Annotated in this window: 115 protein-coding genes, 2 tRNA genes and 1 other RNA gene (2 of these 118 cut by a window edge); 36 read left to right on the plus strand and 82 right to left on the minus strand. The window is 52.6% G+C overall.

Annotated elements, in window-relative coordinates; all coding sequences use genetic code 11:
• Positions 1-87, plus strand: partial view of a pantoate--beta-alanine ligase gene (gene panC / locus AC1WNR_RS14095; RefSeq protein WP_481645124.1) — the 3' portion only. 762 nt of this gene lie to the left of the window's left edge; 87 of the gene's 849 nt are visible here — the last part of the coding sequence; its start codon lies off the left edge, out of view; its stop codon occupies positions 85-87.
• Between the two features lie 3 nt (positions 88-90).
• Here the strand turns inward: panC and AC1WNR_RS14100 are convergent, their stop codons facing one another.
• Positions 91-927, minus strand: a complete 837-nt coding sequence (locus AC1WNR_RS14100; RefSeq protein WP_481645125.1) for a 6-carboxytetrahydropterin synthase — start codon at positions 925-927, stop codon at positions 91-93.
• Between the two features lie 107 nt (positions 928-1034).
• Here AC1WNR_RS14100 and rsuA point away from each other — a divergent pair, with 107 nt between their 5' ends.
• From rsuA to AC1WNR_RS14115, 3 genes are read left to right on the plus strand one after another with little or no spacing between them, the layout of a single operon-like run.
• A complete protein-coding gene (gene rsuA, locus AC1WNR_RS14105; RefSeq protein ID WP_481645126.1) occupies positions 1035-1733 on the plus strand; it encodes a 16S rRNA pseudouridine(516) synthase RsuA in 699 nt (232 codons plus the stop codon).
• A complete protein-coding gene (locus AC1WNR_RS14110; RefSeq protein WP_481645127.1) occupies positions 1726-2763 on the plus strand; it encodes a class I SAM-dependent methyltransferase in 1038 nt (345 codons plus the stop codon). The genes rsuA and AC1WNR_RS14110 overlap by 8 nt, the downstream gene beginning before the upstream one ends.
• Before the next feature lie 22 nt (positions 2764-2785).
• Positions 2786-3457 (plus strand): YciC family protein, encoded by a 672-nt coding sequence (locus AC1WNR_RS14115; protein ID WP_481645128.1) that lies wholly within the window; start codon positions 2786-2788, stop codon positions 3455-3457.
• A gap of 1 nt (position 3458) precedes the next feature.
• On the opposite strand, the gene AC1WNR_RS14120 is transcribed toward AC1WNR_RS14115, so the two are convergent.
• Positions 3459-4568 (minus strand): GNAT family N-acetyltransferase/peptidase C39 family protein, encoded by a 1110-nt coding sequence (locus AC1WNR_RS14120; protein WP_481645129.1) that lies wholly within the window; start codon positions 4566-4568, stop codon positions 3459-3461.
• Positions 4569-4672: 104 nt separating this feature from the next.
• On the opposite strand from AC1WNR_RS14120, the gene AC1WNR_RS14125 reads away from it, so the two are divergent.
• The 3 genes from AC1WNR_RS14125 to AC1WNR_RS14135 all read left to right on the plus strand — a co-directional run bounded on the left by AC1WNR_RS14125 (position 4673) and on the right by AC1WNR_RS14135 (position 7415).
• Positions 4673-6160, plus strand: a complete 1488-nt coding sequence (locus tag AC1WNR_RS14125) for a RimK family protein (RefSeq protein WP_481645130.1) — start codon at positions 4673-4675, stop codon at positions 6158-6160.
• A 51-nt stretch (positions 6161-6211) separates the two neighbouring features.
• Complete coding sequence (locus AC1WNR_RS14130; RefSeq protein WP_481645131.1) at positions 6212-6916, plus strand: formylglycine-generating enzyme family protein; 705 nt, start codon at positions 6212-6214, stop codon at positions 6914-6916.
• 100 nt (positions 6917-7016) lie between these two features.
• On the plus strand, positions 7017-7415 hold the full coding sequence (locus AC1WNR_RS14135; RefSeq protein WP_481645132.1) for a DUF2147 domain-containing protein: 399 nt from the start codon (positions 7017-7019) through the stop codon (positions 7413-7415).
• A 45-nt stretch (positions 7416-7460) separates the two neighbouring features.
• Here the strand turns inward: AC1WNR_RS14135 and AC1WNR_RS14140 are convergent, their stop codons facing one another.
• The 14 genes from AC1WNR_RS14140 to ftsH form a co-directional block, all read right to left on the minus strand.
• A complete protein-coding gene (locus AC1WNR_RS14140) occupies positions 7461-9188 on the minus strand; it encodes a protein adenylyltransferase SelO (RefSeq protein ID WP_481645133.1) in 1728 nt (575 codons plus the stop codon).
• A 361-nt stretch (positions 9189-9549) separates the two neighbouring features.
• The gene (pnp, locus tag AC1WNR_RS14145) at positions 9550-11661 is read right to left on the minus strand and encodes a polyribonucleotide nucleotidyltransferase (RefSeq protein WP_481645134.1); all 2112 of its coding nucleotides are present in this window, start codon (positions 11659-11661) and stop codon (positions 9550-9552) included.
• A gap of 186 nt (positions 11662-11847) precedes the next feature.
• Positions 11848-12117: a 30S ribosomal protein S15 gene (gene rpsO / locus AC1WNR_RS14150; RefSeq protein ID WP_481645135.1), complete on the minus strand. Its 270-nt coding sequence runs from the start codon at positions 12115-12117 to the stop codon at positions 11848-11850.
• A 157-nt stretch (positions 12118-12274) separates the two neighbouring features.
• Entirely contained in the window at positions 12275-13216 is a 942-nt protein-coding gene (gene truB / locus AC1WNR_RS14155) for a tRNA pseudouridine(55) synthase TruB (protein ID WP_481645136.1), read from the minus strand.
• A gap of 3 nt (positions 13217-13219) precedes the next feature.
• The gene (rbfA, locus tag AC1WNR_RS14160) at positions 13220-13594 is read right to left on the minus strand and encodes a 30S ribosome-binding factor RbfA (protein WP_481645137.1); all 375 of its coding nucleotides are present in this window, start codon (positions 13592-13594) and stop codon (positions 13220-13222) included.
• Between the two features lie 20 nt (positions 13595-13614).
• On the minus strand, positions 13615-16095 hold the full coding sequence (gene infB, locus AC1WNR_RS14165; RefSeq protein WP_481645138.1) for a translation initiation factor IF-2: 2481 nt from the start codon (positions 16093-16095) through the stop codon (positions 13615-13617).
• Positions 16096-16126: 31 nt separating this feature from the next.
• Positions 16127-17614, minus strand: coding sequence for a transcription termination factor NusA (gene nusA, locus AC1WNR_RS14170; protein WP_481645139.1), 1488 nt, complete (start codon positions 17612-17614; stop codon positions 16127-16129).
• Positions 17615-17644: 30 nt separating this feature from the next.
• Positions 17645-18103 carry a ribosome maturation factor RimP gene (gene rimP / locus AC1WNR_RS14175; RefSeq protein WP_481645140.1) on the minus strand — a complete coding sequence of 153 codons (459 nt, stop codon included), beginning with the start codon at positions 18101-18103 and terminating at the stop codon, positions 17645-17647.
• Between the two features lie 206 nt (positions 18104-18309).
• Positions 18310-18386: transfer RNA gene (locus AC1WNR_RS14180), tRNA-Met, on the minus strand.
• 48 nt (positions 18387-18434) lie between these two features.
• Positions 18435-18520 (minus strand) — tRNA-Leu (locus AC1WNR_RS14185).
• Positions 18521-18527: 7 nt separating this feature from the next.
• The gene (secG, locus tag AC1WNR_RS14190; protein ID WP_481645141.1) at positions 18528-18899 is read right to left on the minus strand and encodes a preprotein translocase subunit SecG; all 372 of its coding nucleotides are present in this window, start codon (positions 18897-18899) and stop codon (positions 18528-18530) included.
• A 99-nt stretch (positions 18900-18998) separates the two neighbouring features.
• Positions 18999-20348, minus strand: coding sequence for a phosphoglucosamine mutase (gene glmM / locus AC1WNR_RS14195; RefSeq protein WP_481645142.1), 1350 nt, complete (start codon positions 20346-20348; stop codon positions 18999-19001).
• Positions 20349-20384: 36 nt separating this feature from the next.
• Positions 20385-21236, minus strand: a complete 852-nt coding sequence (folP, locus tag AC1WNR_RS14200; protein WP_481645143.1) for a dihydropteroate synthase — start codon at positions 21234-21236, stop codon at positions 20385-20387.
• Between the two features lie 65 nt (positions 21237-21301).
• A complete protein-coding gene (gene ftsH / locus AC1WNR_RS14205) occupies positions 21302-23284 on the minus strand; it encodes an ATP-dependent zinc metalloprotease FtsH (RefSeq protein ID WP_481645398.1) in 1983 nt (660 codons plus the stop codon).
• Between the two features lie 364 nt (positions 23285-23648).
• On the opposite strand from ftsH, the gene yhbY reads away from it, so the two are divergent.
• The 4 genes from yhbY (at position 23649) to AC1WNR_RS14225 (ending at position 27048) form a co-directional block, all read left to right on the plus strand.
• Positions 23649-23951, plus strand: a complete 303-nt coding sequence (gene yhbY, locus AC1WNR_RS14210; RefSeq protein ID WP_481645144.1) for a ribosome assembly RNA-binding protein YhbY — start codon at positions 23649-23651, stop codon at positions 23949-23951.
• Between the two features lie 207 nt (positions 23952-24158).
• Positions 24159-25202 carry a TRAP transporter substrate-binding protein gene (locus AC1WNR_RS14215; RefSeq protein WP_481645145.1) on the plus strand — a complete coding sequence of 348 codons (1044 nt, stop codon included), beginning with the start codon at positions 24159-24161 and terminating at the stop codon, positions 25200-25202.
• A gap of 119 nt (positions 25203-25321) precedes the next feature.
• Positions 25322-25738, plus strand: a complete 417-nt coding sequence (locus AC1WNR_RS14220; protein WP_481645146.1) for a TRAP transporter small permease — start codon at positions 25322-25324, stop codon at positions 25736-25738.
• Entirely contained in the window at positions 25735-27048 is a 1314-nt protein-coding gene (locus AC1WNR_RS14225) for a TRAP transporter large permease (protein WP_481645147.1), read from the plus strand. The genes AC1WNR_RS14220 and AC1WNR_RS14225 overlap by 4 nt, the downstream gene beginning before the upstream one ends.
• Before the next feature lie 263 nt (positions 27049-27311).
• Here AC1WNR_RS14225 and greA read toward each other — a convergent pair whose 3' ends face one another.
• The 23 genes from greA to ffh all read right to left on the minus strand — a co-directional run bounded on the left by greA (position 27312) and on the right by ffh (position 51855).
• Positions 27312-27791: a transcription elongation factor GreA gene (gene greA, locus AC1WNR_RS14230; RefSeq protein ID WP_481645148.1), complete on the minus strand. Its 480-nt coding sequence runs from the start codon at positions 27789-27791 to the stop codon at positions 27312-27314.
• Positions 27788-31009 carry a carbamoyl-phosphate synthase large subunit gene (gene carB / locus AC1WNR_RS14235; RefSeq protein ID WP_481645149.1) on the minus strand — a complete coding sequence of 1074 codons (3222 nt, stop codon included), beginning with the start codon at positions 31007-31009 and terminating at the stop codon, positions 27788-27790. Before carB ends, greA begins: the two co-directional genes overlap by 4 nt.
• Positions 31010-31079: 70 nt before the next feature.
• Entirely contained in the window at positions 31080-32219 is a 1140-nt protein-coding gene (gene carA, locus AC1WNR_RS14240) for a glutamine-hydrolyzing carbamoyl-phosphate synthase small subunit (protein WP_481645150.1), read from the minus strand.
• A 221-nt stretch (positions 32220-32440) separates the two neighbouring features.
• On the minus strand, positions 32441-33013 hold the full coding sequence (gene mepK, locus AC1WNR_RS14245) for a peptidoglycan L,D-endopeptidase MepK (protein WP_481645151.1): 573 nt from the start codon (positions 33011-33013) through the stop codon (positions 32441-32443).
• A gap of 143 nt (positions 33014-33156) precedes the next feature.
• Positions 33157-34659, minus strand: a complete 1503-nt coding sequence (locus tag AC1WNR_RS14250) for a L,D-transpeptidase family protein (protein ID WP_481645152.1) — start codon at positions 34657-34659, stop codon at positions 33157-33159.
• A 154-nt stretch (positions 34660-34813) separates the two neighbouring features.
• Complete coding sequence (gene parE, locus AC1WNR_RS14255) at positions 34814-36709, minus strand: DNA topoisomerase IV subunit B (protein WP_481645153.1); 1896 nt, start codon at positions 36707-36709, stop codon at positions 34814-34816.
• A gap of 7 nt (positions 36710-36716) precedes the next feature.
• Positions 36717-37349, minus strand: coding sequence for a YqiA/YcfP family alpha/beta fold hydrolase (locus AC1WNR_RS14260; RefSeq protein WP_481645154.1), 633 nt, complete (start codon positions 37347-37349; stop codon positions 36717-36719).
• 11 nt (positions 37350-37360) lie between these two features.
• Positions 37361-37810 (minus strand): DUF1249 domain-containing protein, encoded by a 450-nt coding sequence (locus tag AC1WNR_RS14265; RefSeq protein WP_481645155.1) that lies wholly within the window; start codon positions 37808-37810, stop codon positions 37361-37363.
• Between the two features lie 13 nt (positions 37811-37823).
• Positions 37824-38426 (minus strand): NUDIX domain-containing protein, encoded by a 603-nt coding sequence (locus AC1WNR_RS14270; RefSeq protein ID WP_481645156.1) that lies wholly within the window; start codon positions 38424-38426, stop codon positions 37824-37826.
• A gap of 2 nt (positions 38427-38428) precedes the next feature.
• Positions 38429-39310, minus strand: coding sequence for a deoxyribonuclease IV (gene nfo / locus AC1WNR_RS14275; RefSeq protein WP_481645157.1), 882 nt, complete (start codon positions 39308-39310; stop codon positions 38429-38431).
• Positions 39307-39489, minus strand: a complete 183-nt coding sequence (locus AC1WNR_RS14280) for a hypothetical protein (protein WP_481645158.1) — start codon at positions 39487-39489, stop codon at positions 39307-39309. The genes nfo and AC1WNR_RS14280 overlap by 4 nt, the downstream gene beginning before the upstream one ends.
• 40 nt (positions 39490-39529) lie before the next feature.
• A complete protein-coding gene (gene recJ / locus AC1WNR_RS14285) occupies positions 39530-41263 on the minus strand; it encodes a single-stranded-DNA-specific exonuclease RecJ (RefSeq protein ID WP_481645159.1) in 1734 nt (577 codons plus the stop codon).
• Positions 41256-42059: a YdcF family protein gene (locus tag AC1WNR_RS14290; RefSeq protein WP_481645160.1), complete on the minus strand. Its 804-nt coding sequence runs from the start codon at positions 42057-42059 to the stop codon at positions 41256-41258. The genes recJ and AC1WNR_RS14290 overlap by 8 nt, the downstream gene beginning before the upstream one ends.
• 65 nt (positions 42060-42124) lie before the next feature.
• The gene (gene thrC, locus AC1WNR_RS14295) at positions 42125-43516 is read right to left on the minus strand and encodes a threonine synthase (RefSeq protein WP_481645161.1); all 1392 of its coding nucleotides are present in this window, start codon (positions 43514-43516) and stop codon (positions 42125-42127) included.
• 22 nt (positions 43517-43538) lie between these two features.
• A complete protein-coding gene (locus AC1WNR_RS14300; RefSeq protein WP_481645162.1) occupies positions 43539-44840 on the minus strand; it encodes a homoserine dehydrogenase in 1302 nt (433 codons plus the stop codon).
• 162 nt (positions 44841-45002) lie between these two features.
• Entirely contained in the window at positions 45003-45719 is a 717-nt protein-coding gene (locus AC1WNR_RS14305) for a thioredoxin fold domain-containing protein (RefSeq protein WP_481645163.1), read from the minus strand.
• Between the two features lie 68 nt (positions 45720-45787).
• Positions 45788-46714: a site-specific tyrosine recombinase XerD gene (gene xerD, locus AC1WNR_RS14310; RefSeq protein ID WP_481645164.1), complete on the minus strand. Its 927-nt coding sequence runs from the start codon at positions 46712-46714 to the stop codon at positions 45788-45790.
• Positions 46714-48168 carry a hypothetical protein gene (locus tag AC1WNR_RS14315; RefSeq protein ID WP_481645165.1) on the minus strand — a complete coding sequence of 485 codons (1455 nt, stop codon included), beginning with the start codon at positions 48166-48168 and terminating at the stop codon, positions 46714-46716. Before AC1WNR_RS14315 ends, xerD begins: the two co-directional genes overlap by 1 nt.
• A gap of 161 nt (positions 48169-48329) precedes the next feature.
• Positions 48330-48689 carry a 50S ribosomal protein L19 gene (gene rplS / locus AC1WNR_RS14320; protein ID WP_481645166.1) on the minus strand — a complete coding sequence of 120 codons (360 nt, stop codon included), beginning with the start codon at positions 48687-48689 and terminating at the stop codon, positions 48330-48332.
• 31 nt (positions 48690-48720) lie between these two features.
• Positions 48721-49458, minus strand: a complete 738-nt coding sequence (gene trmD, locus AC1WNR_RS14325; RefSeq protein ID WP_481645167.1) for a tRNA (guanosine(37)-N1)-methyltransferase TrmD — start codon at positions 49456-49458, stop codon at positions 48721-48723.
• 17 nt (positions 49459-49475) lie between these two features.
• Positions 49476-50009: a ribosome maturation factor RimM gene (gene rimM / locus AC1WNR_RS14330; protein ID WP_481645168.1), complete on the minus strand. Its 534-nt coding sequence runs from the start codon at positions 50007-50009 to the stop codon at positions 49476-49478.
• A gap of 14 nt (positions 50010-50023) precedes the next feature.
• Entirely contained in the window at positions 50024-50272 is a 249-nt protein-coding gene (gene rpsP, locus AC1WNR_RS14335; RefSeq protein ID WP_481645169.1) for a 30S ribosomal protein S16, read from the minus strand.
• A gap of 191 nt (positions 50273-50463) precedes the next feature.
• A complete protein-coding gene (gene ffh, locus AC1WNR_RS14340) occupies positions 50464-51855 on the minus strand; it encodes a signal recognition particle protein (RefSeq protein WP_481645170.1) in 1392 nt (463 codons plus the stop codon).
• 184 nt (positions 51856-52039) lie between these two features.
• Here ffh and AC1WNR_RS14345 point away from each other — a divergent pair, with 184 nt between their 5' ends.
• Together AC1WNR_RS14345 and AC1WNR_RS14350 are read left to right on the plus strand one after the other, a co-directional pair.
• The gene (locus tag AC1WNR_RS14345) at positions 52040-52843 is read left to right on the plus strand and encodes a cytochrome C assembly family protein (protein ID WP_481645171.1); all 804 of its coding nucleotides are present in this window, start codon (positions 52040-52042) and stop codon (positions 52841-52843) included.
• 67 nt (positions 52844-52910) lie between these two features.
• A complete protein-coding gene (locus tag AC1WNR_RS14350) occupies positions 52911-54182 on the plus strand; it encodes an HlyC/CorC family transporter (protein WP_481645172.1) in 1272 nt (423 codons plus the stop codon).
• Here AC1WNR_RS14350 and AC1WNR_RS14355 read toward each other — a convergent pair.
• Together AC1WNR_RS14355 and AC1WNR_RS14360 are read right to left on the minus strand one after the other, a co-directional pair.
• Positions 54179-54367, minus strand: coding sequence for a DUF1289 domain-containing protein (locus tag AC1WNR_RS14355; protein ID WP_481645173.1), 189 nt, complete (start codon positions 54365-54367; stop codon positions 54179-54181). The two genes, AC1WNR_RS14350 and AC1WNR_RS14355, sit on opposite strands and share 4 nt — an antisense overlap.
• Positions 54364-54963: a CoA pyrophosphatase gene (locus tag AC1WNR_RS14360; RefSeq protein WP_481645174.1), complete on the minus strand. Its 600-nt coding sequence runs from the start codon at positions 54961-54963 to the stop codon at positions 54364-54366. Before AC1WNR_RS14360 ends, AC1WNR_RS14355 begins: the two co-directional genes overlap by 4 nt.
• A gap of 107 nt (positions 54964-55070) precedes the next feature.
• Here AC1WNR_RS14360 and AC1WNR_RS14365 point away from each other — a divergent pair, with 107 nt between their 5' ends.
• The gene (locus AC1WNR_RS14365) at positions 55071-55652 is read left to right on the plus strand and encodes an NUDIX hydrolase (protein ID WP_481645175.1); all 582 of its coding nucleotides are present in this window, start codon (positions 55071-55073) and stop codon (positions 55650-55652) included.
• Positions 55649-55972: a helix-turn-helix domain-containing protein gene (locus AC1WNR_RS14370; RefSeq protein ID WP_481645176.1), complete on the plus strand. Its 324-nt coding sequence runs from the start codon at positions 55649-55651 to the stop codon at positions 55970-55972. Before AC1WNR_RS14365 ends, AC1WNR_RS14370 begins: the two co-directional genes overlap by 4 nt.
• On the opposite strand, the gene AC1WNR_RS14375 is transcribed toward AC1WNR_RS14370, so the two are convergent.
• The 3 genes from AC1WNR_RS14375 to AC1WNR_RS14385 all read right to left on the minus strand — a co-directional run bounded on the left by AC1WNR_RS14375 (position 55958) and on the right by AC1WNR_RS14385 (position 57403).
• A complete protein-coding gene (locus AC1WNR_RS14375; protein ID WP_481645177.1) occupies positions 55958-56506 on the minus strand; it encodes a histidine phosphatase family protein in 549 nt (182 codons plus the stop codon). The two genes, AC1WNR_RS14370 and AC1WNR_RS14375, sit on opposite strands and share 15 nt — an antisense overlap.
• Positions 56507-56580: 74 nt before the next feature.
• Positions 56581-56964, minus strand: a complete 384-nt coding sequence (locus tag AC1WNR_RS14380; RefSeq protein ID WP_481645178.1) for an NGG1p interacting factor NIF3 — start codon at positions 56962-56964, stop codon at positions 56581-56583.
• A complete protein-coding gene (locus tag AC1WNR_RS14385; RefSeq protein ID WP_481645179.1) occupies positions 56912-57403 on the minus strand; it encodes a MarR family winged helix-turn-helix transcriptional regulator in 492 nt (163 codons plus the stop codon). Before AC1WNR_RS14385 ends, AC1WNR_RS14380 begins: the two co-directional genes overlap by 53 nt.
• A 242-nt stretch (positions 57404-57645) precedes the next feature.
• Here AC1WNR_RS14385 and AC1WNR_RS14390 point away from each other — a divergent pair, with 242 nt between their 5' ends.
• The 3 genes from AC1WNR_RS14390 (at position 57646) to AC1WNR_RS14400 (ending at position 60633) form a co-directional block, all read left to right on the plus strand.
• Positions 57646-58647, plus strand: coding sequence for a glycine betaine ABC transporter substrate-binding protein (locus AC1WNR_RS14390; protein WP_481645180.1), 1002 nt, complete (start codon positions 57646-57648; stop codon positions 58645-58647).
• Between the two features lie 65 nt (positions 58648-58712).
• A complete protein-coding gene (locus tag AC1WNR_RS14395; protein WP_481645181.1) occupies positions 58713-59600 on the plus strand; it encodes an ABC transporter permease in 888 nt (295 codons plus the stop codon).
• A gap of 1 nt (position 59601) precedes the next feature.
• Positions 59602-60633, plus strand: a complete 1032-nt coding sequence (locus tag AC1WNR_RS14400) for a quaternary amine ABC transporter ATP-binding protein (RefSeq protein WP_481645182.1) — start codon at positions 59602-59604, stop codon at positions 60631-60633.
• Positions 60634-60854: 221 nt separating this feature from the next.
• Here the strand turns inward: AC1WNR_RS14400 and zapE are convergent, their stop codons facing one another.
• Positions 60855-62333 carry a cell division protein ZapE gene (gene zapE / locus AC1WNR_RS14405; RefSeq protein WP_481645183.1) on the minus strand — a complete coding sequence of 493 codons (1479 nt, stop codon included), beginning with the start codon at positions 62331-62333 and terminating at the stop codon, positions 60855-60857.
• Between the two features lie 210 nt (positions 62334-62543).
• Here zapE and AC1WNR_RS14410 point away from each other — a divergent pair, with 210 nt between their 5' ends.
• Entirely contained in the window at positions 62544-62945 is a 402-nt protein-coding gene (locus AC1WNR_RS14410; protein WP_481645184.1) for an NUDIX hydrolase, read from the plus strand.
• 108 nt (positions 62946-63053) lie between these two features.
• On the opposite strand, the gene dapB is transcribed toward AC1WNR_RS14410, so the two are convergent.
• From dapB to grpE, 5 genes are all read right to left on the minus strand, one after another.
• Positions 63054-63863: a 4-hydroxy-tetrahydrodipicolinate reductase gene (gene dapB / locus AC1WNR_RS14415; RefSeq protein WP_481645185.1), complete on the minus strand. Its 810-nt coding sequence runs from the start codon at positions 63861-63863 to the stop codon at positions 63054-63056.
• Between the two features lie 25 nt (positions 63864-63888).
• Positions 63889-64710: a serine O-acetyltransferase gene (gene cysE / locus AC1WNR_RS14420; protein ID WP_481645186.1), complete on the minus strand. Its 822-nt coding sequence runs from the start codon at positions 64708-64710 to the stop codon at positions 63889-63891.
• A 7-nt stretch (positions 64711-64717) separates the two neighbouring features.
• Positions 64718-65845 (minus strand): molecular chaperone DnaJ, encoded by a 1128-nt coding sequence (gene dnaJ / locus AC1WNR_RS14425; protein ID WP_481645187.1) that lies wholly within the window; start codon positions 65843-65845, stop codon positions 64718-64720.
• A gap of 103 nt (positions 65846-65948) precedes the next feature.
• Positions 65949-67871 (minus strand): molecular chaperone DnaK, encoded by a 1923-nt coding sequence (dnaK, locus tag AC1WNR_RS14430; RefSeq protein WP_481645188.1) that lies wholly within the window; start codon positions 67869-67871, stop codon positions 65949-65951.
• 103 nt (positions 67872-67974) lie between these two features.
• The gene (gene grpE / locus AC1WNR_RS14435) at positions 67975-68559 is read right to left on the minus strand and encodes a nucleotide exchange factor GrpE (RefSeq protein ID WP_481645189.1); all 585 of its coding nucleotides are present in this window, start codon (positions 68557-68559) and stop codon (positions 67975-67977) included.
• A gap of 157 nt (positions 68560-68716) precedes the next feature.
• Between grpE and recN the strand changes: the two genes are divergently transcribed.
• Positions 68717-70393: a DNA repair protein RecN gene (recN, locus tag AC1WNR_RS14440; protein ID WP_481645190.1), complete on the plus strand. Its 1677-nt coding sequence runs from the start codon at positions 68717-68719 to the stop codon at positions 70391-70393.
• A gap of 16 nt (positions 70394-70409) precedes the next feature.
• Here the strand turns inward: recN and fur are convergent, their stop codons facing one another.
• Positions 70410-70835 carry a ferric iron uptake transcriptional regulator gene (gene fur / locus AC1WNR_RS14445; protein ID WP_481645191.1) on the minus strand — a complete coding sequence of 142 codons (426 nt, stop codon included), beginning with the start codon at positions 70833-70835 and terminating at the stop codon, positions 70410-70412.
• Between the two features lie 117 nt (positions 70836-70952).
• Between fur and AC1WNR_RS14450 the strand changes: the two genes are divergently transcribed.
• Positions 70953-71279 carry an outer membrane protein assembly factor BamE gene (locus AC1WNR_RS14450; RefSeq protein ID WP_481645192.1) on the plus strand — a complete coding sequence of 109 codons (327 nt, stop codon included), beginning with the start codon at positions 70953-70955 and terminating at the stop codon, positions 71277-71279.
• A gap of 73 nt (positions 71280-71352) precedes the next feature.
• Here AC1WNR_RS14450 and AC1WNR_RS14455 read toward each other — a convergent pair whose 3' ends face one another.
• Both AC1WNR_RS14455 and AC1WNR_RS14460 read right to left on the minus strand, forming a co-directional pair.
• Positions 71353-71664, minus strand: coding sequence for an RnfH family protein (locus AC1WNR_RS14455; protein ID WP_481645193.1), 312 nt, complete (start codon positions 71662-71664; stop codon positions 71353-71355).
• A gap of 7 nt (positions 71665-71671) precedes the next feature.
• Positions 71672-72103 (minus strand): type II toxin-antitoxin system RatA family toxin, encoded by a 432-nt coding sequence (locus tag AC1WNR_RS14460; protein ID WP_481645194.1) that lies wholly within the window; start codon positions 72101-72103, stop codon positions 71672-71674.
• Positions 72104-72243: 140 nt separating this feature from the next.
• Here AC1WNR_RS14460 and smpB point away from each other — a divergent pair, with 140 nt between their 5' ends.
• Both smpB and ssrA read left to right on the plus strand, forming a co-directional pair.
• A complete protein-coding gene (gene smpB, locus AC1WNR_RS14465; protein ID WP_481645195.1) occupies positions 72244-72720 on the plus strand; it encodes an SsrA-binding protein SmpB in 477 nt (158 codons plus the stop codon).
• Positions 72721-72783: 63 nt separating this feature from the next.
• Positions 72784-73141, plus strand: a transfer-messenger RNA (tmRNA) gene (gene ssrA, locus AC1WNR_RS14470).
• Between the two features lie 254 nt (positions 73142-73395).
• Here ssrA and AC1WNR_RS14475 read toward each other — a convergent pair.
• Together AC1WNR_RS14475 and AC1WNR_RS14480 are read right to left on the minus strand one after the other, a co-directional pair.
• Positions 73396-73812, minus strand: a complete 417-nt coding sequence (locus AC1WNR_RS14475; RefSeq protein WP_481645196.1) for a hypothetical protein — start codon at positions 73810-73812, stop codon at positions 73396-73398.
• 94 nt (positions 73813-73906) lie between these two features.
• The gene (locus AC1WNR_RS14480) at positions 73907-74656 is read right to left on the minus strand and encodes a short-chain dehydrogenase/reductase (protein ID WP_481645197.1); all 750 of its coding nucleotides are present in this window, start codon (positions 74654-74656) and stop codon (positions 73907-73909) included.
• 185 nt (positions 74657-74841) lie between these two features.
• Here AC1WNR_RS14480 and AC1WNR_RS14485 point away from each other — a divergent pair, with 185 nt between their 5' ends.
• The gene (locus tag AC1WNR_RS14485) at positions 74842-75114 is read left to right on the plus strand and encodes a hypothetical protein (protein WP_481645198.1); all 273 of its coding nucleotides are present in this window, start codon (positions 74842-74844) and stop codon (positions 75112-75114) included.
• Positions 75115-75123: 9 nt separating this feature from the next.
• On the opposite strand, the gene AC1WNR_RS14490 is transcribed toward AC1WNR_RS14485, so the two are convergent.
• The 3 genes from AC1WNR_RS14490 to AC1WNR_RS14500 all read right to left on the minus strand — a co-directional run bounded on the left by AC1WNR_RS14490 (position 75124) and on the right by AC1WNR_RS14500 (position 76426).
• Entirely contained in the window at positions 75124-75444 is a 321-nt protein-coding gene (locus AC1WNR_RS14490) for a hypothetical protein (protein WP_481645199.1), read from the minus strand.
• Positions 75445-75558: 114 nt separating this feature from the next.
• The gene (locus AC1WNR_RS14495) at positions 75559-75828 is read right to left on the minus strand and encodes a hypothetical protein (protein ID WP_481645200.1); all 270 of its coding nucleotides are present in this window, start codon (positions 75826-75828) and stop codon (positions 75559-75561) included.
• A 64-nt stretch (positions 75829-75892) separates the two neighbouring features.
• Positions 75893-76426: an N-acetyltransferase family protein gene (locus AC1WNR_RS14500; protein ID WP_481645201.1), complete on the minus strand. Its 534-nt coding sequence runs from the start codon at positions 76424-76426 to the stop codon at positions 75893-75895.
• Between the two features lie 138 nt (positions 76427-76564).
• Here AC1WNR_RS14500 and AC1WNR_RS14505 point away from each other — a divergent pair, with 138 nt between their 5' ends.
• Positions 76565-77290 (plus strand): SDR family NAD(P)-dependent oxidoreductase, encoded by a 726-nt coding sequence (locus tag AC1WNR_RS14505; protein ID WP_481645202.1) that lies wholly within the window; start codon positions 76565-76567, stop codon positions 77288-77290.
• A gap of 5 nt (positions 77291-77295) precedes the next feature.
• A complete protein-coding gene (locus AC1WNR_RS14510) occupies positions 77296-78159 on the plus strand; it encodes an amidohydrolase family protein (RefSeq protein ID WP_481645203.1) in 864 nt (287 codons plus the stop codon).
• A 13-nt stretch (positions 78160-78172) separates the two neighbouring features.
• On the opposite strand, the gene AC1WNR_RS14515 is transcribed toward AC1WNR_RS14510, so the two are convergent.
• From AC1WNR_RS14515 to AC1WNR_RS14525, 3 genes are read right to left on the minus strand one after another with little or no spacing between them, the layout of a single operon-like run.
• Positions 78173-79348, minus strand: coding sequence for a mandelate racemase/muconate lactonizing enzyme family protein (locus tag AC1WNR_RS14515; protein WP_481645204.1), 1176 nt, complete (start codon positions 79346-79348; stop codon positions 78173-78175).
• A 30-nt stretch (positions 79349-79378) separates the two neighbouring features.
• Positions 79379-80149, minus strand: a complete 771-nt coding sequence (locus AC1WNR_RS14520; protein ID WP_481645205.1) for a class II aldolase/adducin family protein — start codon at positions 80147-80149, stop codon at positions 79379-79381.
• Between the two features lie 34 nt (positions 80150-80183).
• Positions 80184-81389 (minus strand): MFS transporter, encoded by a 1206-nt coding sequence (locus AC1WNR_RS14525; RefSeq protein ID WP_481645206.1) that lies wholly within the window; start codon positions 81387-81389, stop codon positions 80184-80186.
• A gap of 140 nt (positions 81390-81529) precedes the next feature.
• On the opposite strand from AC1WNR_RS14525, the gene AC1WNR_RS14530 reads away from it, so the two are divergent.
• The 4 genes from AC1WNR_RS14530 (at position 81530) to AC1WNR_RS14545 (ending at position 83255) form a co-directional block, all read left to right on the plus strand.
• Entirely contained in the window at positions 81530-81979 is a 450-nt protein-coding gene (locus AC1WNR_RS14530) for a type II 3-dehydroquinate dehydratase (protein WP_481645207.1), read from the plus strand.
• Positions 81980-82075: 96 nt separating this feature from the next.
• On the plus strand, positions 82076-82561 hold the full coding sequence (locus AC1WNR_RS14535; RefSeq protein WP_481645208.1) for a Crp/Fnr family transcriptional regulator: 486 nt from the start codon (positions 82076-82078) through the stop codon (positions 82559-82561).
• Positions 82562-82631: 70 nt separating this feature from the next.
• A complete protein-coding gene (locus AC1WNR_RS14540; RefSeq protein WP_481645209.1) occupies positions 82632-82850 on the plus strand; it encodes a hypothetical protein in 219 nt (72 codons plus the stop codon).
• A 99-nt stretch (positions 82851-82949) separates the two neighbouring features.
• A complete protein-coding gene (locus AC1WNR_RS14545; RefSeq protein ID WP_481645210.1) occupies positions 82950-83255 on the plus strand; it encodes a c-type cytochrome in 306 nt (101 codons plus the stop codon).
• Positions 83256-83323: 68 nt separating this feature from the next.
• Here AC1WNR_RS14545 and AC1WNR_RS14550 read toward each other — a convergent pair whose 3' ends face one another.
• Both AC1WNR_RS14550 and pomA read right to left on the minus strand, forming a co-directional pair.
• Entirely contained in the window at positions 83324-84250 is a 927-nt protein-coding gene (locus tag AC1WNR_RS14550) for a flagellar motor protein MotB (RefSeq protein ID WP_481645211.1), read from the minus strand.
• A gap of 4 nt (positions 84251-84254) precedes the next feature.
• Positions 84255-85010, minus strand: a complete 756-nt coding sequence (gene pomA / locus AC1WNR_RS14555) for a flagellar motor protein PomA (RefSeq protein ID WP_481645212.1) — start codon at positions 85008-85010, stop codon at positions 84255-84257.
• 224 nt (positions 85011-85234) lie between these two features.
• Here pomA and AC1WNR_RS14560 point away from each other — a divergent pair, with 224 nt between their 5' ends.
• From AC1WNR_RS14560 to AC1WNR_RS14570, 3 genes are read left to right on the plus strand one after another with little or no spacing between them, the layout of a single operon-like run.
• Positions 85235-85486: an exodeoxyribonuclease VII small subunit gene (locus tag AC1WNR_RS14560; protein ID WP_481645213.1), complete on the plus strand. Its 252-nt coding sequence runs from the start codon at positions 85235-85237 to the stop codon at positions 85484-85486.
• Positions 85486-86367 (plus strand): polyprenyl synthetase family protein, encoded by an 882-nt coding sequence (locus AC1WNR_RS14565; RefSeq protein WP_481645214.1) that lies wholly within the window; start codon positions 85486-85488, stop codon positions 86365-86367. The genes AC1WNR_RS14560 and AC1WNR_RS14565 overlap by 1 nt, the downstream gene beginning before the upstream one ends.
• Entirely contained in the window at positions 86367-88130 is a 1764-nt protein-coding gene (locus AC1WNR_RS14570) for a 1-deoxy-D-xylulose-5-phosphate synthase (protein WP_481645215.1), read from the plus strand. Before AC1WNR_RS14565 ends, AC1WNR_RS14570 begins: the two co-directional genes overlap by 1 nt.
• A gap of 69 nt (positions 88131-88199) precedes the next feature.
• Here the strand turns inward: AC1WNR_RS14570 and ribA are convergent, their stop codons facing one another.
• From ribA to glyA, 10 genes are all read right to left on the minus strand, one after another.
• Positions 88200-88826, minus strand: coding sequence for a GTP cyclohydrolase II (ribA, locus tag AC1WNR_RS14575; RefSeq protein WP_481645216.1), 627 nt, complete (start codon positions 88824-88826; stop codon positions 88200-88202).
• A 100-nt stretch (positions 88827-88926) separates the two neighbouring features.
• Positions 88927-89406 (minus strand): phosphatidylglycerophosphatase A family protein, encoded by a 480-nt coding sequence (locus AC1WNR_RS14580; RefSeq protein WP_481645217.1) that lies wholly within the window; start codon positions 89404-89406, stop codon positions 88927-88929.
• Complete coding sequence (gene thiL, locus AC1WNR_RS14585) at positions 89403-90383, minus strand: thiamine-phosphate kinase (protein ID WP_481645218.1); 981 nt, start codon at positions 90381-90383, stop codon at positions 89403-89405. Before thiL ends, AC1WNR_RS14580 begins: the two co-directional genes overlap by 4 nt.
• The gene (nusB, locus tag AC1WNR_RS14590) at positions 90383-90853 is read right to left on the minus strand and encodes a transcription antitermination factor NusB (protein ID WP_481645219.1); all 471 of its coding nucleotides are present in this window, start codon (positions 90851-90853) and stop codon (positions 90383-90385) included. The genes thiL and nusB overlap by 1 nt, the downstream gene beginning before the upstream one ends.
• 1 nt (position 90854) lies before the next feature.
• A complete protein-coding gene (gene ribH / locus AC1WNR_RS14595; protein ID WP_481645220.1) occupies positions 90855-91328 on the minus strand; it encodes a 6,7-dimethyl-8-ribityllumazine synthase in 474 nt (157 codons plus the stop codon).
• Between the two features lie 6 nt (positions 91329-91334).
• On the minus strand, positions 91335-92447 hold the full coding sequence (ribBA, locus tag AC1WNR_RS14600; protein ID WP_481645221.1) for a bifunctional 3,4-dihydroxy-2-butanone-4-phosphate synthase/GTP cyclohydrolase II: 1113 nt from the start codon (positions 92445-92447) through the stop codon (positions 91335-91337).
• A gap of 13 nt (positions 92448-92460) precedes the next feature.
• Positions 92461-93144 (minus strand): riboflavin synthase, encoded by a 684-nt coding sequence (locus AC1WNR_RS14605; RefSeq protein ID WP_481645222.1) that lies wholly within the window; start codon positions 93142-93144, stop codon positions 92461-92463.
• Positions 93144-94250: a bifunctional diaminohydroxyphosphoribosylaminopyrimidine deaminase/5-amino-6-(5-phosphoribosylamino)uracil reductase RibD gene (gene ribD, locus AC1WNR_RS14610; protein WP_481645223.1), complete on the minus strand. Its 1107-nt coding sequence runs from the start codon at positions 94248-94250 to the stop codon at positions 93144-93146. Before ribD ends, AC1WNR_RS14605 begins: the two co-directional genes overlap by 1 nt.
• The gene (gene nrdR / locus AC1WNR_RS14615) at positions 94250-94804 is read right to left on the minus strand and encodes a transcriptional regulator NrdR (RefSeq protein ID WP_481645224.1); all 555 of its coding nucleotides are present in this window, start codon (positions 94802-94804) and stop codon (positions 94250-94252) included. The genes ribD and nrdR overlap by 1 nt, the downstream gene beginning before the upstream one ends.
• Positions 94805-95000: 196 nt before the next feature.
• Positions 95001-96254: a serine hydroxymethyltransferase gene (glyA, locus tag AC1WNR_RS14620; RefSeq protein ID WP_481645225.1), complete on the minus strand. Its 1254-nt coding sequence runs from the start codon at positions 96252-96254 to the stop codon at positions 95001-95003.
• A 203-nt stretch (positions 96255-96457) separates the two neighbouring features.
• Here glyA and ettA point away from each other — a divergent pair, with 203 nt between their 5' ends.
• Together ettA and AC1WNR_RS14630 are read left to right on the plus strand one after the other, a co-directional pair.
• Positions 96458-98116 carry an energy-dependent translational throttle protein EttA gene (ettA, locus tag AC1WNR_RS14625; protein ID WP_481645226.1) on the plus strand — a complete coding sequence of 553 codons (1659 nt, stop codon included), beginning with the start codon at positions 96458-96460 and terminating at the stop codon, positions 98114-98116.
• A gap of 119 nt (positions 98117-98235) precedes the next feature.
• Entirely contained in the window at positions 98236-98604 is a 369-nt protein-coding gene (locus tag AC1WNR_RS14630; RefSeq protein WP_481645227.1) for a PilZ domain-containing protein, read from the plus strand.
• An 18-nt stretch (positions 98605-98622) separates the two neighbouring features.
• Here the strand turns inward: AC1WNR_RS14630 and radA are convergent, their stop codons facing one another.
• Positions 98623-100002 (minus strand): DNA repair protein RadA, encoded by a 1380-nt coding sequence (gene radA / locus AC1WNR_RS14635; RefSeq protein WP_481645228.1) that lies wholly within the window; start codon positions 100000-100002, stop codon positions 98623-98625.
• Between the two features lie 96 nt (positions 100003-100098).
• Here radA and AC1WNR_RS14640 point away from each other — a divergent pair, with 96 nt between their 5' ends.
• The gene (locus AC1WNR_RS14640; RefSeq protein WP_481645229.1) at positions 100099-101370 is read left to right on the plus strand and encodes an O-acetylhomoserine aminocarboxypropyltransferase/cysteine synthase family protein; all 1272 of its coding nucleotides are present in this window, start codon (positions 100099-100101) and stop codon (positions 101368-101370) included.
• Between the two features lie 133 nt (positions 101371-101503).
• Here the strand turns inward: AC1WNR_RS14640 and can are convergent, their stop codons facing one another.
• The 8 genes from can to AC1WNR_RS14680 form a co-directional block, all read right to left on the minus strand.
• A complete protein-coding gene (can, locus tag AC1WNR_RS14645; protein WP_481645230.1) occupies positions 101504-102202 on the minus strand; it encodes a carbonate dehydratase in 699 nt (232 codons plus the stop codon).
• Between the two features lie 48 nt (positions 102203-102250).
• Positions 102251-103315: a uroporphyrinogen decarboxylase gene (hemE, locus tag AC1WNR_RS14650; RefSeq protein ID WP_481645231.1), complete on the minus strand. Its 1065-nt coding sequence runs from the start codon at positions 103313-103315 to the stop codon at positions 102251-102253.
• Between the two features lie 206 nt (positions 103316-103521).
• Positions 103522-104946: an FAD-dependent oxidoreductase gene (locus AC1WNR_RS14655; RefSeq protein ID WP_481645232.1), complete on the minus strand. Its 1425-nt coding sequence runs from the start codon at positions 104944-104946 to the stop codon at positions 103522-103524.
• A gap of 67 nt (positions 104947-105013) precedes the next feature.
• Entirely contained in the window at positions 105014-109468 is a 4455-nt protein-coding gene (gene gltB / locus AC1WNR_RS14660; protein ID WP_481645233.1) for a glutamate synthase large subunit, read from the minus strand.
• 183 nt (positions 109469-109651) lie between these two features.
• Positions 109652-111325, minus strand: coding sequence for an AAA family ATPase (locus AC1WNR_RS14665; RefSeq protein ID WP_481645234.1), 1674 nt, complete (start codon positions 111323-111325; stop codon positions 109652-109654).
• Between the two features lie 6 nt (positions 111326-111331).
• Entirely contained in the window at positions 111332-112426 is a 1095-nt protein-coding gene (aroB, locus tag AC1WNR_RS14670) for a 3-dehydroquinate synthase (RefSeq protein WP_481645235.1), read from the minus strand.
• Positions 112426-113001 (minus strand): shikimate kinase AroK, encoded by a 576-nt coding sequence (gene aroK / locus AC1WNR_RS14675; RefSeq protein WP_481645236.1) that lies wholly within the window; start codon positions 112999-113001, stop codon positions 112426-112428. Before aroK ends, aroB begins: the two co-directional genes overlap by 1 nt.
• A gap of 17 nt (positions 113002-113018) precedes the next feature.
• A protein-coding gene (locus tag AC1WNR_RS14680; RefSeq protein ID WP_481645237.1) for a type IV pilus secretin PilQ crosses the window boundary here: on the minus strand, positions 113019-114641 show its 3' portion. It continues 456 nt past the right edge of the window; only the last 1623 of its 2079 coding nucleotides appear in the window; its start codon lies off the right edge, out of view; the stop codon is at positions 113019-113021.

A 114641-nucleotide genomic window follows, 5' to 3' on the forward strand; every position in this document is an offset into this window, starting at 1 on the left:
ACATCCAAGGACAAAGAGCTGGTTATCTTGGCGGCCGCCTTTCTAGGGCACGCTCGTCTTATCGATAACCTTGAGGTCAATTGCTAGCGCTTAAGCTCTGGCAATTGCCCCCTTACCTATACCCTCGAACGCGCGTACCTCCACAGACTTCTGCGGGCAGTTAGCTGCTGTAACGCGAGCCATATGCTCAGCAATCTGCTCCACGGTGGACTCAGTATCGATCAGATAGACACGATCGCTCCTCAATGACAGCTCAAACGCCCCTTGCGGTGCTTCATAAGAGAAATAGCTAATTCCCGCGGCCTCATACTGCAGATGAGAACGCGTGCCTATGTAGATATCGCGGAACTGTTCAGCCCAGTACGCCTCCTGTTCTGCACTACGCTCGCCATCAACAAACACCTGTACTCGTGAACGGTGGCCGTGAGCGATACGCTGACAGTTGCCCTGATGCTTCTGTAGGCCATGGGAGTAGTGATAGAGCGCACTGTCGATCGTCTCTGGGTAGAGCGTCAACGTCAGCCCCTGCACCTCATCTGGGAAGAGCTCCATCAAACGCGACTCGCACCAGCGTGCAACCGACTCAGGAGTAATCGCCTCAATATCTAGAAGCGCAAAGGCCTGCTCTGGGCCGACACATCGCAGTAGACGCCCATCGTTGTCAGTCCAGCGGACTTCAGTGCGCTCATCCACCTGTGCAATCTCGACATTCGGCATGCCCGTAGCGATCGCTAGTGCGTGGTCAATGCCGTCATCAAACCACTGTTTGACTCGCTTCTTAACGATGCCAAAGTCACAGATCATCCCTTCTTCATTCAGGGTGCCATCCAGTTCTAAACGCACCACCCAGGACTCTCCCAACAAACCGCGCTGGGCATCCAGATAAGAGAAATCGACATGAGTAAGATCATCAACAAAGAGTTTCACAGCACACCTCAAAAGTTAGAGGCCATAGTTTACCTCATCCCAGCAACCGCGCGCATCCGCTGCAACACTTGGGTATACTAGAGCGCAAATTTTTTAGGCAGTTAAAAATGCGATTAGATAAGTATCTAGCTCAGTCCACCGGTTTCTCTCGCAAAGAGGTGAAACGGATGCTGCACGCCGATGAGGTGCAGGTTAACGGTGAGTATGAGCGCAATCCAGCTCGAAAAGTGAGCGAAGAGGACGAAGTCCTTCTCGATGGTTATCCGATCGACATACCGCGTGAGCGCTACATCATGCTGTACAAGCCCGTAGGTTATGTCTGCTCAAATGATGATGGCACCCACCCTTCGGTACTCGGGCTGGTCGAACTACCCCGTGCAGACGAACTTACCATTGCGGGACGCCTGGATGTGGACACCACCGGTCTGGTGTTGCTGAGCGACGATGGCCAGTGGTGCCACCGTATCACCTCTCCGCGCCACAAGCTGGGTAAGATCTACGAGGTGACTCTGGCTGACCCAATCGACGAGAGCTATATAGAGAAATTCGAGCGCGGTATTCTGCTCAATGGTGAAAAAGAGCCCACCAAACCAGCCAGCCTTGAGATCCTGTCCGAGACCAGCGCGCGCGTTCAGTTATTTGAGGGGCGCTACCATCAGGTTAAACGTATGTTTGCCGCTCTCGGTAATCGCGTTGAAGAGCTTCATCGTGATGCCATCGGGCCTATCCAGCTGGACGAAGAGCTCTATGAGGGCGAGTGGCGCGAACTGACTCCAGCTGAGGTTGAGAGCATCTTTAATGCCTAACTTCGAGACACTGATTAACCAATGCTTGGGTGAATCAGACTCCGGGCTGTTGGTGGTTGATGAGAATCTGGACCTGCAACAGCTCAACAAGCCCTCTGGATGGCACGCCCTGACTAACCGCTTTGATCAGCATCTAAGGCTGCAAGCGAAGGGCTGGGAGTCTAGCTTCTCTGATTTTGTTTGGCCTGAGGGGTTCGCAACTGATCAGCTTATCTACCGCATCTCTAAGGAGAAAGCGGTGGTTAATCACCTGCTAAATCTTGCTGCTCGTCATCTTAAGACTGATGCCCGAGTGATTCTTTTCGGCGATAAGTCGGAGGGGATAAAGAGCTTCGCAAAGAGCGCACAAAAGCTCTTTGGGGGTGATCGACAGGAGAAAAAGCTTGGCGGCGATAGCTGGATGACAGAGCTCAGCCTAGGCACCCCGACGGCTACCCCACTCGACGATCAGGGCTACGACGATTTGCGAGAAATAGCTCAAGTTAGTGAATACACACTTCTATCCAAGCCGGGTGTTTACGGATGGAAAAAAGTGGATAAAGGCAGCCAGCAGTTAATTGAACGCCTCCCACATATGCTAGGCACACCCTTGCCACTTGAGTCCATTAGCGTGCTAGATCTCGGCTGTGGTTCAGGTTACTTAGCCCTCGCTGCTTGCGGGCAGAGCGCCCAAGTCTGGGCAACGGATAACAACGCGGCGGCCAAACTAGCAACAGAAACCACGCTGGGACGGGCTGGGCTCAACGCAACATTCAGTTTCTCAAATGCCGGTAAACAGTTGGACTCTAAGTTCGATCTGATACTATGTAACCCGCCTTTTCACAGCGGCTTTGGCGTCGACTATGATCTTACAGATCGTTTCTCAAGGAACGCTGCTAGACTGCTAAAACCCGAGGGCAAAGCCTGCTTTGTCGTGAACCAGCATGTTCCGCTTAAACGTATCGCTTCAAACTACTTCAAGTCAGTTGAACTCGATCTTGATAGCGGCAACTTCTGTACTTATGTACTCTCTCAGCCCAGCATTAACTAAACGGACCTGAAACCAAGATTGTATGGCTACCGATTACCTTAAACAGAGTTACTTCTTCTTTCGCTCTAACTTCAGCAATCTGCTGAGTATTCAACTGCCCTTTATTGCAGTGCTTATGCTTGTTCAGCATACGGTGATCGGCGGCATTGAAGAGGGAGCAAATCTGCAGAACGACCTCTTCCTTTTGACCGCAATGGACCTACTGTTTGTGCCCATCTATCTGGGCGCGACCATCTTCTACATGCAATCCATTGTTGATAGCCGTCCGATTAGTACCCTACAGGCCTGGGCTTGGGGCCTGCAGAACTGGGGCCGGCTGTTCTTCACTTTCCTGCTGAGCGCACTCGCGATCTCCGTTGGATTGATGCTGCTAGTACTTCCAGGCCTCTACATTGCCGTGCGATTAGGGTTGGCCAACCAAGTCTGCTTGCTGGAGCGCAAAAGCCCTATAGAGGCGATGAAGATGAGCTGGGCAGGCACCGCGGACCTATTCTGGACGCTGGCCAAAGGGTTGGCGATTATCTACGGCCTGCTGTTTATTGGTGAGCTTCTGGTTGCGCCGATTGTTGAAGGTAACGCTGTATTGGGCTTTGTCGGTTCAGCCATCCTCGATTTCCTCAACGTCTTTGGTGCGATCTTCACCTTCCGTATCTATCGAGCCTGGCGAGATCGAGAGCCAATTGAGCGCGATTAAGCTAAACCGACAACAGCAGAGTCGCACTAAAGCGACTCTTGCCGTAGCGCGCTAGCTGTCCATACTGCTCCAACGATATCGGCACATCGACAAAATCTGCCTCACTCGTCCAGAATTCTCCTTCATGATCTGGATCGCTGAAGTAGATGTGGCGCTCGTCCGCGCCAGTCGCAATAACCCAATGAGGTGCTTTGTTGCGATTTAATCGCCAAGTACTGATCAAACAGATAGCAACCTTCTCTCCTTTCAACTCCCTTGCCAAGGTTTCAGCGCCCAGTACCGTATAGACCGGTCTGACACCGAGGCTCTCTAGTTCCGTCAGGAATTGTCGGTGTACAAGTTCAATAACCTCGCGCTTGGCTGAATCTCGAACACTCTCAAGAAACGGTGTCTCTTCGGAGCTAAGATAAAGTTCAGCCTTTAGTCCACGGCGAATTGCGCAAGTGGCAAGCCCAACGGGAGAGCACCCGCCATGACCAGACGTCATATAGATCGTTGTGGATTCACGCCAGAGTTTGAGCTCCTCTTCCCGGCTCATTTGATAGTCTGATCGCAACTCTGCAAGAGCCATCAACAGACTTGAGGGACCGCAAGTAAATGGCGTGGTTTGCTCATAGTAGTGCAATGACCGGCTGGAGCGTCCAGAGCCGCTAATGCGCTTCTCCATACGTAACCCGTCGCTCCCATCCTCGTAGTAGTTATTGAGTGTGGCGATAGTGTGATAGCCCAATATTTTATAGAGTGCTTGCGCCTTGGTATTCTGCTGGCTCACCTCGAGACGCATAAAGTTTGAACCCCGCTCAAGCGCGACTTGCTCAGCAGCCTGCATCAGCAAACGGCTGATACCTAACCGGCGAGCCTCAGGGTCCACAGCCACAGAGTAAATACGAGAGAGATTGGTGCCGCGACGAAATAGAACTAAAACATATCCGTCAACGCTTGAATCATGCCGATCTAATTGCGCGATTAAGAGCTGAGAGTGCTCAGCTTTAATAAAGTGGGAAAAGCTCCGTCGGGAGAGCCTATCGCTGTCAAAACAGCGCTGTTCTAACCTAACAAGGAGGTCAAGATCAGAGCGGTTAGCGCGGCGAATCAAAATCTGTTCAGACATGGCAACACCCGCAGAATAGTTATCGACCAATGCTAGTGCTAAGCACTCTTTTGTGCCATAACTATGTTCGATCAACTCATGCCTTTTTTATCTGTGAGGCACCTATGTCGGCGTTCTACGTTGTTGTCGATGACCTGGAAGATTGGAAGCCCTATTTCCCCAGCCAGGATGTGATTTCATTTGAGCAGTACCTAGCCCTCGAGTCCAAAACTAGCCGTGCTCGTACCCGAGTCATTAACTGTTGTCGCAACTCAACGGCCCTTGGCCGGGGCTACTATACCTCGCTGCTTGCCGAGGCGCGCCGCCATCATGTGATTCCGTCGATCAGCGTCACCAATGACTTAAGACGCAAGTCACTTTGGTCTATTGATACCGCCCCAGTCGCAAAAGTGCTCTCGCGTCTAGCTGCAGCTGACCAGGAAGAAGACAACCAACTATCCCTGAATATCTATTTTGGTGAGGTATCCGAACCGCGTCTCGAGTCTCTCGGCAAAACGCTGTTCGAGCGCTATCCAGTTCCAGTACTGCAGGTAACGCTGCAGTTTGACGGACAGTGGCGCGTACAGAAACTGCGACAAGGTAGCCTGAGTGAGATATCAAGTGACGACGAGCAGGTGCGATTTGCAGCTGCGCTTGATCGATTTAGCCATAAAATCTGGCGTAAACCCAAAGTCCGTCAACAGTACCGCTACGATTTGGCGATCTATGTTGATCCTGAAGACCCAATGCCACCGAGCGATGAAACCGCACTGAAGCGATTCGCAAAAGCCGCAGAGAGATTGGGTATTAAAACCGAGCAAATCACCTCGAATGACTACCAACGATTGGCAGAATTTGATGGATTGTTCATCCGAGCCACCACATCGATTGATGATGCAACTTACAAATTCGCCCGCAAAGCTGAAGCTGAGGGGCTGGTCGTGATGGATGATCCTCAGTCTATCCTTCGATGCACAAACAAGGTCTATTTAGCCGATCTGCTCAAGGCCAACGCAGTGCCGACCCCCAAAACGGTCATCGTAAGTAATGCATCCGCAGAGTCCCAAGAAAAAATAATCAGTGAGATCGGCCTTCCCGCGGTACTGAAAATACCCGACGGCGCTTTCTCTAGAGGTGTCGAGAAGGTGAGCTCGCAGGCAGAACTTGCCAAATCGCTAAAACATTTGCGACGCAGTTCATCACTGGTGCTCGCCCAGGAGTATATGTACACCGAGTACGACTGGCGTATCGGCATACTGAACAACAAACCGCTGTTCGCATGTCGGTACTTCATGGTTGAAGGGCACTGGCAAATTTATAAACACGGTGACGACCCACAGGCTCCTGACTCCGGCAACTTTGATGCTCCGCCAATTTGGGAAGTTCCACACAAAGTGATGGATGCCGCACTCAAAGCAGCTCGTCTAATTGGTGATGGGCTCTATGGCGTTGACCTAAAACAAGCCGGTGATCGCGTGGCTGTTATAGAAGTTAACGACAACCCAAGTATCGATTCTGAAGTGGAGGATTTACTGCTCGGAGACGCTCTCTACCATGAGATTATTGCCGAGTTTTTACGCCGTATGGAGCAGAAGCGACAGTATCGTGTTTAACCGGATAATCAGCCGAAAAACCAGCTGTAACGCTGAGGCGTAAACAGACACATGAAAACATATATCTGCTCTCTGCTTATCGTAATTCCCTATCTAGCTCGGGCTGAAATGGTAGAGCTAGAACAGTTCTTCATAGACAAGACCGAAGTGAGTGTTGGTCAGTTCGAGCTTTATGCAAAGGCGGAATCTATTCTGACCGCGGCAGAGCGTGACGGTGGTGGGCTTGTCTACGAGTTTGGATGGACGCAGAAACCGGGGTGGAACTGGCGTAGCCCATACGGTATTTCTGCCAAACCCAGCGAGCCTGCAGTTCATCTAACATACGATGAAGCCGCTGCCTTCTGCCGCTGGAGCGGCAAACGCCTGCCGACTGAACCCGAATGGATCAGCGCTGCCTACACTGAGCAACGCTCTGGCATGGAGCGCAAAAACTACACCTACCCTACGGGCAACTCACCGATGGGTGCAAACTGCCTAGACGGATGTGGTGAAGTCGTTACGGCGGACGTGAGCGAGCACTTGAATCGCGGGAGGGGCCACGCTGAAGTTGGAACAACCCGAGAAGGCGTGAACGGGCTTTACGATATGGGCGCCAATGTATGGGAGTGGGTGGATATCCCCGACGAGAGCTCAAAAGGTACTCGCGGTGGCTCTTGGTGGTACGGACCTCGACAAATGCGAGCCGACTATGTAGCGACAAAACCGCGCGATATGGCGGTTGTCTATATCGGCTTCCGCTGCGTGAAGGATAAGTAAGGATTGAGACTGGTGAAGTCGGTCGGAGTCTAAATTAGGTCGACAAGCCCTCACCGGCTTCAGATTCAAAACAATTAAAATAAAAACTTAGGGATACAGTATGTACCGACAACTCATTACTGCGTTTAGTGCACTCACTCTTTCAGCTTCAGCAATGTCTGAGCCAGCCTTCGGGACCTGGCAGACCGAACCCGATGACAACGGTAACTATGGCCACATAGTAGTAAGCCCGTGCGCAGACAAGCTTTGCGGAGAGCTTGTACAAAGCTTCTCAGCTAATGGAGAAGTGTTGGAGTCTGAGAATATTGGACGCAACATCATTTGGGATATGACAGCAAAAGGCGATGGCCGATACGACGGTGGTAAAATCTGGTCACCTGACCGAGACAAAACCTATAAATCCAAAATGGAGCTAGTTGATGACGGCAACGGACTTGCCGTTGAAGGGTGTATTCTGTTCGTCTGTCGCGATGGCGGCACCTGGAGACGCGTAAAGTAGCGGTTAGGTTTCAATGGATAATTAAGTAGCAGCCACACAGCCACTCTAGGATGAACAGCTGTAGTGGCTCACGCCGCCTAAACCCCAATACTGCTCGGGCTTGAGACGGTCATGTTGAGCTTCGATTTCGCCGGACTGCTCGCCATAGGGTGCATTCATTACGGTTTGCAGTTGCCGCAGCGGCCCATAGTCACCGTTGTAGGCGGCTTGATAGGTCGGCACAACTAACCACTCCCTGAGAATGTATTTCGGATTAACTGCTCTCATCTGCCGCTTAATCGCGTCAGAGCCCTCAGACGCAACGCGCTCGGCGATAAGCGAATGCCACTGCGCTAACCAGGCGCCCCAGCGCTGCTTTAACTGTTCCGGCACGTCCTGTTGGGAGCTAGGGAGATAGAAACTGACCTCTAGCGCTCTGATGTCCTCAGGAAGATCAGATAGAGCTCTGAAAAACTTGGTGTAATCCACCGGAGTTGCTGTCATTAGCTCAAGCAGCTCATCTAACAGAGCCTTATCGAACTCTGGAAGACCGAGTTTAGAGACCCACATCACCTCCATCTTCTCTTGCATCACTGCAGAGAAGCCGGAGTTAAGCGCCTGTAACTGCTCCAATGCACTTTCATCCTCGGCCACCAGCGGCAGCAGAGCGACCAGGAACATCTGATAATTACGTGCCGCTGCGATCGGCTGATTCATGAAGGCGAAGTGTTCACCCCCACCGGTCCACGGTTGGAAGTTAGGATCAAACTGTTCACAGAAACCAAATGGGCCATAATCGAGGGTAAAGCCTCCCGCAGCACAGTTATCACTGTTGAAGTTACCCTGGCAGTACCCGACGCGAATCCAGTTAGCCACTAGCGAAGTGAGACGCGCACGAAACAGTTCGGCCAGTTTCAGCAGTTTCTCGGTGAGAGGCAGTTGTGAATCGATCTCTCCCGCGTATTCGCGGTCAATTAGATGCAGTACCAGCATCTCTAGCTCATTCATCGCCTCCGGATGCTCGCCTTTGCGCGCTCGGCGCCCAAAAAGCTCTAACTGCCCAACGCGGATGAACGATGGGGCAACGCGCGTTGAAATGGCCACAGTCTCCAATCCCATGCGGTCTGGGTCATAGGAGAAAGAGCCCTCTGAGTACCAAGGGCGCTGCACAGTCTCATCTCGGGAAGCATAGAGACTCAGTGATCTTGAGGTTGGAACGCCAAGCGCATGCATATGCTCCTGTGCCAAAAATTCGCGCACACTCGAGCGCAACACAGCGCGTCCATCCCCCCCACGGCAATAAGGCGTACGCCCACCCCCTTTGAGTTGCATCTCCCAACGCTGCCCCGCGAAAACCCCCTCAAGCACGGATATAGCACGCCCATCACCATAACCGTTGCCGGTCTGAAAGGGACACTGCTGGTAATATTCGCGGCCAAAGATCGAGAGCGCATAGCCGGTTGCCCAACCGGTATTTCGCATAGGCTCGGGCGCAGTAGAAAGGTCACCGGAGAAGAGTTGGATGAATTCGGCAGTATCAGCCAGGCCATCATCTAGGCCCAACTGAGCAAACAGGTTTTGGCTATGAGCTACGTACTCGGGCTTGCTAATGGGCGTTGGTGTAACAGGTACAAAATGCCCAGAGAATACCTGGCGCGGATCATGATCTTGCCCATCTTCACGGGCCTGAGGATCGGCACGAAGCGATTCCACAAAGGAGTAATCAGCGCGCTTTGCGAGCTCATTGAGCGAGCCTATACGTTCACTAGAGGTAGTTGTTACGGTATCCGACATTATCGCTCTCGCATCATCTGGACTGGTGCCAATCATATGAACCCGTGGGCACCCGCCAACATAGTTACGGCTGAAGTGTCAGACAGTTCAATTTGGTCTTATTTTACACTACTGTGTGATTGGCTCTAACCGTTATTGTTTCCTGTAGAGAATGGCTTGCGGCTTCGCATAAATGGACTTCTGTTATGAGCGCTGTACCCAAAGCGTATTAAGCTGCCTTTATCGTCGATAATCTGTCGCGAAATAGCGCTGCGCTCTACATCGCTCGTACAAAAATTTCTAAGAATTAATTCCATAGCGGTCTGCTTTTACAGCATGAAAAAAGGGAGCCGAGGCTCCCTTTTCTAACGTCAACTATTGATTAGTTATCAACAGTCTCGTCCTCTTCCATGTCTTTCATCGACAGTTTGATACGGCCGCGCATATCGACGTCCAACACCTTAACTTTCACGATGTCATCCATGTTGATGTAGTCGGTCACTTTATTCACGCGCTCGTTAGCGATCTGTGATATGTGAACCAGACCATCTTTACCTGGCAGGATGTTTACGAATGCACCGAAGTCTTCGATGCGAACAACCTTACCTTCGTAGATCTTACCAACTTCAGCTTCAGCGGTGATTGCAGTTACGCGATCAACAGCGGCCTTAGACGCCTCTTTGTTGTCAGCGTAAATACGAACTGTGCCGTCGTCGTCCAGGTCGATAGATGCGCCGGTCTCTTCAGTGATTGAACGGATAACAGCACCGCCCTTACCGATAACGTCGCGAATCTTCTCTGGGTTGATCTTAAGCTGAACCATTGCTGGAGCGTGGTCTGCCAGTTCTGGACGAGCGTAGCCGATTACCTTAGCCATCTCACGCAGGATGTGTGTACGTGCATCGTGCGCCTGCTCCAGAGCGATCTCCATGATCTCTTCAGTGATACCGGTGATCTTGATGTCCATCTGCAGTGCAGTAACACCCGCTTCAGTACCCGCTACTTTGAAGTCCATGTCGCCAAGGTGATCTTCGTCACCGAGGATGTCAGTCAGGACTGCAAAGCGATCATCTTCTTTCACCAGACCCATTGCGATACCCGCAACAGCTGCAGAAACAGGAACACCCGCATCCATCATCGCGAGTGAAGAACCACAGACAGAAGCCATTGAAGATGAACCGTTCGATTCAGTGATTTCAGACACCAGACGCATGGTGTATGGGAAAGCTTCCTGAGTAGGAAGAACCGCAGCAACACCGCGGCGAGCCAGACGACCATGACCGATTTCACGACGACCAGCACCACCCATACGACCCGCTTCACCTACAGAGTATGGAGGGAAGTTGTAGTGCAACATAAATGGGTCGCGACGCTCGCCTTCCAGTGCGTCGATGATCTGAACGTCACGGCTCGTACCCAGAGTACAAGCAACGATCGCCTGAGTTTCGCCACGCGTGAAGACAGCAGAACCGTGAACACCTTTAAGAGTGCCCACTTCAACATTGATTGGACGGACAGTCTTAGTGTCACGACCATCGATACGTGGCTGACCGCTGAGGATACGCTCACGTACAGTTGCTTTCTCGATAGAAGCGAAGACTTTAGAGACTTCACCAGCGCCTGGTGCGCCCTCTTCGCCAGTGGCGAACTGAGCAACAACCTGGTCACGCAGAGCGCGTAGGGTATCCTGACGCTGCATCTTGTCAGCAACCTGGAATGCTGCATCGATCTGAGCACCGAAAGCAGCGTTGATAGCGTCAGTCAGCGCAACGTTCTTAGCAGCTGGCTGCCAGTCCCACTTAGGCTTAGCCGCTTCAGCAGCGAACTCGTTGATTGCGTTGATAGCAACCTGCATCTCCTGGTGAGCAAACAAAACTGCGCCAAGCATCTCATCTTCAGAGAGCTCTTTCGCTTCTGACTCAACCATCAGAACCGCGTCGCTAGTACCTGCTACAACCATGTCCAGCTCAGAGCCAGCAAGTTGAGCGTAAGTTGGGTTGAGGATGTAACCTTCATCTTCGGTGAAACCAACGCGCGCAGCGCCGATTGGGCCAAGGAAAGGAATGCCGGAGATAGTCAGTGCCGCAGAGGTACCGATCATCGCTGCCATATCTGGATCGATGTTCTTGTCAGAAGACATCACCGTACACACAACCTGTACTTCGTTCATGAAGCCTTTAGGGAAGAGTGGACGTATCGGACGGTCGATCAGACGTGAAGTTAGCGTCTCTTTCTCGGTAGGACGGGCTTCGCGCTTGAAGAAACCACCTGGGATACGGCCTACAGCGTAGTACTTCTCCTGGTAGTGAACCGACAGAGGGAAGAAATCCTGACCCTCTTTCGCTTCTTTAGCACCAACAACGGTACAAAGAACCTGGGTCTTTTCGTTAACAGTAACCATAACTGCACCAGTTGCCTGGCGAGCTACCTTACCGGTTTCGATCGTTACAGTGTCGTTACCGAACTGGAACGTCTTAGTAATCGCATTAAACATCGATTAGCTCCGTTTTAAGTTAAAGATCTCTGCTGATCGCGAAACTTACATCTTTTAGAGCCAGTACTCAGTTGAGCTCTCTATCTGCGGTAGAAAATCCAATTGAGTACAGGCTTGAGTAACGTGATTTTGCAGAGGTTGATAATGAAAAGGGCCATACAGTGTATGGCCCCCTAGGGTCTGGTCTTAGCGACGCAGGCCCAGACGCTTGATCAGCTCAAGGTAACGATCTGCATCTTTACCTTTGAGGTAGTCCAGCAGCTTACGACGCTGGTTTACCATGCGAATCAGACCGCGACGTGAGTGGTGGTCCTGCTTGTTAGCTTTGAAGTGACCCTGCAGGCCTTCAATGTTAGCAGTCAGCAGTGCAACCTGTACTTCTGGTGAACCAGTGTCGTTCTGGCCGCGACCAAATTCAGCTACGATTTCAGCTTTTTTCTCAACAGACAGTGCCATTGATATTCTCCTACTTACGATATGCACAGGGCCCTACACACAGCAGTTCCCCGGGGTTAAGTCGCGCTGTACCGAGCATATCTTCAGTTCAGCGTCATACCTCAGTTGAGGTAAATCTAAATCTGCTCTTATTCAGAGCGACTGTTCTCTGCGGTACCTATAAAGAGGTATCTAACAAGCGTTTCGCTCGCAAGCGACCGGTCTCATCAACCTCGCCAAGCCCCAGAAAACGGGAATTCTCAAACAGTCTTACCAAGCCACGCTGTTCAAAACGCTCGCCCAGTTTCTGACCTTGGAGTAGTCTAGCTGCCAAAATTTCGCTCAATTCCAGCGATGGCAGGCTCTCTACGGCACTCCAGGGCGGTAATAATACAGCATCCAAACGCGTTTGTATGCACTCTTGCGTCTCGTCCTCGGTCGCTGGCCGAGCCAAAGATTCGAGCTGCTCAAGGGTCAGCATCTGCGCTGATTCGTAATTCGAAACTGCGGTGCGTCGCAACATACTTACGTGTGCGCCACAGCCAAGCTCAAAGCCAAGATCCTCAACAATAGAGCGGATGTAAGTACCCTTAGAACAGTGCACCTCCAGATCAATCTCATCTGCTCGCAGATCAACGAGCTTGATCTCAAAGATGGTCACTTGACGCGGTTTTACCTCGATCTTTTCACCCTTACGTGCAAGCTTGTAAAGCGGCTGGCCGTTGTGCTTTAACGCTGAGAACATCGACGGGACTTGTTCAATCTCACCGAGGAAACGGCGCTCAAGCAGAGCCTCAAGCTCAGCACGATCAATCGCAGGTACCGGCTTAGTCTCCACAACCTCGCCATCAGCATCACTCGAGTCTGTGCGCACACCCAGCTTAGCTGTCGTAATGTAGCGTTTGTCTGAGTCGAGCAGGAACTGTGAAAACTTAGTCGCTTCGCCCAAGCAGATCGGTAAGAGACCCGTTGCTAGCGGATCAAGCGCACCGGTGTGGCCGGCTTTGGCAGCATCGTAGATACGCTTAACACGCTGCAACGCGTGGTTAGAGCTGCAACCTTGGGGCTTATCAAGCAAAAAGACGCCGTCAATGCGGCGCCCTTTCTTACGTCGTGCCATCGGTTATTCGTCTTCCATGCGACGCGCTTTTTCGATCAAGCTCGCCAGATGGCGGCCGCGCTCGACGCTCTCGTCAAAGTGAAAACGTAGGTTAGGCATCACGCGCAATTTGATCTGACGTGAGAGTTCAGCGCGCAGGAAACCTGCGGCATTCTTCAATACAGCCAGGCTATTTGCAGTCGCTTCAGCTTCATCCATCCCGTTTAGCGGTAGTACCGTGATGTATACATCAGCGTAGCCAAGGTCCTTGGCAACTTTAACGTGGTTGATTGTCACCATGCCAAGGCGTGGGTCTTTAATCTCACGGTGAATGAGCTGGGCCAGATCACGCTGGATCTGGTCACCAACTCGGTCGGTACGTTTAAAATCGCGTGCCATATGTAATTGATGACCTCGGATTAAAGTGTACGCTGAACTTCAATGGTGTCGTAAACCTCAATCTGGTCTCCGACTTTAACATCGTTGTAGTTCTTTACACCGATACCACACTCCATACCGTTTCGCACTTCGTTGACGGTATCTTTGAAGCGGCGCAGTGACTCCAGCTCGCCTTCGTAAATTACGACGTTATCACGCAGTACACGGATGCGTTTGTTACGGTAAACCGTACCTTCGATGACCATACAACCAGCGATTGCACCGATCTTAGGCGCTTTGAAGACGTCACGCACTTCAGCGATACCAACGATCTCTTCACGGAACTCTGGCGAGAGCAGACCGCCCATCGCAGCTTTCACGTCATCGATGATGTCGTAGATTACTGAGTAGTAACGCAGCTCCATCTCTTCGCGCTCAACAATCGCACGCGCCTGTGCATCAGCACGAACATTAAAGCCGATCAAAATCGCGGAAGAGGCCAGCGCCAAGTTAGCATCAGTCTCACCGATACCGCCCACACCGCCAGAGACGATGTTCACTTTAACCTCATCAGTAGAGAGATCTTCCAGTGAGTGCGTCAGTGCTTCCAGTGAACCACGTACGTCGGTCTTGATAACGATATTGAGGGACTTAACATCGCCCGCCTGCATGTTGTTGAAGAGGTTCTCCAACTTAGACTGCTGCTGACGCGCCAGTTTAACTTCGCGGAATTTACCCTGACGGAACAGAGCAACTTCGCGCGCCTTCTTCTCACTAGAGACAACAGTGAACTCGTCACCGGCATCCGGTGTGCCGTCCAAACCTTGGATCTCCACTGGAATAGCAGGACCCGCAGACTCTAGCGGAGCACCGTTTTCATCGAGCATAGCTCGGACACGGCCAAAGTTCATGCCAGCCAGTACGATGTCGCCCTTCTTCAGCGTACCATTCTGGATCAGCAGCGTAGCAACTGGACCACGACCCTTATCAAGGCGTGATTCAACCACGACACCCTGGCCAGGAGCATCTTGAACCGCTGTCAGCTCAAGCAGTTCAGCCTGCAGCAGGATAGACTCGAGAAGGTTGTCGATACCTTCACCGCTTTTAGCTGAGACGTTACAGAACTGTACGTCGCCGCCCCAATCCTCTGGAATAACATCACGCTGTGCCAGCTCGTTCTTAACGCGATCTGGATCCGCTTCTGGCTTATCGATTTTGTTCACTGCGACAACAAGAGGTACACCCGCCGCTTTCGCGTGCTGTACTGCCTCTTCAGTCTGCGGCATTACACCGTCATCCGCAGCGACTACCAGAACAACGATATCAGTCAGCGATGCACCACGTGCACGCATTGCGGTAAACGCTGCGTGTCCAGGAGTATCCAGGAAGGTGACCATGCCGTTATCAGTCTCAACGTGGTAAGCACCGATGTGCTGAGTAATACCACCTGACTCGCCCGCTGCTACGCGTGTAGTTCGGATGTAATCGAGCAGAGAGGTCTTACCGTGGTCAACGTGACCCATAACGGTAACAACTGGCGCACGGCCTGTTGCTTCACCTTCGTGCGCTGCAACGCTCTCTAGCAGAGCATCCTCTACCGCATTTTCCTGCATCGGCTTAGCGACGTGACCCATCTCTTCGACAACCAGAGTCGCTGTATCCTGATCGATCGGCTGGTTGATGGTTGCCATAGCACCCATCTTAAACATCACTTTGATTACTTCAGCGGCCTTCACCGACATCTTCTTCGCCAGTTCAGCGACAGTGATGCTCTCAGGAATGCTCACTTCATGCACGATTGCCGCAGTTGGCTTCTCAAAACCGTGCTGGTTTGGCGTGTTACGGCCAGTATGTCTAGCGGCACGCAGTGGCTTTTGAGCAGGACGGTTGTTACCACCCTTACCACGACGTGATTCACCACGCTCAGCACGCTCGTTACGACGGTTATCGCGCTCTTTCCTCTTCTTGCGTGGATCTTCAGCAGCTGGTTCGGCCGGCTTACTCGGCACAGGCTCAGCAGCTTTTGGCTTTTCCACGACTGGCTCTGGCTTAATCTCTGGCGCTGGAGCTTCCTCAGCAACTGGAGCCGCTGGTGCTTCTGCCGGTGCTTCCGCTACTGGCTCAGCTTTCGCTTCAACTACTGGCTCAGGCGCTTTCTCTACCGCTGGAGCCTCAACCGGTGCAGCAACTGCTTCTTCAACCGGAGTCTCTTCAACCTCTTCACGCTTAACGTAGGTACGCTTCTTGCGGACCTCCACGTTTACGGTCTTGCGGCTTGCACCGCCACCGACTTTGAGTGTCGATGTGGTTTTACGTTTAAGTGTGATCTTCTTCGGCTCACCCACTTCTGCATCTTCGCCGTGGCTGCGCTTCAGAAAGGCCAGCAGCTGCTGACGCTCTTCGTCTGTCACTGTGGATTCGGTGTCTTTACCTTTGACGCCCGCTTCCTGCATCTGTGTTACCAAACGCTCAACGGACACACCAACCACATCGGCAAGCTGTTTAATCGTTACTTCTGCCATCTGGGGGTTACTCCCTCTCCGTTGTCTCTAATTACTGCTCTTCGAACCAAGGTGCGCGGGCTGTCATGATCAGCTCACCTGCGCGCTCTTCGGTCATATCTTCAATTTCGAGCAGCTCTTCAATTGACTGCTCCGCAAGATCTTCCATGGTGACAATGCCGCGTGACGCCATTACAAACGCCAGGTGCTTATCCATACCATCCATGTTCAGAAGATCATCTGCTGGCTCTTGTGCACCAAGCTGCTCTTCGTTGGCAATCGCTAAGTTCAGAAGTGCATCTTTAGCACGCTGACGCAGCGCTTCAACGATCTCTTCGTCGAACTCTTCGATCTCAAGCATCTCGTTAACTGGGACGTAAGCCACCTCTTCCAGAGAGGTAAAGCCCTCAGCCACCAGCAGCTCAGCTAGATCGTCATCAACGTCAAGGTGGTGCATGAACAGATCAACAGTTTTACCTGTCTCTGACTCGCTCTTAGCTGCGGCTTCCTCTTCGCTCATCACGTTGAGTTCCCAGCCAGTCAGCTCAGCCGCCAGGCGCACGTTTTGGCCGTTACGACCAATCGCCATTGCCAGCGCTTCCTCAGCAACAGCAACATCCATTGAGTGGGTATCTTCGTCGATTACGATCGAAGCGACTTCAGCCGGTGCCATCGCGTTGATAACCAGTTGCGCTGGGTTATCGTCCCAAAGCACGATATCGACACGCTCATCACCCAGCTCGCCAGATACTGCCTGCACGCGCGAACCGCGCATACCTACACAAGCACCGACTGGATCTAGACGACCATCATTGGTTTTAACTGCAATCTTCGCGCGCGCACCTGGATCACGTGAAGCGGCGCGGATCTCGATCATCTCTTCCGCAACTTCTGGCACTTCGATACGGAACAGCTCGATCAGCATCTCATTAGAGGTACGGCTGAGGATCAGCTGAGGGCCACGGCCTTCAGAGCGAACTTCCTGCAGTACTGCACGCACACGCTCGCCCATACGGAATACTTCGCGTGGAAGTAGATTCTCGCGTGGCAGCAACGCTTCTGCATTGTTACCCAGATCAACGATAACGTTGTCACGGGTCACTTTCTTTACCGTACCGGCGATCAGCTCACCGAGACGGTCAGAGTAGAGTTCAACGACCTTAGCGCGCTCAGCTTCACGAACCTTCTGTACGATGACTTGCTTCGCGGTCTGGGCCGCGATACGACCAAACTTAACCGACTCAACCTGCTCTTCGTGGATGTCACCAGGCTGCAGGTTAGTATCGATCTCTGCTGCCTCTTCCATAGTCAGCTCAGTACCGAGCGCTGGAACAGCGTCATTGTCTACAACCAACCAACGACGGAATGTTTCGTAGTCGCCTGTCGCACGATCGATGACAACACGGATATCCGCCTCTTCGTCGTAGCGCTTTTTAGTCGCAGTCGCCAGAGCCACTTCGATCGCTTCAAAGATCACACCCTTAGGTACATCCTTCTCATTAGAAACCGCTTCGGCTACCAACAGGATCTCTTTGTTCATAATTCGTTCTCGCTCCTAGATTCAAAAGCGTTATTCAAAAGTTGGAATCACGTTGGCACGCTCGATTAGATCGTGCGGCAACAAGTATTCTGTTTGATCAACGACCAGCAGGACTTCATCGCCCTCAATGCCGTTAAGAATTCCTTTAAATTTGCGACGCCCTTCAAATGGCATACGCAGGCGCAACTGCACCATGTGACCGGCATAGGCCTCGAACTGCTCTAGCGTGTAGAGAGGACGATCCATGCCCGGTGATGAAACCTCGAGGGTGTAGTTTTCAGTGATTGGATCTTCAACATCCATCACACCGCTCACCTGGTGGCTAACACGTGCACAATCATCGACGCTGACGCCATTAGGGCCATCGATATAGATGCGCAGAACCGTGTCCTTTCCGGCCGACCTGAAGTCGATACCCCAGAGTTGCAGGTCCAGACCCTGGACAACCGGTTCAATTAACTCTTGTAACAGCTTTAACTTCGCTGACAATTTACTTACCTATAAAACTGATTTACGGCTTCTGGCACTCACGCCAGAAATAAAAAAAGGTCCCATTGGACCCATTTCTGAAAATCTACCACTCCATATGGGAAGGCAGATTGACTGTCTCCTGCGGCAACCTTGCGGTCTCGCTGCGACCCAAATCCTTGGAAGCGCCTACGAAAAAGCCCCTTAAAGGGGCTTCTACCAAAAAGTGGTAGCGGGGGCCGGATTTGAACCAACGACCTTCGGGTTATGAGCCCGACGAGCTACCAGACTGCTCCACCCCGCATCAGAAACAGGTCAAAATATTACGCTTAACCTGTCATTTTTACAAATATGGTGCCCAGAGCCGGACTCGAACCGGCACGTCCTAGGGACACTACCCCCTCAAGATAGCGTGTCTACCAATTCCACCACCTGGGCTAAAACTTTACTTATCACCTACAGTTGGGATGTCTGATGTCCCAGCTGCAGAACTGTCGGCTGCTGGAAGCTCCTGCATAGGTGCTTGTTCGGCCGCAGCCTCGATCACCTCAGCAGCAGGGATACCTGCATCACCAACACTTGCCGCTTTGTTCTTGGCAAAAACCGCCAGTACGAAGCTAGTTGCGAATACACCAGCCGCAAGAATCGCAGTAACACGACCCAATACGCTGCCGCTACCCTGGCTACCGAAAACCGTCTGAGATGCACCGCCACCGAAGCTAGCACCAGCTTCCGCACCCTTACCCTGCTGAAGCAGTACAAGTGCGATGATGCCTGCTGCAAGCAGAACATGAATGATCAGTACGATTGTTTCCATAGCTTTAAGATAACAACTCTTAGCAAGTTTTCGTCGATCACAACGCTTGAGGAACAGCGACCGACTTCAAAAGAGGCGCGAATCTTACCCTAGCAAAAATCAACTTACAAGCGGCTTCAGCGCTTTTTCTACTTTATCCGCAACATCCTGACAGACCTGTCCGACCAGTTGCTCATCGACACCCTCTACCATCACGCGCACAACAGGCTCAGTGCCCGAAGGACGCAGCAAAATGCGACCATCCTCACCCAGGAGTTGCTCAGCTTCAGCAACAGCTTGCTCGATAGGTGCAACACCCTCAATCGATACGCGCTTCTCAAGACGCACATTGATCATCTGCTGCGGCAGCTTGGTCATCCCTTGCTTCAGCTCGTGCAGGCTAGAACCGCTCTCTACCATCGCTTTGAGCACTTGTACGGCCGCAATAGTACCATCGCCCGTTGGCAGCAAGTCACGTACAACGATATGGCCAGAACCCTCCCCACCTAGCACCCAGTTATTCAGATGCAACTGTTCCATCACGTAACGGTCACCGACCTTGGCACGGATAAATGGGATATCGATCTGTTTCAGTGCCTGCTCCATGCCGAGATTGGTCATCAGCGTACCAACAACACCACCTTCGAGCTCACCGGCCAAATGCAGAGACTTAGCGATTATTAGCAGAATCTCATCGCCATCGACGGTCTCACCGGTATGGTCAACTAAGATCAATCGATCACCATCACCATCCAGCGCAATGCCTATATCTGCACCGATCTCCAATACCTTTTCCGTCAAGGCTGCAGGCGAGGTCGCACCGCAGTTGAGGTTGATATTCATACCGTCGGGCTGAGTGCCAATCTCTGTTACCTTAGCACCGAGCTCTGCAAACACTTTGGGCGCCACGTGGTACCCAGCACCGTTGGCGCAATCGACCACAATGTTGAGCCCTTCAAGACTGAAGTGGTGACCACCGCTGGCTTTACAGAATTCGATGTAGCGACCCGCTGCATCATTAATACGGCGCACCTTACCCAGCTCGGCCGAGCATACTGTCGTCATAGCTAGATCAAGCTGAGCTTCGATCTTCTCCTCAACCTCGTCAGGCAGTTTTGTACCCTCAGAACTGAAGAATTTAATACCGTTATCATCGAAAGGGTTGTGCGATGCGCTGATGACGATGCCCGCATTTGCACGGAAGGTGCGCGTCAGATAAGCGATTGCAGGGGTCGGCATGGGCCCAAGAAGCAAAACATCAACACCGGCAGCAGTTAAACCCGCTTCGAGTGCAGATTCGAACATATAGCCCGAGATACGGGTATCCTTACCGATAACCACCTTCGATTGACCATCACGTGCTAGAACACGGCCTACAGCCCAACCCAACTTCAACACAAAGTCCGGCGTAATTGGAAACTCACCTACGCGACCACGAATACCATCGGTACCAAAATACTTTCTTGCCATCTAAATACTTACCCTAAAAATCTTTGGCTCAGAACATTACGCCTTTTCGCGCAACACGGCTTCGGTCATACGGACACAATCCACTGTCGCTGCCACATCATGCACACGAATTATACGCGCGCCGCGCTCAACCGCTAGCGCTACGGTTGCCAAGCCACCTGCTAGACGCTGATCGGGCTCACGATCGAGCAAGTTTCCAATCATAGACTTGCGCGAAGTCCCAGACAAGATGGGCACGCCCAGCTCTTGCAACCGATCCAGACGATTGAGTAGCTGCAAGTTATGTTCCAATGTTTTACCGAAGCCAAAGCCTGGATCGACAATCACCTGCGTACGCTCAACTCCAGCGTCGACACAGCGCGCAATCTGTTGCGCAAGAAAGTCCTGAACTTCAGCAACCACGTCTGAATAACTCGGCGCGCGCTGCATCGTAGCTGGGCTGCCCTGCATATGCATCACACACACTGGCAGACCCGTTGATGCAGCCGCATCTATGGCACCTTCACGCCCTAGCGCCCGCACATCATTGAGAATGCCGGCACCTAAGCTAGCCGCCGCCCGCATGAGCTCAGGCGAGCTCGTATCGATGGAAGTCACCACGTCAACTTCTGCACTAAGGCGCTCCAACACTGGCAGTACTCGATCCATCTCCTCCTGCAGAGAGACTGGATCCGCACCGGGACGGGTCGACTCGCCACCAATATCGATGATAGTCGCACCTTCAGCCACCATCAGCTCTGCGTGCTTGAGGGCTCGGTCGATAGAGAGCGATTGATCACTGTAGAGCTGTCCACCGTCAGAAAAGGAGTCGGGGGTTACATTGAGGATACCCATGATCTGGGTAGAGCGTAGATCTAGCTGGCGCGCGCCGCAGTTTAAAATTGCCACGTATTTACTCTGTGTTAAAAACCAAACAGGCCCGCACTAGCGGGCCTGTTGAAGGTATGGATATATCAGGCCTTCGGCTCTTCGCCTTCCGACTGATCGCCAGCGGCGCCAGGTGCGTCATCGCCATTTGGCATATCAGATTCTACATCCGAAGCTTGTGCTTTCTCAGCTTCAGGCTCTGGCGCTTGATTCTGCGGTGCCGGTTCAGCATCGCGCTCTGGCATGTCGCTCCAACCTTCAGGCGGAGAGACCTCAGTGCGAGCCATAAGCTGATCGATCTGTTCAGCGCCGATGGTCTCGTACTTCATCAGTGCTTCACACATTGAGTCCAGAATATCGCGATTATCTTCGAGTGTCTGGGAAGCACGCTTGTAACATTCATCAATAATGCTACGGACCTCTGCATCAACACGCTTCTGCGTCTCTTCAGACATCGCCTTAGCAGCAGCACCGCCGCCGTAGCCGAATGGATCTTGGTCTTCGCTGCCGTAAAGCAGCGGGCCAAGCTCTTCAGACAGACCCCACTTGGTTACCATGTTGCGAGCGAGGTTAGTCGCTTTCTGGATATCGTTAGATGCACCCGTTGTTACACCCGCTTTACCCAGCGTCATCTCTTCAGCAATACGTCCACCGTAGAGCGAGCATATCTGTGAAATAATCTGTTCACGGCTGTAGCTGTAGCGATCCTCCTCGGGCAGGAACATCGTCACACCCAAAGCGCGGCCACGTGGAATAATCGAGACTTTATAAACCGGATCATGTCCGGGCATAAGACGACCGATGATCGCGTGACCCGCCTCGTGGTAGGCTGTGTTCAAACGCTCTTTGTAGGACATCACCATTGATTTGCGCTCAGCACCCATCATGATCTTGTCTTTCGCCTGCTCGAACATCTCCATACCGACAGTGCGGCGGCTATTACGCGCCGCAAACAGAGCGGCTTCGTTGACTAGGTTTGCCAGATCCGCCCCAGAGAAGCCTGGCGTGCCACGCGCAATCAGCTCAGGCTTAACATCATCACCGAGCGGCACCTTGCGCATGTGGACTTTAAGAATTTTCTCACGTCCCTGAATATCAGGTAGACCAACATGAACCTGACGGTCGAAACGCCCCGGACGCAGCAGTGCCGGGTCGAGTACATCTGGGCGGTTGGTTGCAGCGATCACGATGATACCTTCGGTACCCTCAAAGCCATCCATCTCAACAAGTAACTGGTTAAGGGTCTGCTCACGCTCATCGTTACCACCACCGAGGCCTACACCACGTGAGCGACCGACAGCGTCAATCTCGTCGATAAAGATGATGCAGGGGGCGTGTTTCTTCGCCTGATCAAACATGTCACGTACACGCGATGCACCGACACCAACAAACATTTCAACGAAGTCAGAGCCCGAAATACTGAAGAACGGCACTTTAGCTTCACCCGCTATCGCTTTCGCCAGCAAAGTTTTACCTGTACCAGGGCTGCCTGCCATAAGGACACCGCGAGGGATATGACCACCCAAGCGCTGGAACTTGCCCGGATCACGCAGATAATCCACCAGCTCCTGAACCTCTTCTTTGGCTTCCTCCACGCCGGCGACGTCCTCGAAGGTCGTTTTAACCTGGTCTTCGCTCATCATCTTAGCTTTGGACTTGCCAAAAGACATCGGGCCTCCGCGGCCACCGCCACCGCCCTGCATCTGGCGCATGAAGAACATAAAAACAGCGATAATGACGAGGATCGGGAAGGATGCGACCAGCAGCTGCGACCAGATGCTCTGCTGCTCTGGCATCTTGCCCTCAACAGCCACATTATTCTGCAAAAGGTCATCGATCAGCTTAGGATCTGAAATCGCTGGACGCACGGTCTCAAAGCGCTCACCATTTTGGCGGGTGCCCTCAATGGTATAACCATCAACAACCACTCGATCTACACGTCCCGATTGGACCTCTTCAACAAAGTCAGAATAACTTATGCGGCGAGAATCCACTTCGGTGCTGAAATTGTTAAAGATAGTAAGCAGCACCGCTGCGATTACTAACCAAAGCACCAGGTTTTTGGCCATATCGTTCAAAGAAAAACACCTCTAAATTGATCGGCTACAAGTTAGTCCTCTTCTACTGGGTAACTTGTACGCCACAAAATCCTTTTCCGAGCAACTCTGCATTGTGCAAATCGTTTGCTGTTTTTCGACCCTGCAGGTCGTTTCAGATCAGATTACTAATCAGCGAACTACAGAGTAGATGGGGATAATCACCAAAAATACAACAGCACACCTGTCTTCTTGCTGAATCCGACCTTGAAAGTTTCGCGATGCTAACACGTGATCGTCCTTTCAAACAGTCTGAAAGGCTTGTATCTACTATGCCGGAGGCAAAGCGGGTAAACTAAACGTTAATTACAGCACTATTTTAGGACAGCAGTTTAGTATGAGCCTCACGAACGATCAAAAGAAGCGTTTACGTAACGTTGCACACAAGCTCAACCCAATCGTAACCGTCGGTGGTAACGGCCTCTCAGAAAATGTACAGCTTGAGGTAGACCGTGCGCTTGAAGACCACGAACTGATCAAAGTGAAGTTTGCGGTCGGTGATCGGGATCTAAAGCGTCAACTGATCAAAGAGTTAGTAGAGATTGTTGAGGCACAACTGATCCAAGAGATTGGTAACATTGCGGTTCTTTTCCGCCCTTCGGACGAGCCGAATCCCAAACTTTCCAATCTAATGCGCTAGCAATTTCGCTAGCTAGAGGTCGCCCATTAACGGGCGGCCTCTTTTTTTTGAATACCCCTCTTCTAAAATCCAATCTACGCTCATACTAGGCTAGAAGTAGTATCAAGCGTCAGATACATTGTGATTGATTGCTGCTCGGCGATACTCGAGCCAAGACTGGCATTTGAGATTCCAAATACAGAACGCTAACAACCCCAGGAGTAAACAATGATTAAAAAATTTATGGTTAAAGCCATGGCTGTTGCTGTAATGGGCGCCGCTCTCTCAATGGCTGCGCAGGCTGCTGAAGTGACACTGAAGTACCACAGCTTCCTGCCAGGCAAAGCGCCAGCTCACTCAAAACTGATTAAAGAGTGGACCGAGTCAATTGCCGAAGCTTCAAACGGCCGAATTGAAGTGAAGATGTACACTGCAATGCAGCTTGGTGGTAAGCCACCTCAGCTGGTTGACCAGGTTCAGGACGGCTTTGCCGATATCATCTGGACACTCCCAGGCTATACTCCAGGGCGCTACCCAGCGATCTCTGCATTCGAACTTCCATTCATGGTGACCGATGCAGAACAGACTTCACAGGCGCTGCAGGCTTACTACGAAGCGAATCCTTCGGTGCAGGCTGAGTTCGCAGATATGCATCCACTATTTTTCTGGGTACATGATCGTGGTGTCGTTTATTCGAAAGGCGATGCAATCGATACAGTTGCTAAGTTTGAAGGCAAGAAGCTGCGTAATCCAAGCCGCCCTGTAGCGATGGCGTTGGAAGCACTGGGCGCGACTCCGGTTGGCATGCCAGTACCCGAAATGCCACAGGCTTTGGCGAAGAATGTTATCGACGGTACTGTTGTTCCATTCGAGATCGTTCCAGCACTGCGCCTGCATGAACTGGTTGATAATGCCGTTGAAGTTCAAGATGCGGATGGTCGTGGCCTCTACACCTCAGTATTCGTAATGGGCATGAACAAGGCTAAATACGAATCGCTGCCAGCTGATCTGAAGAAAGTAATCGACGATCACTCAGGTATGGCGATGTCCAAGCAGTTTGGCGAGTTCTTCAAGAACGCTGAGAACGTAGGTCGCAAGATGATCGACGAGAAAGCAACACGCCAGATCATGGCGGCGGCTGAAGTGACTAAGATGCGCGAAGCGACCAAAGATGTAGCGACCGACTGGGTGCGCGAAATGAACGAGCGTGGCCTCGATGGTCAGGCTCTGCTGGAATCTGCTCAGGCTGCTCTGAACAAATACAGCAAGTAAACCAAGACTAAGGGTGAAAGTCAGTGTCACAACTGTTAACGAAAACCCGGTCAATCGTCTCCCTTTATGAGCAAGCCACTATGTGGCTTGCTCTTTTAGGGGGGGTAGTTTTGACCCTGATGGCCGTTACAACTGTAGTCAGTGTGGGTGGTCGATACTTCTTCTCTGCACCCATTCAGGGTGATACAGAGATCGTGCAGATGTTTACTGCAGTCGTCGTGGCGCTCTGCCTACCCTACTGCCAGATGCGTTTTGGCAATGTTATTGTCGACGTCCTAACCTCATCTGCTCCACGAATTTTCCGGCTAACGATGGACGTTATCGGTAGTCTTCTACTCGGCGGCCTATTTGCCATCCTCGCGTACTACACATACGACGGTGGTCTTTCTGCAGCCAAATATGGCAACGAGACCATGATGTTGCGCATGAAGGAGTGGTACTTCTACGACACAATCGCTTTCGGATTTGTTCTAACTTCGCTGGCAGGTTTTGTTAAACCCATTGCGTTAATCGCTGATTACGAAGGTTCAAAATGAGTTCTGAAGTCATTGCAGGACTAATGATCCTGTTCATGCTAGTTATTATGTTTTTGCGAGTACCCATCGGTATCGCAATGATGCTCTCAGGTGTTATCGGTTACTCCATCATCGACGACTTCAGCACCCTAACCTACTACATGAAAGGCTCGTCATTCGCACAGATGGCCAGCCACTCTCTTGCGGTAATCCCCCTGTTCCTATTTATGGGTAACCTCGCGGCACGCTCAGGCATTAGCCGCTCGCTGTTTGTTGGCGTCAACGCGTTTATCGGCCATCGTCGCGGCGGCCTAGCACTTGCAGCAGTCGGCGGTTGCGGCCTGTTCGGCGCGATCTGCGGAAGCTCACTAGCAACTGCAGCCACCATGGGCTCGGTAGCGCTGCCGGAGATGAAGCGACACGGCTATCACGGTGCTCTGGCGACCGGTGCACTCGCTGCCGGTGGTACGTTAGGTATTCTAATCCCACCCTCAATCGTGCTGATCATCTACGCGATCCTAACCGAGCAGAACATCGTTAAACTGTTTATGGCGGCGATGGTACCGGGAATCATGGCCGTGATGGGCTACATGCTAGTCATAGCGATCGTCGTTAAGCTCAAGCCCCACTACGCCGACAAAACTGAGAAGGCGAGCTGGGCCGAGCGTGGTAAAGCGCTGCTCGAACTGATTCCCGCTTCAATTCTGTTTATTGGTGTCCTTGGCGGTATCTACGGCGGCGTATTCACTCCATCGGAAGCCGCGGCCTATGGCGTCGTGGGCACAATCGTTATTGCGCTGATCAACCGTCAGCTGACTTGGCAAGGTTTTGGTGAGTGCATTAAACAGACTGCAGTAAATACCGGTATGATCTTCGTGATCATTCTCGGCGCAGATATCTTCAACGCATTCCTCAGCTTGTCAGGCATGCCGCAGGCGCTCGCCGATTGGATCGTGGGGGCAGAGGTGACCCCGATGCTGGTTCTTCTGCTAATGCTAGCCGTCTATCTAGTACTGGGCTGCTTGATGGACTCGCTGTCGATGATTCTACTAACAGTGCCAATCTTCTTCCCGGCGATCATGTCTCTCGATTTCGGCATGACCTACGAGCAGACCGCACTCTGGTTCGGCATCATCTGTTTGATCGTTGTTGAAGTAGGCATGATCACCCCACCAGTGGGGATGAACGTCTTCATCATCAACAAGATCGCCGATGGCGTGCCGATGCGCGACACCTTTATCGGTGTACTCCCGTTCCTCGCATCTGATTTCGTTCGCGTCATCCTGTTGCTGCTGTTCCCTGTGCTTACCTGGGGCATCATTCCGGACTAACCGGTCTGACTCACTTTAAGAAGCCACTCATCTGAGTGGCTTTTTTGTGGGTAACGAAAATGCGGAGCCGGGGAGTGTTTCTCGGATCTTGTTTGCCATGGATGGCAAACACGAAGCGCCCCATGGATGGGCTTGCAGCGTTCCGAGAAATACTTCCCAGCTTCGCTTTTCATAAACAAAAAAAAGACCGCTAATGCGGCCTTTTTTGTCGGCACCTGCGCTGCGCGCAGATACCTCCTACAGCGGATGACTCATGTACAAAGCTAGATGTGCTTAACCTCAGCCACCTCGTACTCAATCAAACCTTTTGGCGTTGTAACTGCAGCTACATCACCTTCCTCTTTGCCGATCAAAGCGCGAGCGATAGGGGAGTTGATTGAGATCTTACGCTCTTTCAGGTTTGCTTCGTCATCACCTACGATCTTGTAGGTAACTTCTTCGTCAGTTTCGAGGTTGACCAGATCGACGGTGGTACCGAAGATTACCTTACCGGTGTGCGGCAAGCTGGATACATCGATAACCTGAGCGAGAGAGAGCTTGCTCTCGATCTCTGCGATACGACCCTCAATGAAGCCCTGCTGTTCACGCGCTGCGTGATACTCGGCGTTCTCTTTTAGGTCGCCGTGTTCACGCGCTTCGGCGATAGCAGCAACCACTTCTGGACGCGCTTTAGTTTTGAGATGTTCAAGTTCAGAGCGAAGTGCAACTTCACCCTCAACCGTCATTGGTACTCGATTACTCATGCTGATACCTCTGCATGTACATCCTGCAAGCGACGTACTTCACGCTCTTCACCAAACTGCAGAGCTGCAGCTACGGCTTCAGCACCTGCCAGCGTCGTGGTGTAAGGTACTTTGTGCTGCAGCGCTGCACGACGGATGTCGGCAGAGTCTGCAATCGCCTTGCGGCCTTCAGTGGTGTTTACTACGTAAGCAATCTCACCGTTCTTCAGCATATCAACGATGTTTGGACGGCCCTCTGCCACCTTGTTTACAACCTTAGCTTCAAGGCCGCTATCGTTCAGGTGCTTCGCCGTGCCAGCTGTTGCAACCAGAGAGAAGCCAAGCGTAACAAGATCCTGCGCCAGCTTAACGACGCCCGCCTTATCGACATCGCGAACCGAGATGAACGCATTACCTGGCTTAGGCATCTTCTCACCCGCACCAATCTGCGCTTTCATGAACGCTTCACCGAAGGTGACACCGGTACCCATAACTTCACCGGTCGACTTCATTTCAGGGCCAAGGATTGGGTCCACGCCCTGGAACTTGTTGAACGGGAATACCGCTTCCTTGACGTTGAAGAACTTAGGTACGATCTCTTCCGTAAAGCCAAGCTCTTTCAAAGACTTACCAGTCATAACCAGTGCAGCGATTTTCGCCAGTGATACACCGATACACTTAGATACGAATGGAACCGTACGTGATGCACGTGGGTTCACTTCGATCACATAGATCTCGCCATCCTGGTAAGCCAGCTGTACGTTCATCAGACCGACAACGCCAAGTTCCAGTGCCATCTTACGCACCATCTCACGCATTTCGTCCTGAATATCCGCTGCCAAATTGTATGGCGGCAATGAACACGCCGAGTCACCTGAGTGAACACCTGCCTGTTCTATATGCTGCATGATTGCACCAATGACAACCTGCTCACCGTCACAGACCGCATCAATATCGACTTCGATTGCAGCGTTGAGGAAGTGGTCAAGCAGTACAGGCGCTTCGTTTGAAACCTGTACCGCAGTGTTCATGTATTTACGCAGCTCGTCCTCTTTGTAGACGATCTCCATCGCACGGCCACCGAGCACGTACGAAGGACGCACAACCAGTGGGTAGCCAATCTTCTCAGCTTCTACGATAGCGGCATCAAGGCTACGCACAGTCGCGTTCTCAGGCTGTTTCAGCCCCAGACGCTTAAGCATCTGCTGGAACTGCTCGCGGTCTTCCGCGCGGTCGATCGCTTCAGATGAGGTACCGATAATAGGTACACCTGCTTGCTCAAGAGCAACAGCCAGTTTCAATGGAGTCTGACCACCGTACTGCACGATAACGCCTTTCGGCTTCTCCACTTCAACGATCTCAAGCACATCTTCCAGTGTGATTGGCTCGAAGTAGAGGCGATCAGAGGTGTCGTAGTCAGTTGATACTGTCTCTGGGTTACAGTTCACCATGATGGTCTCGTAACCATCTTCACGCGCCGCAAGTGCTGCGTGTACACAGCAGTAGTCAAACTCGATACCCTGGCCGATACGGTTAGGGCCACCGCCGATAACCATAATCTTGTCGCGATCAGATGGGTTCGCTTCACACTCTTCCTCGTAGGTTGAGTACATGTAAGCCGTATCCGTGGCAAACTCTGCCGCACAGGTATCAACACGTTTGAATACAGGGCGTACGTTGAGTTTCTGACGCTGTTTGCGGAACTGCTTCTCAGACACCCCGAGTAGCTTCGCCAGGCGGCCATCAGAGAAACCTTTGCGCTTGAGGCGATAAATCATATCGCCAGTAAGATCGCTCAGCGCAGTTTCAGAGACGCGCTGCTCATCTCTGATCAGATCTTCGATCTGAATCAGGAACCAGGGGTCTACACCGCTGAGTTTGTAGATCTCATCGACGCTCATGCCCATACGGAAAGCGTCACCGATGTACCAAATACGCTCGGCACCTGGCTGAGTCAGCTCATGGATCAGCTCGTCACGCGCATCTTCTGCATCAAGATCTAGAATAGGATCGAAGCCTTCAGAGCCCACTTCCAGTCCACGCAGTGCTTTCTGCAGCGACTCCTGCTGAGTACGGCCAATCGCCATCACCTCACCAACAGACTTCATCTGAGTCGTCAGACGGTCATTGGCCTGTGGGAATTTCTCGAAGGTGAAGCGAGGAATCTTAGTGACAACGTAATCGATAGCCGGCTCGAACGATGCTGGGGTACGACCGCCAGTAATGTCGTTGTGCAGCTCATCCAGGGTGTAACCAACGGCCAGCTTCGCAGCCACCTTAGCAATCGGGAAGCCTGTAGCCTTGGATGCCAGAGCCGAAGAGCGAGATACACGCGGGTTCATCTCGATGACAACCATGCGGCCCGTGTCAGGGCAAACACCAAACTGCACGTTCGAACCGCCCGTCTCCACACCGATTTCACGCAGTACCGCGAGAGATGCATTACGCATCAATTGGTACTCTTTATCAGTCAGTGTCTGCGCTGGAGCTACAGTGATGGAGTCACCTGTGTGCACGCCCATCGCATCGAAGTTTTCGATAGAACAGATGATGATACAGTTGTCGTTCTTATCGCGGACAACCTCCATCTCGTACTCTTTCCAACCGATCAGCGACTCGTCGATCAGCAGCTCGTTGGTTGGAGACAGATCAAGGCCACGTTCACAGATCTCGATGAACTCTTCCTTGTTGTAAGCGATACCGCCACCTGAACCACCCATAGTGAATGATGGGCGAATGATTGCAGGGAAGCCGATGGAGTCCAGAACCTGCAGTGCCTCTTCGAGTGAGTGTGCGATAGATGCACGTGGACACTCAAGGCCGATGTTCTTCATCGCTTTGTCGAAGCGCTCGCGGTCTTCCGCTTTATCGATTGCGTCCTGAGTCGCACCGATCATCTCAACACCGAACTTAGCCAGTACGCCTTCGCGATCCAGATCGAGCGCACAGTTCAATGCAGTCTGCCCACCCATGGTTGGCAGCAGTGCATCTGGACGCTCTTTCTCGATAATCTTCGCAACTGTTTTCCAGTTGATCGGCTCGATATACGTCGCATCAGCCATCGCTGGGTCAGTCATGATGGTCGCTGGGTTTGAGTTAACCAGAATGACACGGTAGCCCTCTTCGCGCAGCGCTTTACACGCCTGTGCGCCTGAGTAGTCAAACTCACACGCCTGGCCGATAACAATTGGGCCGGCGCCGAGGATCAGAATACTTTTTAAGTCGGTACGTTTTGGCATCTGTAAAACCTAATCTCTAAAACTTATTAATCCCGTAGCTTTCGCTATTCGCTCTGATTGAGAATCGCTCTTAGCCGGTCTGGCGAGCTGACATCATCTCAATGAAGCGATCGAACAGTGGTGCCACATCATGTGGTCCTGGGCTCGCTTCTGGGTGTCCCTGGAAACTGAATGCCGGACGATCCGTGCGCTCAATCCCTTGTAGGGAGCCATCAAACAGAGATTTGTGGGTCGCACGCAGTGTCGATGGCAGGCTATCTTCTGCTACTGCGAAACCGTGGTTCTGGCTAGTAATCATGACCTGCTTACTATCAAGATCCTGTACAGGGTGGTTGGCACCATGGTGACCAAATTTCATCTTCTCAGTCTGCGCACCTGACGCCAGCGCTAGCAGCTGATGGCCGAGACAGATACCAAACACTGGAAGTTCGGTTTTCAGAATTTCAGTAATAGCCTCAATCGCGTAGTCACATGGCTCTGGGTCACCGGGACCATTGGACAGAAATACGCCATCTGGGTTCATTGCCAGCACCTCTGCAGCCGGAGTCTGAGCCGGCACCACAGTGAGGCGACAGCCACGCTCAACCAGCATGCGCAGAATGTTGTGTTTTACGCCGAAATCATAGGCGACTACATGGAAAGGCTGTTCAGAACCTGCCTTCTCAACGTAGCCCGTACCCAGTTCCCAAGTGGAGGTGCTCCAGTTACCAGTCGTTTCGCGGGTTACGACTTTTGCCAGGTCCATACCTTTAAGGCCGGGGAAAGCGCCAGCCAATTCGAGCGCTTTGGCTTCATCTATATTATCGCCAGCCATAATGCAGCCGTTCTGAGCGCCCTTCTCGCGCAGAATACGGGTCAAACGACGAGTATCGATATCAGCAATGCCGACGATGCCGCGCTCACGCAGGTACTCGTCCAGCGCTTGCTCAGAGCGGAAGTTGCTCGCCATTAGCGGAAGATCACGAATGACTAAGCCCGCAACCCAAGTCTTATCCGACTCGGCATCTTCGACGTTACAGCCAACGTTACCGATATGTGGGTAGGTCAGCGTCACGATCTGACGGCAGTAGGATGGGTCGGTGAGAATCTCCTGGTAACCTGTCATCGAGGTATTGAAAACGACCTCTCCGACAGACTCGCCTTCGGCGCCAATCGAAATCCCTCTGAAAATTGAACCATCTTCAAGAGCTAGAATGGCTGACTGCGTCAATGTGACCTCCCCGCGGAATCGCTAACATCAAAAACTGTGGGGCATAGTTGTGAAAAAGCGAGGCCAAACTGATGGTTCGCCTCGCTCTAAAAACATGCCGTATGAAGGGTCGCCGCGGATCGCGCGGCCAAAACCTGCGGTATTCTACTCGAACACCCCAATACTGTCTATCGCATTTAGGGGTTAGAGCCCTGAGTATGCAACCAGTAATGCCTGGGGTCTTACTTACCCCAAAAACGCACGCGCCCGGTATCAAGGTGTAGGAAGTTGGATCCAGTGTACAGTCCCACTCCACCTGATTTAGCCGCCAAAGCCGCCTTATGCAGATGTTTCAAGTCGGTGCCCGGCAGACGCACATCAATCGCCTGTCCCAGCATGTGCAGACTCTTCTTCGCCACGCCCGAGCTCTTGGAGCGCAGTGCTGCATTGGTTTTAGGTGAGCGATAACCGGAGATGATCTCAAACGAACGCGAATTGCCGGTCGCAAGCTGTAACTGATGCAGAAGATCGATCAGATCGCGATCCATCTGATAGCGCTCACCGGTGCGGAAATCGCGCAGCAGATGATTGATCTCAGCCAGCGACTCATCAATGTACTGGCCATCCGCCCAGTAAGTGAGCTTGAGCTTCTCGCCAGTGTGTAGGTGGTTGAATGCCAGACTTCGCTCTTTCTCAAGAGATGCCAAAGCAACGTTAGGAAATGCGGCTGCGGCAGCAGCCAAGGTTGCGCACTTAATAAATCCTCGACGCGACAACAAATCTACCCCTCCGTGGGTACTCTTCTGATTGGCCATACCTCTCCCCTGGGTAACTACAGACCATTTATTACCCCGACCCTCATAGTCAGGGTGTAACTGCAAACGAGGTGCTTATAGTTGCACCTTCTGATCAAATATTAACCAATTCTTTAGGGGAGGGATAGGCTGATAGCGGGCGTTTATCGCTGAACGAGTTGAGTGTTTTTCAATTTACTTTCGCTGTTTTCCATCGAGGCGATCAGGTCACGGTCAGCTTTATAGATGTCATCACGCAGCTGTAGACGACCCTCCGCGTCTAACCAGGCTCGGTTGTAGACGAGAAAAACGGGTATAGACTGAGGCAGTCGTAACCAGCGAGTTTCAGGCTGCAATAGAGAAGCTTCAAATTTTTCGGTGTTGCCAGACATCAGAGTCCGCGCCAGATCGATTACACCCTCTACGCGGATACAACCCGAACTAAAAGCACGCGAGGCATCCGCAAAGAGTTCTTTACTGGGTGTATCGTGCAAGTAGATCGCATGAGAGTTGGGCATATGGAATTTAATTTGTCCAAGTGCGTTACTGCTACCGGGCGCCTGCACCAAACGCACATCCGTATCGCCCCAATCCAACATACTCCACTCGACACTGTCATTCGATACGGGCTGCCACTGACCGGCAATCAGACGCTCAGCTTGCATCCCTTGAGTAGCGAGGTACTGCGGATTCGCGAGAATCTTAGGCAGCAAATCACGCATCAAAATCCGACGCGGTACCGTCCAGTTGGGATTAACGACGAGCTGTTCAACTCTGGCTTGGAAACTACGTGTCGGGCGTGCAGGCCGACCCGAAATGCTGATATGGCGTTCGGCTAATTTACCCTGATTGAAGTAACGCACTTCAAAACCGGGAATGCTCACCAATAGGTAACGTTCACCAAAATCACGAGGTAGCCAGCGCCAGCGTTCCAGTACCGCCGCCAACAGCTCAATACGATCAGTCGCAGAGTAGTTGAGCCATCCAAGAGTATCAGGGCCAATCACCGCATCAGTCTCTAGGCCATGATCGGCTTGGAACAGGCGCACTTGCGCTGCCAACTGCTCGTCATACAGGCGCGGAGCAAGATCGGAGACTTCATCGGAAGCCTCATAACCAAGCCAATCCAAACGCTCGCGGACTCGCTCTATATCAGCATGCATATCACCCGATTTAAAATAGGCACTAAAAGTTAACTGCGGCGGCTCCGAACCGATCAAGGCACGTTTATCAGCATAAGCCTGAACCAGTCCGAGGTAATCAGGGTGCTGCGGTAACAGCGATTCAAGCGCCGGCAGCAGTGCCGGTGCGGCTAATACCGATGTGCGAACAGCGTCTAGATCGAGCAGCTTCTCAGGATAGTGCCAAAGCGGATCAATACTGGTGGGCACCTGCCCAACAGAAAACCGCCTGATAAGCGAATCCAGAACCTCATTATGAGCTTTATCTACGTCGTGAACTGTTTGCGCTTGTTGTAGTCGCATCTTAAGGTCATCGCTCTCAAGCCCATGCTGATCAGCCAAAACAATCGCAGCATAGAGACCTAACGCACGCTCTGTAACTTGTCCGGTCTCGCTGTTGTACCAACGGTCGCTCGCAGCAGAGAGCGGCAGACTTAGGAGAGAGATTAGAATTACTGCTAGGGATCGCAGACTGACGTGGCGCACAAAAGAACTCCTTACCTCCCTTTCGTTAGGGGGGAAGTTTTAGTGTAGTTCTTCCAGATGAGACTGCTGCTTTACAGCTTGAAAAATGTGCAAGGCCCCTACGAGCACCGCAGGGCCATGCATCCAGCAAATTAGAACTGTGCTCGAAAATGATTTACACGACCTCGGCCAGGTTGCCTTTAGTCTCGAGCCAGCTCTTACGATCGGCGGCGCGCTTTTTCGCCAGCAGCATATCAAGCATCTCCGCGGTATCGTCACCTTCACTGAGTGTTAGCTGCACGAGGCGACGAGTATCTGGCGCCATTGTGGTTTCGCGCAGCTGCAGTGGGTTCATCTCGCCCAAGCCTTTGAAGCGCTGGACGCCGATCTTGGCGTTTTTACGCTCGGCACGCAGGCGCTCAATGATCGCATCTTTCTCAGATTCATCCAGCGCATAGTGCACCTCTTTACCCTGATCAATACGGAATAGTGGCGGCATCGCCACGTAGACATGACCGGCCCGCACTAGCGGACGGAAATGGCGCAGGAAAAGCGCACAGAGCAGTGTCGCGATATGGGCACCATCGGAGTCCGCATCGGCGAGGATACAGATTTTGCCATAGCGCAAACCAGTGAGGTCATCCGAGCCGGGGTCCACACCGATCGCAACCGAAATATCGTGAATCTCTTGGGATGCGAGAATCTCACCGGACTCCACTTCCCAAGTGTTCAATATCTTACCGCGCAGCGGCATGATCGCTTGGAAGTCGCGACTACGTGCCTGCTTCGCCGAACCGCCGGCCGAGTCACCCTCGACCAGAAAGATCTCAGATTTCATCGCCTCAGCGCCTGAACAGTCGGCAAGCTTACCAGGTAGCGCCGGCCCTTGAGTCACCTTCTTACGTACAACCTTTTTAGCTGAGCGCAGCCGACGTTGCGCGTTGGCGATAATCATCTCCGCCAGCGCTTCACCCTCTTCTACATGCTTGTTCAGCCAGAGCAGGAAAGCGTCTTTTACAGTGCCAGAAATAAATGCCGCGATGCCGCGCGATGAGAGGCGCTCTTTGGTCTGTCCGGAGAACTGCGGGTCACGCATCTTCGCCGACAGGATGTAGCATGCACGCTCCCATATATCCTCAGGACTGAGCTTTACGCCACGCGGAAGCAAGTTACGGAACTCACAGAACTCGCGCATCGCTTCTAGCAAGCCAGTACGCAAGCCGTTCACGTGCGTACCGCCCTGGGCCGTGGGGATTAGGTTCACATAACTCTCGGTGGTCATCTCACCACCCTCTTTGAGCCACTGCACTGCCCACTCGACCGCGTCCTCTTCACCCTGCAAGCTGCCGCAGAAAGGCTCTTCTGGTAGAGTATCAAAGACTTGGGTGTTACCCTTGAGGTAAGCAACCAAGCCATCCTCGTAGTACCACTCCTCTTTCTCTTTTTTACCCTGACTCAAGTCGAGAAAGGTAACTCGCAGACCCGGGCAAAGAACCGCTTTAGCACGCAGATTATGACGCAGGCGACTGACACTGAATTTAGGCGAGTCAAAGTAAGAGGCGTCAGGAAGGAAGCGCACCGTGGTACCGGTGTTGCGCTTGCCGCAGGTATCGATCACTTCCAAGTCGGAGATCTTCTCACCGTCAGCAAAGCCGATTCGATGAATCTGCCCATCGCGTTTGATCTGCACTTCCAACATCTTCGACAGGGCGTTAACCACCGATACACCTACACCGTGCAAGCCGCCGGAGTAGTTGTAGTTGTCGTTATTGAACTTACCACCGGCATGCAGACGTGTGAGGATTAGTTCGACACCCGGCACACCCTCATCCGGATGGATATCGACCGGCATACCGCGGCCATCATCACTGACTGAGAGCGAGTTATCAGGATGAAGGATAATGTCGATCTGTTTCGCATGACCCGCCAGCGCCTCGTCGACCGAGTTATCGATGACTTCCTGCGCGAGGTGGTTGGGACGATCCGTCTCGGTGTACATGCCCGGGCGGCGGCGAACCGGATCCAGACCACTGAGAACCTCTATCGAACCAGCATTATAATCCTTGGCCATACGTCTCTTAATCTCCTAGCTCCGCCGGCTTATTGGTCAGCCGTGCGGTATCAATCTGTCCTGCAGCAAAATCGATAATCAGTGGCAACATCTGCTCAAACTCATCAAAAGCGTGACTGCCACCGGGCTGCACTATCTGGGCACTCGCTTTGTAATACCCAACTGCGTCACGATAGTCCAGCGTTTCGTCCGCCTCTTGTTGCAGAAGAAGTAGCCGCTGCGGATGCATAACCTCTGGCAGGTAGAGTGCTTGTAGCTGATCCATATGACGTTGGGTCAACTCATAGCGCTCGCCCGTGTGGTAGTTCTCGGTAAAACCCAAGCGTCCTTCAAGCAATTTATGTGGCGCAACAGCGGGATTGAGCAGCACAGCGCGCGCTTGTGCATAATGTTCGGTAAGCCAGGTTGAATAGAATCCACCCAAAGAGGAGCCAATCAACACCGTTCGCTGCGCCGATTCAACTAGTGCTCTGAGCTGTGTCATCGCCTCCGCCGGGAAGTGCGATAGCGGAGGAATGGAGAGCTGATCTTCAGCACCCTGCTCTCTGAACAGCGCCAGCGTCTGCTGCGCCTTGAAGCTCTGCGGGGAGGAGTTGAAGCCGTGAATATAGATGAACTGGGTGTCCGCTGGGATCTGCATCGCGCTCTGTATCAGCCCGCAACCGAGACAGGTAATAGTGTCTCACCACTCGCGAGGCAGTGGCTGAGCCATTCAGCCAAATGCTGGTTTAGCTGAAACTTCTCATCCGGCTGATGCATCTGCGGATTGGGGTATTCGTACCGGCCGTCCAACTGCTTGCGTTTCTGCAGGCAGACTACCTCGGCCATCCGTGCATCATGGTAGAGACGCACAACAAAGGTCTGGGGATTAAACCAGGGCGTAGCGCTCTCTGGCCAATAACTAACGATCAGCGTTGAGGTGTACGCGAACTCTTCGTCCATACGGATAGAGACGCGGTAGTCACAGCGATGCCAGTCCACGCGGTACTCGCGCTGCTTCTGACCAGAGGGGAGCAGACGGCGCAGACGTGCGTAGTTGGTCTCGCAGATAGCACTCTGCTTCACCAAATCGGGCACATATTTACGCTTTGCTCGCTGCATCTCGAAAAACTTCCTATCGTTTCAGCCGATTACGATTCAATTCTAGCCACTGTAGGGCAATGATGGCAGGTGATGAGTTAATCGCACCTGAAACCACCAGATCAAACGCCTCTTGGGCATTCAATACATGTACCTTAATGTCTTCGCCCTCATCTGCCAAGCCATGCAAACCTTGCGCAACGCTGCTGTCTACTTCGGCGTACATCAAATCGATCCATTCATCACAACCGCCACCGCTTGGCAGATAGCGAATGATCGGCTGTACCTGATCAAGGGTTAAACCCGCCTCTTCAACGGCTTCGCGCCGCGCCACATCCTCAGCTGTTTCACCTGGTTCAACGATACCGGCAACCACTTCAAGCATCCAAGGACTCTCGGCTGCCAGCGCCCCCACACGGAACTGCTCAACCATCACCACTTTGTCTGCTTCTGGATCGTACAAGAGCACACATACGGCATTGCCACGTTTGAATACTTCTCGGCAGATCTCAATCGAGTCACCCGCGAAGGTGGCGTGACGGATACTAAGGCGATCTACACGAAAATAGCCCTGGAATGCCGTTTCGGTTTTCACAATTTTAGCGTCAGAGGCTGCAAACGCAGGTGACCAACTCACGCTTAAGCCTGTTCTAACTGCTTTTCGCCGGCAAAGGTGCGCAGCTGCTGAATCTCCTGATCCCAGATGGTCTCGTCGATCGTTTCGAGACAGAGCGGCACACCGCGGAAGCGATCATCCTGCATGATGTACTTAAACGGCGCCCAACCGATCTCGCCCATGCCGAGGCTGTGGTGGCGATCCACGCGGCTGCCGAAAGCAGATTTACAATCATTGATGTGCATGCCGCAGAGCTTATCGAAGCCGATCAGACGCTCGTAATCACCAAAGCTCTGCTCGCACGACTCTTCGGTTCGCAGGTCGTAACCCGCCGCAAAGATATGACAGGTATCGATACAGACGCCAACTCGTGACTGATCCTCAACCTGATCAATAATCTGCGCCAGCTCTTCAAAGCGCCAACCAAGGTTTGTGCCCTGTCCGGCAGTCGTCTCAAGCACAGCCGTGACGCCCTCTGACTCAGCCAATGCGATATTGATCGACTCAGCGATCCGACCTAAACAGGCATCAATGTCGATCTTCTTCAGATGACTACCTGGGTGAAAGTTGAGATAGCAGAGGCCCAACTGCTGGCAGCGGTGCATCTCATCAAGAAAGGCGGTACGCGAACGCTCAAGTGGTTCCGCTTCTGGATGCCCAAGATTAATCAGATAGGAGTCGTGCGGCAATATCTGTTCGGGTAAGAAGCCCTCAGCCTCACAGTTCGCCTTAAACTCTGCGATACCTTCAGAAGTCAGTGGTTTAGCGTTCCATTGACGCTGATTTTTGGTGAACACCGCAAATGCATTTGCGCCAATCTTCGCGGCATTCAGAGGCGCATTCTGGACTCCGCCGGCGGCACTAACATGCGCACCGACGTAGTAGGGCTTTCTAGCATAACTCACAACTTGCAAGCGCCTCCCGCACAATCATCAAAATCCATCGACTCAAGCTCTAAACGCTCAGAGTGTGCCTGCTCAATCTGCTTACGTAGTGTGCCTTCAGCACTGCTATCTGCAGCCACACCTGCACGGTCAAAAACATCTACTAAGATACCCAGCTCAGCGGTTGTCAGATCGTTCATGCGAATCTCCTTGTTTTAATTTTTGTGCGACTTTGCCTATTCAGGCCGGCTCGAGCCAATCAACCATCAACTGTAAATTACGCTGCCCGCGAAACTCATTTACATCCAACTTGTATACCAGCTGGACGCGTTGGATATCGGTGTTTGGCCAGACTTCAGTATCCACATTAAAGGCGATCGCATCCAGCGCCAAACCCGTTTGCGGCTCTTGCAGGACCATCTTAAGATGACGCTGTCCCACGATTCGCTGCTGTAGCAGGCGAAACTCGCCATGAAAACTCGGCTCTGGGAATTGGTGACCCCAAGGCCCGGCATCGCGGAGCAACTGGGCTAGGTCCAGCGTGAAATCACGTGGATTCAACTGACCATCAGTCATCATTGAGCGCTGCAGATCTTCAGGTGCCATCACCTGTTGTACTTGCTTGTCGAACAGAGTACAGAAGCACTCAAAATCCTCAGCTTTAATCGTCAATCCAGCTGCCATCGCATGGCCACCGAACTTGGCAATTAGGCCAGGATTTTTAGCCGCAATGGCGTCGAGTCCATCACGAATATGGAAGCCTGGAATTGAGCGCGCGGAGCCTTTGATTTCGCCCTCATCACCGGGGGCAAACACAATCACTGGCCGGTGGAAACGCTCTTTCAGACGTGACGCTAGAATGCCGATTACGCCCTGATGGAAGTTGGCATCGAAGATAGCCAACCCTGTCGGCATTTCGGACTCATCCAAGCCGATCTGCTCGAGTGCTTCCAACGCGTCGCGTTGCATCTGCTGCTCGATTCCACGACGATCGCGGTTCATCTGGTCGAGCTCTCGCGCCAGCTCTAACGCGCGCTCAGGATCGTTTGTTAGCAGGCACTCTATACCCAGGCTCATATCATCCAGGCGACCCGCCGCGTTCAGACGTGGAGCCACAGCAAAACCTAGATCAGATGCCGAAATGCGTTCGGGCTGACGGCCCGCCACTTCTAGCAACGCTAACAAACCGGGGCGCGCCCGGCGGCGGCGAATACGCTCGAGCCCCTGATAAACCAAAGTGCGGTTATTTGCCTCTAGAGGCACAACATCAGCAACGGTGCCAAGCGCAACAAGGTCGAGCAGCTCTCCCAAATTGGGTGGCTTGGTCCCTAGGCGCTCGAAGTAACCGCTCTGTTGCAGCCGGCGACGCAGAGCAATCATCACATAAAAGACCACGCCAACTCCGCAAGTCGACTTGGCGACAAAATCACACTCAGGTTGGTTTGGGTTTACGATGGCACAGGCATCGGGCAACTGATCACCCGGAAGGTGGTGATCCGTCACGATCACATCGATTCCCAGAGCTTTCGCCGCAGCAACTCCCTCGATACTCGAGATGCCGTTATCAACAGTAATAATCAGCTGAGGCTGACGCTGAGCAGCGACTGCAACTATTTCAGGACTGAGCCCGTATCCAAACTCGAAGCGGTTCGGCACAAGATAAGAGACCATCTGAAAGCCAAACTGACTTAGCGCCAGATAGGTGGTTGCGGTACTCGTAGCACCATCGCAGTCGAAGTCGCCCAGTATCAATACCGATTGCTGCTGCTCAAGCGCCTCCACCAAACGGTCGACGGCGGCATCAACACCTTTTAACTGGGCGTCGGGTAATAATTTATCGAGGCCTCGACTGAGTTCAGCATCTGACTTCAAACCACGACCGGCATAGATGCGTGCCAGGACCGGATGGAGACGCTGGAGCTCCTGCGGGATATTACTAACCGGACGTTCGACGATCTGTACCGAATCAGTCATTTTTCGGGCCCGGCAGCAGTTCGCTCGTTTTATCGGTGTAGTAATAGACTACCAGACCAATCCATTCGCGCACGGCGGTATGAAGGTCTCGTAGGTTCTGCCAGAGTTTGGGGTCATTTCTAAACCCTGTGGAGGTGAGCGAGTAGTAATCTACGGGATAAGGGATCAGGTTCCACCCCTGTTTACGGAAGATCCCAACCGATCGCGACATATGAAATGCGGATGTTACTAAGAGCCAATTACCTTTCGGCACCCCTCCGAGAAATTTCGCCGAAAATAGCGCATTTTCGTAGGTATTTCGCGAATCTGATTCAAGCATCACGCGATCCCGAATACCGAGTTGTTGCAGGTAATCCTCGACCGCGTCGGCACCTTTGAAGTCCGGCCGTAAAGCCGAACCACTGCCACCCGTAAAAACAATTCTTGCTGCCGGAAACTCGCGGGCTAAAGCAGGAATCGCCATCACACGCTCAGCCGCAGCGTTGAACTGCGGAGCATCCCAGACAACGCTCTCCTCTGCGAGCTCGCCGCCGCCGAGAACAATAATTCCCTCGATATTAGCTTGGGATAGATCCGGCTGAGGAAAACGACTCTCAAGCGGTCGCAGCAAAGCATCGCCCAAGGGCATAAATATCAGCGCGATCCAGAGCAGCAAGTTAACCGTCAGCAAAGTTCCACCCAACTTGCGCCAACCGACCCACAGAGCGAAAAGCGCAAAAATAAGCATAAAGACCATCAAGTGGTCGGGGGCGGCAAAGAACCAGAAAATTTTGGAAAGGCTGAAGAAGCTTGGCATCGGCTTACCTCAGTGGAGATTTAAAAGAAGAAGCTGCTGCCCCGCAATGCGGGACAGCCAAAACACTAGCGGTGGCAGTGTTCAGCAACGTATTGCTGGACCACCTGCAGCTCATTATCGAGCACCTGCAGGCGCTCTTCACGCTCAAACAGATCCGCCATATGAGCTGGTAGCTGTGGCGATTCCAGGCCCGCTTTTACAACAGGATCTGGGAATTTAACCGGATGTGCTGTCGCCAAAGTAACCATGGGCACTGAAGCACTACGACGGCACTCGCGTGCGGCTTTAACACCAATTGCCGTGTGCGGATCTAGCAGGTACTCAGTTGACTCAAATACCTCAGCGATCACCTCACAGGTGGTTTGGTCATCCACAGCGTAGCTAGCAAACAGCTCGCGTACGCGGTTCCACTCGCCGTCACCCAAGCTAACCGACTCTTTCTTGAAGCGCGCCATCAGATCGGCTACCGCTGCACCATCACGGCCGTAAACATCAAACAGCAGACGCTCAAAGTTTGATGAGACCATGATATCCATCGAGGGCGAAAGTGAAGGCTCAAGGGTTCCCTTTGACATATCGTTACCGCTAATAACGCGGTGTAGGATGTCATTACGGTTAGTCGCCACGATCAGCTGATCGATCGGCAGACCCATCTGCTTAGCCAGGTAACCCGCGAAGATGTCACCGAAGTTACCGGTTGGAACAGAGAAAGATACAGGGCGGTGTGGGCCACCCAGTGTCAGGGCCGCTGAGAAGTAGTAGACGATCTGGGACATAATACGTGCCCAGTTGATCGAGTTAACCGCACCGAGCTTCAGGCCACCTAGGAAGCTCTGATCGGCGAAACTATCTTTGACCATCTCTTGGCAATCATCAAAGTTACCCTCAAGTGCTATGTTAAAGACATTGTCAGCCAGCACAGTTGTCATCTGGCGACGCTGTACCTCAGATACGCGGTTGTAAGGGTGCAGGATGAAGATATCGAGGTGTTCAGAGTGACGGCAACCTTCAATAGCCGCTGAGCCTGTGTCACCTGAAGTTGCACCCATAATCACCAGACGCTCGCCACGCTGTTTCAGCACGTGATCCATCAGTCGTCCCAATAGCTGAAGCGCAAAGTCTTTAAACGCCAGCGTGGGACCGTGGAACAGTTCCAACACAAACTCGTTGCTATCGATCTGTACCAGCGGTGCAACGGCATCGTGTTTAAACACTGCATACGAGTCGTCGATCATCACTTTGAGATCAGCATCTTCAATACAGTCATCAACGAACGGTTTAATTACTTTGAACGCGAGGTCCGCGTAGCTGAGGCCCGCCCAGCTTGCGATCTCATCTTGAGAGAACTTCGGCAACTCTTCAGGTACGTAGAGACCACCGTCAGAAGCGAGGCCCGCCAGCAACACATCGGCAAAGTTCAATACAGGGGCTTCGCCACGAGTTGAAATATAACGCATATCTAAATCTCCTTACCGGCCGTTACTGACCCAAGTGCTCTACGCGGATACGCACCACTTCACCGAGGATATCGGGCAGGGCTTCAATCTCGCGGATCGCCTGGTTCATTTTCTCTTCCTTGACGCTCTGAGTCAGCAGAATCACAGGCACCTGCGCCTCTTCTGTCTGCTTCTGAGTGATCGCCTCAATGTTGATGCCTTTATCACCCAGGATACGGGTGATGTGCGCCAGCACGCCAGGGCGCTCAACGGCCATGATGCGCAGGTAGTAACCAGATTCAATCTGATCAACCGGCAACACCTCAGCATCAGATAGCTCGCCTGGCTGGAACGCCAAGTGAGGTACGCGGTTATCACGATCTGCTGTAAGGGTGCGAACCACGTCAACAACATCCGCCACCACGGCAGACGCGGTTGGCTCAGCACCAGCACCTGGCCCGTAGTAGAGCGTCTGACCAACAGCGTCACCGTCAACCAGCACGGCGTTCATTACGCCGTTTACATTAGCGATCAGCGCCTGCTGTGGAACCATAGTGGGGTGCACGCGCAGCTCGATACCTTGCGCACTGCGACGGCTGATACCCAAATGCTTGATGCGGTACCCAAGCTCTTCGGCGTACTTCACATCTTCCGCAGTAATGCGGCTGATCCCTTCGGTGTAGGCTTTGTCGAACTGCAGCGGAATGCCATAGGCGATAGACGCGAGGATAGTCAGCTTGTGCGCTGCATCGATACCCTCAACGTCAAAGGTTGGGTCAGCTTCGGCGTAACCCAGCGCCTGAGCTTCCGCCAGCACATCCTGGAAGTCACGGCCCTTCTCACGCATCTCAGTCATGATGAAGTTGCCTGTACCGTTGATGATACCGGCCAGCCAGTTGATCTTGTTAGCCGACAGGCCTTCGCGCAGCGCTTTGATGATTGGGATACCACCGGCAACAGAAGCTTCGAACGCAACCATAACGTTCTTCTCCTGCGCAGCCGCAAAGATCTCGTTACCGTGCACGGCGATCAGCGCTTTGTTCGCAGTAACAACGTGCTTACCGTTTTCGATCGCAGTCATAACCAGCTTGTAGGCGACGTCATAACCACCAATCAGTTCGATTACGATATCGATCTCTGGATTGGTCGCTACTTCAAACACATCAGCTGTGACATGCATACCCTTGGTATCGCATGCCGGATTTGGACGACGCATACCGATCTGCTCAATCTGAATGCGACGCCCCGCACGGCGAGCAATCTCCGCCGCATTGCGTTGCAACACATTGAACGTACCGCCACCGACAGTACCCAGACCACAGATCCCAACTTTTACCGGTTTCAAAACCTTACCCCGTTTAGCACAGTTACGCTTTTGCTGTCGGCGATTTGAGCCCCACACAGCGCGCGAAAAAAAATGGCGCTTAGTATAGCGAAAAGGCGGCTGCTACTCTACGTAACAGCCGCCTCAAATTGATGTTTTTCTGCTCTTTCGAGCGATTTAAATTTAGAGCTGTAGCATCTGCTGCAGACGTGCTGCCGGCACATAACCTGGCACTAGCGAACCATCTTCAAAGATTAGAGCTGGCGTGCCGGTTACACCCACCTGCTGACCTAGCACAAACTGATCGACAACGGCGTTATCACAGTTTTGCGGTTCGTTCTCATCACCGGTTTTAGCACGATCCATGGCGGCGAGACGCTCATCACCACTTTGACACCAGATCGCCTCCATCTTTTTCGCTGTAGGAGTATCCGGGCCTGAACGTGGGAAAGCCAAGTAAGCCACCTCGATACCCATCTCGTTCAGGGTGGGCACCTCGTCATGCAGCTTACGACAGTAAGGGCAGTCGATATCGGTAAATACCAATACACGGGCTTTGCGCTCGCCCGTAGCTGGGTAAATGACCATATCTTCATCCTGAACAGCGGCCATAGCATCTTTGCGCACCGTTTTAAGACTCTCTTCTGTCAGATTCACCAAACCGCGCTCGGATACCTGGTACAGGGTGCCGGACATGATGTAGTGCAGGTCTGTGCTAACGTAAAGCATCTCGCCCGAGCCTAAGGTTACCGCATGGAAGCCACCGGTCGCTTCTTGAGCGATCGCCTTGATAGGAATATTTGGATCAAGCTGCTTAAGACGCGCAGTAATATCCTCTTCAATACCCGCGAACGCGCTTAACGACAAACCCAGCGCTAGCGCGCCAATCAACTTTTTCATTACAGATCCTATGAACTCGATATAAAACAAAACTACGCCTAGCCTAACGCACCCTCTGGATAAACGCACTAGCCACGCGGATGATGCTGTTGGTGCAGCTGCTGCAGACGATACGTCGCTACCTGCGTGTAAATCTGCGTAGTCGACAGGTTAGCGTGCCCCAGCAACATCTGCACAGCACGCAGGTCAGCGCCATGATTCAACAGGTGAGTCGCGAACGCGTGGCGCAACACATGTGGGGATAGCGGCTTGTCGATTCCAGCCACCTGGGCCCAATGACGTATACGGTGCCAAAAGGTTTGGCGGGTCATCTGTGCCCCCCGCTGACTCAAAAACAGCGTGGCAGGATTCGCTTTAGATAAGAGCAATGGACGGCTCTGTTTGAGATAGCGTGCCAGCCAGTCAACCGACTCATCACCCAGGGGTACTAGCCGCTCTTTGTCTCCCTTACCCACCACACGAATCAATCCGGAGCGCAGACTCATCTGCTCCTGCTCCAAACTGATCAGCTCCGAGATACGCAATCCCGAACCATAGAGCAGCTCTAACATGGTCCGGTCACGCAATCCTAACGGGCTTTCAGTGTCTGGCGCTGCTAAAAGCGCATCAACATCCGCCTCACTCAAACTTTTGGGAAGCGCACGACCGGCTTTGGGATTGGTTAGATTGAGAGTCGGATCCACATCGATCAAGTTATCGCGCAGCAGATAGCGGTAGAAACCGCGCAGGCAAGAGAGCTGCCGAGACGTTGAACTCGCGCGTAGCTGCTCCGTAATGCGCCAGGCAAGGTATGTCTGCAATTCAAGAGCATCGGCCTTATCAAGCTGAGAGCCACGGTCATTCAGCCAGCAGGCAAACTGATTCAGATCACGCTTGTACGAGGCTTGGGTGTTCTCACTCAGCCCACGCTCCATCCACAGTGCTCGAACGTAGTCGTTGATTAATGCCTGATCTTCTTTTTGCGGTAAGCGGGCCCTAAGACGCCGATCGGTCACTAACGCATCACCTCTATCACCTCGAGCTTGGCGCGATCTACCGGATAGATCGCAAGCCCTTTACCAACACGGTGGAGAATCTTGATGTTGTCGCCTTCGACAGCCTCAAGACGCCCCTCTACTCGGTTGCCATAGTAGGTGAATATGCGGATGTCTGAATAGATGTAATTTTGTAAGTCATCAAACTCAGTGCGGCGAAACTTAACCTCTGGAGTCGGCAGTGGCTTGGGAGCCATTCCCGGAAATTCGACCATGGCGACCTCCTCAGAGCCCTCCCTGCCCGCACCACCCTGCCCCGCAGCAGCCACAGTACCCGAGGTCTCAGTGACTGACTCTTTAGCACCATCGCCGCTACTCTGATCATTGCCCGCATCACTAGCCTCAGTTGCGCCGGCAAGTGCCCGTTGCGACTGCATAATCGCCTCGGGGTCGGGCATCAATGCCAGCCAATCAACCTGATTGAGATCGACCGGCCGGCCGTTAATCTCTAGATGTAGGCGCAGCCGCTCAATCAGTTCTGTCGGCGCGTTCAACCCCATCATGACTTCAGCACCTAGACCCCCGACAGGATTCATGCCAAAACGCACATCCGCTCCCTTGGCATTGCTATCAGCATAGGCCAACCAGAGAATCTCCGGCACCTGCATCCCGAAGCCAGCTGCTCGCTGCTTCACCAACTCTAAATGATTAGCTCGGTACTGCGCTTCGTCTACTGCGGCATTACCGGCACAGAATCGATCGCGCTTGGCGTAATAACCCGTATCACGGTAATTAACTTCGAGTGATTTGAGGCGAGGATTAGCACCAGCGACGGTTGCTGGCTTTAGGTACCCAGCGGCGAAAGTCATTGAGAGATCGGCGCTAACCGCACCGATGCCGGCGGTATCCGTTTCAGTGAATAGATCGAGCCTACCCTGATCGTTATCAGCGCGCAGCGTGATGGCGATATCAGATGAGAGGCGGCCTATACCCATGCGCCCCCAGATTTCAGGCGTAAAGGCCAAGATATCCTCACCACAGCCAAGCGCTTCCAGTTGTGGCTCTCTCAGATGCAGGAGCAGATCAGCCTGACTTGGCTGCAGGGCTGTGATGAAATCAGCTTGGGGATCTAGTTTGGCGCCATCAAACGCGATCGAAAGAAACTCTGGGTACTCACCGCGCTCCAGGCGACCCTGTGGATCTAGGAAGAATAGCGGGTCATCCGATCGAACACTGACTGAGTCCACATCAACTGGAGTACGGTAACCGGCCGGTATAATCTGGATACCATCGACACGAATTTCACCGCGTGGATCGATTCGAAGCTTTTGATAACTGACCTGTCCAACGCTAGAAGCAGCAACGATCTGCTGGTCGAGATAGGTCTTGGTGCTGTACCAGACGTACCCATAAGCAGCACCGGCCAACACCGCCAGCAGGAGGATACCCCCGATGAGTCGTTTAATAGCTCGCATCTTGCTCTAGTTCTGCAATCCATTTTGATAGATTCCAGTTTAGGCCAAGAAACGGGGTCAGACCCCTTTTTTTAAAAAAAAGGGTCTGACCCCAGAACAAACGCGCCAAAAACAAAAAAAAAGCGACCCTAAGGCCGCTTTTTCGTTCAAACAGAAAAGGCTTAAGCGCCCAGCTTCTCTTTGATACGTGCAGATTTACCGCTGCGCTCACGCAGGTAGTAAAGTTTAGCCTGACGTACGTCACCGCGACGCTTAACTTCGATCGCTTCTACAGTTGGGCTGTAGGTCTGGAAAGTACGCTCAACGCCAACACCGTGAGAGATCTTACGGACAGTGAATGCAGAGTTCAGGCCGCGGTTACGCTTGCCCAGTACTACGCCTTCAAATGCCTGCAGACGGCTACGGCTGCCTTCTACTACGCGAACCTGTACAACGACAGTGTCGCCTGGACCAAAAGTTGGTACTTCTTTACCAGTCTGTTCAGCTTCGATCTGCTGAATGATTAAGTTTTTGCTGCTCATCGCTCGCTCCTAACTTTTTCAACCGCGGACTCTATTGAGTCTCGCTGATGTATTCTTGTAACAGCGCCTGCTGCTCCGGGTTCAGATCAATTTTTTCCAGCATATCAGGGCGCCTTTCCCAGGTCCGTCCCAACTGCTGCTTCAGTCTCCAGCGTCTTATCTCAGCGTGATTACCGCTGAGCAGCACGGCTGGCGCCTGCATCTCATCCAAAACCTCTGGTCGCGTGTAGTGCGGGCAATCGAGTAACCCTTCTGCGAAGGAGTCCTCTTCGGCCGATGCTTGGTCACCTAATACACCCGGGATCTGCCGGGCGATGGCGTCTAACATCACCATTGCCGGGAGCTCGCCGCCACTAAGAACAAAATCGCCCAGTGACCACTCCTCATCGATCTCCGTCTCAATCAGGCGTTCATCAACACCCTCATACCGACCGCAGACCAGAATGAGTCGCTCCTGCTTCGCTAACTCCAATACCCCAGCTTGATCTAGTTTGCGCCCTTGAGGCGACAGGTAGATCACGCGGGCATCTCCGCCAGCGGCAGCTTTCGCTGCATGAATCGCGTCTTTCAGCGGCTGAACCTTCATCAGCATCCCCGGACCCCCACCAAAAGGGCGGTCATCGACGGTGCGATGTTTGTCATGAGCAAAGTCTCTAGGACTCCAACTCTCGACCTGGATCAGTCCCCGTTTTACACCTCTACCTGTTACACCGTAGCGAGTGACCGCTTCGAGCATCTCAGGAAAGAGAGATACGATTCCAAACCACACAACTCAGGACCCAGCACTCAATAGTCTGAGCCCCAATCAACCCGAATAGTTTCGGATTCTAAATCAACCTTCTTAACCACCTGCTCAGGAACGTATGGAATCAACCGTGTTTCACGATCAACACTCTCAGCGTCCCCTTTGACTACCAGCACATCATTAGCGCCAGTCTCAAGTAGGTGGTCAACCCGACCCAGCAATTCGCCGGATTCGGTAATAACCTTTAGGTTCTGTAGCTGACTCCAGTAGTAGTCACCTGCATCAAGATTCGGTAGAGCCGACTTGGGAACTGCAATCTCCACTTCGCAGTAGAGGCGAGCAGCTTCAGGTGTATCTATGGTGTCTAGCTTCGCTATCAGACCTTTGCCCTGCTTCTTAACGGTCTTAACCTTTACCGGTTGCCACTCGTTTTTCAGCTTAACTAGCCAAGGCTTGTAGCTCTGTATGTTCTCCATTGGCTCAGTGTAGGAGTAAACCTTTACCCAACCCTGGATGCCGAATGGTGAGTTAAAACGCCCGAGGACAACAACGTCCTCTGCATTAAACTCTGACATACCCTTATCGAACCTTACTGCGCTTTACGTGCTTCTTTAACCAACTGGCCAACACGCTCACTCATCTGAGCGCCTTTGCCTACCCAGTAATCAACACGCTCCAGGTCAAGACGGAGTTTCTCTTCCTGACCACGCGCTACAGGGTTGAAAAAGCCCACCCGCTCAATAAAGCGGCTGTCGCGTGCAAAACGCGAATCTGCAACAGTGATGTGATAGAACGGCTTCTTTTTAGCGCCGCCACGAGACAAACGAATAGTTACCATGCAAGGTCCCCTTTACTTCGCGGGATGGGTTTTGAGATCGCCCATCATTGTTGTTTCTCCGCCTACTTCAGTTATTCAGTGAATTACCCAGGCAGACGGAGGCCTAAATTAAATAGGGCGTGGATTCTACGCGAACTCCACGCCCGTTAAAAGTCTTTTGTATAGATTTTAGACAGTTACTGAAAAAGTGATCAGAAACGCGGAAAACCGCCACCGCCGCCCATGCCTGGCGGCAGCATACCTTTCATGCCGCCCATACCGCGCGCCAACTTAGCCATACCGGACTTGGAGCCGAACTTCTTCATCATCTTGGCCATCTGCTTGTGCTGTTTTAGCAGGCGGTTGATGTCCTGAATACTTGTGCCAGAACCTGCAGCAATGCGGCGTTTGCGCGAGCCCGAGATGATATCTGGGTTGCGACGCTCTTTCATCGTCATCGAATCGATGATGACAGCAAACTGCTTCATTCCCTGCTCAGCCTGAGCGGACTGTGCAGCCTGCGCCAACTGCCCCATACCCGGGAGCTTCTCCATCATGGACATCATACCGCCCATGTTGTTCATCTGATTGATCTGGTCACGGAAGTCTTCGAGGTCAAAGCCCTTACCCTTAGTGACCTTCTTCGCCAGCTTCGCCGCTTTGTCTTTATCGATCTTGCGCTCTGCTTCCTCGATCAGCGAGAGCACATCACCCATGCCCAAAATACGTGAGGCAACACGATCTGGGTGGAAGGGCTCCAGCGCATCAACCTTCTCACCGACACCGAGGAATTTGATTGGCTTACCGGTGATATGACGTACCGAAAGCGCCGCACCACCACGCGCGTCACCGTCAGTCTTGGTAAGAATCACACCGGTTAGCGGCAACACTTCATTGAAAGCGCTGGCAGTATTAGCGGCATCCTGACCGGTCATCGAGTCAACAACAAAGAGCGTCTCAACCGGTTTAACGGCTGCGTGCAGCTCTTTGATCTCCGCCATCATCGCCTCATCAACAGCAAGACGGCCGGCAGTATCGACCAGCAGCACATCGTGATGCTGAATACGCGCGTGGTTGATAGCGCCGTTAACAATATCGATTGGCTTCTGTTCAGCTGTAGATGGGAAGAAGTCGACAGAGACTTCATTCGCTAGGGTCTCAAGCTGACGAATCGCCGCCGGGCGGTACACGTCGGCAGAGACCACCAGCACCTTTTTCTTCTCGCGCTCGCGCAGGAAACGCGCCAGCTTGGCAACAGAGGTGGTCTTACCAGCACCCTGCAGACCGGCCATCATGACAACAGCCGGCGGCTGAGTAGAGAGATCAAGCTTGGCGTTCGCCTCACCCATCACTTTAACCAGCTCTTCATTAACGATCTTAACGAAGACCTGTCCGGGACTTAGGCTCTTGGCAACTTCTTGACCAACGGCACGCTCTTTAACAGCGCCTACAAAGGCTTTGACTACCGGCAGCGCGACATCCGCCTCGAGTAGCGCCATGCGCACTTCGCGCAGCGTATCCTTTATATTGTCTTCGGTGAGCTTGGCTTGGCCAGTGACTGAACGCAGCGTACTGGTTAACCGTTCCGTAAGATTCGCAAACATATCTATCCTTTGTGCACCGGTAGCTGACCGGTGCTTCTAAAACATAATTGCTGTGGATTATAACGCAGCGCCCGCCTCGGATTCACCCGTATATTTCCCGCAGCCTCTATTTGTGCCAAACTCTGACTCACTAATTCTGTAATACTGATCCAAATATCAACTATTTATCGGCCTGGAGTCTGTAATGCTGACGCTGCTCTCATTAGTCGCAATCGTGCTGTATCTCTTTGCAGCCGTACGTCAATGGCAGCGCCTGGGCTCAAACGGGAGCGAAAGTACCGGACTACGCGGGCAGATTCTTGCGAGCGGTACCCTTGCTTGGGTTTTGCAGATTAGCGTCACTGCGCAAATGCTGGTGCAGCACGATACTCTGAATCTGAGCATTTTCCCTACCGGCTCTCTGATCGCCTCGATTGTTGTGCTGATTCTTCTGCTGAGCAGCCTACGCCAGAAACTCGATAATCTCTTCATCGGGGTTTTCCCAATGGCGGCTCTAACGCTGCTTGCGACATTGATCTCGCCCGATAGCGCAGGAGCAAAGGCGTATAGTTTGGGTGTCATTGCTCACATCCTGTTATCGATCACCGCCTATTCGGTCCTGACACTCGCAGCCTTCCAAGCTATTTTACTATCGCGTCAGGAGCGCGCGCTGAAACAACACCATACCCGCGGGTTGGTGAATAGCCTGCCACCGCTTCAGGTGATGGAGAGACTGCTGTTTGAGATGATCTTTGCGGGCTTCCTGCTTCTCACCGCTGCGCTCATTACCGGCGCGCTGTTTACTGAAGATCTGTTTGCGCAGCATCTAGCGCACAAAACACTGCTTTCCATTATCGCCTGGGTCGTATTCGCCACTCTGCTGGGTGGTCGCATGCTGCTGGGATGGCGCAGCCGCACAGCGCTACGCTGGACTTTGGCGGGCTTTATCCTACTGATGCTCGCATTCTTTGGCTCCAAGGCGGTCCTAGAGCTTATTCTGGGAAGCTGATCAACGCTTGACAGCTTTGAGCGGAGTCCAGAGAATGTCTTCTCATTCATAACACAGGCCTACCACATTGGAAGACGCGTCGATAAGCTCGCTCTCGATCCTTCTTTTCGTTCTGATCCTTTGCTCCGCTTTCTTCTCTAGCTCAGAGACCGGAATGATGTCCCTCAACCGTTACCGGTTGAAACACATGGCGAAAAACAAGCACCCGGGCGCTCGCAATGCAAGCCGCCTGCTGGAGCGTCCCGATCGCCTCATTGGCCTGATTCTAATCGGGAATAACTTCGTTAACATTCTGGCCTCTGCAATCGCCACCGTGATCGCAGTGCGCATTTGGGGTGATGCCGGTATCGCTATCGCTACCGGTGCGTTGACGCTGGTGGTGTTGATATTTGCAGAAGTCACACCTAAAACACTGGCTGCAATGTTCCCAGAAAAGGTGGCTTTTCCCGCCTCCTATATTCTGGTGGTGCTACTGAAGATCTTCTACCCGCTGGTATTTGCCGTGAATATGATTACTAACGGCATTTTCCGTCTAGTGGGTATCAAAACAACTGGCGCTGATGCTCACAACCTTAGTACTGAAGAGCTGCGTACAATTGTGAACGAAGCGGGCGCACTGATTCCCGATCGTAACCAATCTATGCTGCTCGGCGTTCTTGAGCTAAACGATGTGACCGTCAATGACATCATGATTCCGCGCAACGAAGTTGAGGGGATCGACCTCGATCAGGATATGGAGCAGATCCTAGACCAGTTGGCACATACCCGACATACACGTTTGCCAGTCTACGAGGGTGATATCAACCAGATCTGCGGTGTCCTGCACATGCGTAACCTCGCGCAGCTTATCCAGCAAGGTAAATTGACCAAAGCGGCAATCACTGCGGTGGTGCATGAGCCCTACTTCGTTCCCGAAAGCACTCCACTACACACACAGCTTCTGAATTTCCAGAAGCAGAGTCGCCGTATCGGGATCGTGGTTGATGAGTATGGAGATGTTGAAGGGGTTGTGACCCTCGAAGACATTCTAGAAGAGATCGTCGGCGAGATGTCGCATGACGAAGCGCAAATCAACCAGGACATCCACCCTCAGGATGACGGCAGCTTCATTATTGATGGCCAAGCCTACATTCGAGAGATCAATAAGTCACTCAACTGGGATCTACCTACAGATGGCCCGAAGACATTGAATGGCCTGATTCTGGAGACACTCGAGTCACTTCCGGAGGCTAATGTCTGCATGCAGCTTGAGCACTATCGGATGGAAACACTGCAGATCAGCGACAACACGATTAAGACTGTTCGCGTTATCGCTTTGGAGCGAGACGAGGACGATTAAGCGTCACGCTCACCCGCTTCACGCTCACGAATACGCGCCCAAACGGCGCGTTTTTCATCTTCGGTAAAGAATCCCCACTCGGCAATCTCCATACCTGAGCGCATGCACGCAATACAGAGATCGCGCTCATCAAGCTGGCAGATACCGAGGCAGGGGTTGGGCACAGGTTTTACCGCCTCAGTCATGCAGTGCGCTCCGGCCGCGGTCGGGTAGGAATACCGGCATCCAAGCCGACATTCAGCAACTCTGCCAACGCCCAAGCAGTCAGCCCCCATATCTCGTACTGCTGGTATTGCCAGGAGGGAACAAAGCGCGTGCGCCCATCGACCATCGCAAATTTATCGATACGCGCGTTATCAAGATCAAGCAGAAAATTGAGCGGTGTTTTGAAAATCGCAGCTATCTCACCCGGGTTCGGGCGCAACTCTACGTTAGGATTAACCACGCCTACAAAGGGGGTTACGGCCAACTTGTGCAGAGAATAGATCTGGCTGAGCTCACCTAGCAGTTGTACCTGACCTGGCTCAACACCCACCTCTTCATGCGCTTCACGCAGAGCTGTTGCTAGTAGATTCTCATCCTCTGGATCGCGTTTTCCACCTGGAAAAGCCACCTCGCCGGCATGAGTAGATAGGCTACCGCCTCGCTGGGTGAGGATCACCTGCGGCTCAGGCTCATCTGTCAGCAGACAGATGACCCCCGCTTCGGCGCGCGGCTTTAGGTCACTGCTGAGTCGCCAAGGGCGGTGCTGCTGAAGTCGAGTTTGAAGCTGATCTAACATACCGTTAATCCTACACCCATTGAGCTTCAAAAACAGGCATTTAGGCTTGTGAGTCGCCTATACACCTGCCTAAAATGGGATCACAACAAGCTAATAAGAACTGACCCATGAATTACTGTAGCGAGTGTGGCAACTCGGTTGAGTTACGCATCCCTGAAGGCGACCATCTTCCCCGCCACGTCTGTACTGTCTGTGAGCTTATCCACTACTCCAATCCGCGCATTATCGCTGGCTGCCTGCCAGTGTACGGAGATAAGGTACTGCTATGTAAGCGTGATATCGAGCCACGCCTCGGTTACTGGACCCTGCCTGCCGGTTTCTTGGAGAACGGTGAGACTACTGAACAGGGGGCCATGCGCGAGACCTGGGAAGAGGCCTTAGCGACCGTTGAGATTCTCTCGCTGTACACGATTACATCCATCGTGCACGTTAATCAGGTCCAGATGTTCTATCTCGCGCGCCTGCTCAAACCTGAGTTTGGCCCAACAAGCGAATCTTCAGAGGTACGCCTCTTCAGTGAAGACGAAATCCCTTGGGATCAGCTCGCGTTTCCAACCGTAGTAAACGCCTTGCAGCGCTTTTTTGCCGATCGCCGGGAGTCCGGGCGCTACCCGCTCTACCGCATCAGCCTCAATCGTCACGAACCGGAGTCCAATGAGCTGCTGAGCCAACGCGAGGTAGAGCTGTGAAAGACTCGAAGGCGGCCAAAGCCTTTCAACGTAAACTGCTAATTGCTTGGTGCATCGGACAGCAGGCGACTAACCTCACCGGTCTACAGAAAATCACGGGCATGCCACGCCGAACCCTACAGGACTGCATCAAAGATCTCGACGATGTTGGCATCATCTGCCAATTCCATCAGCAAGATGACGCACGGAACAATCAGGGCGAGTACCGTATTGAGAGCTGGGGACCGATTGAACCTAACTGGGTGAACAACCAGATAGGCGCTATTGCCAAATCACTTAACATCAACCTGCTACCGCTAGACGACTTACCAACTCCATGACTCTGAGCGCGTAGTCTTCGAGTTATACAGCACAATACCGCCGCTTGGAGGCGATATACCGGTCGCCGCAGAGATCACCACTTGGTGAGTGACGAGTACAACCAACTCCGTGCCCGATAAAGTGGTTAAATAGGCGTCCAGTTTCTCTAGCGTCTGCTCGCGGTTGGCATAGCCTTGGAAGAAGGAGTTTAGCCCCGAGAAGGTCGACCAGTTTCCAAGGTCCAATAGGTCCGCTGTTTCGGCGCAGCGACACCACTGACTCGACAGCACCTCGTCAAAATCGAGCCCGGTCGCTCTGAGCTTTGCGCCGATATCTCGTGCCTGCGCACGACCCTGATCATCCAAGTTGCGCTGTGTTTCACAGCGTTCAATATCAAAGTTATTAGGGTCACCAAACCCCGGAGCTAAAGCGTGGCGCATAAAGATCACATTAGCCCCCGAGGTCTCAATCCGCTCGCTCAGAGATTGCGCATGCACAGGTATAGACAGTGGCAGTGCAATAAATAGCACCAACCTAAGCAGTAGATTACTCATCAAAGTCTCCGAATAGTCATTTGTAGTGGCTACGCGACCAGTAAGAGCTTCGATTAATCTGTAATCAAAATTAGTCAATCAAGATGAGAAGGGTCTACGAGTTTGACGAGATCATAGGCGACCTCTTCATAGGGGTGTGCCGCCAGAAGCGCTGCGATAGCTGCTTTGATATCGTCCGGCGCACAGATCATCTCAACACGCCACTCGCTTACTTTCTCAAGTTGGCCAATGGAGCCGATGGCGGGACTAGCGTTATTTACAGGGCGGAACTGACCTGTGCCGAGGGTTTGCCAACAACACTCCTGGTAGTCGCCTTGACGCCCAGCACCGGCTGCAAATAGAGCACTTTTGACCGGCTCTAGATCTGCATCTGGCACGAAGAAACTGAGTTTGAACATAGAGAAGTTAAGCGATGGGGTTTGGCGCTGCTTCGGCGATATCAAGCATCGGAGCGGCATCTATCGACTCCGCATCCATCATCTGAGCCAGTTTACCCAAAGTATCAACCAAGCTCTGCTGCTCTTGGATTGGCAGCTTGTCGAAGCGTGCGATGAATCGCTCGTGCAATAAAGCCGGTACGGAGTGCAGAATTGTCTCGCCCTCCGGCAGCAGACGGGCATTAACCACCCGTTTGTCGCGTGCTGAACGTACGCGAACTACCAGGCCACGCGTCTCTAAGCGGTTTAGGATCGTGGTAACTGTGGCTTGGCTCAGGGAAACCTCTTCAGCCAAACGCTTGACTGTCACATCCCCAAGGGTCCCGATCGAGCGCAGCACCATCACCTGAGGAATCGTCAGACCCGAGCTTTTGGCTATGCGCTTGGACTGAATATCAGTCGCACGGATGATGCGCCTAAGCGCAACCAACACATCCTGAGCTTGATACTGATCCGCCATAGAAAGCTTCCTCAAAATCCTTAAACGGTAATCGCCGAATTAAATCAAAACCGACGCAATTTTGCTTCAAATTTATTCGAGCCATGGTGATTAGAGCACAAATAATTAGAGCTATAAAGATTTGAATTCTAATTATTAGACCTGTTAGTATCAAATACACTTTGAATAGGAGTCCGAAGAGTCACCTGACAATTCGGCTCCAAAGAAGAATAAATCAAACTGTTTTAAACACGGGAGCAACAATGAAAAAGCAGATTCTTGCCGTATCACTCCTTGCAGCCAGCACGGGTGCATTTGCCGGTGGTCATGCACCTTGTGGTGACGTCGTAATTGGTGAAATGAACTGGGCTAGTGGTGAATTCCTCGCTCGAGTTGATGGATTTATCATGGGCGAAGGCTACAAGTGTAATGTTGAGTACCTGACAGCGGGTACTATGCCGCAGATCACGTCGATGACTGAGAAGGGCACTCCAGACATCGCTTCTGAACTCTGGGCTAACGCTGCCGCAGTCGCTATCGATGCAGCAGTTGCTGAGAACCGTCTGGTCAAACTAAACCCAGCGCCTATCACCGGTGCAGGTGAAGGCTGGATGGTAAGCGCGGCAGCCGCTAAAGCTCATCCCGAACTGAAAACAATCGACGACATCATCGCGCGTCCTGATCTGTTTCCACACCCTGAAGACCCATCTAAGGGTGGTCTGCACAACTGTCCTTCAGGCTGGGGCTGTCAGCTAGCAACAGCCAACCTCTTCCGCGCATTCGATATGGAGGCGAAAGGTTGGAAACTGATTGATACTGGTTCAGGTGCAGGCCTAGATGGCTCTATCGCTAAAGCGAGCGAGCGCAACGAGAACTGGCTCGGATACTACTGGGCACCAACTACCCTGGCGGGTAAGTACGATCTGAAACTGGTTGATTTCAACTCAGGCTTCGATCAGGACCACTGGGATAACTGTATTGTTAAGCCCGTAGAAGAGTGTGATTCACCGAAGCGCAGCACCTGGACTGTATCTGAAGTGGTTTCACTGGCACAGGTAGACTTCACTGAGCGCGCTCCAGCAGTTGCTGAATACGTGAAGGCACGTACATTTGATGCTGACCTGCTGAACAAGTACCTGACCTACATGGCAGACAACCAGGCGTCTGGTGAGGAAGCTGCTGAAGAGTTCATCCTGAACGAAGAGGCGACTTGGTCTACGTGGGTATCGGAAGATGCCGCTGCCAACATCAAAAAAGCGCTCTAAATTGTAGTAATTGCAGAAACGACTGAGCGTGATGCTCGGTCGTTTTTGCGTATGTAGAGAAGTTTATGGATTGGTTAACCGAATTTCCTGAACTCGGACGTCGCGATCTGCGCGACTTTCGAAAAGGTATAGATGAAGGATTTAAATCCTTTACCCGCGAATATGGTGAGGGTATTGAGAATTTCTTTGATCCTCTGCTGCAATTTCTAATCTGGCTAGAGAAGTTACTGCTCGCAACGCCTTGGCCACTGTTCATTCTGATTGTTGCCGGCCTTGGATGGCTTGCCAGTCGCAGCATCAAAATCGTCATTGGCTCCGCAGTCAGCCTATTCCTGATCGGCTACCTAGGCATGTGGGAAGATACAATGAGTACGGTAAGTATCATCATTGTCTGCACACTGCTCTGTATCGGTCTGGGCCTACCAATTGGCATTATGATGTCGCGTTCAAATCGAGCCCAAGCGATCGTTACGCCGGTTCTCGATGTTATGCAAACGATACCCAGTTTCGTCTATCTGATACCCGTTGTAATGCTGCTCGGTATCGGCAAAGTACCGGGTTTGATCTCAGTTGTTATCTACGCACTGCCGCCGATGATTCGCCTGACTAACCTTGGTATTCGCCTGGTAGATCGCGAAGTTCTGGAAGCGGCTGATGCCTTCGGTGCAAGCCCGTGGCAAAAATTGACTCAAGTACAGATACCGCTCGCACTGCCGAACATATTCGCCGGTGTGAACCAGACCATTATGATGTCTCTGGCCATGGTTGTTATCGCATCGATGATCGGTGTGACCGGACTTGGTCAGCCTGTACTCAAGGCAATTTCAAACCAGTATCTCGCGATGGGCCTGTTGAACGGCTTGGCAATCGTTGCGCTGGCTATCATCTTCGACCGCATTAGCCAGAGCTACGGCAAGCGTCTACAAAACTACCGCGGTGGCCAGGATGAGTGATATGGAAACCAAGATTGAGATCAAGAACCTCTACAAGATCTTCGGAGACGATCCACAGTCCATGATGGAGAAGGTGCGTGCAGGTGTTACCAAGGACGCGCTGAACGATCAGTACAACCACGTCTTGGGCCTCAGCGATATCAACCTGAAGATGCCAGCCAAAGGCATACAGGTTGTTATGGGGCTATCGGGCTCGGGAAAATCGACGCTGATTCGACATATCAACCGACTGATCGAACCGACGGCCGGTGAGGTATGGATAGACGGCGAGAACGTGCTCGCGATGAACGAGAAGCAACTGCGAAACTTCCGTCGTAACCGTGCGTCCATGGTTTTTCAAAAATTCGCCCTGCTACCGCACAGAACGGTGATGGAGAACACCATCTACGGTCTAGAGATTCAGGGGATGCCCGAGAAAGATGCCAAGAAGCAGGCAGCCCACTGGATTGATCGTGTGGGATTGTCGGGTTACGAAGAGAACTACCCAGGCCAGCTATCGGGGGGTATGCAGCAGCGTGTCGGTCTGGCGCGTGCGCTAGCGACTGATGCAGACATCCTCCTGATGGACGAAGCCTTCAGTGCACTTGACCCGCTGATTCGTACCGATATGCAGAATATCCTGCTGGACCTTCAGAAAGAGCTACACAAGACCATCGTGTTCATTACACATGACCTAGAAGAGGCACTGCGCATTGGTGACCAGATCGCTATTCTGCGTGACGGCCAAGTCATTCAACAGGGTACGCCGCAACAGATTGTACTCAAGCCACAGGATGACTACATCGCCGACTTCACCAAGGATATTAACCGCGGGCGTGTGATTCAACTGAAGACGATCATGCACGCACCCAATGACAAACCGGGTCCGGAACTGTCTGGCGATATGTTGGTTGAAGATGCAGCCCAGCTGGTGACAGAGTCGCCGTCATCTCAAGCTCGTGTGACTAATGATGCGGGCGAGGTTGTAGGCGTTGTTGGTATTAATGACTTGATTCGTGCAATGGCTCGTCCGGACCTTGAATCCCGACTTTAGGCACGAAACTCGACTCCAACTAAAAGCCAGCGATTACGCTGGCTTTTTTAATTATCAGTCACTCAAAGAGCGCTTTGCGCAATGCCCGACGGCTTACGGCACATAGCTGCCTTATCGTGTCATTCTGCTGCGCCGAATAACCCTCCTACAAAACGCTGTAGGAGGCTTGTGAGGCGAAGCCGAACGAGGCGATCTGATGGCCGCAAAAGGGGCGTGAAACGTCATTGCCGTCCCCATTCCTTTCCACCCATTTCTACCAATCTAGACGCGGCTCGTCGAAAGGAGAAGGCGAGATCATTTGCGGCCGATAATTGTGCCAGTGACGCGCCCATTCGACCCGTCGCCGACCACTCCATATGTTCACCCTCTCTGGTTCGAATCATGGTCGTCGCAAAGGAGCTCGAGTTTCCCCCTTTCTCACTGACAAATAGTTCCTCGTTTACATCGCTGCTTTCTACTTGCGCTTCAAAATCGACAAATAATTCATCCAGTGGGACGCTTGCCGCCAGCACTAAGCGGGTGCGAGATTCATAACAGACGTCAATGAGAGTCACGAATCGTCGTGCTTCGTCGAGGCGATTGGCATCTAATTGCGGCACGTGGTCCAAGATGAGGACCGGAAATCGGTCGCAGAGGGAAATATAATCTGCCGCGCCGAGCGGCTGGTAGCATAACTCGGAAAAGTGAAACCAGGCGCACCGGTCATTCAATCGTGTCACCTGAACGGTGCGACCGAAGAGCACGTGAATGACCTCGGCCTCAGTTCTGAATGCTGTGGCACCAAATATTTCTCTCAACTGCGCCTGCGCGTTGTTATCACTACCATTTTCGCCATGAACATCCTTGTTTGACCAAAAATAGGAACGACCATCGGCTCGAGTTTCGAGTCGATAATCCTTGGCGGAATCCTCCATGGATATAATGTCGAACCTGTGTTTCAACATATCTATGAATGGCAAAAAGAGAGACCGGTTAAGGCCTCCCTCATACAAGGCATCGGGGGCGCGATTCGAGGTGGCCACCACCACGACATTCCAGTCCAGCAATAACAGGAAAAGTCGTTTCAAAATCATGGCATCGGCAACGTCTGTCACTTGAAATTCATCGAAACAGAGGAGTTGGGTTTCCTGTGCCAATTGCTGCGCGATTATAGGGATCGCATCATTTCGGGGGTGCTGCTGTTTGTAGACAAAGATTCGATGATGGACGTCTAGCATGAATTCATGAAAGTGGACGCGGCGTTTGGTAATTTTTGCGTGTTTGAGGCTGCGGCTGCCATTATTAAAGCCGGAATCATCAGGAGCATTAACCGACGCGTAGAAGAGATCCATTAGAAAGCTCTTGCCGACCCCGACCGATCCATGAATGTAAATGCCTCGCGGTGGAGGACCAAAAGACCACAAATGGAACTTCTTTCGAAGAAAGGACCGAACAGTTACCAAAGATCGCGCCACTAACAGTGGGCTGTTGCTGGTAGAGCTGCCCTCTATCGGTTTCTCGGAGCGCACAGGTACTGGTGGGAGCGAGGTGAGAGACTGGTGTAGAGCATCGAGTTTTGCTGCCAGAGCGACTTGCGCCTCATCTCGTCGCACCTCCCCCGCATCCACCTTGCGTTCGTACGCCGCTGTCACGGGGCCTGTCGAAAGGGACCGCGGAGCGACGCGATGTTGTGCTGCCATATTCTTCATCACCGCTTTCATCAGGAAAGGTCCGCTCTGGTTTGTTAGCGGCCAAATCAACAACCTAATATGTCGGACGGACCTACGCAGACTGAGGCCTCTCGGGTCAGTCTCGTCGCGTCGAACCGTTTATTGCTCCATCGTCTATTCTTACCCGTAGCATCTCAATGCAATTTAGTTTGCATGCGAACGCTTATTTCACACAGCAATAGTGCGGAGTTATGTATATTGATGATGAATGTTCCTCCGACCCAAGCTGCCAGTTGCGTCATCAAAGATGATTTTAACCGCCTACTCTTGATTAAACGTGCCAATCCACCCCAGCAAGGACGCTGGTCACTTCCCGGAGGGCGCGTTGAAGCGCAAGAATCATTAGAGTCAGCAGCCAGACGCGAGGCTCGAGAGGAGACGGGCTTGGACGTGGAGATAATCATGAAACTCGGTTCCGTAAACCTTGGAGTTGACGAGGGGTACAACTACGAAGTTCACCATTTTCTTGCGCGTACTATCTCAGGAAATCTGCAAGCGGGAGATGATGCAGCGGATGTCGGCTGGTTCTCAACAGAAGCTCTAAACAACTTAGAACTGAGTACCGACTTGCTGAAATACCTAGCGCCTTACCAAGTGCTGTAACGCTTTATCGCAAGCCTGGTATCAGGACAGAATAGGACATCAAGACAAAAACAAACCCGCCGCGGTCTCCCGGGGCGGGTTCTAAAAAGGAACAACAACTCGGATATACTACCTCAAATTGAGCACATCTTGCATGTCATAAAGACCGGTTTCGCGATCTTTTAGCCAGCCTGCCGCGCGAACCGCGCCTTTGGCAAAGGTCATTCGATTCGATGCTTTATGTGTGATCTCGATACGCTCGCCCTCTGTCGCGAAGAGCACGGTGTGATCGCCAACCACATCACCAGCACGAATAGTCTCGAAGCCAATCTGCTTCTCTGGACGCGCACCCGTCTGACCCTCACGGCCGTAGACGGCACACTCTTTAAGGTCTCGACCCAATGCATCGGCAACAACTTCACCCATGCGCAGTGCGGTGCCTGAGGGTGCATCAACTTTGTGGCGGTGATGCGCTTCGATCACTTCGATATCGTAGCCGCCATCATCGCCAAGGGCTTTGGCAGCAACTTCAAGCAGTTTGAAACAGAGGTTAACACCAACCGACATGTTCGATGCGAACATAATCGCAATTTTATCAGATGCCGCCTGCAGCTCAGCCTTCTGCTCATCAGTCAGACCGGTAGTACCGATCACCATCTTTTTACCAGCTGCCGCGCAAGCTTTTAAATTCGCCAGGGTAACAACCGGCGCTGTAAAGTCGATCAGTACGTCAAAGTCATTGATCACAGCTTCCAGAGAGTCACTCAGCGCAACGCCCAGCTTGCCCTGACCCGCTAGCTCGCCGGCATCAGCGCCCGCTAGAGAGCTACCCGGTTCAACAATCGCTGCACTCAAAACCAGACCCTCAGCCTGATTTACAGCTTCAATTAGGGTACGTCCCATACGGCCGGCTGCGCCGGTCACTGCTACACGAATCATCTGTAATTCCTGTGAAAAATAAATTCTATTCGACGGCTGAGCCGTTCAAGCCCTGATCCATATCGAGCGCTGGCATCTCAGACTGGGTACAGGCAACCACTTTGGCCGGTACACCAGCCACGGTGGTGTGAGCCGCAACGGCTTCCAACACAACGCTGCCGGCTCCGACTTTGGCGCCTGTACCTACTTCGATATTGCCAAGAATTTTGGCACCCGCGCCAATCAGCACGCCGGCTCGAATTTTAGGGTGGCGATCGCCCGACTCTTTACCCGTCCCCCCAAGAGTGACCGACTGCAGAATTGAGACCTCGTCCTCAATAACACAGGTCTCACCCACGACAATACCGGTGGCATGGTCAAACATCACACCGCGCCCGATACGCGCCGCAGGGTGGATATCAACCTGTAGAACAGCACTCATACGGCTCTGTATATATTTGGCCAGTCCCTGACGGCCCAGACTCCACATATGATGAGCAACCCGGTAAGCCTGCAGTGCGTGGAAGCCTTTGAGGTAGAGCAGTACAGTGCTGTAGTCGTTAACAGCGGCGTCTCGGGTGTAGACCGCAAGAAGATCCGCACAAGCGCACTCGATCAGCTCTGGCCGGCTGTCGTAAGCCGTTTCAAAGATCTCCCGCATCGCCACCGCTGACACTACCGCATCTGACAACTTCTCGGCTAACAGATACGACAGAGCTGCGCGCAGTGAACTGTGGCTGACAATCGTAGCGTGGTAGAAGCTACTCAGAAGTGGCTCACGTCCCATCTCAGTTCGCGCTTCATCTTGAAGCGCCTGCCACACGCGTGCGACATCTAGTTCTGCCACTGGCTCTACTGCTTGTTGCATACTGACCTCAGGTCATATCCTCAAAAAACTTCTTCACTGAATCGAAGAAGCCGTGTGATTTGGGCGCGTGCTTCTCGTGCCCTTTGGTCTCAGACTGAAACTCCTCCAACAGTTCACGCTGACGCTTAGTCAGGTTAACCGGAGTCTCCACCACAGCTTTGACCATCAAGTCACCCACCGCACCACCACGGACCGGTTTGATACCCTTGCCGCGTAGGCGGAACATCTTGCCAGTCTGAGTCTCCGCTGGAATCTTCAGCTTAACGCGACCGTCTAAGGTTGGCACGTCTAGCTCGCCACCAAGGGCTGCGTCGACAAAGCTGATTGGAACTTCACAATACAGGTGTTGGCCATCACGTTCAAAGATCGGGTGCTGACGCACGTTAACCTGAACATAGAGATCGCCTGCAGGGCCACCATGACTGCCCGCTTCACCCTCGCCAGAGAGACGAATGCGATCGCCGGTATCTACACCTTCGGGGATCTTAACCGAAAGCGTCTTAGTCTTCTCAACACGGCCCTGGCCGTGACAGCTGTTACACGGATCGCTGATCACCTTGCCTTCGCCATGACAGGCTGGACAGGTCTGCTGTACCGAGAAGAAGCCCTGCTGCATGCGCACCTGGCCTACACCGCCACAAGTGCCACAGGTCTTGGCGTTGGTACCGGGCTTGGCGCCAGAACCACCACAGGGCTCACAGCTTACGTAGGTTGGAACCTTCAGTGTCTTCTCACAACCGCGTACCGCCTCTTCTAGAGTCAGGTCGAGGTTGTAACGCAGATCTGCGCCGCGACGCACATTAGAGCGACGGCGGCCACCGCCACCTCCGCCGAAGATATCACCAAATACATCACCAAAGATGTCGGAGAAGCCACCCTCGAAGCCGCCGCCACCGAAGCCACCCTGGCCATCAACGCCGGCGTGGCCATACTGGTCGTATGCCGCTTTCTTCTGAGCATCCGATAGCACTTCATAGGCTTCGCTGATCTCTTTAAACTTCAGTTCAGCGTCCTTGTCATCCGGATTGCGATCGGGATGGTACTTCATCGCCAGACGACGATAGGCCTTTTTAATCTCAGCATCCGATGCGCCTTTTGACACACCCAAAAGCTCGTAATAATCCTGCTTATCCATAATCCGTAATCATCCGGTTTGGTTAAAACTTTATTGGCTCAGATATGACAACGCGGGAGCTCTCGCCCCCGCGCTGTAACATCGGTCAAAAGCCAGGGCTGAATTACTTCTTGTCGTCTTTGACTTCTTCGAACTCAGCGTCCACTACATCGTCGCCAGCGTCGCGTGGTGCCTCTTCTGCACCCGCTTCGCCGCCTTCAGCCGCAGCGGCATCAGCGTACATCTTCTGAGCAACACCTGAGATCGCCTCAGTCAATGCTTCAGTCTTCTGCTCAATCGCCTCTTTGTCGCTACCTTTCAGAGCTTCTTCCAGCTCAGTGATAGCAGTTTCGATCGCAGCTTTCTCTTCGTCAGACGCTTTGTCTTCCGCATCCTTCATAGTCTTGCGAGCGGTGTGAACCATCGCATCACCCTGGTTGCGCGCAGCGGTCAACTCTTCGAACTTCTTGTCCTCTTCAGCGTGCGCTTCAGCATCCTGAACCATCTGGTCGATCTCGTCATCGCTCAGACCAGAAGAGGCCTTGATCACGATAGACTGCTCTTTGCCAGTCGCCTTGTCTTTAGCCGATACGTTCAGAATGCCGTTCGCATCGATGTCGAAGGTTACTTCAACCTGTGGCACACCGCGTGGTGCTGGCGGGATGTCCGCAAGGTCAAAACGGCCCAGAGATTTGTTCTGTGCAGCCTGCTTACGCTCACCCTGTACCACGTGGATGGTTACCGCAGTCTGGTTGTCATCGGCTGTAGAGAAGACCTGAGACTTGCGTGTTGGGATCGTTGTGTTCTTGTCGATCAGCGGCGTTGCAACACCACCCATGGTTTCGATACCCAGAGTCAGTGGAGTAACGTCCAGCAGCAGTACGTCCTTAACGTCGCCGGACAGTACCGCACCCTGGATCGCTGCACCCATAGCTACAGCTTCGTCTGGGTTAACATCTTTACGTGGCTCTTTACCGAAGAACTCAGCAACCTTCGACTGCACCATTGGCATACGAGTCTGACCACCTACCAGGATAACGTCTTGGATTTCAGAAGCCGACAGACCAGCGTCCTGCAGTGCGATACGGCAAGGCTCGAGTGAGCGCTGAACCAGATCTTCCACCAGTGACTCTAGCTTAGAGCGGCTCAGTTTCACGTTAAGGTGCTTAGGACCTGCAGCATCAGCTGTGATGTACGGCAGGTTCACGTCAGTAGACTGTGAAGTCGACAGCTCAACTTTAGCTTTCTCACCCGCTTCCTTCAGACGCTGCAGCGCCAGCGGATCGTTGTGTAGATCGATACCAGACTCTTTCTTGAACTCATCAGCCAGGTAGTTGATAACTGCAAGGTCAAAGTCTTCACCGCCAAGGAAAGTGTCACCGTTGGTTGCCAATACTTCGAACTGGTGCTCACCGTCAACATCAGCAATCTCGATGATTGAGATATCGAAGGTACCACCACCGAGGTCGTACACAGCGATAGTACGGTCACCTGCACCTTTGTCCAGGCCGTAAGCCAGCGCCGCGGCTGTTGGCTCGTTGATAATACGCTTAACTTCAAGACCCGCGATCTTACCGGCATCTTTAGTTGCCTGACGCTGTGAATCGTTGAAGTACGCTGGTACCGTTATAACCGCTTCAGTGACAGTTTCACCGAGGAAGTCTTCAGCGGTCTTCTTCATCTTTTTCAGCACTTCAGCAGAGACCTGCGGCGGTGCCATCTTGTTGCCTTTTACCTCAACCCAAGCGTCACCGTTGTCCGCTTTGGCGATTTTGTAAGGCACCATTTTGATATCTTTCTGAACGACGTCATCTTCAAAACGACGACCGATCAGACGCTTGATCGCAAACAGTGTGTTGTCTGGGTTAGTAACCGCCTGACGCTTAGCAGACTGACCTACCAGAGTCTCACCGTCGTTAGTGTACGCGATGATGGATGGTGTGGTGCGATCGCCTTCAGCGTTCTCAATAACGCGAGTCTTTTCGCCGTCTAGTACTGCGACACAGGAGTTGGTGGTACCCAGGTCAATACCGATAATCTTACCCATGTTTATCTCCAATCTTTACTAAGTCTCTGGGTCTGCCAGAGCGATAAATTTTTAACCTTAAACCCTATATGGGTATGCAAATTCGAACTTCAAGTGGTGGCAATTAACCTTTTGCCACCATCACCATCGCTGGGCGAATCAGGCGACCATTCAATAGGTAACCTTTCTGCATAACCGCCACGACGGTATTAGGTTCAGCATCCCCCGCATCGACCATAGACATTGCCTGATGGTGCTCTGGATTAAATGCTTCACCCTGAGGGTTCAGAACTTCAACGTTGAACTTGGCAACACCGTCGATGAACATCTTGTGCGTCATCTCGACGCCTTCGCGCAATGTTTTAACCGCTTCGTCGTCACCCGTTGCGGCGTCAATCGCACGCTCTAGGCTATCAACTACCGGCAACAACTCATTGGTAAAACGTTCCAGCGCAAACTTGCGCGCCTTCTCAACTTCCTGCTCTGCGCGACGGCGCTGATTAAGGATCTCAGCCTGTGCACGTGGTTCTAGTTCAGCGAGCTGCTTCTGCAGTTCATTGATTGTTGCCTCAGCCTCTGCCAGCGCTACGGTCAACGACTCGACACTAGGCTCTTCAATCTCCACTGAATCAGCAGATTCTGCTTCAATTTCTGCACCAGCCTGCTCTTCGAGTTCTACCTCTGGGGCTTTTTGATCTTCATTGGACATGCCAAGTCTCTCCGAATTCGTTTCAAACTTGTCAGCTATTTGGGGTTTGGCGGCGATTGATTCAACCCTAGGAGACAATTTTTTTAACTGTATACTTGCACAGTAGTTCGCTTTGGATTAAAACTAGAACTACTGTACAAACCCACAGGTATTGATCATGTTAACGTTGCTAAGCATTCGCAATTACGCCATCGTATCCAGCCTCGACCTTGAACTTAAAAACGGTATGACCGTGGTCAGCGGTGAGACTGGGGCGGGCAAATCGATCATGCTCGATGCACTTGGACTGGCACTTGGCAAACGCGCAGAAAGTGATGCGGTTCGAGCGGGCGCAAAGCGAGCCGAGATCAGTGCAGTATTCGATATACGGCAACTAGCGGAAGCACAGCAGTGGCTCGCAGCCAATGAACTAGAAGCCGAAGATGAGAGTGAGTGCCTACTTCGCCGCACCCTAACAGAAGATGGACGCAGTCGCGCCTACATCAACGGTCACCCCTGCCCACTCGCGCGGGTACGTGAACTGGGTGAACTACTAGTTGATATCCATGGCCAGCATGAGCACCAGCGTCTTCTCAAGCGCGACTACCATCGTCAGTTATTGGATGCCTTCGCTCAGTGTGAGAACCAAGCTGCTGAAGTGCGCTCGCTCTATTCAACCTGGCAAAGCAAATCGCACGAGCTCAATCGTTTACAGTCGCTGAGTGAGGAGGCCAGTGCCCAATTACAGTTGCTGAGCTATCAAACCGACGAGATCAATCAGCTCAACCCTGAAGCGGGCGAACTTGGACTATTAGAGCAGGAGCAGAAAGAGCTGGCCAATGCCGGCGCGATTTTGCAGCGCGGACAGCAGGTGAGTCAGTTGCTTGGGGAGGGGGATAACGATCATGCAAGTTCTCTGCTCAACCATGCACTGCAGTTACTTGGACAGATGGAGGGCAACTCACCCGCGATTCGCCAAACGGAAGAGATGCTTAACTCAGCCCTGATTCAAGTAGAAGAGGCGCAGCGTGAGATGGAGCACTATCTACAAGGGATAGATCTGAACCCCGAGCGCCTTAACGAAGTCGAAGAGCGACTTTCAGCGCTCTACGATCTTGCTCGCAAACATCGCGTAGCACCCGAGCAGTTGCCTGAGCTTATGCAAGATCTCAACGATCAATTAGCTAAGTTAAGTCATGTCGATGAAGATCTCGAACATCTAGAGTCGGAAGTTGAGTCTGCAAGAGAAGCGCTGTTAGTTAGTGCTCGCAAACTAAGTAAGGCACGTGAGAAATCGGCCGTTTCGCTGAGTCGTGAAGTGAATAAGCAACTCGAGATGCTGGGCATGAACTCTGCTCGCTTTACCGCGCAGCTCAGCCCAATTGATGCCAAGCACGTCAGTGCACAGGGCCTTGAGGAGGTCGAGTTCCTCATAAGTACCAACTCGGGCCAGGGCGCCAAGCCTCTTGGGCGCATCGCTTCGGGCGGCGAGCTCTCACGAGTAAGTCTGGCCATTCAGGTGGTGACGGCTCAGGTCACCGAAACACCGACGCTGATATTTGATGAGGTCGATGTGGGTATAGGCGGAGGCATCGCTGAAGTTGTGGGTCGCCTGCTGCGCCAGTTAGGGCAGCGTGCACAGGTGCTCTGTGTCACCCACCAACCTCAGGTAGCCTCTCAGGGTAATCAGCATCTATTCGTCAGCAAAAACGCAGACAGCGGCAATACCGAGACGCGCATCGCACAACTTACTGATAATCAGCGTGTCAACGAAGTCGCTCGCATGCTAGGTGGTATTGAGATAACAGAGAAGACGCTGGAGCACGCTCAAGAGATGCTAACCAGCGCAGATTAACCGAGAGGCAATGGTTTTAAGCCTCGTCGCACCCATTAGCACAGTGCCCGTAGAGGTAGAGTGTACGGTCACTGATAACGATACCCATTTCGTCAGCAATCTCAGCAAGACGTGCGCTCAACTGCTCATCATTGAATTCACGCACACGGCCACACTTCACGCAAACGACATGGTCATGTTGCTCGTCGCGAGATAGTTCAAATACCGAATGCCCACCTTCAAAGTGGTGACGCATTACCAAACCTGCAGCCTCGAATTGAGTCAGTACTCGATACACGGTCGCTAAGCCGACATCTTCACCCTGCTCCATCAACAGCTTGTAGATGTCCTCAGCCGAAAAGTGATCGCCTTCGCCGCCCGCTTCAAGGATTTGATAGATCTTAACTCGCGGTAGCGTCACCTTGAGGCCAGCTTTGCGAAGTTCCTGATTTTCGAGCGGCATAGATAGGTCCTGTCTCTCGGGGTGCGTTGTCAGGTCGGGAATCTGTGGCGCAGCTTCCCGACTCAATGTTAGACTGAATTATCAATTGTAACGGACAAAAGTGGAAGCTTTTAACCCATGCGCAAGCAACTTCTCGTCGCTCTGACCCTGATTAGCCTCTCTGGCTGTACTGCTTTTCCCGGTGTTTACAAAATGGATGTTGCGCAAGGCAACGAAGTGACCCAAGAGATGGTTGATCAACTTCGTCCTGGTATGACGCAGTCCCAAGTACGCTATGTAATGGGCACACCACTGCTAACGGATACATTCAATCAGAACCGCTGGGACTATATCTACCAGATGGTTGAAGAGGACGAGCGTACCGATAAGCGTCGTGTAACACTCTACTTCGAAAACAACCGCCTTGTCCGACTTGAAGGCGATCTGCGGCCCGGCGCACAGTAGTTTCGACTAGCGCTCAGCCAAACTGAGCGCTCCTCAACAGGCTATATTCAGCAGACCTCATTTGGCGGGAACTCTAAGCAGCACTCTCGCCCTGCTCTTTCTTCTTTTTAGCCTTGGCAGCTCGTGCAGCACGCGCGTCCTTGGGGTCGATAATCAACGGACGATAGATTTCGATCCGATCGCCGGAATTAAGCACCTGAGTCTTGGGGTCTTTTATCGCCTTACCGAAAATTCCCATTGGATCCTTATTGATATCGATTTGAGGAAAGAGTTCAGCGATTCGCGAACGCGCGACCGCCTCAAATACGGTAGAACCCTCCTCAACCTGCAGGGCGATAATCTTCTGCTCAGTCGGCAGGGCATAAGCTACTTCAACGGTGATCATAATTTCCTCAGGTGTAGATCTGATCCGAGCGAGTTACGAAGGCATCCACAAGTGTCGTAGCAACCTGATTAAAAACCTTAGACATAGCAAGGCTTGTCAATTTTCCAGCGAACTCGAAGCTGAGGTTTAGCTCAACTTTAGACGCCTCATCGCTCAAAGGCGTAAAGGTCCATTCGCCCTCAAGGGACTTAAACGGCCCCTCAACTAGCGTAATTCGCATTCGTGTTGGGCGCACCAGTTCGTTGTGAGTAGTGAAACTGTAACTCAGACCGCCTTTTGAAAGATACAGCGTACCCTCAATGTGATCTTGGCTCTCGCTGATAACCTCTGTTTTGCTGCACCATGGCAAGAACTCAGGGTAGCGCCGTACATCATTTACGAGATCGAACATCTCTTCAGCGGAGTGCAGCACCAGCGCAGTGCGGTTAATGACAGTCATTCGTTTCTCAACTATAAATTCTGTTGCAAACGCTATTTTCCCGTTTCTAATCTTTTGAAACAAGGGCACTTTCCCAAAGCAACATGAGTCACTTGGTTTATGCTTTCAAAGCATTGGGGCGCTCTATATAATCCGCGGCTATGGCAAAAAAGAAAAAGTCTCCTGGCGGCAATACGATCTGCCAAAACAAACGCGCTCGCTTTGAGTACACCATCGAAAACAAGTTCGAAGCTGGACTTGTGCTGACAGGATGGGAGGTCAAAAGCCTGCGTGACGGCCGCGCTCAGCTCGTTGAGTCCTACGTGGATTTCAAGAACGGTGAAGCCTGGCTGCTCGGAGCACACATCACTCCGCTCAAAACTGCGTGTACTCATGTCGTTGCTGATCCACTGCGTCCACGCAAGTTACTGATGCACCGTACCGAACTCCTGCGTCTTGAGAATGCGGTTGCGGCCAAAGGCCAGACTTGTGTTGCGTTGGCGCTCTACTGGAAGCAAGGCAAGATCAAATGTGAGATCGGCCTGGCGAAGGGTAAGAAGTTACATGATAAGCGCGCAACCGAGAAAGAGCGCGACTGGAATCGTGAGAAGGCACGCGTTCTTAGTAAGAATCAATAACACGAAAGAACCCATAAAAGCTCTGTTGTAACACCCCCGACTCACGCTATACTTCTTCCACCCGGGGGTGACTTGGATTCGACGCTGATTACGAACCCTTAGGTGCATGTCGAGAATGTGATGATTCTCGTTAATCCCTCATCACACAGTTATAGTTGCTAACGACGATAACTACGCACTAGCAGCATAAGCCTGCTACGCTGCCCTCTCAGGTGTCTGTAACTAAGAGTTTCGGCAGTGTCATATGAGACAGAATCGCCCCGCGCCTTCGCCTTAAGTCAACGGGTTAAAACTAAAAAGGCTCGCCCATAGCTCCCTGGCTCTCGGGACGCGACGGGTTAACCCAATAGAGAAGCCTAAGCATGTAGATCTTGAGGCAGAGGATTGGCGGACGCGGGTTCGAAACCCGCCACCTCCACCAAAACAAATAAAAAGACCACCCAACGGGTGGTCTTTTTATTTGTTCAAGATGCCGGACTTGAGAACCCGCGGAGCGGGTTCGACAAAACGGCAGGATAGCCGTTTTGGACAACGCAAAGCGTTGCCCCAAAGGGGCGAGCACATGGATGTGCGAGTCAAACCCGCTACTAACTCGCCAGCAACCTCGCTAAAAAAGACCACACTTTCAACCGGGGTGGTCTTTTTATTTGTGCAGGATGCCGGACTTGAGAACCATCAATCACCCTTCCGCCTACCATGGCGAACCACCCCAAACAGCAACTCACCATCGACCTCATCATTACGCTGCAATAACTCCGGATTTCGGCTGTAGTACTGCAGCAACGAGACTCGACTTCGATCCTTCGTTATTCCTGGCGGAGTATCCGTTTCCCGCCGACCATCCGGCTGGGGTGAGGGTACATGTTGAGAGCGGGCACGATTTAACCGGCTGTAATCGAGTGATCTTCGATCAACTACAGAAGACCGACGCTCTTCACCGGCATATTGATTCGTGCAGTAGACTACCCACCAAGCTTGAGCAGCCTCCACGGAGTTGAAGTAAGGACTGAGCCACTCCGCATCTTGGGATTGCCAAAACAGAACGATATGCTCATCAACAAAGTCTTTGATTAACTCCAGTTCAGGCGCCATCACTACCACCCTTAAAACCCGCCTTGTTTTTGTGCTTGTATCTCAAGCACAGATTAGGCCAGTTTGATTAATCTTTTATCCGTATCAGTGTTCATCATCCGGTATACATTGAGCCGCCATCCGCATCGATCACCACACCACTCAAGTATGAGGCCATAGATGATGCGAGGAACAACACAATATTTGCCATCTCTTCCGGTTCAGAGGGTCGCTGAAAGGGCAGTTCCTCATAAGCTTTCGGATCTATTCCTTTGCTTTGCTGCAACTCTTTCATTCTGTCGGTTTTTGTCGGACCAGGGTTAACACCCACAATCCGCACTCCGTCCTTGGCCGAATCGGCTCCTGCGGCCTTGGTAAAAGCAATTAAACTAGCATTCGCCATCGAACCACAGACGTAACCATAGCTGTGTTTGACGCCAGCCATGCCGATAACATTGACTATCACTCCCGCGCCTCGCGCCCGCATGGCTGGGATAGTCTCTCGGCAAGTCGCCAAATACCCGTGAAGTTTTAGATCCCAGGCTTCTTGCCACCTGTGCGGATCTAGCGACTCCAGGGGCCCACCCGGAATTGCTCCGGCATTGTTAACGAGAATATCAGTCTCTTTAAGGCGTTCAGATATCGCTGCGCGCCCCTCTACAGAGCTCAAATCAGCTACAACACCCTCTGCATAGCCGGAGTGATTCAAGCGCAACGTCGTCACTGCAGCGGTTACCGTCTCTTCCCGTCGACCGACGATGCAGACACTGGCACCCTCTCGCAAGAAAGCCTGAGCGCACGCAAAGCCGATACCGCGCGAACCGCCAGTTATAAGTACAGTTTTTCCAGTTAACTCCAGATCCATGTTATCGAGTTCCTCATTCGGCTTAAGCGCACTCCAACCTACTGAGACTAAGCTTTCGCCGCCACGGCAGCAACAATCAAAATTTTCATCGACAAACTAGCTTCACGAACTCGACATTTATGCCACAACCTCGTAAAACCAACTTAGCTCAACACAAAAACCATAACGAGCAGCCGGGGAAGAAAATGACCATAAGATGGCAGGTTGATGATTGGGAGATTAAGAATGATATGCTCTGGCTCACTCTCGACGATGTGGTGCAAGGTGAACAACAGCAGTGGGCCATACGCAAATCATCGATCGACGCACTTGGGGCACGAGGCGTTATTCTTGGTAAAAACATTCAAGAGACGATTTACAAAGCGGTAATGCACTTTAGCGGCACTAATTTGGAGTTCACCGTTCTCAAACATGACTGGTCGAAACTAGTGAATGAGTTGGGATTTACGCAGGACTAGCGATCGACTTTAGGCGTCGTTTGGCAAATTTGTAATGAGCTGGGCATCCAAAACTGCATGCTCCTCGATTATCTGCGCGAAGTGGTACTGTTGTGCTTTAGACACAGCGCCAACGCCTAAATACGATCCGTGATCGTGCTTGAGTTCTTGAAATCTACCCTGGTTATCGCGCACGAATACGCGACGTGCACCCAGCCCATTCAAATGCTTATTAAGACGAGACAATACAGAGTTCACCAATTCCATAACCGGCTGAGAATAAAGATAGTTGCTATCCGCCAACACGACATGGGTATCTGTGGCGACGAACAGAGTGAAGCTGTAGTACATATGACTTGCCCCTGATTTGGGTCCATATATTTATATGGTCAAGCCAGTTTAGCACAAATTCTGTGCCAACCTTAGCACCTAGCGATTTAGCGAGTCTGCTCTTGCCCTAACAGCTCACTGACAAACAAACTTAGAGGTATAGTTTCCATCGGCGCCCTGCAGTTTTGTTTGCGGCGTCAGTCTTTTATCGCGAACAGTACAGTGGTTCAGCGCGTCTAAGTAGACACTATTATCCTTCGGAGACTGGGTTGCATGGATGTAGGTCAGCCGATCACCAGAGACACGTTTCTCGATCCAGTCACCCTGCGGTGGTTGCGCAGAACTTCCGAAACAACCAGTGAGAGCAAGCGGTAGTGAAGCTAGAACAAAAAACTTGATCTGCATAATGACTTCCAAAGAACAGTTAACAGTTTGAGTAAGAGCCTACTCTGCCCGATCTAAAAATCAACTAACCATCAATCGGCTTATCCGGTGTGTTGAGTGTGAGTTGATAGAGCGCTAGATCCAGCCAATTGCCAAATTTAAACCCGACTTGGGGCAACTTTCCAACGAGTTCGAAACCCAGTTTGTCATGAAGCGCACAGCTTGCACTGTTATTGGCATCAATCGCACCGATCATAGCGTGATAGTCGTTCTGGCGGGCACGATCGATCAGGAGCTTAAGTATCGTTTGTCCTAGTCCCTGTCCGCGGAACCCTTCAGCCACATAGACTGAGTGCTCAACCGTATATTTGTAGGCCGGGAAATTTCGAAAGGGTCCATAACTGCCAAAGGCTCGCAGCTCACCGCTGCTCGACTCGAGGCCCAGAATTGGCCAACGGCCCGTCAATTTATTACTAAACCAGATCTCGATCTGTTGTAGGTCGCGGGGTGCGTAGTCGTACAGAGCGGTCGAAGTGAGTATCGCATGGTTAAATATTTCCAGTACCTGTCCGCCATGTCGCTGGTAGCTGCACTCAACAACCGAAAGATCTGAATCCACTTTCAAACTCCAATTAACCCGCGCTAGTCTGCCAACCGCGAATTGCATACACTGCAGTTACGCCGCACGAATAATCCGATCAGCAGAGAGCTTGAGTATGACAAAAGGATGCTGGATTGCCCATGTTAAGGAATACCTGTGAGTAAAACACTAATCATAAGTGGAGCTTCATCCGGCATCGGCTTAGCTATCGCTAACCATTTCGACGCAGCGGGATACCGCGTCTTCAACCTCGACATTCAGCCAGGCGAAGTGGGTGATACACTAATCTGCGATATGCGCAACCATCAATCGGTCCTCGAAGCGGTTGCTCAGGTTGCCGAACAGGGCCCCATCGATCTGATGGTCTCAAACGCTGGCAGACACCTCTCTGCGAACATTGAAAACACCTCCGAAGAGGCCTTTATCAATCTGTTCGAACTCAACGTCAAAGGCGCGTTTTCGCTGACACAAGCAGTGATCCCACACATGAAAGCCGCTGGCAAAGGGGTGATCGTCTATATTGGCTCCGACCAATCCTCCATCGCTAAGCCAAACTCCTGCGCCTATAACCTCAGCAAACATGCTTTGGCCTCGTTGGCGAAGACGACTGCGCTAGACTACGCATCGCATGGGATTCGCTCTAATCTAGTCTGCCCCGGCACAATCGATACACCGCTTTACCAAAAAGCCATCGCTGCTTACTGCGAGCGCTCTGGGGCAAAACCCGAAGAGGTTCACACAGAGGAAGCGGCGCTACAACCAATCGGCCGAATTGGTAAGCCGGAAGAGGTCGCCGCTATGGTTGCTTACCTTGCTAGTGATGAAGCGGGCTTTGTTACAGGAGGTAGCTTCCCGATAGATGGCGGCTACACCGTCGGCTAACCTTAATGCAGATAATTGATCCACACCTGCACCTGTTTAACCTGCATCTTGGAGCGTACTCCTGGCTGCGTGAGGAGAACCCACCAAACTGGCCGGACAAATCTCGTATCCACCGAGATTTCTCTGAGTCTGATCTCAGTCTGGGTGCAGGCCTGAGACTAGCGGGTTACGTGCATGTTGAGGCGGGATTTGATAACCAAGCCTCTTGGCGAGAGGTCGATTGGCTAGAACAAGAGGCTAGTTTGCCGCTACGCAGCGTAGGACACCTTGATATAACACTTCCCACGGCGAAGTTTGCCGAGAGCCTGAAGCAGTTAATTCAAAGAGAGTCCATTGTTGGTGTGCGTCATATTTTCGATGACGTCGTTAGCGAGCTGACACAACACCCCAACACCCACCTAAACCTAGCGCAGCTGGCCGCCGATAATTTGCATTTTGAGTTGCAATTCAATACGCAAATTGCGAGAGATTGCGCGGTAGTAAAAGGTCTTATCGAAGCGTTGCCGCAACTGCATTTTGTTCTAAATCATGCTGGATTCTGCCCGCTAGACCAGGAGAGTGCTGCCTATGAGGCCAGTCTCGCCGGGCTACGAAACCTCTCCAAGCTTTCGAATCTATCTGTGAAGTCATCCGGTTTCGAGATGCTTAATCGCGCCTTTAAACCGGCAAGTGCAGCGCAGCTAACGGGGCAACTCTGCGAGCTGTTTGGCGATAGCCGAGTGATGCTGTCATCGAACTTTCCGCTGATTACTTTGAGCATGAGTTACAGCGACTACTGGACTCAAATGATTGAGGCGCTGCAAGCAGAAGATCTGCCTGTCGAGCGCCTCATCTATGACACTGCGAAACGAATCTACCGCTTCGACTAGCGACTAGAAACGGTTACTTAACCGTTACATTAGGTGAGCGTTTACAGATCTCATCGTTCAGTTCGATACCAATACCCGGCAGATCTGGCACTTGGAAACGGCCATTCACCGGCTGGTAGTCCTGAATACAGAGCTCTCGGTTCCAAGCTTTGATTGCATAGGTGTGGTGCTCATGAATCAGGAAATTAGGGATCGCCGCTTCAAGCTGCAATGAAGCCGCTGTCGCAACAGGGCCACCACAGACGTGTGCCTGAATACGGATATCGTAGACATCTGCGTAGTCACACACCTTCTTCGCCTCAGTGAAACCACCACAGAGCCCTACATCTGGCTGCAGCACATCGATCGACTGATCTTCAAAGTACTGACGTACATCCCAACGGTGGTAGAGTCGCTCGCCACCCGCGATCGGCACATTAACGCCATCCGATACCTTCTTATGCACTTTGGAGTTAAGGTAGTTCACCGGCTCCTCGTACATCATGCAACCGACCTCTTCGATGACACGTCCCATCTGAATAGCAGATGCCGCACCCATCAGCGAGTGCGATTCGAAGATAATATCGACCTCGTCACCCACCTCAGCTCGGATAGCACGTAGACGGTCACCGAAGAGCTTCATCTGTGCTGGCGTGAAGAGTTTAGTGCGATCGAAGCTTGAGTCACCGTTGGCATCGTAAACAATCGGGTCCACCTTAACCGCGTCGTAGCCTTCTGCCATCGCTTTAGCAGCAGCTCGAGCGTAATCGGCTGGTGTTAGCATCTTGGTGCAGTCCTTATCCCAGTCAAACTGCAGCTGGCTGGCATAGGTGCGCAGGTTATCGTTGGTTTTACCGCCAAGCAGTTGGTAAACCGGCAGACCCAGCGCCTTGCCTTTGATATCCCAGAGCGCTGTATCGATGGCGCTCATCGCGGCGTAGAGCACCGGACCTCCGCCCAAGCCCCAAAAGCTTTCACGTAGCATGCGTGACCAGAGCAACTCAGTCTTGAACGGATCAAAGCCTATCAGAACCGCCTCGGCAATCTCTTTGATCATCGCGGCCGCAGCGCTATGACCCCAGTCATAAGCCAGGCCTGCCTCACCCACTCCGTGGATACCTTCATCGGTGTGGACACGCACAAAGACCGGATTCCAGGGTGGACGATCCGGGCAATGAATATCAAAAATCTCTACGTGGGTAACTTTCATAATCTGTTTAGCTCTCGTCTGAACGAAGAATTAATTATCGAAATCGGGGTAGGCTTGCTTCACACGGCGCAGCATTGCGGGCCAGGACTTCTGCCCGCCAGTAACTCCGGTGTGGACAACATTAGCCTGAGCTTTTATGCCATCAATGACCGACTGAGGTACGGTGATGACGCCGTCAGTACGGTGTTGCATCTTCACCTGCACCTCGCAGGCGCGGATCAGGTCGTACATGTGCATAAAGGCGTCACCGATGGTTCGGCCCATTGTCAGGGCACCGTGGTTGCGTAGCATAAAGAAGTTAGCACTACCGAGGTCCTGCTGCAGACGCAACTCCTCTTCAGGATTAACCGCTAAACCCTCATATTCATGGTAAGCGATACTGGCAAGTGCAAAGGCTGAGTATTGGCTTAGCGGCAACAGTCCCTCTTTGAGGCTGGCTACGGCAATAAGATCAGGGTGATGCAGGTGAAAAGCACACTGATCTTCATGGCGAGCTTTATGCACGGCACTGTGAATCGTGTAACCGGCGGGGTTAATCTCAAACGGGAAGTCCGGATCGATCTTGTTACCTTCAATATCAATCTTGACCAAGTTTGAGGCTGTGACTTCATCAAATCCTAGCCCAAATGGATTGATCAGCAGATGCTCGGTACCAGGAATACGAGCTGATACATGGGTGTATATCAGGTCATCCCAACCCATCAACACGATCAACCGGTAGGCAGCAGCCAAATCAATTCGCGCCTGCCATTCGGTTTCGGAGACCTGCCCACGCAGGTCCACCTGTGGAATTTCGTACATAGCTTGTCTCAACAATTTACCTTCGGCCATTTTATCACGGCTGGCCAGCTGCATCAGGTGTTGTCGGACTAGCGACCTTGAGACGCAGTGCCAGCAGCGCCACAACAGCCAACATCAATGTCAGTGCTAAAATAAACAGCGGAATAGATTCGAAGCTTGTCTGGGCAGCGATAACGCCTGCCAAGGGTGGCAGCACCAGCATACCCAATCCAGCAAATGCCACCTGCATCCCAACAACGCGGCTAACATATTTCTTCTCAACCCTACGATCAGTGGTACTGATCAGGGCCGGGAAGATCGGTGCGTAAGCAAAACCAAGAATAGCGAGGGCGTAAGTGCCACCCGGTCCGGGGATGCCCAGAGCGAAAAGTACAGCGCCGACCAAACTCAGCACAACACCTGCAAATGTCAGCTGCTTAGCACTGAAACGCCCGGCAAATACACCTGCAACCACCCGCCCAACGGTAAATGACCCCCAGTAGATGCTGACCCAAAAACCGGCTTGAACGGTATCAACACCCCTACCTTCAGTAAGCAATGTAAATGCCCAGAGCCCGGCCCCCATCTCTGCGCCGACATAGAAGAAGAAAGAGAGCGTACCAAACCAGGTACCGGGCTGTTTCAGTGTCGCGCCCAGAGTCGGGCCCACAGTGCGCTCATGCTCTGGCTTTTTATGTTGAGGGGATTCCCAGAGGCCGCGGAAGTGAACAAATGCAACCAGCATTAACAGCACAAGAATCAACACAAAGATGTAGCCGGGACGCCAGAGCCCAAGGTGAACAAGCGAAGCCGTCATAATCAATGGGCCTACCGTAACACCGATTCCGAAGCTTGCATGCAGCCACTGCATTATCCGCTCGGAGTAGTGTTCATCAACATAGGCATTGAGGCCCGCGTCGATACCACCTCCGCCGAGGCCAGCAACAAACGCACAGAGGGGCAGAGTCCAACCGTAGGGCGTTACCACAAACAGAATTAAGCTAATCGAGGTGAGAATAGCGCTACCTATTAGCAACCCAGCGATGCCAAAGCGATCCATCGCAGAGCCAGCCATAAACGACGAACTGGTGTAACCGAGTGTGCCCCCTATCAACAGCGTACCAAGCGACTCAATCGACCAACTAAACTCACGGCTCATGGTGGGCCAAGCGATACTCAGCAAGGCATCTGGGAGACCGAGAAAGATGAAGGCGACATAACAGAGTGTCAGAAGTAGAACGGGGCGTGCTGCGGCACTCATAAACTGTACTCAAATCAGGCGTGAAAGCGCCAACGCTACGCCCCACTCCAGACGCTGTCAATCGCTGCAAAAGACTGGCGCTGTGCCGGCTAATGTTTCAGACTAGGCGCAGTTAGAAACTTAGATCCTTGGAGCCCCAAATGGCCAAAATTCTTCTGATGCACGGCATCAACCACGCGATGTTTGGTAAACGTGACCCAAAACACTACGGCACCTTTACTTTGCAGGACATCGAAACCGCCGCGACAGAATGGGCAAAAGAACTAGGTTGTGAACTGGAGTGCTACCAGACCGATATCGAGGGTGAGTTTGCCCGCAAAATTCATCAAGCGTTTCTTGGTGATATCGATGCGATCGTAGCCAACGCTGGAGCCTGGACACACTACAGCTATGGCCTTGCCGATGCTTTTGCCATCTTTAAAGATAAAGGACCTATCGTGGAGTGTCACATGTCCAACGTACATGCCCGTGAAGAATGGCGCCACAAGTCGGTCTTCTCCCATGTTGTAAATGGCCAGATCTCCGGCTTCGGACTCACCACTTATAAGCTGGGCCTAACTGCAGCAGCAGATCTGATCAAAAACAGCTAACGTAACGGCAGTATGAATCGAACTTCCGTTAATTTGCTGGAATTTTCAGAGAAGTGGGTGTAAAACGTAAAGTGTTACACCCAATATGAGTCGACAATGAATGCGCTAGCCCGAGAGGGATCATCAGTTCTTATTGTTGCTGAACAACTTCAGCAAGGCTCACTTTTCGGCGCGATGTCCGCCGACGGTATCAACTACCTCCTCGATCACGGCCAGATCTGGCAACTCAATCCCGGTGATCAACTCTACCACTCTGGCGATGTCGCCAACCGTTTCTTTGTGGTTTGCAGTGGCGAACTGCGCTTCATCAGAATTCAGGGGGAAACCGAACTGCACACCCGCAGCATCGGCTTTGGCGAGGAGATCGGGTACGTTGCGATGATCTCACTGCAACCCCACGGTGGTCGCGTCGAGGCGACTGAACCGAGCATTGTTCTCGAGGTGAGTTGTGATCTTTACGCACAGCTCCAAGCAAATCATCCACAGGACTTCGGCATCCTAACGCTAAATTTGGCGCGAGATATGGCGCGTAACGTCCAGCGGCTAAATCGTCTACTCTGCGAAAGCGCGATTCGCTTTTAAATTCCTTCTGCTGTCACACTTCTGTCATCATTTCCCAGTTAACTACTGGGTACAACCAGAGGAAATGAAGATGACAAAGATTAAAGCCCTCCACGCGCAAGGGGCCACTGCCGCAACAATACTTGAACTGGCCCATACCGATCCCAGCATTCACAGTGAACTGATCCGCCTGCTCGAACGCAATCTGGGCCGTTCAGATGATCCTGTAACCCTCTCTTCGCAAGCCCGCTATGCAATGCGACTCTCTTCAGCAGGTACGGCTAAGGGTGTACGCCACTCTGAACTGTAAGGCTGGACTCCCCGTAATAGTTATGCCTAAACTACAAATATTGGTCGGCTTGGCATCTTTGCTGACCAAGCACTCATAACTACATCGAGGATACGAATAATGAAAAAAGCTCTGATGGGCTTGGCTGCTGCAGCTATGTTGATGCCGGCAGCCGCTATGGCTGAGCGCGATGGCGCGACCGTATACAACACCAAATGTCTGGCGTGCCACATGAGCGGTATAGCTGGCGCACCCAAAACAGGTGACGCAGCAGCTTGGGCTGAGCGTATGAAGCCCGGCATGGAAGCAGTACTTGCGTCCGCTAAAAAAGGCAAGGGTGCGATGCCTCCAATGGGCACCTGTATGGACTGTACTGATGGCGAGCTGACTGCAGCAATCCAGTACATTCTGGATAACTCTAAGTAAGCGCTTCCAATCGCAAAAAACCGGCCGCATTATGCTGCCGGTTTTTTTGTGCTTTACAAACAGCAGAATCAGAAAATTTCGTCCGGCGACAGACCTACAGGAGCCTCACCTGGCTCTGTTGCCTGCACGCGCTCCAGCGACTCCTGGTCCTCACCCTTCTGAATCACTATCTCTACACGTCGATTAGTCGAACGGTTCTCCGGCGATATATTGGGCACCAGGGGTTTGGTATCAGCTTTTCCTGACACCGTGAACCGTCCCGGATCAACGCGGGTGTCGGCAAAGAGTTCATGGGCGACCGCTAAAGCCCGCGCGGCAGAGAGGTCCCAGTTGGATTCGAATGCTGTTCCGGAGTACGGGATATTGTCTGAATGTCCCTCGACCGAAATACTGCCACTAATTCCTAGCAGCAGATCGCGGATTTTCTCGATCACGGGAATGTACTCAAACTTCAGTTGCGAGGATCCGGAGTCGAACGAACCGCGCTCTTTAACACGAATGATAATCTTGGAGCCCTCAGTCTCTATCTCTATAGCCCCCTCGCCAATCTCTTTGGCTAGCGCCTGAGCAAACTGTACCGCCTCCATCTCGGCTTCACGCCGCTGCTCTCTGAGGGCCTCCTCTAAACCTTGCTGAGTCATCTCCTTGAGGCTTTGACCTTCATTGGTACGAACATCCAGCGTGTTCATGTCGTTATTTACCGTGAACTGGCGTACTTCATTAATCGGTGTCGGTTCAGGACGGCCCGGACTAAATTCTTGGGCGATAATCGATGTCCCTTTTGGAATATCGGGTGACTTAATCTGCGCTTGCACACCAAAAGCTTCACGCATCGAACCGGCTAGCTGCTTGAACTTAAGGACATCCATCTCAGAGAAAGAGAGCAGCAACACAAAGAAGCACATCAACAGTGCCATCAAATCGGAGAAGGTCGCCATCCACGCCGGCAATCCGGGAGGGGGGCATTTAGGGCAGTTGCAGTCCTCGTCGCTCATGGAGCTACTCCGCGCTTACACGCTTTTTCTCTGGCAGATAGTTACGCAACATCTGCTCAATCACACGCGGGTTCTGCCCTGCCTGAATCGCTAGCAGGCCGTCTATAATCAGGGCGCGATTGAGGGCCTCTTCAGACGCGCGATTATTGAGTTTGTCGGCAATTGGCAGCGCAATAACCGTCGCCAACATCGCACCGTAGAGGGTGGTCAGAAGTGCTACCGCCATCGCGGGTCCTATCGCTTTCGGGTCGGACATATTTGAGAGCATCTGCACCAGTCCCACCAGCGTACCGATCATCCCCATAGCGGGACCCACATCGCCTAACGCCTTAAACGCCATTGAGCCCTGCTCGTGGCGCTCAACGGTCAGGGCCGCCTCTTTGTTCAGCAAAGTACGCACAACATCAGGGTCATGACCATCTACGAGAAGCTGAATACCGCGCATCATAAATGGGGTCGAAACCTCTTTATCCTCAAGCGATAGAAGACCGCCTTTACGCGCCGCGTCGGCCAGCTCTACTGTCTCGGCGATGATCTCTTCAGGCGATACCGACTTAAACATGAAGGCCTTTGCAGCAACCTTACCCGCATTCAAGAACTGCACGAGGGTAAATTTAATGAGTACCACAAACAGACTGCCGCCAATTACGATCAGAATCGATGGCACATTGACGAAGATTCCCACATCGCCCCCCAGCACCATCGCCATGATGACGATGCCGAGGCCGCCTAATAGACCAACTAGCGTTGCTATATCCAAAGAAAACTCCATTAGCTCTCGCGATGACCCTGTGCACGTTCGCGAGCTACCTAAAACAGCAGCAACAAATCCCTGCCGAATTCGTTGTCGGTAAATGTATAATAGTTGAAAACTTCAGGCCTCTTTGCCCACTTCTTCTGTATCGGCATCGATTTACAGTTCTGAAGACAATTTTCTGAACTAGATCAATAAGTTCAGCAACCTAAAGAATGAGTGGTTTGACTATGGCTGATACTGAACAAACGCCCGACTTTGAGACCTCGCTCAAGCGCCTAGAAGCGCTTGTCTCACAGATGGAACAGGGCGATATGCCAATCGAAGACGCTCTGAAAGCCTTCGAGGAGGGTATAGGCCTGACACGTGATTGCCAGGCCATACTCGATCAGGCTGAGCAGAAGGTAAAAGTTCTGGTAGAGAACCGCGGCGCCATCGAAGAGCGGCCGCTCAACCGCGAAGGAGTCTCCGGCGACAGCTAATGCTCACAGAACTCTTACCTAGCTACCGCGCACGCGTTGAGTCTCAACTAGAGCGTCGTCTCAGCGAACGTACTGGCTTAGAGCCTCGCCTGCAGGAGGCGATGCGTTATAGCCTTCTCAATGGCGGAAAACGTATGCGCCCGGCACTGGTCTACCTCGCTGCAAGGTTTTGCCGTGGCTCGCTCGACCAAGCCGACTCGGCCGCTTGTGCGATTGAAGCGATACATAGCTACTCGCTAGTTCATGACGACCTTCCGGCAATGGATGATGACGAGCTGCGCCGCGGAAAACCTACCTGTCATATCGCTTTTGATGAAGCGACGGCCATTCTCGCCGGCGATGCTCTGCTCACTTGGTCCTTCGAGCTGTTGAGCCAACCCGACAACATCGGTACTGCTCAAATACAACTGCAGATGGTTCAAGCGTTAGCGCGTGCAGCGGGTGATCTGGGTATGGTGGACGGTCAGGCCTTCGACCTGAACTCAGTGGGTAAGCAACTCACTTTGGACCAGCTCAAAGCGATGCACAGCGCTAAAACTGGCGCTCTGATCAATGTCTCTCTGGAGCTCGGAGCTCTCAGCGCCGAGGCAACCGACGCCGAGATGGCCGCGCTGCGCCAATATGGAACTGCACTGGGTCTCGCCTTCCAGATCAAGGATGACCTTCTGGATATCGAAGGCGATACGGCAACACTTGGCAAGCCCCAAGGCTCAGACCAAGCACGCAATAAACCAACTTATCCTGCACTGGTCGGTGCAGAGCAGTGTCGCGCTTGGTTGATCGACCTGCAGCAACAGGCCGTAACCGCTCTTGAACCCTTTGGCTCTCGCAGTCAGGCTTTGGTTGCTCTGGCGCAGTATGTAATTGAACGTGACCACTAATGGCCTCACAGCTCCCTGATCAACGCCCACTGACCCCGCTTCTAAACCGGATTAATTCACCGGCTGACCTCGGGCCTCTGAATTTTAGTGAGCTTGAGCAACTTGCTGCTGAAGTACGCAGTTTTATGCTCTATACCGTAGGGCAGACCGGCGGACACCTAGGCGCGGGTTTAGGTGTGGTTGAGCTTACGATCGCACTATTAAGAGTGCTCAAACTGCCGCAGGATCAACTCATTTGGGATGTGGGTCATCAAAGTTACCCGCACAAGATTTTGACCGGCAGGCGCGATGCCATGCTCAGTATGCGCCAGAAAGACGGGCTTGCCGCCTTCCCCAGTCGCGATGAGAGCCCCTTCGATAGTTTTGGTACCGGCCACTCAAGCACATCAATCAGCGCAGCACTCGGTATGGCTCTCGCAGCACGGCTACAGGGCAAAGAGCAGCACTGCGTTGCTGTGATTGGCGACGGCGCATTGACTGCAGGCATGGCGTTTGAAGCCCTGAATCATGCCGCCCATGAGCGTGCTAATCTGTTGGTCATCTTAAACGACAATGCGATGTCCATCTCACCCAACACGGGTGGGCTAGCGACCTATCTCGCGGGTGACCAGCTAAAACAGGACTCCAGTGCAGTGACACTGTTTGAGTCTCTAAACTTCAGATATCACGGCCCCATTGACGGCCACGATCTGAAGGGAGTGCTGTTAGCAGTAGAGGAGTGCCTCAACACCCCAGGACCTCAGTTCCTGCACCTGCGTACTCAAAAAGGACGTGGCTTTGATCCCGCCGAACGAGATCCTGTGCGATACCACGCTATCGCCAAGATCGCCCCTAAAGATCAGCCACCATCGCAGAAAAGTTTCAGTAACTACTTTGGTGATTGGTTAGTTGGGCAGGCACAACTCAATGATCGTATCGTCGCGATTACTCCAGCGATGCGTGAAGGCTCGGATCTGATCAAGTTTTCAGAGTTGTTCCCTAAACGCTACTTCGATGTGGCGATTGCCGAACAGCATGCTGCTACTCTAGCAGCTGGCTTCGCCTGCAGCGGGATGAAACCGGTGGTAGCCATCTACTCAACCTTCCTTCAGCGCGCCTACGACCAAGTGGTGCATGACATTGCTCTACAGAATCTAGATGTACTGATAGCTATTGACCGCGCAGGTTTGGTCGGTGAAGACGGCGCCAGTCACGGCGGTCTGTTTGATCTATCGATGCTACTCCCTCTACCCAATATGGTAGTGATGACGCCTGCAACAGCCCAAGAGCAACAGCGCGCTTTAGAGTTTGGTTTAAACCATCGCGGACCGGCCGCAGTACGTTATCCGCGGGGAGGGGCTGCCGTTGAATCAACTGACACAGCCACCTATGAGTTAGGCCGAGGCCGCTTAGTCCGTCAGGGCGAGCGCGTCGCAATACTCAATTTTGGGGCTCTGCTTGAGCAGGCAACTGAAACCGCTAAGACCCTCGATGCCAGTTTGGCTGATATGCGTTTTGCTAAGCCTTTAGATCGAGAACTAGTTGAGCAACTAGCGACAGAACATGAGCTGCTGGTCTGCATCGAAGACCATGCAATCATCAGCGGTATAGGCGCTCAGGTATCTGGTTTTGTGGCTCAACTGAATAGCAAGGCGAACGTTCTTTGTTTGGGTGTTCCTGACGAGTGGCTCGCTCATGGCAGTCGCACCGAACAACTTGAGATGGCTGGACTGGATGCTGACTCGTTGGTTGAGAGCATCAAAGTCGCATTGAGAGAATCTTAACGGCAACAACAAAAAAGCCCAGTGATCGCTCAACTGGGCTTTGCATCGCGCAAAAGTTACGCCTTGTGATCAGTGGCCAGTCGACTCTTCAGCCGCCTTGAAGTGTACTTCAGTCATCATATGACCCAGCTTACCCATCTTGGTCTCAAGATAGTGTTCGTTGTAGCGGTTCTTTCCGACCTGAAGTGGTACGCGCTCGGATACCTCAACATCGAAACGCGTAAGCGCTGCGACCTTGCGAGGGTTATTCGTCATCAGATTTACCCGTTCAATGCCCAAATGCTGAAGCATCGGTAGGCACATTGAGTAATCGCGCATGTCAGCAGCAAAACCGAGCTTCTCGTTCGCTTCGACGGTATCGCAACCGCCATCCTGCAAATTGTAGGCACGAATTTTGTTCAGCAGACCGATGCCACGGCCCTCCTGACGAAGGTAAAGCAGTACGCCGCTACCCTCTTCAGCTATACGCTTGAGCGCCTCTTGCAACTGAAAGCCGCAATCGCAGCGCAAACTAAAAAGCGCGTCACCCGTCAGACACTCAGAATGAAGGCGTGCCAATACCGGCGTGTCACCCGCTACTTCACCGAAAACCAGCGCCACATGCTCTTTACCGTTGTCGGTGTCTTCGAAACCAACCATGCGAAACACACCCCAAGGGGTGGGTAACTTCGATTCCGCTACAAAGTTGATACTCACTGTTAAAACCTCATCTTTGGCAACCCGATGTTGCCCTTTAATCGCCGCTCTAAACGAGCGTGTACTGGAGGTTTACGCCCGTGTTGTCGACTCAGATCTATTAGATCAGCATTAGATAGTGTAGCCCCTGCACACAACCTAACGCCATCATACCGGCCAGTACATCATCCAACATGATACCCAAACCGCCGGATACACGCTTGTCAGCCCAGCCGATTGGCCAGGGTTTGAGGATATCGAACACTCGAAACAGTACGAATCCGATCAGCACCCAACCCCAGCCCTGTGGCAGTGCAAGGTAGGTAATCCACAATCCAACAAACTCATCCCAAACAATCCCGCCGTGGTCATGCACCCCCAGATCTTCCGAGGTTTTGCCGCAGAGCCAACACCCTAGCGCAAAGCTCAAAACCAGCAGTAGCAGGTAATAATCCACGCTAAGATCTGCAAAAAGGTACCAGATTGGGATTGCCGCGAGTGTGCCAAAGGTTCCAGGCGCTTTAGGCACAGCACCGCTGCCCAATCCGAATGCGAGAAAATGAATTGGGTTACGCCACACACTGGCAGGTGCATGTTTCATAGGGATTCTTCCTCTCCAAAATGGTCAAAGCCTTTAGCACCTGACACAGCCCAAGGTTCTCCCTGTGACAGTACCTGCAGTCCATTCCCCGAGCGAATCTCGCCGATGCAAGTGAGCTCTAAGCCGAGTTCTTTGGCCAGTAATTGGATCTCATCCCTGCGACCAGCAGGCGCCGTAAAGCAGAGCTCAAAGTCCTCACCGCCCGTGGCTGCCCACTCTTGCGACTGTTCCTCAGAGTAGAGTGCCGCTAGAGAATCTGACAACGGTAATTGTTCCAAATGCACCAGAGCACCAACACCTGAGGCCTTCAAAATATGTGAAAGATCAGCCAAGAGACCGTCAGAGATATCTATTGCCGCGCTCGCCAGCTGAGTCAGACCGCAACCAAGCTCAACGCGAGCAGTCGGGCGCAAAAAACGCTGCGTCAAAAATTCATAGTCCGCCGAATCAACGGCATGTGATAGCAGCTCAAGTCCAGCACGGCTATCACCCAGCGTACCGCTGACAAAGATCAGATCGCCCACCTGCGCACCGCTGCGCTTAAGCGCCTGCTCTGGTTTCACAGCCCCCTGTACATGCGCGGTCAGCACGCGTGTTGCTCCGGACGTTGTATCACCACCAATCAGAGTAATTGAGTAGGCTTTAAGTGCCGCCTTTAAACCCCGGCTAAATGCTACCAACCAAGCGTCATTACCGTCGGGCAGGGTAATCGCCAGACTGAACCAGAGGGGGCGTGCACCCATTGCCGCAAGATCGCTGACTGACGCGCTAACCAGGCGCCAAGCAAGATCCTCAGCAGCGATATCGGGAAGAAAATGAACCCCCTCAACGAGGGTGTCGGTAGAGTTTGCTAGCAGCTCATCGGATGCTGGCGGCTGCACCAACGCGCAATCGTCACCTAATCCCAATACGACATCAGCCGCCTGCGCAGCGACTGATGCAAAGTGACGATCGATTAGCTCAAACTCGCTGGGCATTACTTCTGACGAGCAGCCTTAATTTCCAAGGTGCGCACTTTCTGCGCCAGCTTATCCAGTACACCGTTGACGTATTTGTGGCTTTCGGTCGCACCGAAAATCTTAGCCAGCTCAACACTCTCGTTGATGGCCACTTTATAGGGCACCTCAATTCGGTGAATTAGCTCGAAGCTACCAATACGCAATACAGCGAGTTCGACCGGATCGAGATCATCCAACGCGCGATCTAGGTAAGCAGAGAACTGGCTATCGAGCTCGGTTCGCTTGCTGATAACACCGTGTAGCAACTCAGAGAAAAGAGGCACGTCGGTGTCTGACATATCGTTATCAACACGGAACTGCGCTTCGATCTCGTTGGCAGCTTGGCCAGCAAGTTGCCACTGGTACAGCGCCTGTAGCGTGTAGCTACGCGCGTTGCGGCGCTTCTCCGTATTGGAGACGCGCTTCTTAGGCGCTTTTTCGTCGCTCATCTTACACCTCTAGCTGACGCAGCAGGCTAACCATCTCGATCGCCGACAGCGCTGCTTCAGCACCCTTATTACCCATCTTAGTGCCCGAACGCTCAATCGCCTGCTCGATGCTATTCACGGTCAGAATGCCGTTAGCAACAGGAACTCCGTACTCTAGGGATACCTGCGCAACACCTTTCGAGCTCTCGTTAGAGACAAATTCAAAGTGCGGTGTACCACCACGAATCACGGCACCCAGCGCAATAATGGCGTCATCACGCTTCTGCTGCGCAACACGCTGTACCGCCAGAGGTACTTCAAACGCACCCGGTACGCGCACAATACGGATGTTCTCTTCGCTCACACCGTGACGTTTCAGGGTATCAACCGCACCTTCAACAAGGCTCTCGACAACAAACTCGTTGAAACGACCAACAACCAGTGTGTACTTACCCTCTGCGGCAACAAAGTTGCCCTCAACTACAGTTAGGCTCATCTTCTTTTACTCTTCAAAAGGAATGTATTCGACGATCTCCAGATCGAAACCTGAAATCGCATTAAACTTCATCGGTGAGCTGAGCAGGCGCATTTTGCCTACACCCAGATCACGCAATATTTGAGATCCGGTACCCACCTGCAGGTAGGCGCCTGAAGCACTGACATTAACTTTAGACGGCTTGGTGTTATCCAGCGCACGAACCGCGTCGCCCAGATCAACTTTTCCCGCCGAGTCGAGCAGCAATGCAACGCCCTGGCCCTCTTGTGCAATACGCTCTAGCGCATGACGCAGCGTCCACTTTGGATCTTCAGAGGCAACACCAACCACATCACGAAGCACCTCCGTACGGTTATGAACTCGCACAATAGTGGGTGTGTCAGCATCGAGCTCACCCTGATACATCGCCAGGTGATTGCAGCCCTGAATGTCGTCACGATAGATGCGGTAGTTGAAACTACCATAGTCGGTGTCCATCTCACCCTCATCGGTTGCAACGACGGTAGTTTCGTTGGTAGTACGGTAGTGGATAAGATCGGCGATGGTGCCAATCTTCAAACTATGCTCTTTGGCAAAGGCTTCAAGCTCAGGACGACGTGCCATGGTGCCGTCATCATTCATAATCTCAACGATCACACTGGCTGAAGTTGTCATACCGGCCATGCGTGCCAGATCAACACCCGCCTCGGTATGACCTGCCCGGCTCAATACGCCACCCGGCTGTGCCATCAACGGAAAGATATGACCGGGCTGTACGATATCGTTCGGCTTGGCATCGGGCTTAACGGCTGTGCGCACTGTGAGTGCACGGTCCGCCGCGGAGATACCGGTTGTCACTCCTTCAGCTGCCTCAATTGAGACGGTGAAGTTGGTTGAGTAGGCCGCACCATTCGCTTGCACCATCAGTGGCAGACGCAACTGCTCACAGTGCTGGCGACTCAGCGTCAGACAGATCAGACCGCGAGCATGTTTGGCCATGAAATTGATATCTTCAGGACGAACCATCTCAGCAGCGATGACCAGATCGCCCTCATTCTCGCGATCCTCATCATCCATCAGGATGACCATCTTGCCCTGGCGAATATCCTCTACCAGCTCTTCAGTGGTGTTCAGTTGCATGCTTTCTCCAAGCTTAGCGGCGCAGAAAACCCGCACTCGCCAACAGTTCCATAGAGACGCCCGAACCGGGGTGCTCTACACCGCTCTCACTCTGATACTCGTCCGCACCCGCGCTCAGCAAGCGCTCTAGATAACGGGCGATCATATCCACTTCCAGGTGTACCTGCTGTCCGATCTGGTACATCTGAATGATCGTGCCCTCAGCCGTATGCGGCACAATATTTAACTCAAAACCCTGAGCGCTCAGCGCATTCACTGTAAGACTTACGCCATCAACGGTGATTGACCCTTTAGCTGCGATAAAGCGGTGAAGGCTTTTCGGCGCAGCCACGCCAATTCGGATTGAGCGCGCATCCTGCTCTAGCGAATAGATCTCACCAACGCCGTCGACATGGCCGGAAACGAGGTGACCGCCAAGGCGCGTGGTCGGCAGCAGCGCCTTCTCCAGGTTCACTGCTTCGCCAACTGCTAAGTCGGCTAAACGGCTGTAGGCCAGCGTCTCCTGCGAGACATCGGCTGTAAAACTTGATGAATCCCAGTCGACCACAGTCAGACAGACGCCGTTAGTCGCGATACTGTCACCTAGTGCAACATCGCCCATATCCAGCGCGCCGACCTCAACACGCAGTCGCAGATCACCGCCAACAGGAGCAACGGACTCAATTTTACCAACAGCTTCAATAATTCCGGTAAACATCAGTTTGGCTGCCAAATAAAGCGGACATCTTCGCCGAACTGGCGGATATCTATTAATTTTAACTCAATTGAGTCACTCATAACATCTAGCGGTAAGTCGAGTAACGGCCTAGCACTGCTACCCATCAGCTTGGGCGCCATGTAAACCCAGAGCTCATCAATCAGCCCCGCCTTAACGAAGGCTCCGGCCAACTTTGCCCCGGTCTCAACCAGTAGTTCGTTGACGTTGTACTCGCTAGCCAGCTGCTCGACTAGCCAATGAAGGTCCAAGCCATTTGCACCCGTTGGCACCTGCAGGTAGCTTAGCGTCTCACTGTTTGTTGGGTTCTGCGCTTGTGCGTGGCAGATCAGAGTCGGAGCATCGGAACTGCGAATGCGCGCTTGAGCCGGTGTCTGTAGTTTTGAATCCAACACCACACGAAGCGGTTTGGGTTGTTCAACCTGCGCGCGAACCGTCTCACTCAACTCCTCAAGGCGAACAGTCAAAGCCGAGTCATCATGCAGAATGGAACCTACGCCAGTAAGCACCGCCGAGCTACGTGCTCGCAGCTGTTGTACATTCGCCCGCGCCTGAGCGCCGGTTATCCACTTAGATTCGCCGCTAGCCATGGCCGTTCGACCGTCAGCGCTCATCGCCAACTTCAGACGTATAAATGGGCGTCCACGCTCCATCCGCGATAAGAAGCCGGGATTCAGCTCCCGTGCCTGGTCCTCTAACAATCCACTATCCGCTTCGATGCCAGCATCGCGCAGCATCTGCAGACCGCGCCCAGCAACCTCCGGATTGGGATCAACCATCGCGGCCACTACTCGGCTGATACCGGCGTCGATCAAACCTTGAGCACAGGGTGGTGTGCGGCCAAAGTGGCTACAGGGCTCTAGTGTAACGTAGGCCGTTGCACCGCGCGCATCGCCGGCCTGCTTAAGCGCGTTCACCTCAGCATGCCCCTCTCCGGCGCGGATGTGGTAACCCTCACCAATGATCTTGCCGTCACGCACCAGCACGCAACCAACGCGTGGATTTGGGTGAGTGGTGTAGAGCCCCTTCCAGCCAAGCTGGATGGCCCGCGCCATAAACTGGCGATCTTCAATTGAGAAATTGGTCATTACTGCTCTTCCGCAAACAGGTCTGGGCTCTCAGGCCCTTTTTCTGGTTTTGGTTTACGGCGTCGAGCAGGTTTTGCGGCAACTGTAGACTCGACTGGCACATCATCCTCAGACAAGCGCTCAATCTCGAGGCGGAACTCGTGAATATCTTGGAAGTCGCGGTAGACCGAGGCAAAGCGGACATAGGCTACCTGATCAAGTTTGCGCAGTTCAGCCATGGTGGCTTCACCGACAATTACTGAGGGGATCTCACGCTCACCGGTTGCACGCAGGCGCTGCTTAACACGGTTGATACAGGCCTCAATATCTTCAACGCTGACTGGGCGCTTCTCGAGTGCGCGAGTAATACCGCCGCGCAATTTAGCTTCATCGAAGGGCTGACGCGTGCCGTCATTCTTCACAACACGTGGCATCAACAACTCGGCTTCTTCGAAGGTGGTGAACCGCTCATGACAGGAGACACACTCGCGACGACGGCGTACCTGCTGACCCTCAGCGATCAATCGCGAGTCAATCACCTTGGTATCTGATGCGCTGCAAAATGGACAATGCATTACATGCCTCGTGTCGGGTGGCTAAAGAGCGTATAGCCGCACGCTTGCTCCTGCGTCGCACGGCACCTGTGTCCTTTGGGTAAACCGGTCACCCATGACAATAAAAGGGCAGCAGGTCTAATACCGGCTGCCCTCTGTATTCTAAGGGGTTGAGGGCTAAGTCTCAAACCACCTCAGATTCAGGTCTTACTTGTACTTACTTATAAACAGGGTACTGCGCGCAGATCGCCTTAACCTGCTCTTTTACGCGACCGATTACGGCTTCGTCGTCGATGTTTTCTAGTACATCACAGATCCAGTTAGTCAGATCCTTAACTTCTGCCTCTTTGAAACCACGACGAGTGACTGCAGGCGTACCGATACGCAGACCTGAAGTCACGAACGGTGAGCGTGGGTCATTCGGTACAGAGTTTTTGTTAACAGTGATGTTGGCACGACCTAGCGCCGCATCTGCATCCTTGCCGCTGTACTCTTTACCGATCAGGCTGAGCAGGAACAGGTGGTCATCTGTACCGCCTGAAACAACGTCGAAGCCGCGTGACAGGAACACCTCAGCCATCGCCTGAGCATTTTTAACAACCTGTGCCTGGTACGCCTTCCACTCTGGCTCCATCGCCTCTTTGAAGCAGACCGCTTTAGCCGCGATAACGTGCATTAGTGGGCCACCCTGAGACTCAGGGAATACCGCAAAGTTCAGTTTCTTCTGCAGCTCTTCATCCGCACGAGCAGAGAGGATCAAACCGCCACGTGGACCGCCCAGAGTTTTATGGGTAGTTGTAGTTACAACATCAGCGTACGGCAATGGGCTTGGGTAGACGCCTGCCGCAACCAGACCGGCAATATGTGCCATATCAACAAACAGGAATGCGCCCACTTTGTCAGCGATTTCACGGAACTTCGCCCAATCAACCACACGTGAGTACGCAGAGAAGCCAGCGATAATCATCTTCGGCTTGTGCTCAAGCGCCAGACGCTCTACTTCAGCGTAATCGAGGTCACCGTTCTCATCCAGACCGTACTGGAAAGCGTTGTAGATACGACCTGAGAAAGAGACCGCTGCACCGTGAGTCAGGTGACCACCGTGCGCCAGGCTCATACCCAGAATGGTATCACCCGCTTTACACAGTGCCATGAAGACTGCAGCGTTTGCCTGTGAACCTGAGTGCGGCTGGACGTTTGCGTATGAAGCGCCAAACAGCTCCTTCGCACGATCGATCGCCAACTGCTCGGCAACATCGACATATTCACAACCGCCGTAGTAACGCTTCTGTGGGTAGCCTTCAGCGTACTTGTTAGTCAGTACTGAGCCCTGCGCTTCCATCACGCGAGGACTGGTGTAGTTCTCTGATGCGATCAGTTCGATGTGCTCTTCCTGACGCTGTGATTCTGACTGCATTGCGCCCCAGAGTTCTGGGTCGTAGCTGGCGATGTTCATATCTTTGGTAAACATGACAGTCCTCTATGAAGTATGACCGGGGACGTTTTCTGCGGCAAAACCGCTAGATGTCCGATAGGTCCTGAAATTTGCGGCGCATTATATTCGAAAAAGAGAGTTGATTCACTTGAATTAGCATCACCGGTTATACCAAATCTGCTCATGCAATCTCGATGCTGTGTTAATATCTGCGCACATTTTGTTTCAGGAGTTGTCTGATGGCTCAGTTCGTCTATTCAATGAATCGCGTTGGCAAAGTTGTTCCGCCAAAACGTGAGATTCTTAAAGATATATCTCTCTCTTTCTTCCCAGGTGCGAAGATCGGTGTACTCGGTCTCAACGGCGCCGGTAAATCAACCCTGCTGCGCATTATGGCGGGCGTCGATCAGGACTACATCGGCGAAGCGCGCCCGATGCCGGGCATCAATGTGGGTTACCTACCGCAGGAGCCACAACTGGATGAGACCAAGACCGTTCGTGAAGTCATTGAAGAGGCTGTTTCAGACGTCAAAGGCGCGCTGGCCGAACTCGATCAGGTTTACGCCGCTTACGCTGAAGAGGATGCAGACTTTGACGCTTTGGCTAAACGCCAGGCTGAACTGGAGAACCTGATCACAGCGAAAGATGGCCACAACCTAGATACTGCACTTGAGCGCGCTGCAGATGCCATGCGTCTGCCCGCCTGGGATGCCGAGGTCAAACACCTTTCTGGTGGTGAGCGTCGCCGCGTAGCGCTCTGTCGTCTACTGCTCGACAAGCCCGATATGCTGCTCCTCGACGAGCCAACCAACCACTTGGATGCCGAATCGATCGCTTGGATCGAGCGCTTCCTGCAGGAGTACCCGGGTACGGTGGTAGCTATTACCCACGACCGCTACTTCCTCGACAATGCTGCTGGCTGGATTCTCGAACTCGACCGCGGCCACGGTATCCCTTGGGAGGGCAACTACAGCTCTTGGCTGGAGCAGAAAGATGCTCGTCTTGCACAAGAAGCCAAACAGGAAGCTGCACAACAGAAAGCAATTAAAGCGGAACTGGAGTGGGTACGTCAGGGCGCTAAAGGACGTCAGTCTAAATCCAAAGCTCGTCTGAAACAGTTTGAAGAGATGAATTCGAAAGAGTTCCAGACGCGCAACGAAACTCAAGAGATCTACATTCCACCTGGCCCGCGCCTGGGCGACAAGGTGATCGAACTGAACAACGTGACCAAAGCCTATGGCGACAAACTGCTGTTCGAAAACCTTAACTTCTCAATTCCGCCGGGCGCAATTGTCGGCATCATCGGTCCGAACGGTGCCGGTAAATCGACACTGTTCCGCATGATCGCCGGTGAAGAGCAGCCAGATTCCGGCAGCGTTGACCTAGGTTCAACCGTACAGCTTGCCTATGTGAACCAGTCACGTGAGCTCGACGGTACCAAAACCGTCTTTGAAGAGATTTCTGATGGTTCGGATATGATCACTGTCGGCAACTACACCACGCCTTCACGTGCTTACTGTGGTCGCTTCAACTTCAAAGGTTCAGACCAGCAGAAGTTTGTAAAAGACCTTTCAGGTGGTGAGCGCAACCGCCTGCATATGGCGAAGTTGCTCAAAGAGGGTGGCAACGTGCTGTTGCTCGACGAACCAACCAACGACCTCGATATCGAAACCCTGCGTGCACTTGAGGAGGCGATTCTGGCCTTCCCCGGTTCTGCAGTTGTTATCTCGCACGATCGCTGGTTCCTCGATCGAATCTGTACCCATATGATCGCCTACGAGGGTGACTCGCAGGTTACCTTCTTTGAAGGCAACTACACCGAGTACGCTGAGGACTATAAGAAACGCTTTGGTAAGGATCACCAGCCCGAGCGCATCAAGTATCGCCGCATGAGCTAAGCGAAAGAGAGCTACCAAAAGAGGGCCCCGAATTCGGGGCCTTTTTATTGTGCGCTCAAACGCAAAAAGGGCCAGGCTGTGCTAAACCTAACAAGAGGCACTTGAAAGGTTGTACTGCTATGTCTGTGGAAAATTCTAATCGCCGTTTTGATCGCGTCGCTTTTGATGCAGAGTGTGAACTGCACATTACTGGCCAGCCACCCGCTGTGGTTGAACTCCATGACATCTCATTGAAAGGTGCCTTAATCGAGTCTCCAACCGCACTGGACTTAGAGATAGGAGGGGACGCAGAGCTGATCCTCTATCTCTCTAATGAGGTGATGATTCGCATGCCATCTATCCTGCGCTCAGTGCGCGACAACTGCTACGGGTTTGAGGTCAACAAACTCGACCTGGATAGCATCGCCCATCTGCGTCGACTGATAGAGCTCAATCTCGGTTCGGAGGAGTTGGTCCACCGCAACCTAGAAGCGCTGGTGCAGAACTAGATCAGTGTTCGTGGCACTCTAAATAGCATCAAGCGCCTGTGTAAGACGATCCACCGCGACAACCTCAAGCCCAGGAATTGAATCCTTGGGCTTGTTTGCTTTCGGTACGATCGCGCGTTTAAAGCCATGCTTGGCCGCCTCTCGAATGCGCTCCTGACCATTGGGCACAGGGCGAATTTCGCCGGAGAGACCGACCTCACCCAACACGATCAGATCGCCGGGCAAGGCCTTATCTCTAAAGCTTGATACCACGGCTAACAGCAGCGCCAAATCGGCACCGGTCTCGACCACACGGATACCACCGACCACATTGATAAACACATCCTGGTCACCGGTCATCAGCCCGCCGTGGCGGTTGAGTACGGCCAACAGCATCGCAAGACGATTTTGATCCATACCCACAGCAACCCGACGGGGATTTGAGTGATGCGAACTATCTACCAGTGCCTGCAGTTCAACCAGCATTGGACGGGTGCCTTCCCACACCACCATCACGACACTGCCAGGGCGCGGCTCTTCACCGCGCGACAGGAAGATTGAGCTAGGATTTTTAACCTCTTTAAGGCCCGCTTCGACCATGGCGAAAACGCCCAGTTCATTGACCGCACCAAAACGATTTTTGTGGCTACGAAGCGTTCGAAAACGGCTATCAGATTCGCCTTCAAGCTGCAGCGAACAGTCGATCATGTGCTCAAGCACCTTGGGCCCCGCCAGAGAACCATCTTTGGTGACATGACCTACGAGGAATATGACGGTACCTGTCTGCTTAGCGTAGCGTGTGAGGTAGGCCGCACTCTCGCGCACCTGTGCAACTGAACCGGGCGCTGATTGCACATCAGTAACATGCATCACCTGGATAGAGTCGATAACGATTACCTTCGGTTTGAGCTGGTCCGCCACATCACAAATCGTCTCTACGTTGGTCTCCGACAGCATCTTTAGCTCGCCAACATCTAAACCGAGGCGCTTACCGCGCATGGCTACCTGCTGCAACGACTCCTCGCCTGTAACATACAGGGCTGGCATCTGACGAACCAACTCGGCCATCGTCTGCAGCAGCAGCGTACTCTTACCGGCCCCCGGATGACCGCCAATCAACACTGCGGATCCAGGAACCAGACCACCGCCGAGCACACGGTCAAGCTCGCCAATTCCTGTGCCCATGCGTGGCATCTCCGCGAGGGCAACTTCACTCAGGCTGACCACCTTACCCTTGCTAGCGGCGTCACCTGCATAGCCCGAACGACGCAAGGCAGCCTGAGCACCACCCGCGGGAGCACTTCCCAATCGAACTTCAGTTAGCGTGTTCCAAGCCTTACAGGCTGTGCACTGTCCCTGCCACTTAGTGAAGTCGGCTCCGCAGTCGTTACATACATATGCCTGTTTGGTCTTAGCCATCGAATCTCCGAGCTTTACGAGCGCTGTTTCACAGGGCAGTATCGAACAACACCCTAGAACAACCAACAATAAAGAGATCAATAATAAGGAGTTATCATGAAACTCGAAACCCTCGCGGTGCATGCAGGCTACCAACCAGACCCTACTACCAAGTCCGTAGCCGTACCGATCTACCAGACTACCTCTTACGCATTTGATGATGCCCAACACGGTGCCGATCTGTTTGACCTGAAGGTCCTCGGTAACATCTACACCCGTATTATGAACCCAACGACCGATGTGCTTGAGCAACGTGTTGCGGCCCTTGAGGGAGGCATTGCAGGCCTTGCAGTGGCATCTGGTATGGCAGCGATTACCTACGCGATCCAGACGATTGCCGAGGTAGGCGACAACATCATCTCTGCTAGCGATCTGTACGGTGGTACCTACAACCTGTTTGCACACACCTTGCCACGCCAAGGGATTGAAGTACGTTTTGTTCCAAGTAACGATATCGCAGCAATTGAAGCTAAGATTGACGAAAACACTAAAGGGCTCTACTGCGAGTCTGTGGGCAACCCCTCGGGCCGCATTGCCGACATTGAAGCACTCGCCGAGGTTGCGCACCGTCACGGCATTCCACTGATTGTCGACAACACCGTACCGAGCCCAGCGCTCTGGCGCCCGATTGAGCAGGGCGCGGATATCATCGTTACGGCGGCGACCAAATACATTGGTGGCCACGGCAACTCAATTGGTGGCGTAATTGTGGATTCAGGTAAGTTCCCATGGGCCGAGCATAAGGATCGCTTCCCACTACTGAACACGCCCGACGTCTCTTACCACGGAGTGGTATACACGGAGGCTTTTGGCCCGGCGGCATTTATCGGTCGTTGTCGAGTGGTGCCACTGCGTAACACCGGTGCGGCAATTTCACCTATGAACGTCTTCCTGCTGCTTCAGGGCATCGAGACGCTGCCACTGCGTATGGAACGTATTTGCAGCAACACACAGAAGATCGCTGAGTTCCTCGAGGGCCACGATATGGTTACTTGGGTTAAATATGCCGGTCTGCCATCGCATCAGGATCATGCTCTGGCGCAGAAATACATGGGGGGTAACGCCTCAGGTATTCTCAGTTTCGGTGTGAAGGGCGGCCGCGAAGCAACCCGTAAGTTCTACGATGCGTTGGAGATCGTTACCCGTCTGGTGAACATTGGCGACTGTAAGTCGCTAGCGTCTATCCCTGCCGAAACGACACACCGCCAGCTTAACGCTGAAGAGCTAGCTTCTGCCGGTGTTACTGAAGATATGGTCCGTTTGTCGATCGGTATCGAGCATATCGATGATCTGATCGCTGATCTGACTCAGGCACTAGAGGCGGTCTAACTAAACCGGTTGGTCCTAGAAAAGTACGAGCGCAGTACGCACAGCGTATTGCGCGACCCACCCATCAAAGGTGATCGCGAAATAGCCCGTCGGGCTATTTCGCTCGTTACCTCAGAATTCCACTTGGAAAATCTTAGCTGTGGGTGCAGGTCGCGTCGCAGCGGTGCCCCTCTGTCTGTTCACCCTTGGTCTCAATCAACTCAACCGCATCATTAAATGTCGAGCGGATATCCTCTTTACTGCTAACTGTAAAACCGAGATCCCGCAGCAGGCCATCACCGAGGCCGTAGATCCAGCCATGGACGTTTAGCTCCTGCCCTCGCGCCCAGGCGTCGGTCACTGTTGTTGTGTTACACACGTTTAGCGCTTGAGTGACGACGTTCAGCTCACACAATCGATCGATCTGATGCGGCTTAGCTTCCCACTGACCCAAGAACTTACGGTGATTGTAGTAAACGTCACGAATATGAGAGAGCCAATTATCGATCAGACCGTGACGCGCATCCTCCATAGAGGCGGCAACACCACCACAGCCATAATGCCCGACGACCATAATGTCTTTTACTTTCAGAACTTCAACAGCGTACTGAATCACTGACAAGCAGTTCATGTCTGAGTGCACAACTAGATTCGATACATTGCGGTGAACGAAAAGTTCACCGGGCATCAGATCGACAATCTCATTTGCCGGAACACGACTATCGGCACAGCCGATCCAGAGGTACTGCGGCGCTTGCTGGGCTGCTAGGGTCGGGAAGAAATCCGGATTCGCGGCTTCAATTTTACGCGCCCATTCGGCGTTACTTTCAAACAGCGACTTCAATTTCTTCATCGCAACGAACCTCTAACCTTCCCAGCCTGATATCTTACCCGGGGACTCTTAATCGTGATACTGGGCACTCAGCTCATGCACAGCTTCTACGAAGACTTTAGCGCGCTCAGGATCAGCAAACTGGTGGATACCGTGACCCAGGTTCATCACATGACCCGAGCCGCTTCCATACCCTTCCAGAATACGAGCAACCTCTTCACGGATACGCGCAGGCGTACCGTAAAGCACAGATGGATCCATATTACCCTGCAGAGAAACCTTATCACCAACGCGGCGACGCGCATCACCGATATCCGTTGTCCAATCCAGACCCAGTGCATCAGCACCGACTTCAGCCATGGACTCGAGCCACTGACCGCCGTTTTTGGTGAACATGATCACTGGAACCTTACGCCCCTCATTCTCACGAATAAGACCGGCAGCAATCTTCTGCATATATTTCAGCGAGAACTCTAGGTACATCGGACCACTCAATGATCCGCCCCAAGTATCGAAGATCTGCACTGCCTGGGCACCACAACGAATCTGCTCGTTGAGGTAGAGAATCACTGAATCTGCTAGCTTATCGAGCAGTTTGTGCAGCGTTGCAGGCTCTGAGTACATCATCCCTTTGATGTGACGGAAATCTTTGCTCGAGCCACCCTCAATCATGTAGGTCGCCAGCGTCCAGGGGCTACCCGAGAAACCAATCAGTGGTACGCGGCCATTGAGTTCACGACGGATAGTCTTCACAGCATCCATCACGTAGCCAAGATCCGCTTGAGGATCAGGAATAGGCAGTGAATCTACATCTGCCTCAGAGCGAATAATCTTCTTGAAGCGTGGCCCCTCACCCGTTTCGAAGTAGAGACCCAGGCCCATGGCATCTGGCACAGTCAAAATATCGGAGAAGAGAATCGCCGCATCTAGAGGGAAACGCTCCAGCGGCTGCAGAGTCACCTCACAAGCCAGCTCAGGGTTACCACAGAGCCCCATAAAGTCACCAGCACGCGCACGCGTCTCACGGTACTCAGGTAGGTAACGCCCAGCCTGACGCATCATCCATACAGGCGTGACATCAACTGGCTCTTTCAGAAGGGCGCGCAGAAAGCGATCGTTCTTCAACTCAGACATAGGTGAATCTCTATCCATAACTCTCAAAAAATTTCCGGAATTGTACCCGTTTTGAACCGAACGTGCCGCTACTTTAGGGCTATACAAAAGTTCGCGGTTAAAACTCTTCTTCAGTTTTCCGTTCTCTGCGCTACCCCGATCAGCATAAAACGAACATAAAAAAACCGCTGTCCGAAGAGAGCGGTTTTTTCACTGCTGACTGGGGATTAAACTTCGAGGAAGTCCATGATCCCTTCAGCTGCTTCACGACCTTCGTAGATCGCGGTAACAACCAGATCTGAGCCGCGAACCATATCACCACCCGCAAAGACTTTCGGGTTGCTGGTCTGGAACGGTAGACGCTCGCCAGTTTGAGCACAGTCAACGCGACCATCCTGATGCAGTTCGATGCCCAGTTCAGTCATCCACGGCGCTGGGCTTGGACGGAAACCGAAGGCAACCAGAATAGCGTCAGCTGGCAGAACCTCTTCTGAACCTTCAACTACTTCAGCGCGGCGACGACCGTTCTCATCGGGTTCACCCATCTGAGTGGTCACCAGCTTAATACCGGTCACTTTGCCATTCTCGCCAACAACCTCAACAGGCTGACGGTTGAACATGAACTGTACGCCTTCCTCTTTAGCGTTCACAACTTCGCGCTTAGAGCCCGGCATGTTCGCTTCGTCACGGCGGTAAGCACAGGTTACGCTCGCGGCCTGCTGACGAATTGAGGTGCGGTTACAGTCCATTGCGGTGTCACCACCACCGAGAACAACAACTTTTTTGCCTTCCATGCTGATGTACTCAGAGGCATCTTTCTCGTAACCACGGCAGTGATTTACGTTAGAGATCAGGAACGGCAGGGCGTCGTAAACGCCATCGAGGTCTTCACCTGGGAAGCCGCCCTTCATGTAGGTGTAAGTACCCATACCCAGGAAGACAGCGTCGTATTCAGCTAGCAGTGCGTCCATCTGAACGTCTTTGCCCACTTCGGTGTTGAGCTGGAACTCAACGCCCATCGCTTCAAACACTTCGCGACGACGAACCATTACATCTTTTTCGAGTTTGAACTCAGGGATACCGAAGGTCAGCAGACCACCGATCTCTGGGTTACGATCGAAAACAACGGGTTTAACGCCGTTACGCGCCAGAATATCAGCACAACCAAGACCTGCAGGGCCTGCACCGATAATCGCAACTTTCTTATCAGTCCATACGACACCTGAAGTGTCTGGACGCCAGCCAAGCGCGAATGCAGTATCAGTTATGTATTTCTCGACAGCACCGATAGTGACCGCACCGAACTCCTCATTCAGAGTACAGGCATCTTCACATAGACGGTCCTGCGGACAAACTCGACCACAGACTTCTGGCAGTGAGTTGGTCTGATGTGAAAGCTCTGCAGCTTCCAGCAAGTTGCCATCAGAAACCAGCTTCAACCAGTCCGGAATATGGTTGTGTACTGGACACTTCCATGAACAGTATGGATTGCCACACGCAAGACAACGGTGTGCCTGATCAGCCACATCAGCCTTGGCAAACGGCTCGTAGATCTCAGCAAACTGACCACGACGAACCTCAGCATTGATCTTTGCTGGGCCTTCGCGCTCCACTTCCACAAACTGGAAGTTATTACTTAGACGGGTAGTCATAGTCCCACCTCTAAATTATTCGCCTGCGGCGCACCGCAGGCACAGACTTAAAATTCTTTTATCAGCCTTACTCAGGCGAGCTCGACAGGTTGTTCAGCAGTTGACCTAGGCTTGCAGCCTTAGGTTTAACCAGCCAGAACGAACCGATGTAATCTTCCAGATTATCAACGATCTCCTGACCCCATGGGCTGCCAGTCTCACGTACGAACTCAATAATTACTGAGCGCAGGTGGTTGCGGTACTGCTCCATCGACTCCGTATGAATACGGTGGATATCAACCAGCTCGTGGTTGTACTTGTCGACGAAGGTACGCTCCATGTCCAGCACGTAAGCGAAGCCGCCTGTCATACCCGCGCCAAAGTTGTAGCCGGTAGAACCGAGAACTGTTACCAGACCGCCTGTCATGTATTCACAACAGTGATCGCCAGCGCCCTCTACAACGGCATGTACACCTGAGTTACGCACACCGAAGCGCTCGCCCGCGGTGCCTGCAGCGAAAAGCTTACCGCCAGTCGCTCCATACAGACAGGTGTTACCGATGATTGCTAGATCAGTTGTTTTTAGATCCAGCTCTTTAAACGGCTTAACAACAACCTTACCACCAGCCATGCCTTTACCGACGTAATCGTTAGCATCGCCTTCGAGGATCAGGTTCTGACCGCCTGCGTTCCAAACGCCAAACGACTGACCCGCGTGACCACGGAAGTTAAAGGTGATTGGCTGCTCGGACATACCGAGGTTGCCGTGCTTCTTAGCAATAGCACCTGAAGTACGCGCGCCGATAGAACGGTCACAGTTTGTGATCTCAAGGGTCCACTCACCGCTAGTCGCACCATCAATAGCAGACTGTGCCAGCTCCAGCATGTGGGTATTGAGCGTGCCCTTATCGAACGGCTCATTACGGTCGCGCTGCACGGTGTGCGGGTACTCAGCTGGGATGCCTGCATCACTGATGATTGGTGAAAGATCGAGTGAACGCTGACGCTCAGTGCGACCTTCAATCACCTCAAGCAGATCTACGCGACCCACCAACTCTTCCACTGTGCGTACGCCAAGCTGTGCCATCAGTGCACGACACTCTTCTGCAACGAAGCGGAAATAGTTCTTAACCATCTCAACGGTACCGCGGAAGTGGTCGCTACGCAGACGATCGTTCTGAGTCGCTACACCGGTCGCACAGTTATTGAGGTGACAGATACGCAGGTACTTACAACCCAGCGCTACCATCGGCATAGTACCGAAGCCGAAGCTCTCAGCGCCGAGGATGGCAGCTTTGATAACGTCTAAACCTGTCTTCAAACCACCGTCTGTCTGTAGACGGATCGAACCACGCAGGTGGTTGCCGCGCAGAGACTGGTGAGTATCCGCCAGACCCAGCTCCCATGGGGAACCAGCGTAATGAATCGATGTGATCGGCGATGCCGCCGTACCACCGTCGTAACCTGAAATGGTAATCAGATCTGCATAGGCCTTGGCAACACCACAGGCGATGGTGCCGACACCCGGACGTGAAACCAACTTGACTGATACAAAGGCTTCAGGGTTTACCTGCTTAAGATCGAAGATCAGCTGTGCCAAATCCTCGATCGAGTAGATGTCATGGTGTGGCGGAGGCGAGATCAGTGTCACACCCGGTACCGAGTAACGCAGACGCGCGATCAACGAGTTGACCTTACCACCTGGCAGCTGACCACCTTCGCCCGGCTTCGCACCTTGGGCTACTTTGATCTGCATAACTTCAGCGTTCGCCAGGTACTCTGGGGTTACACCAAAGCGACCTGAAGCGATCTGCTTAATCTTAGAACGCTTGATTGTGCCGTGACGTGCTGGATCCTCACCACCCTCGCCAGAGTTCGAGCGACCACCCAGTTCGTTCATCGCAACAGCCAGTGCCTCATGCGCTTCAGGCGACAGAGCGCCGAGCGACATCGCTGCGGTATCGAAACGTGGGTAGAGCGCTTCTGCCGGCTCAACTTCACTCAGGGCAATCGCATTACCCGATTTCAGTGCCAGCATGTCACGAATTGTCGCAACACCACGCTCGTTAACGAGCTTGGCGTAGCGATCATAGTGTGACTGCTCGCCAGTGCGCACTGCGTCGTGAATCGCCTTAACTACGTCTGGGTTGTACGCGTGGTACTCTTCACCAAACTTGTACTTCAGCAGGCCACCGATCTTCAGTGCTTTGCGTGGGTTGAACGCCAGTTTCGCCAGCGTCTGCTGATCCTTCTCAAAGTGCTCAAACTTCGCACCCTGGATACGACTCATTACACCTTTGAAACAGAGATCAACAATCTCGTTAGAGAGGCCGATCGCTTCAAACAGCTGTGCACCACGGTAAGAGGCGATGGTTGAGATACCCATCTTAGACAGGATCTTAAATAGACCTTTATCGATACCCTTACGGTAGTTCTCGTGGCTCTGTAGTGGCTCTATCGCCAACTCACCGGTACGACAAAGATCAGTCAGTACTCGGTAGGCCAGGTATGGGTAAACAGCCGTGGCACCGAAGCCGAACAACACAGCGAAGTGGTGCGGGTCACGTGCAGTGCCGGTCTCTACGATGATATTGGCATCGGTACGCAGACCGGTATCGATCAGGCGGTGGTGAACTGCACCGGTCGCCATAGCAGCGTGGATAGGCAACTTGCCCTTCTCAATCGCTTTGTCAGATAGGATGATCAGCGCTTTACCGTTGCGAACCGCCGCTTCAGCTTCGTCACAGACAGCCTTAATTGCCTGTTCCAGTGACGCTGCTGCAGGGTCGTAGTTCAACTCAATGACCTGCGGCTCAAAGCCAGCGACATCATTATCGCGAATACGAATAAACTTACTTGCTGAGAGCACCGGCATTGTCAGAACAACACGACGTGCGTGGTCAGCAGTCTCTTCAAAAACGTTCTGCTCGCGACCGAGACAGGTCTCGAGCGACATGACGATCGCTTCACGCAGCGGATCAATTGGCGGGTTGGTTACCTGCGCGAACTGCTGACGGAAGTAGTCGTATGGCGAGCGGATCTGCTCAGATAGCACGGCCATAGGCTTGTCGTCGCCCATAGAGCCAACCGCTTCCATCGCGCTCTCACCGAGTGGACGGATAACCTGATCACGCTCTTCATAAGAGACGTTGAACATCTTCATGTGGGTCTTAACCTCTTCCACTGACATTTCAGGGAAAGATTTAGACTCCTCAGTGAGGTTCATGGTGTTTTCAAGACGTAGAGTGTTCTCTTTCAGCCACTGCTTGTAGGGCTGCGCCTTCTTCAGACGGTTGTCGACATCCTGCGTATGCAGCACATCGCCAGTCTGCGTATCAATCGCCAGAATCTGACCTGGTCCAACTCGGCCTTGAGCAACGATATCGTTCGGCTCGTAGCTGAATACACCTATTTCAGAGGCAGTACAGATCATCCCATCTTTGGTCATTACCCAGCGCGATGGACGCAGGCCGTTTCGGTCAAGCATACAAACAGCGTAACGACCGTCAGTCATTACCATGCCTGCAGGGCCATCCCAAGGCTCCATGTGCATCGAGTTGTACTCGTAGAAGGCGCGCAGTTCAGCGTCCATCGTATCTACGTTCTGCCATGCAGGTGGAATGATCATGCGCACTGCGCGGTAGAGGTCGATACCACCTACCAGCAGAAACTCGATCATGTTATCCATCGATGAGGAGTCAGAACCTGTAGTGTTAACGATTGGCTGCAACTCATCGAGATTTGGAATCAGTGGAGTCTGGAACTTAGACGCACGCGCACGCGCCCAGTTACGGTTGCCCTCAATGGTGTTGATCTCACCGTTGTGCGCGAGGAAGCGGAACGGCTGAGCCAGCGGCCAGCGAGGTGCAGTGTTAGTTGAGAAACGCTGGTGATAGGTCACTACCGCGGTCTCAAGGTTCTCGTCTGCCAGATCCTTGTAGAATACGGGTAGATCCACCGGCATCATCAGGCCTTTGTAGCTGATAACACGCTCTGACAGAGAACAGATGTAGAAGTCTGGATCGGCGTTCATGGCGATCTCAGCTTTACGACGCGCGACAAACAGCGCCACCGCCAGCTCGCGCTCGCTCATCTCACCAACGTTAACCAGAACCTGCTCAATCTGCGGCAGTGTCTCTTTTGCGATCGGACCCAGACACTCGGTATCAGTTGGCACTACACGCCAGCCGGCAACTTCCAGACCCTGTGCAGCTAGTTCAGTGTTCATTGCGTTGCGCGCTTGGTCAGCCAGTTCAGCACTCTGCGATAGGAATACCATACCCACAGCAAAGTTATCCGCCAGCTCAACGCCCAGCTCTGCTTTTGCAGCAGCACGCATAAAACCGCGCGGCATCTGCATCAGCAGACCACAGCCATCACCCGTTTTACCGTCGGCAGCGATACCACCGCGGTGTGTCATACATGCCAGAGCTTCAATCGCTTTGGTCAGCACTCCATGACTGGCTTCGCCTTGCATGTGGGCCATAAGACCAAAGCCACAGTTGTCCTTAAACTCATCCGCGCGATACAGACCGTTGCTCATACGCCAAATTCCAAATAAAAACTTTAATTAAATCAGCTAGTTATGCAGCTGAAACAGCTCGCTCAATGCACTCAGCAGAGCGAGAGGGCCGCTAATTTTACACGTGAAGCGCGTCAGCTACAAATCGAGCCAAGTGGCTAAGCCAAAGTGGGACAAGGACTTAGAGTTAACTGACGGAGGGAATTACGGGTTCAGAGCGCTATTAAGTTCACTCTTCAGACCCGTAACAGAGCGTATCCAGGGTTTAAGCCGCTGTAACTCAACCGGAAGTTTGGAAATAGCCTGATTTGCCGCCGCACGACTGGGGTAGTGTCCGGTTACGACAGTGAACCGTGGTGACCCTTTGTAGGGGTAGCTAAGTTTAAGCATCGGTGTGGCCGAACCATAGCGAGCGATCAGTTTATCGGCCGTCTGCTCCTCGCGTGCAGCCAATAACTGTACTGTTAGATCCGTGGCTGACCACCCGAGGACTGTTTCGATGTCTGCACTAAAGCGGCTGGTCGTCTGCTCGGAGCTAATCGTCTGCGCAGAGCGCGGAGCTGGTGTTGCAGGGATAGCGGGCTGAGGCTCAGCGCTCGTACCTTGCGCCAGCTGAGTCGGCTGCGGTTCCGGTTCTGGCTCCTTATCAGCTTGGACTGAGATCGCAACTTCCGCAGCTGTGCCAGAACTCGCCACCGTTGAGTCCGCTTCCAACTCCGCTCCCGGGGGTAGCTGACTCACGTCAACCGTCTGTTGATCCGGCGCAGTAGGTGTTAATTCCTCAACCACGGGAGCGGGTGTTTGCGGCTGCGTCGTTTCGGGAGCTATCTCTGACTGTGAATCAGCGACACTGACCGGCGTGGGTTCTGGCGCGGGCGTGATCTCTTTCACCACCTCAGTAGGTTCGGACTCTGCCACAGCATCCCGCTCTTGAGAGGTCAGGTCTGCAACTTCAGCCAGTCGCTGCTCTTGCTCCTCTAGACGCTTCGACAGCTCGGAACGCGCAGCCACCAGCTCGGGTTCCGACTGTTTGGCCGCTTGCACAACTTGTGGGATGGGAATTTCCAGCGGTGTAGTAACCGCCGGCTCAACTGTTGCACTGGGAGAGTAGAGGTAACCGATAGCGCCTGCCGTAGTAGCTAACACCAACAGAATACCGGCCCAGTACCATCGATTGCTTACCGCGCCTTTGACCCCAGCTCGGGCAGGTTCCTTATCCAACAGCTTGGCTAAGGCTGACTTCAACAGATCAGGCCGTCCCTGACTATCTAGCAGCAGACGTCGATATTCAGCGTCCTTAAACTGACGTCCATCTAGCAGGTGCGCATCGACAAAGGCGCGCGCCTCTTCAGCCGTGTAGGGCTGCAGATGTTCAACATGCAATGAACCCTCAACTAGACGATTAAACTCGCGTTCAAAGAAACGTTGTTCAAACTCAGGCAAGCCGGCCAACAGCACACGTGGCGCGGCACTATCAATCTTGGAGAAGTTAAGCAGCAGTTCAAGCGCGTTATCGGAGAGATAATCAGCATCATCTACGCAGATGTGCAGACGCTGGTCCAACTGCTCTAGCTCACGAGCATAAGCGTGTAGCGCTGTCAGTCTTGCTCGGTTGTTGGGTTCGCAACTGATTCCCGACAACGCAATTAGCGCCTGCAAAAGGTGCGTAACGTCGAAAGCGGTTTCCAAAGACAGATGGACCCAGTTCGGCTGCATCGGACTCTGTTCGGGCTTCAATTGTGCCAGCAGATGGGAGCGACCCAACCCTTGCTCGGCAACCAACAGCATCACCAAATCAGAAAAACTCAGCAGATGCTCCAGGCGTGCTCTCTGCAACTGGCGCGATTCGGGCTCAAAATGGATATTTGGCACCCGCATCAAAATCTACTCCGCCACGGCTTCAGGCGCGTAGTGCTGCTCAAGGGTCTGCTGCAGCAGTGCAGAGTCAAAACTATCAGTGACTACAGCCTTCCCAAGCTGCTCTAGCAGCACCAGGCGTATGCGACCATCCAGCACCTTCTTATCCACCGACATCAACTCCAGGAAGCGCTGAGGCTCCATACTTGAGGGCGGCTCAGTCGGAAGGTGCGCAGCCTTAAGGATCGCTTGAGTGCGCGCCAGATCGGCATTGCTGAGCCAGCCAAGTCGGTGTGACAGATCTGCAGCCATCTGCATGCCCGCGCCTACTGCTTCACCGTGCAGCCAAGTACCGTAGCCCTGATCGGTCTCAATGGCGTGGCCAAAGGTGTGCCCCAGATTGAGAATCGCACGGATGCTGCCTTCACGCTCGTCCTGCGCGACCACTTCAGCTTTAATTTCGCAGGAGCGGTAGATCGCCTGGGCGAGAGCTTTAGGTTCTAAATTATTGAGCTGTTCGATATTAGCTTCGATCCAGGTCAGGAAAGCCTCATCGTAGATCAGACCATACTTGATAACTTCAGCCAGACCCGCCGCAAGCTCACGCGGAGGGAGTGACCGGAGTATTTTAGTGTCGGCCAAGACAGCTTTGGGCTGGTAGAAAGCGCCAATCATGTTTTTACCCAGCGGATGATTCACACCTGTCTTGCCACCGACAGACGAATCTACTTGGGATAAAAGCGTCGTTGGAATCTGGATAAAATCAACACCACGCTGATAGCTCGCCGCTGCAAATCCGGTCATATCCCCCACAACGCCACCGCCTAACGCGATCAACGTCGTTGTACGGTTGTGCTTCATTCTTAGGAGGGCATCAAAGATGGAGTTGAGGTGCTCGAGCGTTTTAAACGACTCGCCGTCGGGCAAAATCACCTCATCGACCTGCAGATCGGGCAACTGTTGCTTCAACTCATCGAGGTAGAGCGGCGCGATCGTCTCATTCGTCACGATCATTACCTGCTTACCTTTTATTAGGCCTTGCAGGTCAACGGCCTGAAAAAGATTTTCACCTACAAATATCGGGTAGCTGCGCTCACCCAGCTCAACACGTAGTTGGCGCATCAATGCTGCTCCATTCTGGACTGGCCTGGGGAAGACTCTGTTGGACCAGCTTCACCCGATCCCAAAATACGATTTTTCTTGAGCGCTTTAACGATCTCGCCAATGACGGCACGCGGGTGGCGACGGTCTGTACGCAAGATGAAATCTGCAGTCTGACGGTAGAGTGGGTCGCGCACGCGAATTAACTCTTCTAAACGTTCACGGGGATTCGCGGTTTGAAGCAGGGGGCGATTTTTATCACGTGAAGTACGCTCAACCTGCTGATCGACGCTGGCGTGCAGATAGACAACAAAACCACGCTCACGCAGTCTCTGCCGATTATTCTCACGCAAAACAACCCCCCCCCCTGTCGCGAGTACGATATTGTCCTGCTCGGAAACCTGATCAATCACGTTCTCTTCCCGATCGCGAAAGCCATCCTCGCCCTCGACGTCAAAGATCCAGGGGATATTCGCCCCGGCACGCTCCTCGATCACTTTATCGGAGTCGATAAACTCAAGTTTTAACTCATTAGAAAGCAAACGCCCTATGGTGCTCTTTCCAGATCCCATAGGGCCGATTAGAAATATCTTCAAAAACGACCAACTCTTTACTACCGAGAGGTCAGCGCCTCACGAATCAGTTTCGGGGTGATGAAGATTAGGAGTTCATTTTTCTCTTCCTGTGTCTGCTTGCTTCTAAAAGCAGCACCAACAACAGGGAGATCACCAAGTAATGGCACTTTCTCAACCCCTTCCGTAGCTTCTGTACGGAAAACCCCACCTAGCACTATGGTATCACCATCATTAACCACAACCGAAGTATTCAGTTGGTTGGTGTTGATGGATATCTCACCGTTCGCCAATGTGCGGCCAATACTATCCTGATTTATCGCCAAGTCCATAGCAATTCGATCACCTGGATTGAGCTGTGGAGTTACGTTGAGCGTCAGCGCAACATCCTTGAAAGCTGTACTAGTGCTGCCATCTTCGACCGTCTGATACGGAATCTGCTGACCGGAAGTAATATTGGCAGCCTTACCGTTTGTCGTGATGATTTTTGGCTGTGAGATTACTTCACCGCTACCGGTACTCTCGAGAGCAGACAACTCGGCACCAAGGAGCAGAGAGTTCTTAAGAAAACCTACCGCAATCGTCGGCCCTGCAACGCCAAAGTCGACATTTAGCCCCGTATCTATTCCGATCGCATCCGTCGCATTTGCTCCGATGGTTAACTGCCCACCGTCAAGAGCAGAGGTGGTTTTTGAGAGCCCCCACTTGATGCCTAGGTTTTTCGCAAAGCTTGAGGATGCGGTAACAATTCGCGCTTCAACCATAATTTGAGCTACTTCCACATCAAAACGATTCAGAGTCCGACGAATCTCCTCGATCGAAGCACCTGTCTCACGCACCATCAATATATTGGTCTGGTCATCAGCAAGTAGGAAACCTCTTTCACTTATGAGATTTGCTTGCTCAAGATAGGTTTTCATTTCCGATGCTCTGCGGAAGTTAATTTGCACATACTCAGTGAGCAGCGGAGCTAAATTCTTAACCTGCTCCTGCGCCTCTAGCTCCTGACGCTCGCGCTCAGCGATTTGCGCTGCACCACCGACCAGCATCACGTTGCCGACAATGCGTTTATCCAAACCGTTGGTCTGCAAAATGATATCCAGAGCCTGGTCCCAAGGAACGTTCTTCAAACGCAGAGTAATGTTACCGCCAACCTCATCACCAACAACGAGGTTCTTCTCGGCCACTTCAGCGATGATCTGCAGTACTGAACGCAGCTCAACATTCTGGAAGTTAAGGTCGATCTCTTCACCTGAGTAGGGGAACAGATCCGCCTTGCGATCAGCAAGTTGCTGGTCAGTCATCGGTTTAAAGTCCAGTACCAACTGCTTGCCAGTCTGGTAAGCCATGTAGTCATAAGGCTCAGCAGAAGGTTTGATCAGAATTGCTGTGTTGCGGCCCGCAGCCATTGAATCGATAAACATGATGGGCGTAGCGAAAGCCTGCACATCGGTACGATTCTCAAGGCTTTTAGCGAGTGATGCCCCAAGAAGGTTCACAACGATATTATTGCCCTCTTCGATGATATCCAAGCCCGCCTCATCGTCGCTCATTGTAATAACAACGCGGCCTGTACCACCATCAATGCGTTCGAAGTCAATTGACTGAACTTGGGTCTGGTCTGATGCCACAGAAGATGTCTGAGCTGCTGGGTTCGAACGATC

The organism is Marinobacterium marisflavi (assembly GCF_982447095.1).

Bases quoted from the DNA above. Each gene is read 5' to 3' on its own strand.
- AC1WNR_RS14390 (WP_481645180.1), top strand. From the start codon at position 57,646: ATGAAAAAGCAGATTCTTGCCGTATCACTCCTTGCAGCCAGCACGGGT.
- AC1WNR_RS14655 (WP_481645232.1), bottom strand. From the start codon at position 104,946: ATGACTACCCGTCTAAGTAATAACTTCCAGTTTGTGGAAGTGGAGCGC.
- AC1WNR_RS14480 (WP_481645197.1), bottom strand. From the start codon at position 74,656: ATGGATCTGGAGTTAACTGGAAAAACTGTACTTATAACTGGCGGTTCG.
- ffh (WP_481645170.1), bottom strand. From the start codon at position 51,855: ATGTTTGCGAATCTTACGGAACGGTTAACCAGTACGCTGCGTTCAGTC.
- nusA (WP_481645139.1), bottom strand. From the start codon at position 17,614: ATGAACAAAGAGATCCTGTTGGTAGCCGAAGCGGTTTCTAATGAGAAG.
- ettA (WP_481645226.1), top strand. From the start codon at position 96,458: ATGGCTCAGTTCGTCTATTCAATGAATCGCGTTGGCAAAGTTGTTCCG.
- AC1WNR_RS14515 (WP_481645204.1), bottom strand. From the start codon at position 79,348: ATGAAAGTTACCCACGTAGAGATTTTTGATATTCATTGCCCGGATCGT.
- AC1WNR_RS14665 (WP_481645234.1), bottom strand. From the start codon at position 111,325: ATGCGGGTGCCAAATATCCATTTTGAGCCCGAATCGCGCCAGTTGCAG.
- recJ (WP_481645159.1), bottom strand. From the start codon at position 41,263: ATGACTGATTCGGTACAGATCGTCGAACGTCCGGTTAGTAATATCCCG.
- AC1WNR_RS14560 (WP_481645213.1), top strand. From the start codon at position 85,235: ATGGCTGATACTGAACAAACGCCCGACTTTGAGACCTCGCTCAAGCGC.
- AC1WNR_RS14215 (WP_481645145.1), top strand. From the start codon at position 24,159: ATGATTAAAAAATTTATGGTTAAAGCCATGGCTGTTGCTGTAATGGGC.
- radA (WP_481645228.1), bottom strand. From the start codon at position 100,002: ATGGCTAAGACCAAACAGGCATATGTATGTAACGACTGCGGAGCCGAC.
- AC1WNR_RS14225 (WP_481645147.1), top strand. From the start codon at position 25,735: ATGAGTTCTGAAGTCATTGCAGGACTAATGATCCTGTTCATGCTAGTT.
- AC1WNR_RS14115 (WP_481645128.1), top strand. From the start codon at position 2,786: ATGGCTACCGATTACCTTAAACAGAGTTACTTCTTCTTTCGCTCTAAC.
- AC1WNR_RS14495 (WP_481645200.1), bottom strand. From the start codon at position 75,828: ATGCAGATCAAGTTTTTTGTTCTAGCTTCACTACCGCTTGCTCTCACT.
- hemE (WP_481645231.1), bottom strand. From the start codon at position 103,315: ATGTCTGAGTTGAAGAACGATCGCTTTCTGCGCGCCCTTCTGAAAGAG.
- thrC (WP_481645161.1), bottom strand. From the start codon at position 43,516: ATGCGTTATATTTCAACTCGTGGCGAAGCCCCTGTATTGAACTTTGCC.
- rpsP (WP_481645169.1), bottom strand. From the start codon at position 50,272: ATGGTAACTATTCGTTTGTCTCGTGGCGGCGCTAAAAAGAAGCCGTTC.
- AC1WNR_RS14400 (WP_481645182.1), top strand. From the start codon at position 59,602: ATGGAAACCAAGATTGAGATCAAGAACCTCTACAAGATCTTCGGAGAC.
- ribH (WP_481645220.1), bottom strand. From the start codon at position 91,328: ATGAGCCTAACTGTAGTTGAGGGCAACTTTGTTGCCGCAGAGGGTAAG.
- AC1WNR_RS14525 (WP_481645206.1), bottom strand. From the start codon at position 81,389: ATGAGTGCCGCAGCACGCCCCGTTCTACTTCTGACACTCTGTTATGTC.
- dnaK (WP_481645188.1), bottom strand. From the start codon at position 67,871: ATGGGTAAGATTATCGGTATTGACCTGGGTACCACCAACTCCTGTGTC.
- thiL (WP_481645218.1), bottom strand. From the start codon at position 90,383: ATGCCCAGCGAGTTTGAGCTAATCGATCGTCACTTTGCATCAGTCGCT.
- AC1WNR_RS14565 (WP_481645214.1), top strand. From the start codon at position 85,486: ATGCTCACAGAACTCTTACCTAGCTACCGCGCACGCGTTGAGTCTCAA.
- AC1WNR_RS14365 (WP_481645175.1), top strand. From the start codon at position 55,071: ATGAATTACTGTAGCGAGTGTGGCAACTCGGTTGAGTTACGCATCCCT.
- AC1WNR_RS14385 (WP_481645179.1), bottom strand. From the start codon at position 57,403: ATGGCGGATCAGTATCAAGCTCAGGATGTGTTGGTTGCGCTTAGGCGC.
- infB (WP_481645138.1), bottom strand. From the start codon at position 16,095: ATGGCAGAAGTAACGATTAAACAGCTTGCCGATGTGGTTGGTGTGTCC.
- nusB (WP_481645219.1), bottom strand. From the start codon at position 90,853: ATGAGCGACGAAAAAGCGCCTAAGAAGCGCGTCTCCAATACGGAGAAG.
- glmM (WP_481645142.1), bottom strand. From the start codon at position 20,348: ATGGCAAGAAAGTATTTTGGTACCGATGGTATTCGTGGTCGCGTAGGT.
- rimM (WP_481645168.1), bottom strand. From the start codon at position 50,009: ATGTCAGAGTTTAATGCAGAGGACGTTGTTGTCCTCGGGCGTTTTAAC.
- yhbY (WP_481645144.1), top strand. From the start codon at position 23,649: ATGAGCCTCACGAACGATCAAAAGAAGCGTTTACGTAACGTTGCACAC.
- greA (WP_481645148.1), bottom strand. From the start codon at position 27,791: ATGAGTAATCGAGTACCAATGACGGTTGAGGGTGAAGTTGCACTTCGC.
- AC1WNR_RS14490 (WP_481645199.1), bottom strand. From the start codon at position 75,444: ATGTACTACAGCTTCACTCTGTTCGTCGCCACAGATACCCATGTCGTG.
- carB (WP_481645149.1), bottom strand. From the start codon at position 31,009: ATGCCAAAACGTACCGACTTAAAAAGTATTCTGATCCTCGGCGCCGGC.
- AC1WNR_RS14570 (WP_481645215.1), top strand. From the start codon at position 86,367: ATGGCCTCACAGCTCCCTGATCAACGCCCACTGACCCCGCTTCTAAAC.
- AC1WNR_RS14125 (WP_481645130.1), top strand. From the start codon at position 4,673: ATGTCGGCGTTCTACGTTGTTGTCGATGACCTGGAAGATTGGAAGCCC.
- AC1WNR_RS14395 (WP_481645181.1), top strand. From the start codon at position 58,713: ATGGATTGGTTAACCGAATTTCCTGAACTCGGACGTCGCGATCTGCGC.
- AC1WNR_RS14265 (WP_481645155.1), bottom strand. From the start codon at position 37,810: ATGCAGCGAGCAAAGCGTAAATATGTGCCCGATTTGGTGAAGCAGAGT.
- AC1WNR_RS14305 (WP_481645163.1), bottom strand. From the start codon at position 45,719: ATGAAAAAGTTGATTGGCGCGCTAGCGCTGGGTTTGTCGTTAAGCGCG.
- rbfA (WP_481645137.1), bottom strand. From the start codon at position 13,594: ATGGCACGCGATTTTAAACGTACCGACCGAGTTGGTGACCAGATCCAG.
- parE (WP_481645153.1), bottom strand. From the start codon at position 36,709: ATGGCCAAGGATTATAATGCTGGTTCGATAGAGGTTCTCAGTGGTCTG.
- rplS (WP_481645166.1), bottom strand. From the start codon at position 48,689: ATGAGCAGCAAAAACTTAATCATTCAGCAGATCGAAGCTGAACAGACT.
- zapE (WP_481645183.1), bottom strand. From the start codon at position 62,333: ATGAAAGCGGTGATGAAGAATATGGCAGCACAACATCGCGTCGCTCCG.
- AC1WNR_RS14260 (WP_481645154.1), bottom strand. From the start codon at position 37,349: ATGCAGATCCCAGCGGACACCCAGTTCATCTATATTCACGGCTTCAAC.
- AC1WNR_RS14220 (WP_481645146.1), top strand. From the start codon at position 25,322: ATGGCCGTTACAACTGTAGTCAGTGTGGGTGGTCGATACTTCTTCTCT.
- AC1WNR_RS14450 (WP_481645192.1), top strand. From the start codon at position 70,953: ATGCGCAAGCAACTTCTCGTCGCTCTGACCCTGATTAGCCTCTCTGGC.
- AC1WNR_RS14475 (WP_481645196.1), bottom strand. From the start codon at position 73,812: ATGGCGCCTGAACTGGAGTTAATCAAAGACTTTGTTGATGAGCATATC.
- AC1WNR_RS14355 (WP_481645173.1), bottom strand. From the start codon at position 54,367: ATGACTGAGGCGGTAAAACCTGTGCCCAACCCCTGCCTCGGTATCTGC.
- AC1WNR_RS14545 (WP_481645210.1), top strand. From the start codon at position 82,950: ATGAAAAAAGCTCTGATGGGCTTGGCTGCTGCAGCTATGTTGATGCCG.
- secG (WP_481645141.1), bottom strand. From the start codon at position 18,899: ATGGAAACAATCGTACTGATCATTCATGTTCTGCTTGCAGCAGGCATC.
- AC1WNR_RS14630 (WP_481645227.1), top strand. From the start codon at position 98,236: ATGTCTGTGGAAAATTCTAATCGCCGTTTTGATCGCGTCGCTTTTGAT.
- cysE (WP_481645186.1), bottom strand. From the start codon at position 64,710: ATGCAACAAGCAGTAGAGCCAGTGGCAGAACTAGATGTCGCACGCGTG.
- AC1WNR_RS14460 (WP_481645194.1), bottom strand. From the start codon at position 72,103: ATGACTGTCATTAACCGCACTGCGCTGGTGCTGCACTCCGCTGAAGAG.
- AC1WNR_RS14375 (WP_481645177.1), bottom strand. From the start codon at position 56,506: ATGAGTAATCTACTGCTTAGGTTGGTGCTATTTATTGCACTGCCACTG.
- AC1WNR_RS14280 (WP_481645158.1), bottom strand. From the start codon at position 39,489: ATGAACGATCTGACAACCGCTGAGCTGGGTATCTTAGTAGATGTTTTT.
- AC1WNR_RS14455 (WP_481645193.1), bottom strand. From the start codon at position 71,664: ATGATCACCGTTGAAGTAGCTTATGCCCTGCCGACTGAGCAGAAGATT.
- truB (WP_481645136.1), bottom strand. From the start codon at position 13,216: ATGGCACGACGTAAGAAAGGGCGCCGCATTGACGGCGTCTTTTTGCTT.
- AC1WNR_RS14380 (WP_481645178.1), bottom strand. From the start codon at position 56,964: ATGCCGCTCCGATGCTTGATATCGCCGAAGCAGCGCCAAACCCCATCG.
- pnp (WP_481645134.1), bottom strand. From the start codon at position 11,661: ATGTTTAATGCGATTACTAAGACGTTCCAGTTCGGTAACGACACTGTA.
- gltB (WP_481645233.1), bottom strand. From the start codon at position 109,468: ATGAGCAACGGTCTGTATCGCGCGGATGAGTTTAAGGACAACTGTGGC.
- AC1WNR_RS14110 (WP_481645127.1), top strand. From the start codon at position 1,726: ATGCCTAACTTCGAGACACTGATTAACCAATGCTTGGGTGAATCAGAC.
- mepK (WP_481645151.1), bottom strand. From the start codon at position 33,013: ATGGCCAATCAGAAGAGTACCCACGGAGGGGTAGATTTGTTGTCGCGT.
- dapB (WP_481645185.1), bottom strand. From the start codon at position 63,863: ATGATTCGTGTAGCAGTGACCGGCGCAGCCGGCCGTATGGGACGTACC.
- AC1WNR_RS14120 (WP_481645129.1), bottom strand. From the start codon at position 4,568: ATGTCTGAACAGATTTTGATTCGCCGCGCTAACCGCTCTGATCTTGAC.
- AC1WNR_RS14520 (WP_481645205.1), bottom strand. From the start codon at position 80,149: ATGTACGAAATTCCACAGGTGGACCTGCGTGGGCAGGTCTCCGAAACC.
- AC1WNR_RS14315 (WP_481645165.1), bottom strand. From the start codon at position 48,168: ATGCGAGCTATTAAACGACTCATCGGGGGTATCCTCCTGCTGGCGGTG.
- AC1WNR_RS14410 (WP_481645184.1), top strand. From the start codon at position 62,544: ATGATGAATGTTCCTCCGACCCAAGCTGCCAGTTGCGTCATCAAAGAT.
- rpsO (WP_481645135.1), bottom strand. From the start codon at position 12,117: ATGGCACTGTCTGTTGAGAAAAAAGCTGAAATCGTAGCTGAATTTGGT.
- ribD (WP_481645223.1), bottom strand. From the start codon at position 94,250: ATGACCAATTTCTCAATTGAAGATCGCCAGTTTATGGCGCGGGCCATC.
- AC1WNR_RS14550 (WP_481645211.1), bottom strand. From the start codon at position 84,250: ATGAGCGACGAGGACTGCAACTGCCCTAAATGCCCCCCTCCCGGATTG.
- ftsH (WP_481645398.1), bottom strand. From the start codon at position 23,284: ATGGCCAAAAACCTGGTGCTTTGGTTAGTAATCGCAGCGGTGCTGCTT.
- AC1WNR_RS14640 (WP_481645229.1), top strand. From the start codon at position 100,099: ATGAAACTCGAAACCCTCGCGGTGCATGCAGGCTACCAACCAGACCCT.
- AC1WNR_RS14485 (WP_481645198.1), top strand. From the start codon at position 74,842: ATGACCATAAGATGGCAGGTTGATGATTGGGAGATTAAGAATGATATG.
- AC1WNR_RS14290 (WP_481645160.1), bottom strand. From the start codon at position 42,059: ATGCCAAGCTTCTTCAGCCTTTCCAAAATTTTCTGGTTCTTTGCCGCC.
- AC1WNR_RS14135 (WP_481645132.1), top strand. From the start codon at position 7,017: ATGTACCGACAACTCATTACTGCGTTTAGTGCACTCACTCTTTCAGCT.
- can (WP_481645230.1), bottom strand. From the start codon at position 102,202: ATGAAGAAATTGAAGTCGCTGTTTGAAAGTAACGCCGAATGGGCGCGT.
- fur (WP_481645191.1), bottom strand. From the start codon at position 70,835: ATGCCGCTCGAAAATCAGGAACTTCGCAAAGCTGGCCTCAAGGTGACG.
- glyA (WP_481645225.1), bottom strand. From the start codon at position 96,254: ATGTTTACCAAAGATATGAACATCGCCAGCTACGACCCAGAACTCTGG.
- AC1WNR_RS14580 (WP_481645217.1), bottom strand. From the start codon at position 89,406: ATGAAACATGCACCTGCCAGTGTGTGGCGTAACCCAATTCATTTTCTC.
- AC1WNR_RS14130 (WP_481645131.1), top strand. From the start codon at position 6,212: ATGAAAACATATATCTGCTCTCTGCTTATCGTAATTCCCTATCTAGCT.
- AC1WNR_RS14535 (WP_481645208.1), top strand. From the start codon at position 82,076: ATGAATGCGCTAGCCCGAGAGGGATCATCAGTTCTTATTGTTGCTGAA.
- AC1WNR_RS14510 (WP_481645203.1), top strand. From the start codon at position 77,296: ATGCAGATAATTGATCCACACCTGCACCTGTTTAACCTGCATCTTGGA.
- rsuA (WP_481645126.1), top strand. From the start codon at position 1,035: ATGCGATTAGATAAGTATCTAGCTCAGTCCACCGGTTTCTCTCGCAAA.
- ribBA (WP_481645221.1), bottom strand. From the start codon at position 92,447: ATGCAACTGAACACCACTGAAGAGCTGGTAGAGGATATTCGCCAGGGC.
- recN (WP_481645190.1), top strand. From the start codon at position 68,717: ATGTTAACGTTGCTAAGCATTCGCAATTACGCCATCGTATCCAGCCTC.
- AC1WNR_RS14605 (WP_481645222.1), bottom strand. From the start codon at position 93,144: ATGTTTACCGGAATTATTGAAGCTGTTGGTAAAATTGAGTCCGTTGCT.
- aroB (WP_481645235.1), bottom strand. From the start codon at position 112,426: ATGCGCCAACTACGTGTTGAGCTGGGTGAGCGCAGCTACCCGATATTT.
- AC1WNR_RS14540 (WP_481645209.1), top strand. From the start codon at position 82,632: ATGACAAAGATTAAAGCCCTCCACGCGCAAGGGGCCACTGCCGCAACA.
- grpE (WP_481645189.1), bottom strand. From the start codon at position 68,559: ATGTCCAATGAAGATCAAAAAGCCCCAGAGGTAGAACTCGAAGAGCAG.
- smpB (WP_481645195.1), top strand. From the start codon at position 72,244: ATGGCAAAAAAGAAAAAGTCTCCTGGCGGCAATACGATCTGCCAAAAC.
- nrdR (WP_481645224.1), bottom strand. From the start codon at position 94,804: ATGCATTGTCCATTTTGCAGCGCATCAGATACCAAGGTGATTGACTCG.
- AC1WNR_RS14140 (WP_481645133.1), bottom strand. From the start codon at position 9,188: ATGTCGGATACCGTAACAACTACCTCTAGTGAACGTATAGGCTCGCTC.
- AC1WNR_RS14345 (WP_481645171.1), top strand. From the start codon at position 52,040: ATGCTGACGCTGCTCTCATTAGTCGCAATCGTGCTGTATCTCTTTGCA.
- AC1WNR_RS14360 (WP_481645174.1), bottom strand. From the start codon at position 54,963: ATGTTAGATCAGCTTCAAACTCGACTTCAGCAGCACCGCCCTTGGCGA.
- AC1WNR_RS14530 (WP_481645207.1), top strand. From the start codon at position 81,530: ATGGCCAAAATTCTTCTGATGCACGGCATCAACCACGCGATGTTTGGT.
- dnaJ (WP_481645187.1), bottom strand. From the start codon at position 65,845: ATGGATAAGCAGGATTATTACGAGCTTTTGGGTGTGTCAAAAGGCGCA.